Origin of the sequence: Streptomyces sp. AC550_RSS872, from assembly GCF_019049285.1 — a bacterium.
Lineage (GTDB): Bacteria > Actinomycetota > Actinomycetes > Streptomycetales > Streptomycetaceae > Streptomyces.
The window spans coordinates 171561-284371 of record NZ_JAGMUL010000015.1; the positions used below are offsets into that span (position 1 = coordinate 171561).

Genomic DNA, 112811 nt, shown 5'->3' on the forward strand with positions numbered 1-112811 from the left:
CCGTGCCTGGCGCCTGTTCGACCTGGAGCTGGTCCGGTACCGGCCGCGGTCGACGGCCGTGGTCGCCGCCGCCATCTACGTGAACTTCTTCAGCCACCACTGGCTGCCCGACGCACGCTGGCTCCTGGCCGCACTGCTCCTCGCCGTCACCGCGGGCTCGTCCGCGCACTTCACGGTGCGCGGGGTGCGTTGGCGGATGCCGCTGGCGCTCTCGTTCGTCCTGATCGGCTTCTTCCTCTGGATCGCGGAGAACCTCGCCACCTATGTGGGCGCCTGGCGCTACCCCTACCAGCTCGACGGCTGGCAGCCCGTCGGCGTGGAGAAGTTCGGCGCCTGGTCGCTGCTGATCAGTGTCACCGTCGTCCTGGCGGCCGTCGCCCGGTCGCGTAGCACCCGGACCGAGTGAGGGCGGGGGACGAGCCCCCGCCGATCACCGCTACGCGCTCTTCGGTCCCGCCGACTGCACGACCTCGAACGACCACAGGGTGGAACCGCTCGCCGCCGGCTTGGGACGCTCGCCGCCGCCCTCGCCGCCGCCCTGGTGGGCCGACTTCATCGGACCCTCCATCCAGGCCTGGAAGGACTCCTCGTCGCGCCACCGCGTGTACACGAGGTAGGTGTCGGTGCCCTCGACGGGCCGCAGGAGTTCGAACCACTCGAACCCGTCGGAGCCCTCCACGGCGTGCGCACGCGAGGCGAAGCGCTTCTCCAGCGTCTCGCGCTGCTCGGCGGGCACGGTCAGTACGTTGATCTTGACTACGCTCATGGTGCTCATCCTGCCGCACGGCCGCCGGCCCACGCGCGGCGGCTCGTGCGAGGGAGCGGTCCGGCGCCGGTTCACCACCCGGACCGCCCCCCCGCGGGTCAGGCCGTGTGCAGGGTCAGCCCGTACCGGCCGAGGATCTCGTTGACGGGCTGGAACCAGGTCTCGCCGCCGCCGGAGCAGTTGCCCCAGCCGCCCGAGGTGACCCCCTGCGCCTGGTCACCGCTGAGGAAGGAGCCCCCGGAGTCGCCGGGTTCGGCGCAGACGCTGGTCTTGGTCATCTGGTGCACGGCGCCCTGGCTGTAGTTGACCGTCTCGTTCCTGGCCAGCACGGTGCCGCAGTGCCAGTGCGTCGTGGAGCCGGACCGGCATATGGACGCCCCGACGGGTGCCTCGGCCGAGCCGCGCACGAGCTGGTCCGGGACCGTGCCCCAGCCGAGGACCACCGGCACCGTCCACCAGCCGCTGCCGACGCTCACCCAGGCGTAGTCGTTGCCCGGGAACGAGGAGCCCTGGAACGTTCCGACGTGCGTGCCGTCCCAGCCCCTGACCGCGGCCCCCTGACCACCGCAGTGCCCGGCGGTGATGAAGCCGCCGTGCACCGAGAAGCCTATGGAACAGCGGACGTTTCCGGTGTAGTACGGGTCGCCGCCGACCGTTCCCGCGGCGAAGGTGCGCGGGGCGGCGTTGACCGTCCGCACGGTGACGGGACCGGCCGCTCGGGCGCCGGAGACGAAGCGCCGGACATCGTTGTCGGCCCGCCGGTCACGGACGACGTCCACGACGACCGTGTTTGCCACCGGATCGACGTGCCAGCTGCTCACGCCCGACGGGGCGGGGAGCCGGTCGATGCGCGCCTTGGCCGCGTCGAGTTCGCGCGCGCTGTGCTCGACGGTGCGCACGGTCGCCCCGGTGGCCCGGACCTCCCGTACGGTCGCGGGCGGGGCGTCGGACGTGACGGCCACGGTGAGCCGCGCGCTCTTCGTGTCGAACCACGCGCCCCCGTAGGAGGATCCGGCGGCCTCGCGCGCCTTCGGGGCGAGGCCCATGGCGGTGCGTTCCGCCGCCAGCCGTGCCTCGGCCTGCGGTTTCGACAGGCCGAGGTCCCGCTGCATCGCATGCAGCAGGCCGGCGGAGGCGGACGGGGAGGCGGGGTCGGTGTCGCTCGCCGCGGCCGATCCGATGCCGCCCGCGGTCCAGCCGCCGAACACGAGAAGTGCGGCGAGACCGGCGTACACGAGTCTGATGCGCTTGCGTCTCAAGGGAGTTGCCCTTCGTCGTTCCAGCAAGGTGGGGTGGAACAACCGCAATCTGAGAGCGCTCTCATTCAGGGTCGGGCAGAGCATAGCCATGACAGGGCGTCAGGTCCATACCAAGGCTCCTTTCCCTGTCGATGCCGCCCCTGTCGATGCCGCCTCTGGCCATGCCGCCTCTGCTCATGTCTCAGCACACGTTGCCGGTCCGGGCCTCCTGCCACAGGTCGACGCCGCCGTCGGTGGCGTACTTGTCGATCTCGGTGAGTTCCTCGTCGTCGAAGTCGAGGTTCTCCAGTGCGGCGACGTTCTGTTCGAGCTGCTCGGTGCGGGAGGCGCCGATGACCAGCGAGGTCACCCGCCGGTCGCGCAGGGCCCAGGCGAGTGCCATCTGGGCGAGGGTCTGCCCGCGCCGGGCCGCGATGTCGCCCAGGGCGCGCAGCCTGCGCAGCATGTCCTCCGACAGCCAGGTCTCGTCGAACGACTTGCCCTGCGTGGCCCGCGAGCCGGCGGGGACGCCCTCGAGGTAGCGCCCGGTGAGCAGGCCCTGGGCGAGCGCGGTGAAACCGATGACTCCGAAGCCCTCCTGCTCCGCGACGTCCAGCAGGCCCTCGTTCTCGATCCAGCGGTTGAGCATGCTGTACGACGGCTGGTGGATGAGCAGCGGTGTGCCCAGCTCCCGGAGGATGGCGGCGGCCTGCCGGGAGCGCTCGGCGTCGTACGAGGAGATGCCGACGTACAGGGCCTTGCCCTGGCGGACGGCGGTGTCGAGCGCGCCCATCGTCTCCTCGAGCGGGGTGCTCGCGTCGAGCCGGTGGGAGTAGAAGATGTCGACGTACTCCAGCCCCATGCGCTTCAGCGACTGGTCGAGCGAGGCCAGCACGTACTTGCGGGAGCCGCCGCCCTGGCCGTAGGGGCCGGGCCACATGTCCCAGCCGGCCTTGGTGGAGATCACCAGCTCGTCCCGGTAGGGCGCGAGGTCCTGCTTCATCAGACGGCCGAAGTTGAGCTCGGCGGCGCCGTAGGGCGGACCGTAGTTGTTGGCGAGGTCGTGGTGGGTGATGCCGAGGTCGAAGGCGCGCAGGGCGATCTCGCGCTGGGTCTCGAAGGGCCGGTCGTCACCGAAGTTGTGCCAGTACCCGAGGGACAGTGCGGGAAGGTCGAGTCCCGAGCGTCCGGTGCGCCGGTAGCGCATCGTGCCGTTGTAGCGCTCGGGGTCGGCGAGGTGGGTCATCGAGGGGTGCTCCTGTCCGATCTGGGCGTCCGGTGTCTGATTCCGACGTCCAGCGCATCGTTCCATCCCGGGCGACCGCGAGGGCCGGGCCGCTGATGGCGATCCCACGCTTCCTTGAATTATCAGTCAAATGGCCAGGTTCCCCGGTCTCACATCACAGTCTTCGTCCTGACGTCGACGGCCTCGCCCCGAGCGGCCGTGTCACTCCTGACGCCTCCCAACCTCCAGGAGAGGCACGTGACTTCACCCGCCATCGCGACCGAGATCTCCGTGGTCCTGACCGCGTCCGCCTGAACACCGATTACGGGCTCGGCACGCCCACCGAGCAGGAGGTCCGCGGCGTCGGCGTGTCCCACGTCCGCACCGACCCCGGCCGTCCGGTCGGCCCGGTGGTGAAGGACCGGGGCCCTGCCGGGACCCGCGTGCACTGCTACCGGCGGGGCTCGGCCGCATCCGCCCTGGGCCCGAGGCGCTCCACGGCGAGCCCCTGCGCATGGGCGCGCTGCTGCACCTGACCGGCATCACGCCCGCGCTGTACGAGTCGTGCCGTCAGCTGGTGACCCGGGCACTGACCGCCGAGCCCGGTGCACGGCCGTACGCGGTGAGCTTCGACGTCCACCGCCGCGGCGCCCTCTGGCCGGACGGCACGGCACCGACCGTGCTGCGGGAGCTGGCGGACCGGGCCGAGATCGTCTACGTCGGCCTGGTCGAGGCGCAGGTGCCGTGGGGTGAGAACCTGACGCCGGCGGACGTACGGGCATAGCTCCCGCGTCCCCGCGTCGCCGCGTCCCCGCGTCCTCGTCGTCAAGGGCGGGGCGAAGGCCGTGACCACGTTCGGCGACGAGGCATGTACTTGCTGTCGGCGCCGAGTGTGACCGTCGTGGAGCCTGTCGGTGCCGGCGGCGCCTTCGCCCTCCAAGTGGCGGGAGGCCGTGGCCCGTTGTCCGACCGGCGCGAGCAGGGGGCACTGCTCGCGCTTTCGCCCTCGGAGTGGAAGGAGCGGGCCCGGTAAGGGCAGCCTGTCGCCCTGGAGCCGGGCTCGCCACGCACTCCGCGCGCGGGAGGTGGTTTGCCCGCCTATGCTCCATTTGTGTGACGACTATCTTCGAAGAGCTGGTGCAGAAGGAGCGTGCGGCCGAACAGGCGCACACGCGCGTGGAGGAGCTGCGGGGCATGTACGGCTCGCCGACCCAGCGCGGCGGCTGGAGTGCGCGGCAGGCCGAGACGTACAACACAGCCCTGCGGGCCTGGCGTGACCTCGCCCGGGAGGCGCAGGTCGCGATGGTCGAGTACGCGAGGGCGCGGGGTGAGCCGCGCAGCGATGTCGAGGAGCAGGTGCGCAAGGCCGTCTGGCGTGTGGAGACGGGCGGCGCCGGGACCTAGCGAAGCAGGCGGTAGCGGCGCCGACGTGCCCTTGACGCAGTAAGTCTCGTTACGCAACTCTGGAGGTTATGACCTCCCAAGGTCACGGCTCCTCAACGGGGAAGGGGTGGGTGCGGGGTGGAGTGGACGGGCGCGCGCTATGCGGACACGCCGACGGTGGAGGTGCGGGCGTGGGTCGACGCCCCGCCGGACCGGGTGTGGGAGATCGTCTCCGACGTGACGCTGATGCCGGACATGAGCGAGGAGCTCCAGTCGGTCCGCTGGCTCGACGGCGCGGCCGGGCCCGCCGTGGGCGCTCGCTTCGTCGGCCGGAGCCGGCATGAGTCGTTCGGCGAGTGGGAGACCACCTCGCACGTCGTCGAGTGCGACCCGCCGCGCGTCCTCGCGTGGGCCGTGGAGGACCTGTCCCGGCCGTCCGCCGTCTGGCGTTTCCGCCTTGCGCCCAGGGACGGCGGTACCGAGCTGTCCGAGTGGATGCGGATGGGGCCCGGCCGGTCCGGGCTGTCCTTCGCCATCGACAGCATGCCGGAGAAGGAAGAGAAGATCGTGTTCGTGCGTATGCGTGAGTTCGAACGCAACATGACCGCCACGCTGGGCCACATCAAGAGGCTGGCGGAGGCGTGATGAGGACCGCGATCACGGTCGAGGCGTCCGGTCTCGGCTCCTGGACCCACCAGGCGGACTTCGTCGTCGAGGCGGAGAAGCTCGGCCTGGACATCTGCTGGGTGGCCGAGGCGTGGGGCTCCGACGCGCCCTCGGCTCTCGGCTACTACGCCGCCCGCACCGAACGGATACTCCTGGGCTCCGGCGTCATGCAGGTCGGGACGCGTACTCCGGTCGCCCTCGCGCAGACCGCGATCACCCTCTCCAACCTCTCCCAGGGACGCTTCCTGCTCGGCCTCGGCCCCTCGGGCCCCCAGGTCATGGAGGGGCTGCACGGTGTTCCCTTCGCCCGCCCGCTGGCCCGCGTGCGTGAGACGGTGGAGATCGTGCGGCAGGTGCTGACCGGCGGCAAGATCGACCACTCCGGCACCGAGTACCGCATCCCGCTGCCGGGCGGCGACACCGTACCGATGAAACTGTCGATGCGGGCCGAGCACCCCGTGCCGCTGTACCTGGCAGCTCTGTCACCGGCCATGCTCCGCCTGACCGGAGAGGTCGCCGACGGCTGGCTCGGCACGAGCTTCGTCCCCGAGGGAGCGGCGGACGCCTACTTCGCGCACCTGGACGAGGGCTTGGCGCGTGGCGGACGTGTCCGCGCCGACCTGGACATCTGCCAGGGCGCCGAAGTGGCCTTCGCCGCCGACGAGGAGGCACTCGGCGCCATGGTCGCCGGCCGCAAAAAGGAACTCGCCTTCAGCCTCGGCGGCATGGGCTCGGCCTCCACCAACTTCTACAACCGCGCCTACAGCCGGCAGGGCTGGGCGGAGGTCGCCGCTGAGGTACGGCAGCGCTGGCAGGCCGGCGACCGGCACGGCGCGGCCGCCCTGGTCACCGACGACATGGTGCTCGCGACGACGTTGATCGGTACGGAGAGCATGGTCCGCGAGCGGCTCCGGGTCTGGCGTGACGCCGGCGTGGACACCGTCCGCCTCTACCCCGCCGGTGACGACCTGGCCGCGCGGCTCGACACGCTGGGCCGGGCCATCGAGCTCGTCCACGAGGCCGGAGGGCGGGCATGAGCGCGCGTACGTCCTTCGCGCACTGGCCGTGCTCGATCGCGCGGACCCTGGACGTGGTCGGCGACGCCTGGACCCCGCTGGTCCTTCGGGAGGCCTACTACGGCAGCCGCCGGTTCGAGGAGTTCCAGGGGGAGTTGGGGATCGCCCGGAACACGCTGACCGACCGGCTGCGTCGCCTGGTCGAGGCGGGGCTGCTGGAACGACGGCTCTACGAGAGCGAGCCGCCCCGCCACGAGTACCTGCTGACCGAGCGCGGCAACGACCTCTTCCCGGTGCTCGCCGCGATGGCCCGCTGGGGCGACCGCTGGCTCGCCGGCCCCGAGGGCCCTCCGGTCACCCTGCACCACGAGGCCTGCGGCCACGACGGCCACGCGGAGGTGGTCTGCTCCGCCTGCCGCGAGCCGCTGCGTGCCGATGACACGAAGGCCCGGATGGGCCCCGGCTATCCGGAACGCCTCAGGTCCCGGCCCGACGTCCAGCGCCGCTTCGCACCGGAGTGACCTCAGCCCCGGGAAGTACTCGAAGGACGACCCGGTCGGTGGCCACGGTCAGGCCGTCGAGGTCCTCGAACGCCAACTCCGCGTCACCGAATCCGGTGCTGCTTCCAGAACGGACCGAGATCCTTGCTTGTCACGGACTGCGCGGCCTTCTTGAACGCGGCCGTGGTGGAGACGCCGTACCAGTGGTCCTTGGCGTACTGCTTCAGGAGGCGGGCCATGGTGTCCGCGCCGAGAGTGCGCTCCAGGTCCGCGAGGGCGCAGGGGCCGGTCGTGTAGATCAAGTGGTACTCGCCCGGGTGCGATGCCCAGTAGGCCATGGAGTTGGTCAGTGCCGTACGGTCGCTCGGCCACTCGACCTCCGACCAGCAGTCGCGGGTCTCCCAGCCGTAGAAGCGCGCGTTGGCGTACTGGGCGAAGCTCTCGTCCAGCCAGGGCGCGCCGTATTCGTCGTTGCCGACGATGCCGTACCACCACTGGTGGGCGACCTCGTGGACGACCGCACTGCCTTCCTCGGTGGTGCCGAGGAGGACCAGGCCGGGGTACTCCATGCCGCCGCCGAACCCACTGGTCATCACGAGGTCGATCTCGCCGTACGGGTAGCGCCCGAACTCCTCGCCGAACCGGTCGACGGCGGCGGCGCCGTCCTGGCGGGTCAGGCGCACCCCGGCCGCGGACGTGCCCGGCGCCCAGTACGACCTCACCCGCACGCCGCCGGGCGTGGTCTCGGTGGCCGTACGGAACGGGCCCGCGGCCCAGGCGAAGTCCCTTACCCGGTGCGCGACGCTGAGCGTGCGGCTGCGGCCGGGCGCGGCGGGCCGGGTCCAGGTGCGGCCGGTGGCCGGGACCTCGAGGGCGGCGGGGTGGTCGAGCGCCACCCGGAAGTCGCTCGCCAGGGCGTAGAAGCTCTCCCCGGTCGACACATACGGATCGAGGTGCCATCCGGCCGCGTCGTGCACGGCGAGCACGGGCAGGGCGTTACCCAGGAAGCGGAAGGCGCCCTCGCGGCCGAAGCGGCTGTTGCGCTGGGGCACCGTGAGGGACACGTCGAAGGCGACGGCGGACCGCTCCCCCCGCACGAGCGGCTTCGGCAGGGCGATCCGCAGCGCCGTGCAGTCCACGGTCAGCCGGCCGGCGGTGCCCCCGGTGACCTTGGACACCTTGACGGGCGGCGGCGCCCCGGCCGTGCCGCACTTGTCCGCACCGTTGCCCCACAGACGTACGTACACCGCACGCAGCGGACGGTCGGAGGCGTTGCGGAACGACACACGCTGCCGGCCCGTCCAGCGAGAGCCGTCCGCGTTGCCGCGCAGCGTCACGTCGTAGCGCAGCCGGTCCGGTGTCGCGGCCGTGGCGGACGAGGCCTGGGCCGTGGGTGCGGAGAGGGCTTCCGGACCGCCGGCGCTCTGCGCCAGGAGCACGGCGAGCAGGACAACAAGCAGACGCCTGGCGGACGTTGACGACCACGCGGACAGTGACAGCATGACAGCGGATCCTGCCACAACGGGTGAGGCGTTGGCCCTCGCCTTCGCGTTTTCGGATACTGACGGCGCCCCGACTCCGCGGCCGAGTCAGGCGGGTAGCGGTGCCAGGGTCGCGGGGGTGGGGCCGCAGGGGCGGACCGTGATGCCGTACTCCGCCTTCGCGGGGGTGGCGGCGAACTCGGGGACGTGGACCGGCAGCAGGTGTTCCAGCAGGACGGTCGACTCGCGGAGCGCGAACTGGAGACCGAGGCAGGCGCGGGGGCCGATACCGAAGGGGAAGTAGGCACCCGGGTGCGCGGGCCGGCCGTCCGGGGCGGTGAAGCGCCTGGGGTCGAAGTGCTCGGGGTCAGGCCACAGTTCGGGGTCGCGGTGGGTGAGGTACGGGCAGACGAGGATGTCCGTGCCGGCCTCGACGGAGTACCCGGCGAGGGTGTCGTCCTCGGCGGCGTGGCGGGGCAGGATCCAGGCCGACGGGTAGAGGCGGAGCGTCTCGTGGATCAGGGCCTGGATCGCCTGACGGCGTTCCGGCGAACCCTCGCCGCCGGCGGCGAGAGCCTGTTCGCGCGCGGCGGGATGCCGGTCAAGGAGCAGATAGAGCCAGGTCAGAGTGGTCGCGCTCGTCTCGTGCCCGGCCGCGAGCAGCGTGACCAACTCGTCGCGGATCAGCCCGTCGGTGTACTCGGGGCGCTCGGTGGCGGCCTCGGTCAGGACATGCACCAGACCCGGGCCGTCGGGGCCGTGCGCTCCGCCGCGGGCGGCTTCGACGGCGCGCCCGGCGACGGCGTCGATCCGGGCGAGATCCGCGGCCACGGCGTCGCGGGCGTCCGCGGCGTCGGCGGGCAGGGTCGGCAGGGCCGCCGCCACGGCTTCCACCGCTGTCAGTTCGCGCTCGGTCTCGTCGTCGAGGGGGTGCCCGGTCAGGGAGCGCCAGATGGCGTCGAGGGCGAAGCGGTGCATCTCCCGCCCGACGTCGAGAACCTGCCCGGTGCGGGCGTACCCGTCCCAGCGCTCGGCGGTGGTGCGGGCGGCCGCCGTGATCCGCTGCTCGTAGCGGCGCATCCCGGTACCGGTGAACTGGCCCTGCAACAACCGGCGTTGCCGCTTCCACGCCGCACCGGTGGCGGCCATGACCCCGTCGCCGATCAACAGCCGGGCACGGTGGGAGCGCTTGACGTACCGCTCGGGAAACCGGGCGAGCACATGCTGGACCGCCGTCGGATCGGTGACGAGAACGGTGGGCGCCGGCCCGAGCCGGAACGCGGCGACACCGCCGGCCTCTTCGCGCACCCGCGCCAGCAGCTCGACCAGTTCACCACCGCCCCCCGCTCGCCATCGCTCCACGACCCCGGCATCGGCTTCGGGAACCGGCCGCCCCGTGCCGGGAGCGTGCGGGAGGGCGCCGAGGCCGGCTTCGGTGTCCATGTCTCTTCTCCAGGTGAGCCGTTGGGCTTGGCCACGACCAAGCGCGGATGCCACGGACTGTACGTGAGTGGCCACATGGAGTCACCCCATGTCCAGTCGAGGGTGCCATGATGTGTGGGGAAGGCTCCTGGGGACCGAAGACTCGAAGGGAGCTGATGTGGCGGTGGAACGAACGTCGGACCGGGCCGGCATGTCCCACGTGCCGGCGTCACGGAGCGCCGTCGCGTGACGCGCCCACACCGCCTCAGCATCGTGACGATCGGGGTCTACGGCTTCGACCGCGGGTCCTTCCTGCGAGAACTGCGGCGCGCGGACGTCCGCCTCCTGCTAGACGTACGTCAGCGCCGCGGTGTCCGCGGACCCGAGTACGCCTGGGCGAACTCACTCCGGTTGCAGCAGGCCCTCGCCCGGGCCGGCATCACCTACGAGCACCACCCCGAGCTCGCCCCGACCACCGAACTGCGTCTGCTCCAGTACGCCGAGGACGACCGCCAAGGGGTCGGCAAGCGCTCGCGCCGCGAGCTCGCTGCCGAGTACACCCGCCGCTACACCGCCGAGATCCTCGACAGCGCCGACCTCACACCGATCGTGTCGGCGCTGTCACGGGGCAGGACCGCCGCGCTGTTCTGCGTCGAGCGCGACCCGCAGGCATGTCACCGCTCGTTGGTCGCCCGGCGACTGGCCGCGGAGCACAGTGTCACGATCGAGCACCTGCGCCCGTCCTGACGTACGCAGCGGATCCCGGGCCGGGCCGCACCGGTCTCACACCGGATAGGCGTGCGTCTGCGTCGCCTTCACCGTCGCCCAGACCTCGGCGCCGGGATGCAGGTCGAGCTCGGCGGCTGCGACCGTGGTCAGGTCCGCGGCGAGGGGGAGTTCGCCCGCGAGGTCGGCACGGATCTGGTCGCCGTGGGTCTCCAGGCCGGCCACCTCGCAGCGCCAGAGATTGCGGGCGCTGGAGCCGGTCGGACGGTCCCGGTGGAGGGTGACCGCGCTCGGCGGGAACGCCACGTAGACCGGTCCTGACAGGTCCTCGGTGGTGGTGACGGCGGGGCCGCCGTCCAGCCGGACCGCGTGGCCGTCGGCCTCGCCCCGGTAGAGGTTCAGGCCGACCAGCTGGGCGATGTAGTCCGTACGGGGATGGCGGGCGATGTCGGACGGGCTGCCCTCCTGGACGACCCGGCCGTGCTCCACGACGACCAGGCGGTCGGCCAGGACCATGGCGTCGAGCGGGTCGTGTGTGACCAGGACGGCGACCGCCTCGAACTCGGCCAGATGGCGCCGCAGTCGGGCACGGACCTCAAGACGGGTGCGGGCGTCCAGCGCTGCCAGCGGTTCGTCGAGGAGCAGCAGACGCGGGCGGGTGGCCAGGGCGCGGGCCAGGGCGACGCGCTGGGCCTGGCCACCCGACAGCTTGCGTGGTTTGGCGCTCGCGTGGTCCGTGAGCCCCAGGCGGTCCAGCCACTCGGCGGCCTGCGCTCGCGCCTCCGCCTTGGTCGCGCCCTGGCAGCGCGGCCCGAAGGCCACGTTGTCGAGGGCCGAGAGGTGCGGAAAGAGCAGATAGTCCTGGAAGACGACGCCGACCGGGCGGGACTCCGGCGGCGTACGGTCCAACTCCGCACCGTCCAGCCGCAGACGGCCCTCGGTGAGCGGGGTCAGCCCGGCGAGCGCGCGCAGGGCGGTGGTCTTGCCCGCGCCGTTCGGGCCGAGCAGCGCGACCACCTCGCCCGGGGCGACGGTCAGCGCCACGTCGAGGCGGAAGTCGCCGCGGTCCACCACGAGGCGGGCGTCGAGCCCGTCCGGAGCGGTGTCGGCGCCGTCGGCGCGGACGTCGTGGGTCTCGGTCATCCGGTGGTCGCCCCCGGTCGTGCGGTCCTGGTCATCCGGCACTCATCCAACGGTCGCGCAACCCGGCCAGCACCGCGATCGACACGGCCAGCAGTACCAGGCTCAGGGCGATGGCGGCCTCCGGGTCGCTCTGGAGGGCCAGGTACACCGCCAGCGGCATGGTCTGGGTACGGCCCGGGAAGTTTCCCGCGAAGGTGATCGTCGCGCCGAACTCGCCGAGCGCCCGGGCCCAGGCCAGCACCGCGCCCGCCGCGATCCCCGGTGCGATGAGGGGCAGGGTGACCCGGCGGAACGCGGTGAAGCGGGAGGCGCCCAGGGTGGTGGCCGCCTCCTCGTAGCGCGGGTCGGCGGCCCGCAGGGTGCCCTCGACGCTGATGACGAGGAACGGCATCGCCACGAACGCCTCCGCGATCACGACGCCCGTCGTGGTGAACGGCAGCGTGATCCCGAACCACGAGTCCAGCCACTGCCCGACGATGCCGTTGCGGCCGAGCGCCATCAGCAGCGCCACACCGCCGACGACCGGCGGCAGGACCAGGGGGAGGGTGACGAGGGCCCGTACGAGGCCCCGGCCGGGGAACTCCACCCGGGCCAGCAGCCAGGCCAGCGGCACTCCGATGACCAGGCTCACCGCGGTCGCGGCCGTGGCGCAGACCAGGGACAGCCTGAGCGCCTGCCACACCTCGGGGCTGGTCAGCTGCTCCGGCAGGCTGTGCCACGGGGTCCGTACCAGCAGGGCGATCAGCGGCACGATCAGGAACGCCAGGCCGATCAGCGCGGGGAACAGCAGAGGCAGCGGAACGCCCGAACGGACGCGGCGACGCCGCGGCCCGCCCCGGAGGGCGTCGGTCGCGGCGCCGACCTTGTCGCTCGTCGAGTTCACGGCTTGAGGAACCCGGCCTCGGAGAGGACCTTCTGGCCCTCGGCGGACCGCACCAGCGCGATGAACGCCTTCGCGGCCGCGGCGTTCTGCGTGTCCCTGAGCAGGGTGATCGGGTAGTCGTTGACGGCGTCGGCGGACTCGGGGAACTCCACGCCCTCCACCTTGTCACCCGCCGCGTGCACATCGGTCTTGTAGACGACCGCCGCGTCGGCCTCCTTCAGCTCGACCTTCGTCAAGGCGGCCTTGACGTCCTGCTCGTAGGAGACCGGGGTGAGGTGCAGCTTGCTCGCGTCCAGGGCCTTCTGGGCGGCGGCGCCGCAGGGCACCTCCTTGTCGCAGAGCACCACCTTCAGATCCGACTCGGTGAGGTCCTCGAGAGAGGAGATCTTGTCGGGGTTGCCCGGCAGGGTGGCGATCTCCAGCTCGTTGCGGACGAAGGTCGCGGGGGTGCCGGAGGCGGCCCCCGCATCCGTGACGATCTTCATCGTCCTGGGGCTGGCCGAGGCGAACACATCGGCCGGGGCGCCGCCGGTGATGCTCGCGGCGAGGGAGTCACTGCCGCCGAAGCTGAAGGTGACCTTCGAACCCGGGTGCTCCTTCTCGAACTGCCGGCCCAACGCCTGGAAGCTCTCCTGGAGCGAGGCCGCCGCGAAGACGGTCACGTCACCCGAGATCTTGTCCGAGGCGGAGGCGGACGCGGCGGAGTCCGACTTCGCCGAGGCGTCCGAGTCGGTGGACGAGCAGGCGCTGAGCGCCAGCAGCGCCGCGGCGCTCACGCCGGTCATCTGCGAGATGCGGCGGTTCTGGCGCGCGGTACGGCTCATCCCGGTCCACTCCCTCTGGTCCCCACGGACACATTCACTGGTGGTCCTGACGGACCACGTACGCCATGCGTCGATGATAATGCCGCAGATGCCAGGTGAAAGTCTCCTGTCGCATCGCATGAGCGGGCACTGCGGTACCGGTGGGTTGCATGTGCGTTTGTACGGGACCGGCGGAGCGGGTGTGCGCGCCCACCTGGGACCCACGGCTGGAGCTCACCCGGCTCAGCTCGGCTGGGAGCCCGACTCGGCTTCGCTCAGGCCCGGTCGATGTGCACGTTCGTCGACTTCACCCGGGCCGTGGCCTCCATGCCGACCTCCAGGCCCAGCTCTTCCACGGCCTCCCGCGTCAGCAGGGACACCAGCCGGTGCGGACCGGCCTGGATCTCCACCTGGGCGGCGACGTCGCCGAGCTTCACGGCGGTGACGATGCCGGGGAAGGCGTTGCGGACGGACGTGTACGACAGGTCCTCCTCGCCGTCACCGGACCTGGCCAGCTCCACGGAGAACGCGGCCAGGTCCTTCCCGTCGATGAGGCGGCGCCCGCCCTCGTCGCGGTGGGTGGCGACGCGGCCGGCGTCCGCCCACCGTCGCGCGGTGTCGGGGCTCACCCCGAGCAGACGGGCCGCCTGGCCGATCGTGTAGGACTGCATACGCGCCAAGATAGGCGATCAGGGCAGAGCCGCCGGTGAGTACCCCGCGAGCCGTACCGTCTCCCCGGACGATCACCGGTCGGTCTGTTCATCGCCCCCACCGGTGTGCGTGCTCGCGGTGAGGCCCGTACGCGACGGGCCCGTGCCGCCCGCACCCGCTGCGGGGTCCGGCACCGGCCGCCCGTTCGGCCACGACCCGGAGGCGCCCCATGTGCCGGCCGTGGCCTGCGCGTTCGCGCGGCTGCGGGGCGAGCAGCGGACGCCGGACCCCACGCCCGCGAACACCGAGCCCATCCTCACCCTCGACTGCCCCGAGTCACCCAGGGCGACAGGGGGCAGACCTTCGGCGGAGGCGAACCCGATCGGAGAGGAAGACGATGGCCCCATCGGAACAGGAACCGGAACAGCAGGCCCAGCGGATCGGCATACCCGCCGAGTCCACCGCGGGCGAGACCAGGGTGGCGGCGACCCCCGCCACCGTGGCCCGGCTGGTCGCGCTGGGCTACCACGTGGTCGTGGAACCGGGGGCGGGGGAGCTGTCCCGCTTCTCCGACGCGGCCTACGAGGAGGCGGGCGCCCGGCTCGGCGACCCGTGGCCGGCCGAGATCGTGCTGAAGGTCAACGGCCCGTCGAGCGAGGAGATCGGCCGGCTGCGCGACGGAACGACGCTGATCGCGCTCATCGGCCCCGCGCTCAACCCGGACCTGGTCGAGGAGTTGGCCCGGCGGCCGATCACCGTGCTCGCCATGGACGCCGTACCGCGCATCTCGCGTGCCCAGTCCCTGGACGTCCTCAGCTCCATGGCGAACATCGCCGGATACCGGGCCGTGGTCGAGGCCGCGCACGCCTTCGGCCGCTTCTTCACCGGCCAGGTGACCGCCGCCGGCAAGGTGCCGCCCGCCAAGGTGCTCGTGGCCGGCGCCGGAGTGGCCGGACTCGCGGCGATCGGTGCGGCCCACAGCCTCGGCGCCGTGGTCCGCGCCACCGACCCCCGGCCCGAGGTCGCCGAACAGGTGCGTTCGCTGGGCGGGGAGTTCCTCGAGGTACGGCCAGAACAGGCCGAAATGGAGGTCAGCGCCGACGGATACGCCAAGGCCACCTCGGACGACTACAACCGGCTCGCCGCGCGGCTCTACGCCGAGCAGGCGGCCGACGTCGACATCATCATCACCACCGCGCTCATCCCAGGCCGGCCCGCGCCGCGGCTCATCACCGCCCAGGACGTCGCGCGGATGAAGCCCGGCAGCGTGATCGTCGACATGGCGGCGGCCCAGGGCGGCAACGTCGAGGGAACGGTCGCGGGCAAGGCGGTCGTCACCGACAACGACGTGACGGTCATCGGCTACACCGACCTGCCCGGCCGGCTCCCCGCCCAGGCGTCCCAGCTGTACGGCACCAACCTCGTCAACCTGATGAAACTGCTCACCCCCGGCAAGGACGGCCGGCTGGTCCTCGACTTCGAGGACGTGGTGCAGCGGTCGATGACCGTGGTCCGTGACGGCGAGAAGACCTGGCCGCCCCCACCCGTTCAGGTGTCCGCCGCGCCAACCCCCACCCCTGCCCATGGCCCGGAACCGGCCGCGCTCCCCGACGCCGGGGCGAGGCCCGCCCGCTCCGCGCGGTCCGGATACGCCCTCGTCGGCGCCGGAGCGCTCGCGCTCTTCCTGGTGACCGCCTTCTCGCCGCCCCAACTGATCGCCCACTTCACGGTCTTCGTCCTGGCGATCGTCATCGGCTTCTACGTCATCGGCCATGTGCACCACGCGCTGCACACCCCGCTGATGTCGGTCACCAACGCGATCTCCGGGATCGTCGTGGTCGGCGCGCTGCTCCAGATCGGGCACGGGAACACCGTGGTGACCGTGCTGTCGTTCGCCGCGATCCTGCTGGCGAGCATCAACGTCTTCGGCGGATTCGCCGTCACCCGCCGCATGCTCGGCATGTTCTCGAAGGGCTGATCACGGATGACCACCGCCACGGCCGCAGAGGCCGCATACGTCGTCGCCGCGCTGCTGTTCATCCTCAGCCTCGCCGGACTCTCCCAGCACCGGACCTCCCGCTCGGGGGTCGTCTGGGGCATCGCCGGCATGGTCATCGCCCTGGCCGCCACCGTCGGCCTCGCCTCCCGGAGCATCAGCGCCACCGGGCTCGTGCTGATCGCCGTCGCCACGGCCGTCGGCGCGGGCATCGGACTGTGGCGTGCCCGGGTCGTCGAGATGACCGGCATGCCGGAACTGATCGCCATCATGCACAGCCTCGTCGGCCTCGCCGCCGCGTTCGTCGGCTGTAACGGCTACCTCGACGTCGACGCCGGAGGCCACACCGGGCAGGAGATCACCGGCTCACTGCTGCGCATCCACCACGCCGAGGTGTTCATCGGCGTGTTCATCGGCGCCGTCACCTTCACCGGTTCCGTCGTCGCCTATCTGAAACTGTCGGCGCGGATCAAGTCCCGGCCGCTCATGCTGCCCGGCAGACACATCCTCAACCTGGGTGCGCTCGCCGCGTTCGCCGTGCTCACCGTGGCGTTCGTCGCGCGCCCCCACATGGGACTGCTCATCGCGGTCACCGTGGTGGCCCTGGCCCTCGGCGCCCATCTGGTCGCCTCCATCGGCGGCGGCGACATGCCGGTGGTCGTCTCGATGCTCAACAGCTACTCCGGCTGGGCCGCGGCCGCCTCCGGCTTCCTCCTCGCCAACAACCTGCTCATCGTCACCGGCGCACTCGTCGGCTCCTCCGGCGCCTACCTGTCGTACATCATGTGCAGGGCGATGAACCGCTCCTTCCTCTCGGTGATCGCGGGCGGCTTCGGCGGCGAGACGGCGGTGGCGGGCGACGGCGCCGAACAAGGGGAGCACCGGGAGATCAGCGCGGAGGAGACCGCCGAACTCCTCCAGGACGCCTCCTCGGTGATCATCACGCCGGGATACGGGATGGCGGTCGCCCAAGCCCAGTACCCGGTCGCGGAGTTGGCCCGCAAGCTGCGCGAGCGGGGCGTCGACGTGCGCTTCGGCATCCACCCCGTCGCCGGACGGCTGCCCGGGCACATGAACGTGCTGCTCGCCGAGGCCAACGTGCCGTACGACATCGTGCTGGAGATGGACGAGATCAACGACGACTTCGCCGCCACCTCGGTCGTCCTGGTCATCGGCGCCAACGACACGGTCAACCCGTCCGCCGCCGAGGACCCGGCCAGCCCCATCGCCGGGATGCCCGTCCTGCACGTGTGGCAGGCGGCCCAGGTCGTCGTCTTCAAACGCTCCATGGCGACCGGGTACGCGGGCGTGCAGAACCCGCTGTTCTTCCGCGAGAACAGCCAGATGCTCTTCGGCGATGCCAAGCAGCGCGTCGAGGACATCCTGCGCTCCCTCGACGCCACCACGGCGCCGGCCCCGGCCATGGTGGGAACGAACCGCTGACCGCCGAACACTGACCGCTGTCCCCGCCCCGTCCGCCGGGCCGACCCGGCGGACGGCGCGGACACGGCGGTCGTACGGATGATCCCGGCCCTCGTCGAGGCGCGCACCGGCCGCGACCGCTTCTTCGCCGGGCCAAGGTGGAGGACCTGGCCGCCGACGCGGTGGAGCGCGGCGCCGAGGTGCTCGTCGGTGGCCGTACCCCGGCCGGCCTCGGCTGCTTCTACCCGCCGACCGTCCTCACGGGCGTGGCCCCCGAGGGCCCCGACCACGCCCTCACCCCGGGCGCGGGTGGCGGACGTCGCCCGTGCCCAGCGTGATCACGGCCCGGGGCGTCATGGGCTCGTCGCCGCGACGGGAGAGCAGGACCACCTCCTCGACGGCGGCAGACAGGGTGCCGAGCCGGACGGCACACTCGGCTGCCAGGTGTTTCGGGTCATGGGTGCGGCCGAGGGAGAGATGCGGGGTGAAGCGGCCACCGCGCCCGAGGCAGAGGGGGAACCGCAGCTGTAGCTCCCGCTGGAGACGGGCCCACGGCGCCGGACCTGCCGCGGCCGGATCGAGCCAGACGGTCGCGTAGTGCCGGTGCCGGAAGTACCGCACCCCGGCCAGCCGCGCCAGGAACGGCGTGCAGGCCGCCGCCCCGGCACGGAGCAGCGGCAGCGCCCGCGCGAACTCCTCCTCCGGTACGAACCCGAACAGCAGGTTCACATGCGGCGGCCACCGCCGTACCTGCGGATCATGCTCCCAGCGGATGTCCTGGATGGCCGGCCAGAGCTCGCTCGGCGGCAGCCACGCCACCGCCGTCCGGGCCGTCGGCGCCATCTCGAGCGCATCCCCCGGCCCTGCCGGGCCGAAAGCCGCATTCCCGTCCACATGCCCATGATCCCAAATCGAGGCAGGATCATCCGATCGAGCACAGGGCGAACGATTCACCAGGTGAACGTCGCGCTGTTCGATCAACGGCGTCCGGGCCGCACGGTGATTCTTGTGCCGGTATCCAACTGACCGGCAGGCAGCAGATCTTCGAGGCTGACGTTCGAATCCTGTTGCCTCCCCTGCCCAAGGAGTCTCCCTTGAGTCTTCGTCGTATGGTGACCGGTGCTCTCGGTTCCGCCGTTCTCGTGCTCACGTCCCTCGGTGCGGTGACCGCCCAGGCGAGCCCCGCGGCGGCCGACCCGTGCGGCTTCTACGAGACCAGCTCCGACGCCTACTACAACCACTGCACGTCCGACGGCTCGCGTGTGGTCATCCATGTGCGGGTCGCCCTCGCGCCTGACTACGAGCGGTGTGTCGGGCCCGGCAGGACCTGGCTGGGCCCCGCGGAAAAGATCCAGGGCGCTCACTACGTCAACCGCACCTGCTGAAACAGCGGGCACCTGAGCTGATGCCTGCCTGATCGCCGGGGTGCATCGGTCAGTCCAGGAAGTCGGCGACGAGGAGAGCGAACTCGCCGGGCGTGGCGAGGCGGATACCGAGGTCCTCGGCCTTGGCGCGCTTGGATCCGGCCCCTTCTCCGGCGACCACGAGGCTGGTCTTCCTGGAGACGCTGGAGGAGGAGCGGCCGCCGGAGCGTTCGATGAGTTCGTTCACCTGGTTGCGGCTGAGCTTCTCCAGCGGGCCGGTCATGGCGCCGGTGACCACGACTGTCATCCCGGCGAGGGGACCGGCGGACGGACTGCCGGTCGCGGCGTCGTCGGCGCCGGTGTCCGGGTCGGCGCCGGTGGCGGCTTCCACGGGCGGGAACGTGGCGCCGGGCTCGGTCATGTTCACCCCGGCCGCGGCGAGTTTGTCGATCAGCGCGGCGAGTTCGGCCAGTTCGGCGACGATGGCGGGTGCCTTCTCGGCGCCGATGCCCTCGACCTGCTGCAACTGGTCGGCGTCGGCGGCACGGATGTTGTCCATGGTGGCGAAGTACCGGGCTATGCGGCGGGACATGGACCGGCCCGTGCCACGCACTCCCAAGGCGCACAGCACGCGCGACAGCGGCCGCGTCCTCGCTGTGGCGAGGGCGGCCAGCAGGTTGTCGGTGCTGGTCTCGCCCATCCGGTCCAGCCCGAGGAGCTGATCGCGGGTCAGGGTGAACAGGTCGGCGAGGTCGGTGACGAGGCCGGCGTCGACGAGCTGCACGACGCGGGTGGCGCCCAGGCCCTCGATGTCGAGCTGGTCGCGGCCCGCGGCGTAGGAGAGGGAGGCGACCAGGTGGCAGTTGCGGCCCTGCTCGCACCGCCAGCGCTCCTGGCCGGTGTCGATGCCCGAGCCGCAGCGCGGGCACACCTGGGGGAAGACGATCGGCTTCTCGTCGCCGGTGCGCAGGTGGGCGACCGGGGCCTCGACGCGCGGGATGACGTCACCGGCGCGGTGCACCATGACCTGGTCGCCCATCCGCAGGTCACGGCGGGTGATGTCGGCCGGGTTGTGAAGCGTGGCGTAGGTGATGGTGGAGCCGTCGATCTCGACCGGCTCCAGGACGGCGCGAGGGGCGATGATGCCGGTGCGGCCCACGTTCCACTCGACGTCCAGCAGACGGGTGATCTTCTCCACGGCAGGGAGTTTGTAGGCGATGGCCCAGCGCGGGGCCCGCGATCCGGATCCGGCGGCCTTCTGGTCGGCGGCGTGGTCGGCCTTGATGACGATGCCGTCGATCCCGAACGGCAGCCCGGCGCGCAATGCGGCGATCTCCTGCACCCGGGTCAGCACGTCGGCCGTGGTGGCCGCAGTGATGCCGGGCACCGGGGTGGGGGCGGTGGTGTTCACGCCCAGCTCGGCCGCGAGGGCCATGAGCTCACTGTGTGCGAGGTCGTCCAGCCGTGCGGCCAGAGCGCGGTCGGTCTCGGGCAGCGGCAGCAGGCCGTAGCCGAAGAACGTCATCGGGACCGTGTAGGCGCGGTCCTTCGCCCGCAGGGTGCCCGCGGCCGCGTTGCGGGGGTTGGCGAACGGCTGGCCGCCGTGGGCGGTGCGCACCTCGTTGGCGTGCTCGAACTGCGCGCTCGTCATGAGGACTTCGCCACGCACCTCCACGTCGACCGGCTCGGTCAGCGTGTCGGGCAGGCCCTCGATGGTTCCCATGGTGTGCGAGACGTCCTCCCCGGCCGTCCCGTCCCCCCGTGTGATCAGCCGCGTCAGCCTTCCCCGCGTGTACCGGGCCGCAATCGCCAGACCGTCGAGTTTCGGCTCGACGCTGTACCGCTGTGCCTCGTGTCCGATGCGGCGGGCCAGGGAGGCCGTCCAGGCCGTGAACTGCTCTGGCGAGAACACGTTGTCCAGGCTCAGCATCGCGACCGTGTGCGGCACATCGCCCTCGACCGCGCCACCGGCGACCTTCCCCGTCGGCGAGCCGGGCAGGACCTCGTCGGGATGACCGGCCTCCCACGCGGAGATCTCTCGCACCAAGCGGTCGTAGGTGTCGTCGTCCAGCGGTGAGGTGCCGTCCGTGTAGTAGGCGGCCGCGGCCTTCACGACGTCCTCGACCGCCTGCGCGTAGCCGGCGGCGTCCACGATCTGCGCAACTGGTGTTGTCATGCCGACCATCCTGCCTGCCATCACTGACAACGCCCCTGACCTGCGACGTCACCTCTCGCGGTCAGGTCGCTGTGCCGCGCGGCGACAGCAGCGCACTCAGCGCGGCGGACCCTTCGAACAGGGCCTTGGAACGAGCCGTGATGTCGGCGTCCCTGGCGGCCAGCGCGGCGAGGACGTCCTCCGTGCGGCGGGCGCGGCGCAACTCCGGCATCAGGGCCCGCAGGGGTGCGATGCGGTGGCCGGCCTTGCGCAGTTGGTGCACGATCCGCGCGTCACGCACCTGGGCCGGTGTGTACCGGCGCGTCCCGCGCGCGGGGTCGCGGTCCGGGACGACGACATTCTCCGCATCCCAGTGCCGTAACGTCGAAGTGCGGACACCGAGCGCGGCGGCGAGTTCGGAGACGTTCATCGAGTCCGACGCCCGTACGTCTTCGATCGGCTCGCCGGAGATGGCCCGGGCGGCCTCCTTGGCCTGTCTCAGATCCGCGCGCTCCGCGTCGAGCCGGGCGTGCGCCGCGTCGAGCAGGGCGAGGACCTCCGGGAGCGGGGACCGGTGCACGGCCCGAACGATCTTCTTGGCCTCGGTCGGGCCCGTGCCCGCCGCCAGCGCGCGGTAGGCCAGTGCGGACCGCAGATGCGCCTCGCCGTAGATCCGGTAGCCCTTGGCCGTGCGTGTCGCCGGCGGCAGCACACCGTCGCGCTCGAGGTTGCGTACCTGCTGCACGGAGCACCCGACGTGCCGCGCGACATCGCCGGTGCGCAGGTCACCTGATTTGAGACTTATCAACCGGAAACCCCTTCCTCCAAGCTCAAAATCTCCACAAGCACCTCAATGCAACGCTAGAGCACATGACCATGGAAGAGATCATCAGCTTCGTCGACGGCCTCGACGGCGTCCTGACCCTCAGGCCGGCACCCGGAGACGGCTCGCCCGAGATCAGCTGGGGTGACGCGTTCTTCTACTACGCACCCGATGGCGTCGTCCCGACGACGACCCAGCCGTTCGCGACGATCGTGACCAAGAACTGTCCCGGCGACGAGGCGTCACGTCTGGACCGGGCGGACACCTTCCGCCTGAACATCGCCGCCGGGAAGGAGGAGTTCATCCGGTGGACCGGCCACGCACCGCGCGACCCCGATACCGCCGAGGTGGACCCCAGCGCCACCGACACCCTGATGGCGCACCCCGTCTACGGGGCCGTCGGCTGGCTGGCGGTGGTCAACCCGGGCCCGGGCACGGACGCGGCAGTCCGCGAACTGCTCCGTGGCGCCTGCCACCTGGCCCGCACACGCCATGAACGGCGCGCTTCCTAGGCCGCCACCGTCTTCACCTTCGGAGAACCCGTCGCCACCCTTCCTGCGCTGAACAAACCATTGCAAAGAGGATGCGACAAGGTGGGCGGCGAGATCGCCGTGAAGGTGTACCCGACGAAGGACACGCAGGCCACCGCCCCGTAGAGTGCCTCTCCGTTGCCCTTTCGAGCCCCGAGGTACCGCGCAGTGACCCCCGCACGCCCCGCCCCGCCCCCCGCCGCCGTGACCGTCGTCGGGATCGGAGCCGACGGCTGGAAAGGCGTACCGGACAGCTCCCGCGCCGCGTTGGCCGATGCCGAGGTCGTCATCGGCGCCCCGCGTCAACTGGACCTGCTGCCTCCCCGGTGCACCGGGGAGCGCATCGCCTGGCCCTCGCCGCTGCGGCCCGCGGTCCCCGGCCTTCTCGCCGCCCACGCCGGCCGCCGCGTGGCCGTACTGGCCAGCGGAGACCCGATGTTCTACGGCATCGGGCGCGCCCTCACCGAGGTGCTCGGCGCCGGTGCCGTGCGCGTCCTGCCGCACCCGTCCTCCGTCTCCCACGCCTGCGCCCGCCTCGGCTGGCCGCTGGAGGACGTCGAGGTCGTCACGCTGGTCGGCCGCCCCGCCGCCCGCCTTGCCGCCGCCCTGCACGAGGGCCGACGGCTGCTCGTGCTCAGCGCCGACGCCGGCACCCCCGCCGAGGTCGCCGCCCTGCTGCGGGACCGCGGCTACGGGCCCAGCCGTATGCGGGTACTGGAACAACTCGGCGGCGAGAAGGAACGCACGACCGTCTCAACGACCGCCGACGAGTGGCGCGAAGCCCCCGGCGCCCCGCTGAACATCGTCGCCGTCGAGTGCCACCGCACCCCGGACGCCCCGCGCCTCGGCGCCGTACCCGGACTGCCCGATGCCGCCTACGAGCACGACGGCCAGCTCACCAAGCGCCACATTCGCGCCGCAACGCTGGGCGTGCTCGCGCCCGCGCCCGGTGAGCTGCTGTGGGACGTCGGCGGCGGATCCGGGTCGATCGCCATCGAGTGGATGCGCACGCACCCCTCGTGCCGGGCTGTCACCGTCGAACGCGACCCGGTGCGCGCCGAGCGCATTACCCGCAACGCCGACCGGCTCGGCGTGCCCGGCCTGCGCGTCGTCACCGGCGCGGCACCCGACGTCCTGGCCGAACTGCCCACGCCGGATGCGGTGTTCATCGGCGGCGGGCTCACCGCGCCCGGCCTCCTCGACGCCTGCTGGGAGGCGCTGCCCGCAGGCGGACGCCTCGTCGCCAACACCGTGACGCTGGAGTCGGAGGCGCTGCTCGCCGACGCCCACCGGCGCCGCGGTGGCGAGCTGGTGCGGCTCGCCGTGGCACACGCCGTCCCCGTGGGCGGCTTCACCGGCTGGCGGCAGGCGATGCCGGTGACCCAGTGGGCCGTGCAGAAAGAGCAGCGAACCCTCAACCCCGTTCCAGGAGCAGACAGATGACCGTGTACTTCATCGGTGCCGGCCCCGGTGCCGCCGACCTGATCACGGTGCGTGGCGCCCGTACGCTCGCCGCCTGCCAGGTCTGCCTGTACGCGGGCAGCCTGGTGCCGCGCGAGCTGCTCGCCGAATGCCCGCCCGAAGCACGGCTGGTGGACACCGCGGAGCTCAACCTCGACGAGATCACCGCCGAGTTGGTCCGGGCCCATGAAGCGGGGCACGACGTGGCACGGCTGCACTCGGGCGACCCGTCCGTGTTCAGCGCGGTCGCGGAGCAGATGCGCCGGCTCGACGCGGCCGGGGTGCCGTACGAGGTCGTCCCCGGTGTGCCCGCCTTCGCCGCCGCAGCAGCCTCGCTGAAGCGGGAGCTGACCGTACCGACCGTCGGCCAGACCGTCATCCTCACCCGCATCGCCCACCGTGCCACCGCCATGCCCGACGGCGAGGACCTCGCCACCCTCGGCCGCAGCGGGGCGCTCATCGTGCTCCACCTCGCCGCCAGGTATGTGGACCGTGTGGTGGAGGAGCTCCTTCCGCACTACGGCACCGACTGCCCTGCCGCCGTCGTCGCCTACGCCTCGCGTCCGGACGAGGTGATCATCCGGGGCACGCTCGACGAGATCGCCGGGCAGGTGAAGGAAGCGGGTGTGCTGCGCACGGCTGTGATCATGGTTGGCCGGACCCTGGGCGCGGAGCAGTTCCGGGACAGCCACCTGTACTCGCCGGAGCGGGAGCGGCACGTTTGCTAGGTGCCCCACCGGAATTGCCGCGATGTGTTGTCTTTTGTGTGCGGGCTCGTTGTGGCTGGTCGCGCCCACGCGGCGGAGCCGCACATGTCACAGCCCCGCGCCCCTTGGGGCGTTGTGGTCAGGGAGGTCCGCTCAGCGTGCTGCGGCCCACGATCGTGCCCGCCCGGTCGATGCAGATCACGTCGACCGCGACGGGTGCGCCGCGCAGCACGGCCAGGGCCTCGTCGCGGGCGGTGACCGCCACCAGGTCGCCGAGCGGGACCCCGGCCGCCGCGCACAACTGGAGGGCGGCCAGCCCGGTGTTGGCGGCCGCCACCTCGGCGGCGAGCGCCTCGTCCGCGCCGCCGCGCCGGGCCAGGTCGGCCAGGAAGCCCTTGTCGACCTGGGAGCGGGCGGAGTGCAGGTCCAGGTGGCCGGCGGCCAGCTTGGAGAGTTTGGCGAAGCCCCCGCAGATCGTGAGGCGGTCGACGGGGTGGCGGCGGACGTACTTCAGGACGGCGCCCGCGAAGTCGCCCATGTCGAGCAGGGCGTCCTCGGGGAGGTCGTACGCGGCGACGACCGTCTTCTCCGAGGTGGACCCCGTGCAGCCGGCCACGTGGGTGCGCCCGGCCGCCCGCGCCACGTCCACGCCGCGCCTGATGGAGTCGATCCACGCCGAGCAGGAGTACGGGACCACGATGCCCGTGGTGCCGAGGATGGAGAGGCCGCCGAGGATGCCCAGGCGGGGGTTCCAGGTGGAGCGGGCGATCTCCTCGCCGTGGTCCACGGAGAGGGTGATCTCGACGTCGCCGCTGCCGCCGTGCCGTTCGGCGACCAGGGCGACATGGTCGCGCATCATCTGCCGGGGCACGGGGTTGACGGCCGGTTCGCCGACGGGCAGCGGCAGTCCGGGCCGGGTGATCGTCCCCACGCCGGGGCCCGCCTTGAACACGACCCCGGCCCCGGCGGGCAGCCGCCGCACGGTCGCCCGGATCAGCGCGCCGTGGGTCACGTCCGGGTCGTCTCCCGCGTCCTTCACCACGGCCGCCATGGCATACGCGTCCGTCAGTTCCTCGGCCGCCAGGGCGAAGGACGGCGTCTGGCCCTTGGGCAGAGTGATCGGCACCGGGTCGGGAAACTCCCCGGTCAGCAGCGCGGTGTACGCGGCCGTCGTCGCCGCCGTCGCGCAGGCGCCGGTCGTCCAGCCGTGCCGTAGACCGGTGTGCTTGAGTTGGGCGCCGCGGCCGCCCTTGGCCTCGCTCGTCATGCCTCACTCTTCGAAAGGGAACCGGACTTCGTGCACGTACTGATTCTGGGCGGGATCACTGAGGCCCGTCGCCTCGCCGAACTGCTGGCGGCCGACCCCGTGCCCGGGCTGCGCGTGACGAACTCGCTGGCCGGACGGGTGGCCGCGCCCCGACTGCCGCCCGGCGAGGTGCGCGTGGGCGGCTTCGGCGGCGCCGACGGGCTGGCCGCGTGGCTGCGCGAACACGAGGTGGACGCGCTCATCGACGCCACCCACCCTTTCGCCGCAAGGATCAGTTTCAACGCGGCGCGGGCCGCCGCCACCGCCCATGTTCCCCTGCTCGCGCTGCGGCGCCCCGGCTGGGTCCCGGTGGCGGGGGACGACTGGCGCGAGGCCGACTCGCTGGAGGAGGCGGCGCGGCTGCTGCCGGGGGTCGGCCGGCGCGTGTTCCTGACGACCGGGCGCATGGGGCTCGCGGCCTTCGCGGACCTCACCGGCCTGTGGTTCCTCGTACGGTCCGTGGACGCGCCCGAACCGCCGCTCCCGCCCCGCATGGAGGTGCTGCTCGACCGCGGCCCCTTCACCCTCGACGGGGAACGCGAACTGCTGCGCAGGCACCGTATCGACGTGGTCGTCACGAAGGACAGCGGGGGAGCGGCCACCGCGCCGAAGCTGCAAGCGGCACGCGAGGCCGGGGTGCCCGTGGTCGTGGTGCGCAGGCCACCGGTCCCCGAGGGGGTGCGGATCGTGGCCGAACCCGAGCAGGCGCTGCGCTGGTTGGCCACCCGTCCGTCTTTCCCGGCCGCTGGCTGAAACCTGACCCGAGCTTTGCCGCGTGGATCTTTTACCTGCAACCCGTGTGCAGCAGGCTCAAGAGTGTGGCTGAAAAGAACCGGACACCGAGATGGCACCGCATCCGCGCCTCGATGACCCGCAAGGAATGGACGAGCCTCGGCGCGATGGCCGCGTTCATCGTGGCGCTGCATGTCATCGGCTGGTTCACGCTGGTCGCGATCGTGGCACCGCACCACTACAGCCTCGGTGAGAAGTCGTTCGGCATCGGCATCGGCGTCACCGCGTACACGCTGGGCATGCGGCACGCCTTCGACGCCGACCACATCGCCGCCATCGACAACACGACCCGCAAGCTGATGAGCGAGGGGCAGCGGCCGCTGTCGGTCGGCTTCTGGTTCTCCCTCGGCCACTCGACCATCGTCTTCGTCCTCGCCCTCCTGCTCTCCCTGGGCGTGAAGGCACTGGCCGGTCCGGTCACCGACGACCATTCCCGGCTGCACGACATCACCGGCTGGATCGGCACCACCGTCTCCGGGGCCTTCCTCTACCTCATCGCGATCATCAACCTGGTGATCATGGCCGGAATCTGGAAGGTCTTCCGGCAGATGCGCTCCGGCCACTTCGACGAGGCCGCACTGGAGCAACAGCTCGACAACCGCGGCTTCATGAACCGTCTCCTCGGCCGCGTCATGAAGTCCATCACCCAGCCCTGGCAGATGTACCCCCTGGGCATGCTCTTCGGCCTCGGCTTCGACACGGCCACGGAGATCGCCCTGCTGGTGCTGGCCGGCTCGGGCGCCGCCTCCGGCCTGCCCTGGTACGCGATCCTCTGCCTGCCGGTCCTGTTCGCGGCCGGCATGTCGCTGCTGGACACCATCGACGGCTCGTTCATGAACTTCGCCTACGGCTGGGCGTTCTCCAAGCCGGTCCGCAAGGTCTCCTACAACCTCACCGTCACCGGCCTGTCCGTCGCCGTCGCCCTCCTCGTCGGCACCGTCGAACTGCTGGGCCTGATCGCCGAGAAGGCGCACCTGCACGGCGCCTTCTGGGACCGGGTCTCCGGACTCGACCTCAACATCATCGGATACGTCGTCGTCGCACTGTTCTTCGCCACCTGGGCCGTCGCCCTGCTGGTGTGGAAGGTCGGCCGGATCGAGGAGAAGTGGACGGCGGGGATGGCCCAGGGACCCACCCCCGCCGAACCGGGACCGGTCCCCGCCGAACAGGGAGCCGAGCAGGCGCCCCGGCCTCACGCGTCCGGGTAGCGGCGCGGCGTCCAGACGACGTCCTCGCCGTTCCCACGCCGTACGACCTGCGTCTGCGAGGAACCGACCAGCAGGATCGTGCGCATGTCGACCTCGGCCGGATCGAGTTCGGCCAGCCGCACGATCCGCACCCGCTCCCCGGATCCGCCGACGTCCCGCGCGACCACGACCGGGGTCTCGGGCGCCCGGTGCTCAAGAAGCAGTTCGCGGGCCTTGGCCACCTGCCAGGTACGGCTGCGTGAGCCCGGGTTGTACAGGGCCAGCACCAGATCCGCCGAGGCCGCCGCGTGCAGCCGTTCGGCGATGACCTCCCACGGCTTCAGCCGGTCGGAGAGGGAGATGGTGGCGTAGTCGTGCCCGAGCGGGGCGCCCGCGCGGGCGGCGGCCGCGTTGGCGGCGGTCACCCCCGGCAGCACCCGCACGGGAATGTCCGCGTACTCCTCCTCCGACGCGACCTCCAGGACGGCCGTGGCCATCGCGAAGACCCCCGGATCGCCCCCGGAGACGACGGCCACCCGCCGCCCGCGCCGGGCCAGTTGGAGCGCGAACTCGGCCCGCTCGGCCTCGACCCGGTTGTCCGAGCCGTGCCGGAGCTGACCGGGACGGACCGGCACCCGGTCCAGGTAGGTGGTGTAGCCGACCAGGTCGTCGGCGGCGGCGAGCGCACCCCGCGTCTCGGGAGTCAGCCACAGCGGACCGGCCGGACCGGTCCCGACCACGACGACCTCGCCCAGTTCCCGCACTTCGGGCTCGGCGTCGACCTGGCTCGGCAGCACGGCGACCGAGAAGTACGGCACCGACTCCGGATCCACGTCGGCCAGTTGGGCCAGCCGCTCCCCGCTCATGGTGGCCCGCTCGACGTACCGCGCATCGCCCAGCCGCCCCGAACTCTCCAGCGCGCCGCGGACCTTGGTGAAGGTACGGCCCAGCTTCATCACCACGGCCGCGTCGGTGGCGGCGAGCCGGGCGGTCAGCTCCTCCTCGGGCAGGGTGCCCGGCAGGATGGTCAGCACCTCCTCGCCCTCCGCGAGGGGGGTGCCCAGACGGGCCGCGGCGGCGGACACGGAGGTGACACCGGGGATGACCTCGGTGTCGTAGCGGTCCGAGAGCCGCTTGTGCATGTGCATGTAGGAGCCGTAGAAGAGCGGGTCGCCCTCCGCGAGGACGGCGACCGTCCGGCCGGCGTCGAGGTGCGCGGCGAGCCGCGCGGCGGCCTCGGCGTAGAAGTCGTCGATCGCGCCCTGGTAGCCGCCGGGGTGGTCGGTGGTCTCGGTGGTGACCGGGTAGACCAGCCGTTCCTCGATGTGGTGTTCCCGGATGTGCTTCGCCGCGATCGAACGGGCGATGGACCGCCCGTGCCGCGCGCTGTGGTACGCGATCACGTCCGCCTCGGCGATGACCTCCACCGCACGCACGGTCATCAACGACGGATCGCCGGGGCCCAGCCCGACGCCGTACAGCTTCCCGCTCACTCTTCCTCACTAGCGATCGCGTTGAGCGCGGCGGCGGCGATGGCGCTGCCCCCGCGTCGGCCACGGACGATCAGGTGCTCAAGGCCCGACGGATGTTCCGCCAGCGCCTCCTTCGACTCGGCGGCCCCCACGAATCCCACCGGCACACCTATGACGGCGGCCGGTCGGGGAGCGCCCTCCTCGATCATCTCCAGGAGCCGGAACAGCGAGGTCGGCGCGTTCCCGACGGCGACCACGGAACCCTCCAGCCGGTCCCGCCACAGCTCCATGGCGGCCGCGCTGCGCGTGGTGCCCATCTCCGCGGCCAACTCGGGGACGGCCGGGTCGGACAGGGTGCACAGCACGTCGTTGTCGGCGGGCAGCCGCTTACGGGTCACGCCGCTGGCCACCATCTGCACATCGGTGAAGATGGGCGCACCGGCCCGCAGGGCCTCCCGGGCACGCGCCACCACCCCGGGTGAGTACGCGAGGTCGCGCACGAGGTCGACCATCCCGCAGGCGTGGATCATCCGGACCGCGACCTGACTGACGTCGGCGGGCAGGCCCGCGAGGTCCGCCTCCGCGCGGATGGTGGCAAAGGACTGGCGGTAGATGGCCGCACCGTCCTTCTCGTACTCGAACACCGTGCTCCTACAGGTCATGCGTGCGGGCCGCCGCCAGGTCGGCGGCGAGCTTCGATGGGTTGTCGGTCGTCGTCGTGGCGCGAACCCGGCCGTCTTCCACGACGGAGATCAGGTAGCCGCCGTCCGGTGCCGCGACGACGTCCACGTGATCGCCGCGCGGACGACCGCACCGGCGCTCGCAGCCGGACCAGTACGCCGGCAGCCCGCCGCCCGTGCCGAGCGACGCGGCCGCGTCCGTACGGATGTCCGCCCGCGACTTGGCGCAACCGGGTCGTCCGATGCAGGCACCGATGCCGATCCAGACAGAGGACGGGTCCGTGATCAGACCGACGGAGTCTAGGCCGGGAAGCCGGTCGGAGCGCACTGTGGGAAGGATCACTCCCCGCCAAGGTGTCAGGCGCAGTTCCCCGGATGCGGTCGCCGTCAGCTCGGTCCACTGGGCGGCGGTGAGCCGGCCCAGCGGGGCGAGAACGGACAGGCTGGTCGTGCCGTCGGGGCCGGTGACGACGCCGGCGGAGGGGGACGGCTCGCCCGCGAGCGGCCAGGCCGGGGAGACCTGCCCGGCCCCCAGCCGCCGTACGACCTCGTGCGCCAACTCATCGGCAGGAGCCGGGAGTTCGGCCACCCGCCAGACTTGGCCGGCACTCGCCTCCAGGAACACCTCGGCGGCCAGAAGCGCGGCCCGAGGGGCGTCCTCGGCGCTCAGGACGGCGACGGAGTCGGCGGCCCCGACCCGCAGCCACACAGCTCCGTCCGGCGCCGCCCGCAGCGTCACGTCCGCGTCGAGCCCGGCCACGTCCCCGCGCCCGTCGTCGAGCGCGAACAGGAACCGCCCGGACAGCCGGGCGGCCGCCTCGCTCGCGCACAGCAGCTCGTCCAACGCCCGCAGCCACGGCCGTACGTCGGTGTGGCCGCGCCCGTCCAGACCGGACAGCGGCGAGGCCACCACGTTGCGCACGCGCTCGTGCCGCCACGACGGCAGCAGCCCGGCCGCCTCCAGCCGGCCCGCCAACTCCCTGCCGCAGCCGGTCGGCAGACCGCGCAGCTGGACGTTGCCCCGCGAGGTCAGATGCAGCTCCCCGTCGCCGAGTTCGAGCGCGGCCCGGCCGATTTCCCGCGCCTGACCGACCTGAAGCACACCCCCGGGAATCCGGATCCGGGCGAGTGCGCCGTCGTCCGCCGTGTGGAGCCTCAGTGCGCCCGGGCATGCGTCGTCGCGGTCCCGTGTGGCCCCTGTGGCCTGGGACGACGGACGGATGGAGGGCGTGGACATGGCGGCGAGCATACCGACCGCCCCGGCGACCGTACGCCGCCGCCTCCGCATGCCGACGGCTGTTCCCGTGGCCCTTACTATGCTTCTCGGTGGATCATCCGGTCCGCCACCGCCACGACGGCGACAGGGGAGGAAGCCGGTGCGAATCCGGCGCGGTCCCGCCACTGTGAGCCCACCCCGCCAGGGTCGGGTGAGTCAGGAACTCCCGCCGTCAGACACCACCCGGGGCGCGGACACCCCGAGGAAGGCCGACGCCGCATGATCCTTCTGTTGTCGACGTCCGACACCGACCTGCTCAGCGCCCGTGCGGCGAACGGCCCCGTGCCCTACCGCTTCGCCAACCCCGCCCGGCTCCCGCTCGACGACCTGCCCGCGCTCCTGGACGGCGTCGACCTGGTCGTCGTACGCCTCCTCGGTGGTCTGCGCGCCTGGCAGGAGGGCCTCGACCTGCTGCTCGCCGACGGCCGCCCGGTCGTCGTCCTCACCGGCGAACAGGCCCCGGACGCCCAGCTGATGGCCGCCTCCACGGTCCCGGTCGGCATCGCCGCCGAGGCCCACGCCTACCTCGCCCACGGCGGCCCGGCCAATCTGGAGCAGCTCGCCCGGTTCCTGTCGGACACGGTTCTGCTGACCGGCCACGGCTTCGAGGCACCGGCGCCCGCGCCGAGCTGGGGCCCGCTGGAGCGCGAGTCCCGGGCCGACGGCCCGACCATCGCCGTGCTGTACTACCGCGCCCACCACATGAGCGGCAACACGGCCTTCGTGAGCGCCCTGTGCGACGCGATCGAGGAGGCCGGCGGCCGGCCGCTGCCGCTGTACGTCGCTTCCCTGCGGGCTCCCGAGCCCGAACTCATCGACGCACTGCGCGCCGCCGACGCCATCGTCACCACCGTGCTCGCCGCGGGCGGCACCAAGCCCGCCGAGGCATCCGCGGGCGGCGACGACGAGTCCTGGGACGCGGGCGCCCTGACCTCCCTCGACGTGCCGATCCTCCAGGCCCTGTGCCTGACCGGATCCCGGTCCGCCTGGGAGGAGAACGACGAGGGCGTCTCCCCGCTCGACGCCGCCAGCCAGATCGCCGTGCCCGAGTTCGACGGCCGGCTCATCACCGTGCCGTTCTCCTTCAAGGAGATCGACGCCGACGGCCTGCCCGCCTACGTCGCCGACCCCGAGCGGGCGGCGCGCGTCGCCGGAATCGCCGTACGCCACGCGCGTCTTCGCCACATCCCGGCCACCGACAAGCGCCTGGCCCTGGTCCTGTCCGCCTACCCGACCAAGCACTCCCGGATCGGCAACGCGGTTGGCCTGGACACCCCCGCCAGCGCCGTCGCGCTGCTCAGGCGGCTGAAGGACGAGGGCTACGACTTCGGCGACAGCGACATCCCCGGCCTGGCCTCCGGCGACGGCGACGAACTGATCCGCGCACTCATCGAGGCCGGCGGCCACGACCAGAACTGGCTCACCGAGGAGCAGTTGGCCCGCAACCCGGTGCGGATCCCGGCGGCCGACTACCGGCGCTGGTTCGCCACGCTCCCTCAGGAGCTGCGGACGGCCGTCGAGGAGCACTGGGGCCCGGCGCCCGGCGAGATGTTCGTCGACCGCAGCCGCAACAAGGAGGGCGACATCGTCCTCGCGGCCCTGCGCTTCGGCAACCTGCTGATCCTCATCCAGCCGCCGCGCGGCTTCGGCGAGAACCCCATCGCCATCTACCACGACCCGGACCTGCCGCCCTCCCACCACTACCTGGCCGCCTACCGCTGGATCGCGGCCCGCGCCGAGGACGGCGGTTTCGGCGCCGACGCGATGATCCACCTCGGCAAGCACGGCAATCTGGAGTGGCTGCCCGGCAAGAACGCCGGCCTGTCCGCCGCCTGCGGCCCCGACGCGGCCCTCGGCGACCTGCCGCTGATCTACCCCTTCCTGGTCAACGACCCCGGCGAGGGCACCCAGGCCAAGCGCCGTGTCCACGCCACCCTCATCGACCACCTCGTCCCGCCGATGGCCCGCGCCGACTCCTACGGCGACATCGCGCGCCTGGAGCAACTCCTCGACGAGTACGCCCAGATCTCCTCCATGGACCCGGCCAAACTCCCGGCCATCCGCGCCCAGATCTGGACCCTCATCCAGGCCGCCAGGCTCGACCACGACCTCGGCCTGGACGACCGGCCCGACGACGACGGCTTCGACGACTTCCTCCTGCACGTCGACGGCTGGCTGTGCGAGGTCAAGGACGCCCAGATCCGCGACGGCCTGCACGTCCTGGGCCACGCGCCGGCCGGCGCCGACCGCGTCAACCTGGTCCTGGCCATCCTGCGCGCCCGCCAGATCTGGGGCGGTACCACCGCACTGCCCGGCCTGCGCGAAGCCCTCGGCCTGGACGAGTCCGCCGCGACCCGCACCACCGCCGACGAGGCGGAGGACAAGGCCCGCGCCCTGGTCCAGGCGATGGACGACGCGGGCTGGGACCCGGCCGCCGTACCCGCCGAGCACGGCGAACAGGTCGCCGCCATCCTGGAGTTCGCCGCCCGCGAGGTCGTCCCCCGCCTCACCGCGACCACCGCCGAACTCGACCACGCCCTGCACGCCCTGAACGGCGGCTTCGTCCCCGCCGGCCCCTCCGGTTCCCCCCTGCGCGGCCTGGTCAACGTCCTGCCGACCGGCCGGAACTTCTACTCGGTCGACCCGAAGGCCGTTCCGTCGCGCCTCGCCTGGGAGACGGGCCAGGCCCTCGCGGACTCGCTGCTGGAGCGCTACCGCACCGACAACGGCGACTGGCCCACCTCCGTCGGTCTGTCCCTCTGGGGCACGAGCGCGATGCGCACGGCGGGAGACGACGTCGCCGAGGCCCTCGCCCTGCTCGGCGTCCGCCCCGTCTGGGACGACGCCTCGCGCCGGGTGACGGGCCTGGAGGCCATCCCGTACGAGGAGTTGGGCCGCCCGCGCATCGACGTGACCCTGCGCATCTCCGGCTTCTTCCGGGACGCCTTCCCGCACACCATCGGCCTGCTCGACGACGCCGTACGACTGGCCGCCTCGCTGGACGAACCGGCCGAGGTCAACCACGTCCGCGCCCACGTCCAGGCCGACCTGGCGGCCCACGGCGACGAACGCCGCGCCACCACCCGCATCTTCGGCTCCCGCCCCGGTACGTACGGCGCCGGACTGCTCCAGCTCATCGACTCCCGCGACTGGCGCACCGACGCCGACCTCGCCGAGGTCTACACGGTCTGGGGCGGCTACGCCTACGGCCGTGAACTCGACGGCCGTCCGGCGCGCGACGAGATGGAGACGGCGTACAAGCGCATCGCGGTCGCGGCGAAGAACACGGACACCCGCGAGCACGACATCGCCGACTCCGACGACTACTTCCAGTACCACGGCGGCATGGTGGCCACGGTCCGCGCCCTGCGCGGCACCGCCCCCGAGGCGTACATCGGCGACTCCACCCGCCCCGAGACGGTCCGGACCCGCACGCTCGTCGAGGAGACCTCGCGCGTCTTCCGCGCCCGCGTCGTCAACCCGAAGTGGATCGAGGCGATGCGCCGCCACGGCTACAAGGGTGCCTTCGAACTCGCCGCCACCGTGGACTACTTGTTCGGCTACGACGCCACGACCGGCGTGATCGCCGACTGGATGTACGACAAGCTCACCGAGACCTACGTCCTGGACCCCACCAACCGCGAGTTCCTCCAGGAGGCCAACCCCTGGGCCCTGCACGGCATCGCCGAGCGGCTGCTGGAGGCGGAGTCGCGCGGCATGTGGGAGAAGCCGGACCCGGCGGTGCTGGAGGCGCTGCGGCAGGTGTACCTGGAGACCGAGGGTGACCTGGAGGGCGGCGAGTGAGGTACTGCCGCCGCACGTGACACGGCGAAGGGCTCCCGCAAGCAGGTGCTTGCGGGAGCCCTTCGCCGTGTCGTCGGGGTGGAGCGCCGTCAGGTGACAGCGGGCGCGGCCGGCAGTACGTGGTCGCCGACCTTGTCCGTACTCAGGCACAGGGAGCAGACGACGGCGTCGTGCGTCTGGCAGGACGCCACGTCGGGGCGCTCGAACCGCTGCCGGCACACATGGCAGTCGTAGGTGACGGCACTGGGGTTGCCGTCCTCGTCCAGGAGCGGCTCGGCGATGCCGTCGTCGGTGCGGCGCAGGTAGTACCTGCCCTTGGTGACCACGGCCATCAGCGGCGTGAGGACGAAGGCGATGACCGCGGCGGCGACTGGGGAGTACGGCTGGAGGGTGTCGCCGAGTGCGTGGAAGTACATGGCGATGGAGAGGCCGGAGGCGGCGACGAAGGCCACCACGCCCACGGGGTTGACGGCGTAGAGCATGCCCCGGCGGAACTCGGGCTGGAGCGGGGAGAGCTTCAGCAGGTACTTGTTGACGCCGATGTCGGTGGCGACGGTGACGACCCAGGCGATGGCGCAGTTCGAGTAGAAGCCCAGGATGCTGTTGAGGAAGCTGAACATGTCGGCCTCCATCAGCGCGAGCGCGAAGGCCAGGTTGACCAGGACGAAGATCATGCGGCCCGGGTAGCGTCCGGTGACGCGGGTGAAGGAGTTCGTCCAGGCCAGGGAGCCGGAGTAGGCGTTCGTCACATTGATCTTGATCTGGCTGATCACGACCAGGGCGACGGCCAGCGGGACGACGATCCAGGACGGCAGCATAGCGTCGAAGGCGTGCTTGAACTGCTGGATCGGCTCCGGTGCCGCGGTGGGGCCCACCTCGGCCAGGATGTAGACCGCGAGGAACACGCCGATGGCCTGCTTCAGGGCGCCCAGCACCACCCAGCCGGGCCCGGCCATCACCACGGCCGTCCACCAGGCGCGCTTGTTCGCCTCGGTCTTGGGCGGCATGAAGCGCAGGTAGTCGATCTGCTCGCCGATCTGCGCGATCAGCGAGAGACACACGCCCGCGCCGAGCAGTACGGCCGCGGTGTTGACGCCGCCCTCCCCGTCGGTGCCGGCGTAGGCGAGGAACCGGTCGACGGTGCCGGGGTCGGTGGCGACCAGGTAGACCAGCGGGCCGACCATCAGCAGCAGCCAGATCGGCGTGGTCCACACCTGGAGCTTGCTCAGCGCCTTCATGCCGTAGATCACCAGAGGGATCACCATGAGCGTGGAGACCAGGTAGCCCAGCCACAGCGGCAGTCCGAGGCCCAGCTTCAGGCCCTGGGCCATGATGGAGCCTTCGAGGGCGAAGAAGATGAAGGTGAAGCTGGCGAAGATGACACTGGTGAGGACCGAACCGAAATATCCGAAGCCGGATCCGCGGGTGATGAGGTCCAGGTCGATGTTGTAGCGGGCCCCGTAGTAGGCCAGTGGGAATCCGGTCACGAAGATGACGACGGCCGCGACGGCTATCGCGAGCAGCGCGTTGCCGGTGCCGTGGGCCAGGCCGATGCCGGCGCCGATGGAGAAGTCGGCCATGTAGGCGATGCCGCCGAGCGCGGTCGTGGCCACCACCATCGGGGTCCAACGGCGGTAACTGCGCGGCGCGAAACGGAGGGTGTAGTCCTCCAGAGTCTCCTTGACCGCCTGGTCGGCGGATGGTGTGGGGTCTGTCGCAGCCGACCGTGACTCTGTGGTGCTCATGTCACGCCTCCCGGTGGCGCTCGGTTCGGGTGGTGGGGGGATGCGTGGGAGCCCCGCTCGGCGTCGTCGGCAGGACGGGGAGCCGACGGATCGTCATGAGCCCTCAGGAGGGCCTGTATACGATTCCGATCCCACGGGCTGCCACGTTAGAAAGCGGTTGTTTCCGTGGGGGTCGACTGATGTGAACGGGATGTTTCCTGGACCTCGCTCTGTGTGGCCGTGCGCGAAGCCCCGCCGCCCTGCTGGGCTCGGCCCGGCTCGGTTCAGTCCGTTCGAGGCCGTCCCATTAAGGTCGTCCGATGACGAGTAGCAGCGTGTCGCGTGCCCACGTCCTCGACGGCACCCCTCCAGCCACGGCAGCCGACAACTGGCGGGATCGTCTACGCCTGTTCGGGTACACCGCAGGCCCCCGCACCGACACCCGCGAACGTCTCGTCCCGCCCTTCCCCGAGCATGCGCGGGCGCCTCGGGCCGCACAGGCGATGAGTTGGCTGGGGCCCGTACTCGTCGCCGTCCTGGCCGGGGCGCTTCGCTTCTGGCACCTCGGAAGCCCCCGGAGCCTCGTCTTCGACGAGACCTACTACGCCAAGGACGCCTGGTCCCTGCTGAAGCTGGGCTACGAGGGCACCTGGCCGGACCGTAAGGTCGCCGACCCGCAGATACTCGCGGATCCTCAGGTGATCCCGCTCTCCGACACCGGGGCCTTCGTCGCGCATCCGCCGATGGGGAAGTGGGTGATGGCGCTCGGCGAGTGGGGGTTCGGCCTCACCCCGTTCGGCTGGCGCTTCATGACGGCCGTCCTCGGCACGCTGTCCGTGCTGATGCTGTGCCGGACAGGCCGCCGCCTGTTCCGCTCGACGGCGCTGGGCTGCCTGGCCGGCGCGCTGATGGCGGTGGACGGACTGCACTACGTGATGAGCCGTACGGCGCTGCTCGACCTCGTCGTCATGTTCTTCGTGCTGGCGGCGTTCGGATCCCTGCTCATCGACCGCGACCACGCACGGGCCCGGCTCGCGGCAGCCCTGCCGGTCGGCGAGGACGACCGCGCCCGCCCCGACGCGCTCACCGGCGACCGGGTCGGGACGGGCATACGCCCGTGGCGCCTCGCCGCCGGTCTCTTCCTGGGACTCGCGGCCGCCACCAAATGGAACGGCCTGTACTTTCTCGCCTTCTTCATGGTCCTGACCCTGCTGTGGGACGTCGGTGCCCGTCGCGTGGCGGGGGCGCGGCGCCCCTACCTCGCCGTTCTGCGCAAGGACCTCGGCTGGTCGGTGCTGTCCGTCGTGCCGGTCGCCGTGGTGACGTATCTGCTGACGTGGACCGGCTGGTTCCTGTCCGACAACGGCTACGCACGCCACTGGGCGGACGGCCGCGGCGGCACCTGGTCGTGGATCCCGGCGTCGCTGCGCAGCCTGTGGCACTACGAGTACGGGGTCTACCAGTTCAATGTCGGGCTGCACTCCTTCCACAAGTACGAGTCCAACCCCTGGAGTTGGCTGGTCCTCGGCCGCCCCGTGCTGTTCGACTACGAGTCGGTGCCGGCCGGGCGGGACGGCTGCGGCACGACCGCCGACTGCTCGCAGGCGATACTCGCGCTGGGCACACCGCTGCTGTGGTGGTCGGCGTGCGGGGCGCTGCTGTATCTGCTCTACCGCTGGGCACTGCGCCGCGACTGGCGGGCCGGCGCCGTCCTGTGCGCGGTGGGCGCCGGCTATCTGCCCTGGTTCCTGTACCAGGACCGTACGGTCTTCTCCTTCTACGCGGTCGTCTTCGTGCCGTACCTGTGCCTGGCCGTGGCGATGGTGCTCGGCGCGCTGCTGGGGCCACGGGGGGCGAGCGAGAAACGCCGAGTGTGGGGTGCGGTGCCGGCGGGCGCGCTGGCGCTGCTGATCGCCTGGAACTTCATCCACTTCTTCCCGGTCTACACCGGCCAGACGATCCCGTACGCCGACTGGCACGCCCGGATGTGGTTCGACACCTGGATATGAGCCGGAGTGCGTCCGCCGGCTCGATCAGAGGAAGCTGACCCCCTGGGCGAGGGCGAGTTCGCCGGAGTAGTTGATGGTGTTGGTGGCCGAGCGCATATATGCCTTCCAGGCATCGGAGCCGGACTCGCGGCCGCCGCCGGTGTCCTTCTCACCGCCGAACGCGCCGCCGATCTCGGCTCCCGAGGTGCCGATGTTGACGTTGGCGATGCCGCAGTCGGAGCCGGCCGCGGAGAGGAAGATCTCGGCTTCCTGCTGGTCGCGGGTGAAGATGCTGGAGGACAGGCCCTGGGGGACGTCGTTGTGCAGGGCGATGGCCTCGTCGAGGGTGTCGTAGGTGAGGACGTACAGAATGGGCGCGAAGGTCTCCTCCCGTACGACGTCGGACTGTTCCTCGACGCGGACCAGGACCGGCTCGACGTAGGCGGCCGAGGGCGCGGCCTCGGCGAGCCGCCGGTTGCCGCCGGCCAGTACCTTGCCGCCCTCGGCCTGGACGCGGGCGACGGCGGCCCGCATGGCGTCGAGGGCCTTGGCGGAGATCAGCGGGCCGACCAGGGTCGTCTCGTCGAACGGGCTGCCGATCGGGAGCCTGCCGTAGGCGGCGGTCAGCCGCTCGACGAGCGTGTCGGCGATGTCGCGGTGGACGATGAGCCGGCGCAGGGTGGTGCAGCGCTGGCCCGCCGTGCCGGCCGCGGCGAAGACGATGCCCTGGACGGCGAGGTCCAGATCGGCGGACGGAGCGACGATCGCGGCGTTGTTGCCGCCGAGTTCGAGCAGGCTGCGGCCGAAGCGCGCGGCGACCCGGGGGCCGACCTCGCGGCCCATGCGGGTCGAACCGGTGGCGCTGACCAGGGCGACGCGGGGATCGTCGACCAGCTTCTCGCCCACCGAGCGGTCGCCGAGCAGCAGGCGGTGCACGTCGCGCGGCGCTCCGACCTCGTCGGCGGCCCGGGCCAGCAGATGGTCGCAGGCCAGGGAGATCAGCGGGGTGAGCTCGGAGGGCTTCCAGATCACGGTGTCGCCGCAGACGAGGGCGACGGCCGTGTTCCACGACCACACGGCGGCGGGGAAGTTGAACGCCGAGATCACGCCGACCACACCGAGGGGATGCCAGGTCTCGGCGAGACGGTGGCCGGGGCGTTCGGAGGCGATCGTACGGCCGTACAGCTGCCGGGACAGACCGACCGCGAACTCGCAGATGTCGATCATCTCCTGGATCTCGCCCAGCGCCTCGGAGCGGATCTTGCCCGCCTCGATGGTGACGAGGTCCGCCAGGTCGCTCTTGTGCTCACGCAGCAACTCGCCGAGTCGGCGCACGAGTTCACCGCGGCGCGGGGCGGGCGTGGTGCGCCAGGTCAGGAAGGCCGCACGACCGGCCGTGATCGCCTCGTCGGTGTCCGCCCCGGTGGCGGCCGGCAGCGCGAAGAGGCCCTCGCCGGTCAGGGGCGTGCGGGCCTGGAAGTCGCCGCCCTCGGGAACAACGGCTCCGATGCGGTCCAGGGCCGTCCGGGCGCGGGCGCGCAGCTCGTCGGTCGTGGGCAGAACGGTGCGGGTCATGACGCTCCTTGTCAGATCAGGGGGTGTGGGCGGTGAGGGGGGCGAGGCCGAGCCGCTCGCTCACCTGCGCGAGGGAGGCGTTGCGCTGCTCCGCGTAGAGCGCGAACGGATCCAGCACCTCGCGTCCGATGGCGCCGGACAGCCAGGCCGCGTCGTAGGCGGTGCCTTCCCGGTCGTTGTCGCGGATGCCCTCGCCGCCGAGGTTGGACTGGAAGATTCCGGCGGCGGAGCGGGGCAGGAAGTCCTCGTAGACGATGGGCTCGGCCTGTACCCAGCCCTGCCGGACCAGTTCGCCGAGGGTGGCGGGCGGCCCGCTCCCGTCACGGGTCCGGTCGTCCACGAGCCGGTAGGTGAAGTACGCCAGTCCCCGCGCGGCGAGTTCCTCCTCGCTGCCCGGCATGTGCTGCTCCCACACCGCGCGCGCGATGTCCCCGCGGGACTCGGCGGGGCTGCGGGCCGCCCGCTCGTCGACACGGCCCAGAAGCCGGTCGTAGAGCGCGCGGCCCTGGCGGGTGAGGGCGATGCCGCGGGCCTCGACCTCACCGAAGCGCACCCGCAGGGCGCCGCTCTCGACGCTGCCGTCCGCGAGACGCATCGCGCGCGGCTCGGCCAGCGCCCGGAAGGAGGTCTGCCGCAGCAGGACGTCGGGGCCCTTCCAGGCCGGCGGGCCCTGGATGGTGTCGATCATCTCGATGCCGCGCTCCGTCATACGGCGGTACAGCTCGTCGATGTCCAGGACGCGCGGGGTGAGGTGGTTGATGTGAGTGCTGCGGACGCCGCCGATGTCCGCGGCGACGGCGGAGATCCGCTCCAGGGTCCCGTACCACGCCCTGTCGACCGGCTCGCTCGACAACTCGAAGGCTCCGACGGCCAGTTGGAGGAACCGCTCGGCGTCGCCCTCGGGCAGCCCCCGGTCGGCCTCGGCGCGGTCGGCCAGGGTCAGCAGTTCGGGCGGGAACAACTCGCGGGCGGCGAGGAAGGCCTCCAGGCGGGCGCGCAGCTCGGCGTCGAAGAAGCGGGGGTCGGCCGGTGTGAGCAGGGAGGTGAACACCCGGAAGGGGTTGCGGGCCAGTTCCTCGCCGTCGACCGGGCGGAAGGCGGTGGAGACGACGGGCACCGCGCTGGCGGCGGCCTCCCGCAGATCGTAGAAGCCGACCGGACGCATGCCGAGGGCGCCGAAGACACGGGCGACCTGCCGGAGTTCGCCGGGTGTCCCGACGCGGATGGCCCCGTGCCGTTCGGCCGTCACCCGGCCGATGGAGCCCAGGCGCTCGGCGTCGGCGCCCTGCTCACCGAGGACGTCCTCGTTGACCTCGCGCGAAACGTCCACGAGCGTGCTGTAGGCGGGCACCTCCTGCCCGTACATCCGCGACAGCCGCGCTGCGAACGCGGCCCGCAGCTGCCACTGACTGATCGTTGCCATGCGTCGGCCTTTCTACGGGGGTCACACCACGTGGGCTTCGGGGCGGATCCCGGCGCCGTGGTGGAACCGGTCGGCGCTGAGCGGGGAGATGTCGGTGAACGGCTCACGGCCGAGGCAGAGGTCGCGTACGACCTCGCCGACCGCGGGCGCCTGGAGGAAGCCGTGGCCGGAGAACCCGGTCGCGTAAAGGAAGTTGGGCAGCCGGGCCGAGCGGCCGATCAGAGCGTTGTGGTCCGGCGTGACCTCGTACAGGCCCGCCCAGCCGCCGACCGTCCGCAGGCCGGCCAGCGCCGGGGCGCGGCGGCGGGCCGCGGCGCGGAACAGCTCCAGCCACTGCGGGGTCCACGTGGTGTCGAAGCCGTCCTCCTGCCCGGGGTCGGCCAGCCCGAACAGCAGCCCGTCGTCGCTGTTGTGGAAGTAGGCGCTCGAGGAGAAGTCGATGGTGAACGGGATGCGCGGTGCGGGCGGCGCGAGCGGTTCGGTGAACGCCAGTTGCCGTCGCACGGGCCGGACGGGGAGGTCGACCCCGGCCATGGCGCCGATCTGCGCCGACCATGCGCCCGCCGTGCAGATCACGGTGCCGCAGACGATGGGTCCGTGGCTGGTGTGCACGCGGGTGACGCGTTCCCCGGCGGTGTCGAGGCCGGTGACGGCGGTGTGGGTGGCGAGGGTGACGCCGGAGCGTGCGGCCGCCCGGGCGTATCCCTGGACGACCAGGCCGGGGCGGGCGTGTCCGTCGGTGGGGGAGTGGACGGCGGCCACCAGGCCGTCGGTGCTGATGTAGGGACACAGGCGCAGCGCCTCGTCGGCACCGATCATGCGGCTCGGCACGCCCAGGCTGTTCTGGAGGGCGACGGCGGCCTCGAAGGTGCTCGCCTGCTCTTCGTCGTCCAGCAGAAAGAGGTAGCCGACGGTGTCGAGCCCGATGTCGGCGCCCGGCCGGTGCGGGAAGTCCCCGTAGGCCCGCAGGCTGCGGCTGCCCAACTCGATGTTGAGCGGGTCGGAGAACTGGGCGCGCACGCCCCCGATCGGCTTGCCCGAACTGCCGCGGCCGAGGTCACCGCGCTCGACGACGACGATGTTGCGCACCCCCGCCTCGGTCAGGTGGAACGCGATGCTCGCACCCATCACGCCGCCACCGATGACCACGACATCGGCGGAGGACGGCACGGCACGGTGGACGGAGGAGGACAACGGGCCACTCCCTTGCATGCTGTGAGTACAGAGGTACACAGGGATGCCGATCAGCTATCTGTGCGTCATCGTGCAGCAACCCAAACCTTGACGTCCATCAACAGTTACTGCGAGAGACCTTTTAGAGTTCCTACATGGACTGGACGAGTGCGCAGCTGCGCGCCCTGGTGGAACTGACCCGGCGCGGCACCCTCACCGCTGTCGCGGAGGCCCTCGGATACACCCCCGGCGGTGTCTCCCAGCAGATCGCGGCGCTGGAGAAGGCCACCGGCATGCAGCTGCTGCGCAAGGTCGGGCGCCGGGTCGAACTCACCGACGCCGGGGCGACCCTGGCCCTGCACGCCGAGCGCATCCTCACCACGCAGGCCGAGGCCGTCGAAGCGCTGGAACGCACCCGCAACGAGATCTCCGGGACGCTGCGGATCGGGCTCTTCGCGACCGCCGCCGCCGAGATCCTGCCTCCGGCCTTGCGGCGGATCCGCGACCTGCACCCGGGCGTCACCGTGCGCAGCCGGGACATGGACGTGGACGAGGTGTACGAAGCGGTCGCCGGCGGCGGCGTCGACCTGGCGCTCGGCCTCGACTACCCGGACGTACCCATCCCGCGAGATCCGTCGCTGCGGGTGCGGGAACTGTTCCGGGAGCGCTTCTCGCTCGCGGTGCCCGCGGGAGCGATGCCGGGCCGACGGCGTATCTCCCTCGCCGACGCCGGGGAACAGGGCTGGATCCTGCCGTCCGTCGGCAGCTACTACGGCCGTGCCGTGCTCACTGCCTGCCGCCGAGCCGGATTCGAACCACAGGTCCTCCACGAGGTGACCGACACGGCCGCCACCCTCGCCCTGGTCGAGTCCGGCGTGGGCGTCAGCGTCGTGACGGACCTGATGCTGCGGCTGCGCCCGTCCCGCCTCGATGTGCTGGAGCTGGAGGAGACGATGGAACGTCACATCGTGGTCGTGGTCCGCTCCTTCGCCGAGGGCCGGCCGACGGTGACCGCCCTGGTCGACGTCCTGCGAGCCCCCTCGGACGGTTCCTCCTGCACATGACGGAAGGCCCTCACGGCTGGTGATCCAGCGGGTCGCCGGCCCGCCGAGCCGCCCGCTCAGGCCGCTGTCCCAGGCCCTGAGCAGGGACGAGGTCCTCGCGCTAGAGGTGATGGCGGGTCAGGGCGTCCGGCTCTCTCTCCTCCAGCTGGATCGACACCGCCGGGTGCACGAGCCGGACACTGGTGGTCGGGAAGCTGCCCGGCCGCAGCCGGCCCGTGGCGCCGGTGGCGAGTGGCGCACCTCGGGGGAGCGGGCTTCGTCGGTCACTGTCAGTGCTGCTGTGTGCCCTGGGGCTTCGGGTCGTCCGGGTGGACCGTCTCCCCCTGGATCACCCGGGGCACCCCCGGATCGTCCCCGTCCTTCATCGCCCGGGCCTCGGCCTTGAGGATGCGTGCCGACTTGCCCGCCGAGCGCGTCAGTTCGGGCAGCTTCTTCGCGCAGAGGACGGCTATGACGACGAGGAGGATGATCGCGAGTTCGCTCAGTCCGAACATGAGGGTCCTGTCCTTCTGGAGGGCCGGGGGGAGCGGCGGGTCGGTGCAGGTGGAGCGGTATCCCGCAGCATGCCATGGGCGCGCCTCCCCGGCACCCCTGAAATCTACAGCACTGTAGATTGAGTGGCGGGCGGCCTCCGCTTCTCCTGTGCTGCCTCTGCTTTCCTTACGATGTACCGCTCGACGCGTCGCACATGACGCACAGGTCAGCGGAAGGGAGACAGGGCATGACGGATCACCGGCAGCGTTCCGGGCGCCGGGGACAGGGCGAGCTGGAGGCGCTGGTCCTGTCGGCGCTGCAAGAGGCGGACGGCCCGGCGACGGCCGGCTGGGTGCAGGAGCGGCTCGGCGGGGACCTCGCCTATACGACGGTGATCACGATCCTGACCCGGCTGCTGGGCAAGGGCGCGGTGACCCGGGAGCGCACCGGCCGGTCCTTCGCCTGGACGCCGGCCTCGGACCAGGCGGGCCTGGCGGCGCACAGGATGCGCAAGGTGCTGGACGGCGAGAGCGACCGGGAGGCCGTCCTGGCCAGCTTTGTCACCGGCCTCGGGCCGGACGACGAGCGGCTGCTGCGGGAGCTGCTGGGTGAGTCCGGGAGCGAAGGGGAATCCTGACACCTCATGGGGGTCTTCGTCTTTCTGCCGCTCGTCCTGCCGTTGACTGCGTGGCCGATCGCGCGCCTTGCCGAGCAGCATCTGCATCCCCGCACCGCGACCCGGCTGCTCACCGCGGTGGCCACGGTGATGGCGCTGTGCAGCACGGTGTGCCTGGGCCTGGTGATGGTCGTGGGCACCGCCCAACTGCCGGGGAACCCGCTGCCCGACGGCTGGTCCGACCCCGAGGTGCGGGCCGCCGTGCCGTTCGACGAGGTTGCCGGCAAGGCGGCGATTCCGGCTCTGTGCGCGGTGGTCGCGGCCTGCGGGCGGACCCTGTGGCGGCACGGCCGGGTGCGCCGCCAGGCCCACCGGGCGCTGGCCGGGCTGCCGGCGACGGGGGTCGCCGTACTCCCCGACCAGGCGCCGTACGCGTACGCGCTGCCGGGCGGACGCCGGGACCGCGTGGTCGTGACCACGGCCCTGCTGGACCGCCTCGGACCCGCCGAACGCCGGGCGCTCTTCGCTCACGAGCGCGCCCATCTGGCCGCGCGGCACCACCGCTTCCTGCTCGCCGTCCAACTGGCCGCGCGGGCCAACCCGTTCCTGCGCCCGCTGCGCACGGCCGTGTCGTACACCACCGAGCGATGGGCCGACGAAGAGGCCGCCCGAGCCGTCGGCAGCCGAAGGGCCGTGGCGTGCGCGATCGGCAAGGCCGCGCTGGTGTCGCGGGGTACTCCGGTCGCGACGCTCGCGGGTTTTGCCGCGCCCGGGCCGGTCCCGCGCCGCGTGGCCGCGCTGCTCGGCCCCGCTCCGTTGGCGCGACGCTGGCCGTCGCTGTTCACCTCGGTGGGGCTGGCGGCATGGGGCGCGGCCGCGGGGACGGCCGTCTCGGCGATGTCGTCGGCGAACTCGGCGGTGACGATGGTCCTGATCCTGCGGGCGGCGACGCCTCTCTGAGTCGCTGTGGGGGCGCGGGGGACGCGAGTGACGGGTTGGGGTTGGGGTAACGGTCGTCGGCGGGCGGGTGGTTGTCTGGGGGGGGCTGGGAAGGCGGCGTTGGTGACGGCCTTGGTCCTGTGTGAGGTGATGCCTTTCTGGGGCGCTGTGGGGGCGCGGGGGACGCGAGTGACGGGTTGGGGTTGGGGTAACGGTCGCCGGCTGACGGATGGTTGCCTGCGCGACCGGGAAGGCGGCGTTGACGACGGCCCTGATCCTGCGTGAGGTGATGCCTCTCCGCGTCGCTGGGCGGGCGAGGGCGCGAGAAATTCGTGCGGTCCGGGCAACGGATGTTGCGAAGATCGTCGTCTGTTGATGGTGAGGGGGCCGGGGCCTTTCGGCCGTACAACGACATACGTACATCTACAGAGGGGGCGCGGGTGAGTGGAACAGGGCGGCGGCGACGTACGGCGAGCGGCGGCGCGGGGAGGACCCGGCTGACGCGGCGGGGGCGGATCCTGGCCTGGGGCGGGGGTGTGACCTCGGTGGTCGTCCTCGGTGTCGCCGGGGTGGGCGCCTGGGTCTACAACGACCTCGACGACAACATCAAGTCCGCCGACGTCGACGACAAGATCGGCGGCGACCGCCCCGAGAACCTCAGCCCGGGCTCGAAGAACATCCTGGTCGTCGGCTCCGACAGCCGTGACGGTGCCAACGCCGAATACGGCAAGGACCTGGACACCATGCAGTCGGACACGCTGATGGTGCTGCACGTCCCCGCGAACCGGAAGTGGGCCGCGGTCGTGTCGTTCCCCCGTGACTCCTGGGTGGAGATACCGGCCTGCGACAAGGGCGACGGGAGCGATTCCGCACTGCATCACGCCAAGATCAACGAAGCGTTCGCGCTCGGCGGCAGCAGCGGTGAGGTCGCCGGGGCCGCCGCCTGCTCCATCAAGACGGTCGAGGCCAACACAGGCCTGCGCATCGACCACTTCATGTCCGTCGACTTCCAGGGTTTCAAGGGCATGGTCGACGCCCTGGACGGCATAGAGGTCTGCCCGGAGCAGGCCATCCACTCCAAGAAGGCCCGCCTGGACATGGACGCCGGCTGCCAGACGGTCGAGGGCGAGAAGGCCCTCGGCTATGTACGGGTCCGCTACGGGGTCGGCGACAACTCCGACATCGGACGCATCGGACGCCAGCAGGAGTTCATGAACGCCCTGGCCGAGAAGGCGCAGAGCAAGCTGACCAACCCGAAGGCGCTGTACGGCTTCCTGGGGTCCGCCACCAAGTCCCTGACCACGGACCCCGATCTGGCCGGCGTCAAACCGCTGTACGGACTCGCCTCCGAGCTCAAGGGCATCCCGAGCGACCGGCTGGCCTTCCTCACCGTGCCCAACTACCCGCGCGAGGCGGACGTGCCCACCGACAGGGCCAACGTCGTCTGGCAGTACCCGCAGGCCGCCGACCTGTTCACCTCCCTGGCCAGGGACAAGGAGATCGACAAGAAGCGACTGGAGGCCGACGCGAAGAACCCCGTGTACGCCTCCTCCGTGCGCGTGCGGGTCCTCAACGGCACGGGAGTCTCGGGGCGGGCCGCCACCGTCGCGGAGAAGCTGGGCACGGCGGGTGTCACCGTCGCCGGTACGGGCAACGCCCCGCAGGACACCGGCAGGACGACGGTGACCTACCCCGCGGGCCTGGAGAAGCAGGCCGAGGCGCTGGCCGCCCGGTTGCCCGGCGTGCGGGCCACCCAGGCGTCGGATGCCGAGGCGGGTGTGGTCACCCTGGTCGTCGGCAAGGACCTCGACCCCGAGGACATCCGCTGATACGCCGCGCCGGGCGGACACGGGTCGCGTCCGCCCGGCACGGGCTCAGGCGAGTGCTGACGCCGGCCGATCAGAGGTCGAACTCGTGCGGCGGCAGGTCGAGCGCGTAGCACGCCTCGCGGACCACCGCCTGCTCGTCCTTGTCGAAGTCGCCGTCCGCGCCGCCGATGACGATGCCGATCTGGATCACGGCACGCGCCTCGGCGGGCTTCTTCTTCGCCTTGGCGATCTCCTGCATCACACTCACCTTGCCGAAGTCGAAGTCGGTGGTGAGCCGGTTCAGGTTCTCCTCGAACCGCCGGCGCAGATCGTCGGCGGGGAAGTTCTGCAACACCTCGTTGGTGGCGATCAGTTGGGCAACGCGCTGCCGTTCGGAGGAGTCGACGGTGCCGTCGGCCGCGGCGACGAGCGCGCACATCGCCATGCTCGCGTCGCGGAAGGCGCCGCTCTTGAGGTCGTTCTTCTTCGCCACCAGCTGGGTCTGCATCGTCGATGCGGACTCCTTGATGCGGTCCCACAGGGCCATGAGGGCTCCATATGTCGTTGACTTCTACAGCAGTGTAGAAGTTACCAGGTGTCGAGATGTCGGTCCGAACCAGAAGCCTGTGCGCTGTTCGCCGCGGCCGAGTTCTGGTGATCGGTATGCTCGCCGAACCGTCGCTCGCGGCGCTGCTCAGCGGCCCGCTTCAGGCGCTCGGCCTGGGCGGGGCCGCCTGGTCCGTGGCGACCGTGCTGGGCGCGGTCGTCTCCACCGTCGTACTGACGGTGATCGGCGAGCTGGTGCCGAAGAACTGGGCGATCTCCCGGCCGCTCGCGGACGCGAAGGTGGTCGCGGGGCCGCAGAGCGGCTTCACGGCCGGCGTCGGCCCGTTCATCCACCATCTGAACAACACCGCGAACCGTGTCCTCCGCCGCTTCGGCCAGGAGCCCGCCGAGGAGCCGGACTCCGCCCGCAGCCCCGAGGAACTCGTCGCGCTCGCCCGGCACTCGGCCGCCCAGGGCGCCCTGGAGCACGACTCCGCCGAACTGTTCGTCCGCACCCTGCACCTGGGCCGGCCACCGTGTGATCACCGAGCCACTCGGTGCGGGGCGCGGGGACGGGGTGGCTCGTACGTGTGCGACAGCCGGCCTTGTGGTTGAACCAGCACGGGGAAGTGTGCTTAGGGTGCTGGCGATGTCCGCTGACACCACACCCGTACCCACTGTCACACGCGCACCGGAACGACGGCAGCAGCCGCTGCCGTCCGCGGGGGCGGGTGAGAGACGGGCCGAGCAGCGGGACCCGTTTCTCGACAACGCCAAGTACCTGGCGATCCTGCCGGTGGCGGCCGGCCATGCCTGGGAGCCGCTGCGGGACGGCAGCCGGGCCGTCACCGCGCTGTACATGCTCGTGTACGCCTTCCACATGCCGTTGTTCGCGGTGGTCTCGGGCTACTTCTCGCGCGGCTTCGAGGCGGAACCGCGCAGGATCGGACGCCTGCTGACGGGTGTGGCGCTTCCCTATGTGGTCTTCGAGGTGGCGTACACCCTGTTCACACGGTGGACCAGCGAGGATCCCGACCGGCCGATCAGCCTGCTGGACCCGCTGTACCTGACCTGGTTCCTGGCGGCGCTGTTCATCTGGCGGCTGACGTCCCCGGTCTGGCGGCTCGTGCGGTGGCCGCTGCCGCTCGCGCTCGCCGTCGCCATGCTCGCCACGCTCTCGCCCTCCATCGGCGACGACCTCGGTCTGCAACGTGTCCTTCAGTTCCTGCCGTACTTCGTGCTGGGCCTGCTGCTGAGGCCGGAGCACTTCCGACTGGTCCGCCGCCGTTCGGCGCGTGTCCTGGCCGTACCGGTCGCTGTCTGTGCCCTCGCTGTCGCGTACTGGGCGGTCTCATGGATGAACTACGCCTGGTTCTTCCACAGCGAGAGCGCCGAGGAACTGGCCGCGCCGGCCTGGTACGGCCCCGTGATGACCCTGGCCGCCTTCGGCTGCTCCGTCGTCCTGGTCGCCTGCTTCCTCGCCTGGGTGCCCGGACGGCGGACGTGGTTCACCGCGCTGGGCGCCGGCACACTGGCCGGCTTCCTGCTGCACGGCTTCGTCGCCCAGGCCGCCAAGTACGGGGACTGGTACGAGCCTGCCTGGATCCGGCAGCCCGTCGGTGAAATCACTGTCACGCTGGTCGCCGCAGCCGTCATGACCGCGCTGTGCGCCCCCGTTGTCCAGCGCGTCTTTCGCTGGGTGATCCGCGGGACGGCAATCCCCTTGGTGCAGGGCCGTCGGATGTCGTCGGCAGGGTTCGTGCAGGCCCTTCGTCGAGCGTTTGTGCGTGTGTGCCGCCAGGAAGGATGACTGGTGGGCGCGGTGGCGGGAGTGGGCGGGAGCGGCGAGACGCCCCCGACCGGCAGACGCGTGGTACGCCGACGGCCTGCCTGACCTTGTGCACGACGCCCGGCGTCGGAGAAACCACCCATGGCCCGTCAACCCGCCGTCTCAACCGCCCCTGGACGGTGACGGTCTCCGGGAAGGAGGAGCCATGCCCCACCCCGACGACGAGCGCCTGGTCGCTCTCGAAGCGCGACTCGCACGTGACGATCCCCGGTTCGCCGAGGCGCTGCGCACCGGGCGCCCCGCACCGCCCCGTGAGTACCGGCGTACCGGAGCGTGGTGGATGCTCCTGACCGCCGTGGCCGTGCTGATCACCGGTGTCGTGCTGCCCGACGGCCTGCTCATCGCCACCGGTCTGGTCCTCTCCGGTATCGCCGTGCAGTTGCTCGACCCGCATCGCGCGCGGCCGGAGCAGCGCCTTCCGCCGTACCTCTGAAGCCCATGGCACGCCGGTGAACCACCGTCCGTACGACGACAGGCTGTTGGGGTGCGCTAGAATCTTTTACCAAGCCCTTACGCTCCGTTGAGCGAGGGCTCGCTCAGTCGTTGGGGTGGTCGTCGCCGCATTCCGGCCGACGTGATGGGGGGCGTGGGATGAGCCGAGTCGCCTGCGTGCGCGTCGACGTCCCGGTCCGCGTCGAGAACGCCGCCCGCGACGGCGTCCCTGATACCGACAGCGCCACCGACCCGGCCGGGCGCTCCTCGCGCTGACGAGCGTCCCGCCCTGCCCCGGCCCGATGCCGGGGCCCGCGAACCCCATCGCGCCGCCCGCTGAGCCGTCGCGCTCGGTTCCGGGACACGAAGCTCGGCGCCGTCCCGCCGGGCGACGCCACGAATCCGACCCGTCCCAGCGACGGCGCGCGAACCGGCAACAGCACCCCACGGCCCGTCCGGAGCTCAAGCCCGGCCGCCTGCACCCGCAACAGGCACAGACGCCGCCGAACCGATCACGGAGGTCCGACGCCCGTGCACAACACCGCTGCCATGCTCATCGAACTCGGGGCGATCATCCTCGTCCTGGGGCTGCTGGGCCGCCTCGCCGGCCGGGCGGGCTTCTCGCCCATACCCCTGTACCTGCTCGCCGGACTCGCCTTCGGCCACGGCGGCATCCTCCCCCTGCAAGCCAGCGAGGAGTTCGTCGCCACCGGCGCCGAGATCGGCGTCATCCTGCTGTTGCTCCTGCTCGGCCTGGAGTACAGCGCCTCGGAACTGGTCGACACCCTCAAGACCCAATACCCCTCCGGCGCCGTCGACTTCGTCCTCAACGCCGCCCCCGGCGCCGCCATGGCCCTGCTGCTCGGCTGGGGCCCGATCGCCGCCGTGGCCCTCGCCGGGGTCACCTGGATCTCCTCGTCCGGCGTCATCGCCAAGGTCCTCGGCGATCTGCGCAGGCTCGGCAACCGAGAAACCCCCGTCGTGCTCGGCGTGCTGGTCCTGGAAGACCTCTCCATGGCCGTCTACCTGCCGATCCTCACCGCGCTGCTGGCCGGGGTGAGCCTGGCGGGCGGCGCCGTGACCCTGCTGATCGCCCTCGGCACGGTCGGCGCCGTGCTGTACGTGGCGCTGCGGCACGGCCGCCTCATCAGCCGTGCCGTCTCCTCGGACAGCGCGGAGATGCTGCTGTTGGTCGTCTTCGGGCTCACCTTGCTGGTCGCGGGCATCGCCCAGCAGCTCCAAGTGTCGGCGGCGGTGGGCGCGTTCCTGGTCGGCATCGCCCTGTCCGGCGAGGTCGCCGAAGGGGCCGGCAACCTCCTCACACCGCTGCGGGACCTGTTCGCCGCGGTGTTCTTCGTCTTCTTCGGCCTGCACACCGACCCCGCGGACATCCCGCCCGTACTGCTGCCCGCCCTCGCCCTGGCCGCCGTCACCACCTTCACGAAGATCGTCACCGGCTACTGGGCCGCCCGCCGCGCCGGGATCTCGTCCAAGGGGCGCTGGCGGGCCGGTGGAACCCTCGTGGCGCGGGGCGAGTTCTCCATCGTCATCGCCGGACTCGCGGTCGGGGTCGAACCGCGCATCGGCCCGCTGGCCACGGCCTACGTCCTGATCCTGGTCGTCCTCGGCCCGCTCGCCGCCCGCTGGACCGAGCCCCTGGCCCGCCGCCTCACCCGTTCCTCGCGCCGGCGGCAACCGGAGTTCCACAGCGGCCGGTCACTCCCGGCGGAGGATGCCGGCGGCCGCGTCCACGCCCTCACGGGTGCCGATCACGATCAGGATGTCGCCGCCGGCCAGCCGGAAGTCCGGCCCGGGGGAGGGGATCGCCTCGGCGCGTCGTAGGACGGCCACGATGGACACGCCGGTCTCGGTGCGCATCCGGGTCTCGCCGAGGACCCGCCCGTTCCAGTGCGAGAGCGACGACAGCTCGATCCGTTCGGCCACCAGGCCCAGTTCGGTGGTGGACAGCAGGTTCGGGCTGTGGTGCGCCGGCATCAGGGCGTCGATGAGGGCCTCGGCCTCGCCCGAGGTCATCCGCACCGACAGCGCGCACGCGTCCGGATCGTCCTGCCGGTACGCGTTCAGGGTCCGCGCCCCGTCCCGGTGCGCGACCACCGACAGGCGACGCTGCTCGCGCGTCGTGAGGTCGTAACGGACCCCGATGCCCGGCAACGGCGTACGGCTCAGACGCGTGACCCCCACGACTGTCCCCCTGTCTGGTTCGGATGTTCCTCCGGTCAACGTTCGGTGACACCCTAACGAGGGCCCGGAGTCGACCGCGGGGAAGGCGGCCGTGCGGAGCCTGGGACAATGGAGGGCCAGGATCCACGGCGCCGATGCCGGGGGACCGGAGTCCCGCCTCCGTCCGCATCGGGGAGATGACGGGGAGGGAACGTCAGCATGATCGAGTGGGTGTCCGTCAGCAGCGGTGCCAGGCCTGTCCCACGGCCCGTCGCCACCCCGCTGGTGTGGGCCGCGGCGTTCGGCGGGGCACTGGTGCTGGTGGCGCTGCTCAACTCCGTCGTGGGCACCGACCGCCCCGGCCTCGCCCTGGCCGTGCTGTCCCTGCTCGCCGCCCTGCTCGGCCTGTGCGCCCGTTTCACCGCGGCCCCCGGCACCGCCCTGCTGTGCTGGCTCTTCCTCAACGGCTTCGCCATCCCACCCGCCGGAATCCTCACCTGGGTAGCGCACCGCGACACCTTCTGGCTGACCTGCCTGCTCGTCGCCGCCCTCGTCGGCACCGCCCTGGCCCGCCTGCTCCACGCCCGCGCGGCCTACCGCCGCCTCACCGGCGACACCGGCTCCGGCGCACTGGAGCCCGGGGATGCGCAGTACGACACCTGACCGAGACCGTGAAACGCGCTTGCGAAGCCGTCCGGACAGGCGGTACCCAGCATGGGACGACAAGGAGCACACCATGCCGCCCCGCCTGGGTTCCCTGAACGAATTCTGCTGGATGGACCTCAAGACCCGGGACTTACCCGGCACCGCGGCCTTCTTCGCCGAGACGCTCGGCTGGCGCTTCGCGGTGGATGAGGGGGACTGGCGCAAGGCCACGAAGATAGCCACCGGAGGTCACTCCATCGGCGGGGTGAGCGACCTGGCCAACCCGGTCTACCCCTCGCGGACGCCCGCACATGTCTCCTACTACCTGGCGGTCGACGACGTGGACCGCCGCACCGAAGCGGCGACGGAGCTGGGTGCGCGTGTTGTGGTGGCGCCCTTCGACGCGGGGGACCAGGGCCGTACGGCGACATTGGTCGACCCCATGGGCGCCGCCTTCTCCCTGTGGCAGCCCCGCCGATTCACCGGATGGACGTTCCCGCCCCACCTGGCCGGTGCCCCGCACCGCATGGTGCTGGCCTGCGATCAGCCCGACGAAGCCCGGCACTTCTACCGGCAGGCCATGGGAACGCCGCCGGAGTGTGCCGACTTCGTCGCCCCCGACGGGTCCGACCCGGCGGCCCCGCGCTGGGAACTCGTGGTCGGGGTCGATGAACCGCACCACGTCGCGGGGCGCGCGCAGGACCAAGACCGGGACACTTCCACCTGGTTCGACGAGGCCGGGCGTCCCGTTGCCCGGATCAGCAGCCCGGAGGGACTCACCTTCCAGGTCCGGCGCATGCGCCCGTGAAGGGCACGTACCTGTTCGCCGGTGTCGGGGGCGGCGATGGCGACGATGGTCCGGTCGACCGAGGTGAGGACGCGGTCTCGCCACGACGCAAGTACGTGTCACTCACCCGTCCGGTCTGCGCCCGACCGGGCGACGCCGCATCACCGGCGGATCAGGCCGGCGCCCCCGGCCCACACCGACCCGGCCTGGTCAGCCGCGCTCCTCGACCTGACGCCAGAAGGCGTCGACCCGGGCGTTGAACAGCTCCGGGGTCTCCTGGAAGGGCTGATGGGCCTCGCCGGGCAGCACCTCGAACTCGGCGCCCGGGATCCGCTCCGCGACCTCGCGGCCGAATCGCGGCGGCGTGGCGATGTCGAGTTCACCGGCCAGGACGAGCGTCGCGGCGGCGATCTGCGGCAGCCGGTCGAGCGTGTCATGGCCGGTGAACGAGGCCAGTTGGCCCTGGAAGGCTTCGACCGACTGGGGGTGAGGAAAGGCCAGCGTCTCCTCGACGAGCCGGTCGACCGTGCCGTCCGCGTGGGCGCGAGGCGTGTAGATCCACAGGTAGAACGCCTCGAGCAGGGCGCGTTCGCTCGGCGCGCTCTCGACCATCCAGCGCCAGAAGCCCGTCATGGAACGGAAGTAGGCGTCCGGGCGGGCCACCGTGCTCATGAGCACGAGGCTGCGGACGAGAGCTGGGTGACGGAGTGCCAGTTCCTGGGCGATGAAGCTCCCTCCGGAGAATCCGGCGATGTGGGCGGCCGGCACGTCGAGCGCCCGCAGCAGGGCGGCGGCGTCGTCGGCCATCCGCGCGACGGTGACGGACTCCTCGGGTGAACGCGTACGCCCGGCGCCGCGGTTGTCGAAGGCGGTCAGCCGGTAGCGGTCCGACAGACCGTCGAGTTGTGCCTGCCAGGCCTCGGCGGGATCGCCGAGCCCCGCGATGAGCAGGACGTCGGGCCCCCGGCCCCGGCGCTCGACCCAGAGTTCGACACCGTCGGCGTTGATCATTTCGCCCATGTGCACCTCCTGGACGGCCGTCGCGGTACTCCCACCGTCGCACGGGCCGAGCAGGTCCGCCTGGAGTTCCCGCGGGACCTAGGGCTCGATGAGGCCCACACGGATGGCGTAGCGGGTGAGTTCCAGGCGGTCGCGCAGGCCCAGTTTCTGAAGCAGGTTGGCGCGGTGCCGTTCGACCGTCTTGACGCTGATCACCAGGAGACGGGCGATCTCCTTGGAGGAGTGGCCCTCGGCGACGAGTTTGAGGATTTCCTCCTCACGTTCGGTGATGGGGCGGGCGGGCAGCCGGGCGCCTGCGCGGGCGCGGTCGAGGTAGGTACGGATGAGGGCGGACTCGGCGCCGGGGTAGATGAAGGGTTCGTCACGCAGGGCGGCACGGCAGGCCTCGACCAGGTCGCGGTCGGCGACGGACTTCGGGACGTAGCCGGAGGCGCCGGCCTTGAGCGCTTCGAAGAAGAACTGCTCGTTGTCGTACATCGTCAGCATCAGCGTGCGCAGTCCGGGACGGATGCGGGCGAGTTCACGGGCGGCCTGCAAGCCGGTCCGGCGGGGCATGGCGATGTCGAGGATGGCCAGGTCGACGTCGTTGTCCCGGACCATTGCGATGGCTTCCGCGCCGTCGGCCGCCTCGGCCACGACGGTCAGGTCCGGTTCCGCGTCGAGGATCAGGCGGACGCCGCGGCGGACGAGCGCGTGATCGTCGGCGAGCAGGATGCGGGCCGGTGCAGTCATCGCACGTTCTCCCGAGGACGGTGGTCGGATGTGCCGCCGGTCACGTCCAGCCGTATCTCGGTTCCGCCCCGCGGGACCTGGCCGATGGCGAGGTCGGCTCCGATGAGAAGAGCGCGCTCGCGCATACCGCTGATGCCGGCACCCTCGGGCGCGGTACCGATGCCCTGGCCGTCGTCGCGGACCAGCAGACCCACCCGGGAGTCCGGCAGCGGGCGCAGATGGATCTCGACGCGCGTGGCGCCGGCGTGGCGTGCGGTGTTGGTGAGCCCCTCCTGGGCGATGCGGTAGAGGACGAGTTCGGTGGCCGGGTCGAGCGGCGGCAGGCCCGGCGCGATATGGGCCGTCGCACTGAGACGGGAGTTCGTGAACTCGGTCGCGAGGGCCCGCAGGGCGCTGTGCAGGCCGAGCTCCTCCAGGACGCCGGGGCGCAGACGGCGGCCGATACGGCGGATCTCCTCCAGGCCGGCGCGGGTGGTCTCCTGCGCCTGACGCAGGTCGGCGCGCACCGCGTCGGGGGCGTGATCGGCCGTGTGCCTGAGCTGCAGCAGCACGGCGGTGAGGGTCTGCCCGACCTCGTCGTGGAGCTCCTGGGCGAGGCGTTGCCGCTCGGCCTCCTGCGCGGACAGGGCTCTGCCGGAGCTGGTGGCCCGTTCCGCCTCCAGCCGGGCGAGCATGGCGTTGAAGGCCGTGGTGAGCTCGGCGATCTCGCCGGGGCCGGTGACGGTCGTACGACTGCCGGGTCTGAGGAGGTCGGCGGTCGCCATGGCCCGGGTCAGCCGGGCCAGCGGCGCGAGCCCGATCCTCAGCAGAAGGGCGTTCGCGATCAGCATCACCACCAACCCGGCGAGCAGGACCAGCGCCTCGCCGAGGAGGACCGGGGTGGAGACGGTGACCGGGCCGAGGAGCATCAGGATCGCGGCGAGGAACACCGCCGCGTTGAGAAGGAAGATCCGCCAGTACAACGTCATGGTCGCGTTCCCTTCCCGGTGCCCCTCACCTCCACTGTCTCCTGTCACCGCCGCCCGGCCCGCACCGGGGGTCTGACCTGGGACGGGGCCCACTGCCCCGCACCACTCTGACCGCCGTGGGCGCGGTGCGTCCATCCGTGCTGACACCCATGTTCCCGGCCCGTCCGCACCTGGCACGATGACCTTCGCCGCGGCGGTCCGACAGGTCCGCTCCGCCGCGTGCCGCACGACCGTCGCAGTGAAATGAACAGGGAGGGAGGGGTTGTGCCTGCTCCGCGGATGAGCACCACCCCCTTGCCGGGTATCGGTGTCCAGTACGACCTCACCACGCGGGAACACCGCCATCTGTCGGTGATCGCGCACCGGGACGGAACCCGGACGGTGAACGTGTACCGGCCCGACGACCCGGACGCGTGCGCCCAGTCGCTGCGTCTGACGGAGCCGGAGGCCGCCTCCTTGATCGATGCGCTGACCCCCTCCCACCACAGCCCGAACCTGCTGTCCACGACCGACCTGGGACTGGTGGCGGAGCGCATAGAGCTGTCCGCGGCCTCCTACTGGAACGGGCGGGTCCTGGGGGACACCCGGATGCGCACCGAGACCGGCGCCTCGCTCGTCGCGGTGCTCCGGCGGGCCCAGGCGATCCCCTCGCCGACGCCGGACTTCCGGCTGGCCGGCGGAGACATCCTGATCGTGATCGGCACCCGCGAGGGTGTGGAGGCGGCCGCAGAGATACTCGGGCGGGACTGAGCGATGCACTCCTCCGCGATCTTCCTGATCGAGTTCGGCGCGATCATCCTCGGGCTGGGCCTCCTCGGCCGACTGGCCGGGCGTCTGCACTTCTCACCCGTACCTCTCTACCTGCTGGCCGGGCTCGCCTTCGGCGAGGGCGGTCTGCTGCCGCTCGGCACCAGCGAGGAGTTCGTCGCGATCGGCGCCGAGATCGGCGTCATCCTGCTGCTCCTCATGCTCGGCCTCGAGTACACGGCAAGCGACCTGGTCTCCAACCTCAAGACCCAGTACCCGGCCGGTCTCGTCGACGCCGCGCTCAACGCCCTGCCCGGCGCCGTGATGGCCCTGCTGCTGGGCTGGGGCCCGGTCGCCGCCGTCGTCCTGGCCGGCGTCACCTGGATCTCCTCCTCCGGCGTCATCGCCAAGGTCCTCGGCGACCTGGGCCGGCTCGGCAACCGCGAAACCCCGGTCATCCTGAGCATCCTGGTCCTCGAGGACCTCTCCATGGCCGTGTATCTGCCGATCCTCACCGCCCTGCTGGCCGGTGCCGGGCTCGCGGCGGGCAGCCTCACCCTCGCCATCGCCCTCGGTGTGGCCGGTCTCGTCCTGCTGCTGGCCGTGCGCTACGGACGCCACATCTCCCGCTTCGTCTCCAGCGACGACCCGGAGAAACTGCTGCTCGTCGTCCTCGGCCTGACCCTGCTGGTCGCCGGGATCGCCCAACAGCTCCAGGTCTCCGCGGCCGTGGGCGCGTTCCTCGTCGGCATCGCCCTGTCCGGCGAGGTCGCGGAGGGAGCCCACAACCTCCTCGCGCCGCTGCGGGATCTGTTCGCCGCGGTGTTCTTCGTCTTCTTCGGCCTGCATACCGACCCCGCGAGCATCCCGCCCGTGCTCCTGCCCGCTCTCGCGCTGGCCGTGGTCACGGCCGCCACGAAGATCGCCACCGGCTACTGGGCCGCCAAGCGGGCCGGAGTGGGCACCAAGGGCAGCTGGCGAGCCGGCGGCACGCTGGTCGCCCGCGGCGAGTTCTCCATCGTCATCGCCGGCCTCGCGGTCACCGCCGGCATCGAGCCGTCCCTGGGCCCGTTGGCCACCGCCTACGTACTGATCCTCGTCGTCCTCGGCCCGCTCACCGCCCGCTTCACCGAACCGGCCGCCGCGTGGATCACCCGCCCTCGCACCCCGTCGGTACCGCGGCAGGCGGAGGCACCCGTCCCGGAGGAGGCCACGAAGGCGGTCCAGGGCAACGGCCCTGTCGGCCCGGCATGAGAGACCACACCTGAGGCCGAGGGGGCGGGGCCGGCGCGGTCTCAGGGACGAGGGAGCCGCGCCCCGTCGGTTCGGGCTTCGAGTGCGCGCAGTACGGCGATCATGTCCTCGCCGCCATGGCCCTGGGAGACCGTCTCGCCGTAGAGGGCATGGCAGATGTCGAGCAGGGGCGAGGCCACATCGGCCTTGCGGGCGGCCTCGGCGATGAGCCGGTTGTTCTTCAGCACGTCCGCGGCGGCCGCCTGGACCGCGAAGTCCCGGTCCAGCAACTTGGGCCCCTTCATCCGGGAGACGGCGCTGGCCATCGGACCCGCGTCCAGGACGTCCCGGAGCAGGCGCTGGTCGAGCCCGTGCCGGTCGGCGAAGTGGAACGCCTCCGTCAGACCGGTGACCAGGGTGATCAGGAACAGGTTGACCGAGAACTTCATCAGCAGGGCCCCGGGTACGCCGCCGCAGTCGAACGTCTGGCGGCACATGGGCGCGAGGAGAGGGCGTACGGCCGCGACCGCATCGTCGTCGCCCGCCAGCATCGCCACCAGCTCGCCCTGCTCGGCGGGGACCCGTGAACCGGAGACCGGGGCCTCGACGTAGCGTCCGCCCACGGCCCGGACGGCGCTCTCCAAGGCTGCCGAGTGCTCCGGGGCGGTCGTGCCCATGTGGACGACGGTCCGCCCGGCGGTGCGCGCCGCGAAGTCCGGGGTGCCGGGCCCGAGGACGGTGTCCAGGGCGGTTTCGTCGGCCAGCATGAGGATCACCGTCCGCGCCCGCTCGAACACCTCGGCGGGGCTCTCCGCGATCTCGGCGCCTGCGGCGCGCACAGGGGCGCAGCGGTCCCGGGTGCGGTTCCAGACGACGAGAGGCGTCCTGGCACGAGCCAGGTTGAGCGCCATGGGCTGTCCCATGACCCCGAGTCCGACGAAACCCACGTACACGATGCACCGCCGCTTCTCATCCGCACCAAGGCCGAGGTGTCCCTGCCGCCTACTATGACAGCGGTCATAACGATCGGCACTATGACGGCGGTCATAGGATGGATTCCAGTACCTTCGGGCACCTTCGGGAACGTCTGGAGACTTCTGAGACGGGCGGACGGAGATCAGGGATGGCGGTGTCCGAACGGGGGCCACGGGAGCGGATGGTCTTCAGCGCGGCCCAGCTGATCCGGCGCGACGGGGTCGCCTCCACGGGGATGCGTGAGGTCGCCGCACATGCCGGGGCACCGCGCGGTTCGTTGCAGCACTACTTCCCCGGCGGGAAGGAGCAGCTGGTCAACGAAGCGGTGGGCTGGGCGGGCCGGTACGCGGGCAACCGAGTCGCCCGTTTCCTGGCCGCGCTGCCCGAGCCGACGCCCAGTGGGCTGTTCGCGCAGATGGTGCGCCAGTGGACCGACGAGTACGAGACTTCAGACTTCGCGGGCGGGTGCCCGGTCGCCGCCGCCACGGTGGACTGCGCGGAGGCCACCGTGTCCACGCGGGAGGCCGCGGCCGCCGCGTTCGCAGCCTGGACCGGGCCCGTGGCCGGGGCGCTGGTGGACATGGGCGTGCCCGAGGAGCGGGCCGGCGCGCTCGCCACGCTCATGATCAGCACCCTGGAGGGGGCGATCCTCATCGCCCGCGCCGAACGCGACGTCCGCGCCCTGACGACCGTGACCCACGAGCTGGGCCCCCTCCTCGACGCGGCGGTACGGAAGGCCGACTGAACGAGTGTCGGTGACCTCCGGGGCCGGATGCGGCCGGCCGGTCATGTCCCGCGCCACGGGCAGCGTCCTCTTCCTCGGTTTCGCGGTGGCCGGCAGCCGTCTCGGCGCCGCCACGGCCGCTTGCCCGCGCCGGTGGCTGCTGACCTCCGCCGCGGGTGCGCAGCGCGACGATGTGGCGGCACGGGGCGGGCCTGAACACCACGCCGGTGACGCCGGTGCGGCCATCGGCACCTTGTTGTTGTGGGCGGGCGTGGCCGTGGCCCTGCCGGTCGTTGCGGCCGGGGTACCGGCCGGCATCGGGGGCTGTGTGGCCCATCCGGCATCCAGGCGGGCGGCGAGCGCCTGAGCCGCTGGTCCGGTCGGCCCGCCGGGCCGCTCGCCCCCGCAGGACGGGACCGGACGGAGTGAGGCATGCGCAGGGTGCCCCTGGGAACTCCGCAAGCATGCGTCCCCACCACGATGAAGCGCCCGTACTGGACGCCCTCTCCCGCTACCACGAGACCGGCGAACTGGGCTTCAGCCCGCCCGGCCACAAGCAGGCGCGCGGCGCGGACCCCAGGGCACGAGCCGTCCTCGGCGACGCCGTCTACCTCGGTGACGTGCTGGCCGACGGAGGCCTGGACGATCGCCTTCTGCGGAGCCGGGTGCTGGAGCGGGCCGAGGAGCTGATGGCGGACGCCGTGCACGCCGAGCACACTTTCTTCTCCACCTGCGGCAGCTCATTGTCCGTGAAGGCGGCCATGCTCACGGTGACCTGCCCGGGTCACAGCCTTCTCGTCGGACGGGACGCCCACAAGTCCGTGGTCGCCGGACTCATCCTGTCCGGCGTCCGGCCGGCGTGGGTCGAACCGCAGTGGGACGCGGAACGCAACCTCGCCCATCCGCCGTCGGCCGCCGCCTACGACAAGGCGTTCACCGAACATCCCGATGCCGACGGCGCCCTGGTCACCAGCCCGACCCCGTACGGCTCGGCGGCCGACCTGCGCGCCATCGCCGAGGTCTGCCACCGCCGGGGCAAGCCCCTGATCGTCGACGAGGCCTGGGGAGCACACCTGCCCTTCCACGACGCGCTGCCGTCATGGGCCATGGACGCGGGCGCCGACGTCTGTGTCACCAGCATCCACAAGATGGGCAGCGGCCTGGAACAGGGGTCGGTCTTCCACCTCCAGGGCGACCTCCTCGACCCCGCCGAACTCGCCGCGCGCGCCGACCTGCTCGGCACCACCAGCCCCAACGTCCTGCTGTACGCCGGGATCGACGCGTGGCGGCGGCAGATGGTCCAGCACGGCCGTGCGCTCATGGACCGGGCGCTGGCCCTGGCCCTGCGGACCCGTGCCGCGATCGAGGAGATCGACGGTTTCCACGTCGACGACGCGGCGGACTTCTGCGGTCCCGGACGGGCCGCCGAGTTCGACCCGCTCCCGGTCGTGATGGACATCGACGCCCTGGACACCACCGGCTATCGGGCCGCCGACTGGCTGCGCGAGCACCACCACATCGACATGCACCTCTTCGACCACCGGCGCGTCAGCGCCCAGCTCACCCACGCCGACGACGACCGCACCACCGCTCGTCTGCTCACCGCCCTGCGTGACCTGGCCGACCACGCCGACGCACTGCGTGACGCGCCCCGCGTCGAGGTGCCGGCCCCGGCCGACCTGCGCACGGAACAGGTCCGGCTGCCCCGCGACGCCTACTTCGGCGACCACACGGACGTACCCCTGGACAAGGCCGAGGGCCGCGTCGCCGGCGAGATGATCACGCCGTATCCGCCCGGCATCCCCGCCATCCTCCCGGGTGAACTCCTCACCGAGCCCGTCCTGCGCTACCTGGCGACCGGCGTCCGCGCCGGCATGAACCTGCCCGACGCGGCCGACAAGCAGCTGGGCACGATCCGGGTCGTCGCCGAGGACTGACGACCGAGCCGGAACACGCAGAAGGCCGACCGAGCCGGAAGGCCTTCTGTCCCTGCCCTACGTCCCTTCGGACCTGCCCGGCACGCACAGCCGTGCGAGGACGGCGGCAGTCAGGTAGGCGAGCGCGCCGATGGCCATGCAGGTGCGCAGCCCGGTGTCGAAGTCGGTGGCCGAGGCGAGCAGGCTGCCGCCGAGGGCCACACCGGTGGCGCTGCCGACCTGGCGGGTGGTGTTGAACAGGGCCGAGGCGGCCCCCGAGTACGCCGGGGGCGCGGCACCCATCACGGTGGCGGTCGAGCCGGTGAGGGCGAAGGAGGTACCGAACCCCGCAGCCATCATCGGGGCCACCAGCAGCGCGTAGGCGGCGTCGGCCCCCGCCGCGGCCCAGCCGGCCAGCCCCAGGGCGGCCAGGACCATGCCGGAGACGACCAGCGGACGGTCGCCGGTGCGGCCGCTCAGCCGCCCGGACAGGACGGAGGCGAACATGGTCATCGCCACGGCCGGGAACAGCGCAAGGCCGGTGCCGAGGGCGCTGAAGCCGCGGTGGTGCTGGAATGCCAGGCTGGCGGTGAACACCATGCCGTAGAAGCCGAAGTTGAACAGCAGACCGATGACGGCCCCACCGCTCATCGCACGTGAGCGCAGCAGGCTCAGCGGAAGCACCGGGGACCGGGCCAGCCGCTCGCGCACCGCGAACGCCACGGCGGCCGCCACGGCCAGGCCCACCCCGGCGAGCACCACCGGATCGGACCAGCCACGCCGTCCGGCCTCGTTGAGCGCCGCGGTCAGCAGCGCCACCGCCGCCACGACCGCGCACTGCGCCGGCCAGTCCAGGGGCCGGTCCGCGTTCCTGGGCGAGCGGGCCACGTGCCGCAGCGTCAGCACCAGGCAGACGGCGCCGACGGGCAGGTTGACGAGGAACACCCAGCGCCAGCCCACCGTGGAGACGAGCAACCCGCCCAGCAGCGGCCCGGCGGAGGCCGCGATGCCCGCCATCGAACCCCACAGCCCGAAGGCCCGCGACCGTTCGGCCGCCCCCGGGTACGCCTGTTGGAGCAGGGCCAGCGAACCGGGCACGATCAGAGCCGCGCCGAGTCCCTCCACCAGCCGGGCCACCACGAGGAAGGGCGCGTTCGGCGCGAGCGCACACGCGGCCGAGGCCAGGGTGAACACGGCCACGCCCGAGCAGAAGACCCGACGGTTGCCCAGCCGGTCGCCGAGCGCGCCACCGGTCAGCAGGAAACCGGCGAAGACCAGGGTGTAGCCGTCGGTGATCCACTGGATCCCGGTGAGCGACGCCGACAGTTCGCGGCCGATCACCGGCACGGCGACGTTGATGACCGTCACATCCAGGATCACCATGAAGTACCCGGCGCACACCGCCAGCAGCGGTGCCCAGGACCGACGCTCGGACTCCGGGTCCGACTCAGGAAGGCCGTACATCCCTAAGCCACCGTAAGGGACAAGTGCCGCCCCCCACATGCGGGGGAGCGTCCCACCCCCCACCCTGGTGCCATGGCCAGTGCGCAGCCCGTCGTCGTCTACCCGCCCGCCGTGGACGGCGGGCGGCGGGTGCGGGTCGACGACCAGTTCCTGGGGATGGCGTACGGCCTGCTGGACGTGGCCGAGTTCCTGCGCCGGGCCGGGATCGAGGGCGCGGACCCCGACTACGTGCGGCAGACCGGGCTGATCGAGTGGCGCGGCGGTGGCCCGGACGTGTGGGACTCCGGCGCCTGACCGAGGTCCAGCCTGCTGCGCACCAGCTGCGCGAAGTGGTTCAGGGTGCGGTCGCCGGTCATCGGTTCGGCGGCGGCGGGACGAACGTCGAAGTGCTCCCCCGCCGTCTGCTGCCCGCCCAGGGCACGGCCCGGTTCAGCGGCGTCGTGCCGGCCGACGCCGCGCCCGGGCCCGCAGAGGGCTTCGGTGACGGTGAGGGGCAGCAGGCCGTGCAGGGGCAGCAGGCCGTGCAGGGGCCGCCGCCCAGCAGCGCGCGCCGGCCCGTTCCGCCGCGGCCGTGAACCGGTCGTGACCGCTGTCGTCCAGTTCGGCACGGGCGGCGAGGCCGCCGAACAGGCCGCCCCCTCGGCCCCGTCCGCCGCCGCTCTGCTCACCAGCTGGTCCACGCTGGGAAACGCCCTGTCAAAGCCTTGGTGCAGGCCAATCCCTTGCCTGCTGACGACCCCTCATGTCCGGCCGCAGCAGATGACCGAACCCGGCACTCTCCAGCCGATGGCACAGTTGCGCCTTCTCCATGCCGAGTGCGGCGGCGGTGTCGGCCAGGTGCCAGTCGTGGGCGGCGAGCCGGCTGAGCAGATAGCCGCGGCGTACCTGACTCTCGGACAGCCGGAAGGTCTTGAGGTAGACGGTCCGCCCCTGCTCGTCGCTGATCGCCTCACCGATGTGGTTGTCCTGCTTGGGACGGAACCTCGGCAGAAAACGGGAGAGCGTGAAACGCCCCATCCGCCGCACCTCCTCCCAGGTGCAGTCCTGTTCGAGCAGCCCCGCCGCCATGGTGGTGTCGTGGAAGGCGGCCCACTGAGCGGTCTGCCGGACGACGGCTGCCCGCAGATCGCCGAGCGAACGGACGCCGGCGTCCGTGACGCGGGCCCTGAAGTCCGGCACCGGCGGCATCAGGGTCGCGTAGTGGTGCACCAGGTCGCCGTACAGATCCCGCACCAAGGTGGGGTGCAGCGTGCGGTAGTCGTCCGGGTGGGGCACGACGAACGCCGCGGCGAGCGCGTCGGCCAGATGGACCAGGACACCGCACTGACCGGGGTGGATCTCGAAGACGCTCAACGCGTCGGCCAGTCCGGGCACCTCGGTGCCGAGAAAGGCCGCCTCGACCCGTGGGGACAGCCCTTGGCGCACGGCCTGCCGCGACCACTCCTCCCAGGCGATCGAGGGTCCGCCGAAGTGCAGGGCGAGGTAGCCCTCCAACGCCAGGTGGAGCGGCAGGAAGCGCAGCCGGTGCTTGGCCTCCCGACGCGCCATACGGCGATGAAAATGCAGCCGTACGGCCTCCACTGCCTCCTGCTCCGGCCGGGTACCGGTCAGCTGGGTGCCGTACGCGGCGGCGGGGGACCCGTCGCCGGTCCACTCGGCGACGAAGCTGTGCGGAATGTACGAGTAGTAGGCGCCCTTGCGGCGGCCCAGGTCGACCAGGCCGGGCCCGTCGTGGATCCGCGGATGCAGCCGCAGGTCCTGGACGGGCTCGGGACGGACGAGCGGCACCAGACGCACGGCTCCCCACACCTGGGAGGGGCGCGTCCGAAGCCCGGCGAGCAGCCCGGAAGGCCCGGCGGAGGGGACCGTGTCCGGTTCGTACGCCGTCATCGAGGACTCCCCTCGGTGAGCCGGGCCGCGCGAGCGTCGAGGTAGGCCTTCAGCTCGGCCAGACCGGTCCGCCCCTCGCTGAACTGGGCGATCTCGACGAGCGCCGGCAGGTCCTCCGCGTCGCGGATACCGGCGGTGGGCACACTCGCGGCCAGCCGACGGACGTCGAAGTCCGCGGCGTCGTAGACCGGGTTGAGGTGGACGACGCTGGTGCGGCGTGCGGCGTCGAGGCGGGTGCGCCAGACGCGCAGGACCTCGGCGGCGAGTCCGGGCGGAGCGTTGTCCCAGCCGTCGGAGACGACGACCAGCCGGTCCGGGCCCGTCTCCAGCCCGTCGAGGATCCGCTCACCCAGCGGCGTCGGACCCACCGGGTGCGCCAACAGCGCATCGCGGCGCCCGGAGGTCCACAGCCCGCGATAGTCCCCGGCGAGCGCACCGAGCAGATAGTGGCAGGCCAGGGCCACCGTCAGCGGCCGACGCCGCTTCACGCCCGAACCGTACGAGGAGAAGCTGTCGTCCAGTACGGCGGTCACCCGGCCCCATGTCCCGCGGTGCACGCCGGCGACCCGCCGGGCGGCGGTGCGCAGCGCGCCGTTCAGCTCTTCGCGCCGCTCGGCGCGCTCCGCGGCCGGCAGCGAGAGCACATATCCGGCCAGCCGCGTGAGCGGCATCCGGGACAGGTCGGTCCGCAACGCCTGCGCTGCCGCAGGTCCTTGCGCTTGCGCGGCCTCCTGCAACCGCAGCGCCTCCCGACGCGTCAACCGCGGCGCGATGCGCTCAAGGAACACCTTGCGGGGGATGCCGTGCCGGGCCGCGAAGCCCTCGGCCACGGTGTACGGAAGCTCGTAGAGGGCCGCCTGCTCGAAGTGCGCGCGACGCCAGGTCTCCAGGATCGGGGAGGCGTAGCGGGCGCGGCTGAGCGGCGCGAACAGGAACGTGCCGATCTCGTCGTCGCCGGGCGGCAGATGCGCGTGGCGCAGCGCCGCCTTCAGGCCACTTCGGTACTTGACCGCGTCGAAGGCCAGATCGGGCCGGGTGGACAGCCAGTCGCGCAGCAGCGCGCGGGTGCGGCGGTTGTTCATCCCGGCACGGCGCAGCGCGCCGAAGAGCCCGTAGACCCGCTGCGGCGGCAGCAGAGCCAGCCGCCCGGCGATCAGACGCCCCTCGCTTCGCCGCTGCTCCACGGTGGCCTCGGCGGCCGACTCCAGCAGCCGGCGGATGATCAGCGCGGCGTTGTGGTCGTTGATGTCGAGTGCGAGCACGCCCGCATAGAGGTCGCGGTAGTTGCCCAGCATGTACGCGTGCAGAAAGTCGAGGGAGAGCCGCTGGGCACCGGCGTCGGAGTGGAACTCACGCTGCCCGGTGGCGGTGATCGCGGCATTGACGAACAGCAGCACGTCATCGGCCGCGATCAGATCCCCGAACGTCTCCATGCCCCCGCCCACTCCCGCGTCCCCCTGCCTGAAGCCGGCCGGGGAATGGAGGCACGAGCTGCGAATCATTGCTTTACAGGCAGGTTCCGGAAGTCGCACCGAAGTCCCGCGGCCGGCGTGCGGACGCTAGCACGGCGACGATCACCGACTCCACGGGGTTTCCTCTCCGTGTACGGCGGTCGGGGCCGCGCCTTCCGTCCCCGACCGTCCTAACTGTCGGACGCGGCGAGCCGTTCCACCTCGTCGGCCGCCTCGCCCGCCGCCTGCTCGGCCCGGGCCAGGGCGTCAGCGTTGACCTGAAGCCGATCCTGGGCTTCCTGCTGTTCCCGGTCGGCACGCTCGAGTTCCTCGCGTGCCTGCTGGAGTTGCCGCTCGGCAGCCGTGGCCTCCTGACGGGCCCGGTCGTACCGGTCGCGTGCCTGCCTCAACCCGGCGTCGGCGTCCGCCTGCTCCGCACGCCGATCGCGCAGGCGCCGCTCGGCCTCCTTGGCCGCCTTGCGAGCCCGGGCGAGTTCCTCCTGCCGCTTGCGGCGTCGCCGGTCGGCCAGGTCGTCCTTCGCCCGCGCAGCCGGCGCCGACGCCGACGCGGGCGCAGCCGCTGTGCGCTGCGGCGCCTTGCGCGAGGTACCGGCGGCCGTGGTGGTGCCGGCGGGGGAGGGGAAGCCGGAGGGAGGTGTGAGGGCGCTCTCCAGTCGGCCCGTGGCCCACTGGTCGGCCGCGTCCTCGTCGGCGAGCACGGCCCGCAGGGTGGACTCGACGTCCTGCTGCGCCGCGTCCGACAGGCGGTGTCCGCCCGCACGGGCCAGCTCGGCGGCCTGCCGGGACAAGGCGGAGACGACACTCCTGCGCTGCTCGGACAGCTCCTTGATCCCGTCGGCATCCAGTGTTCGATAGGCGTCGCGCAGCGCCCGCCCCAACTCCAGGAAGCGCCGGCTCTCCTCCGGCTGGGAGCGCAGCAGCAGGTTGGCCGCCCAGGCCGCGCGCGTGGGGCGGCGGGCGGCGTGGATGCGCCGGGCGTCGTCGGCCCGGCCGGACGTCCTGGCCGCGGCGGCCAGCTCCTCACGACGGGCCACGAAGCCGGGCGGCGGCGTGGTGTAGAGGTCGTCGAGCGCGGCCTCCACGTCGGAGGCCGCGTCGGCCCGCCGCCCGTGCTTACGCTCCATGATCCCCAGACTCCACCGAACCGGTCGACCGCGCATGTCGGGCCGAGGGCACTGCTTCCTGGAGCCGGGGCGGGCGCTTCGTGCGGGTGAAGGACACACGACCATCCGGACGCCACCCGCGCGGCGCGCGTCCGGCCCTCGGCATGCGTGGTGTGCCCTAGGGGGTGTTCTGAAGGTCCCGCACAGCACCCGCAGCGCCCGGCACGCCGAGGGCACGCACCGGCTGCGACACAGCCGCTGCGGCGGCGGGCGCGGGTACCGCACGGGACTTTCAAAACAACCCCCTGGGTTGCCAGGACGGCTCACCGCGAAGGAGACACACGGCATGCTCGGACAATCGCAGGCGTTCAGCGGCTTCTCGGTCGACGACCTCGGCGAGGCCCGCCGCTTCTACGGTGAGATCCTCGGCCTCGACGTGGCGGAGTCCGGGCAGGGTGACATGCGGATGCTGATTCTGAGGCTCGGCAGCGGCGCACAGGTCTTCGTCTACCCCAAGGAGAACCACACTCCGGCGTCGTTCACGATCCTCAACTTCCCCGTGGACGACATCGAGGCCGCCGTCGGAGAACTGGAGCGGCGCGGCGTGACTTTCGAGCGCTACTCCGGATTCGACCACGACGAGAAGGGCGTCGTCCGGGTCGGCAACGGCGGCCCCGCGGCGATCGCGTGGTTCACCGACCCCGCCGGTAATGTCCTCTCCGTCCTCCAGGAGAACTGATGGCCCGGGCCGGCCGCAGGCGCGGGCAGGCCTCCTGTGCCGCTCTGCGGCCGACGCCCGTACACGGCCCCGGGGTTGGCTGATGCCGTACGCGGTGGAGGCGGTCCAGTAGCCCTCGGCAAGGTCCGCCGCCGGTGAACGGCCCGGCCCTCCTTGCGGATCGTCGTCCCCCGCCCTCGCCTCTCCGGAGGCCGGGAGGCTGGGGATCACACGCATCCCGGGCGCGCGTCCACCGCGCAGACCACCCGATGCCGCCGCTGCGGCGAGCTGACACAGGTCAGCCCTCCCCTTGGATCTCCCGCGCGCGATCGGCTTCATCTTCGCCCTCGCGTTGCCGTTCTCCACTCATTGCCCATTGCCCATTGCCCACTGCCTTCGGCGAGCAGTTCCAGGGCGGGCAAGACCTCCCGGGTCCCGGAAGGGCTCAACGCCCGCGCCCGCACGGCCATATCGCCGCTCGTGTCGGGGGAGTCATCGACGGAGCAGCCCCAAACCGGCTCGACGGACACACGATCACCGTGCCCGAGGCTGCGTAGGATCCGAACACGGACATCCCCGACCCGGTTCCACGCCGCAGAACCGACTTCCTTCCTGGAGATGACATGACCAACGCCCTTCTTGTGATGGACGTCCAACGGGCCATCGTGGACATCGCCGACGACGGCTCGGGATACCTGCCGCGCCTGCGCAGGGCGATCGACGGTGCCCGGGCGGCGGGCATCCCCGTGATCTACGTGGTCATCGGGTTACGCCCCGGCTTCCCGGAAGTCGGGACGCGCAACAGGGCTCTCGCGGCCATCGCCCGGGCCGGCCTCTACGTCGAAGGTGACCCGGGCACCGAGATCCACCCCGAGGTCGCGCCCCGGCCGGGCGAGGTGGTGATCACCAAGAGGCGGGCGAGCGCGTTCTCGGGCAGCGATCTCGACGTGGTGCTGAGGGCCCGCGGCATCGACAGCCTCGTGCTCACCGGCATCGCCACCAGCGCGGTGGTGCTGTCGACCCTGTGCCAGGCGAACGACCTGGACTTCGGCCTCACCGTCCTGTCCGACGCCTGCCTGGACACCGACCCGAAGGTGCACCAGGTCCTCGTCGAGCGCCTGTTCCCGCAGTGGGCGGATGTCATCACCGTCGACGACTGGGTCAAGACGGTCACCCCTCGATAGCGGCGGGGGCGTCCAGGTCGGTCTCCGGGACGGCGACACGCCTGTCCTGGGAGCAATCATCACCACCGTGTCCGGTATGACATATTTTCTGATTGCTCGCCGACCTCCCCACAGGAACATCGAGGCCCGCCCGCCATGTTCGACGGACAGAACCGGACGCACACGGCGCGTGGCCTGCGCGCACCCTCGCTGAGGGGCTGCGCCGCCTCTTGTGTCGCCACCGCGGTCGTGGTGTCGCTCGCCGGCTGCTCCGCCGTCGGTACGGCCCACGAGAGGCAGGCACCCCTGCCAAGGGCGGGGGCCCCGGCCCTCGGGCCGGCGGCGCCGCGCGAGAAGCGGGGCACGACGCTCTCGCGGGCGCTCAGGCCGGTCCTGCCGCGCGGCGACACGCGGCTGGCGGTGGCGGTGCTCGACCTCGACAGCGCCGACCAGGAGATCGCGTCGTACGGGAAGAGCGCGACGTTCGAGACGGCGAGCATCATCAAGGTGGGCATCCTCGCGACGCTGCTGCTCCAGGCGCAGGACGAGGGCCGGGAGCTGACGGTCGACGAGCGCCAGTACGCCGAGGCGATGATCCGGACGAGCGACAACTACGCGGCGGACGTCCTGTGGCACGCGATCGGCGAGGCGGAAGGTCTGGGCGCGGCGAACGAACGGCTGGGCCTTTCCTCGACACGAGGCGGCCCCGGCATCAGATGGGGCCTGACCCGGACCACGGCCACGGACCAGATCAGGCTGCTGCACGCGGTCTTCGCCCGAGACCCGGTCGCCTCCGCCCGCTCGTCCCAAGGGCTGAACCAGGCGTCCCGTGCCTACATCGGGGACCTGATGGGCTCGATCACCGAGGAGCAGGACTGGGGAGTGTCCGCGGCCGCCTCCCGTGGCTCCCGCTGGGCGCTCAAGAACGGCTGGCTACAGCGGAGCACGACCGGTCTCTGGATCATCAACAGCGTCGGTCAGGTCACGGTGCACGGGCACCGCTATCTGGTCTCCGTCCTCAGCGGCGGCAACAGATCGATGGAAGCCGGCATCTCGCTGGTCGAGCGGGCGGCGAGGGCGGCGGTCGGCGCGGCCAGCGCACATGCCAGGCCCTGGCCGCAGTGATGCCTGCGCCAACTGAGGCTTGGCCGGGGGACGGATCAACGGGCCGAGCGGCAGAGGTTGGCGCGGGACGCGTCCGGCTGGGCGGGTGGGTTATCTTCGCTTCAGGTGGGAGGGCGGGACAGAGCCCACAACGAGGAGGCGATGGTGCTCGGACGGGGCGCGTGGTTACTCGTGGGTGCCGTGATCGCGGCCTGCCTGGTGCTCGTCGGCCCCAGCGCACCCCTCGGTGCCCCCTCCGCCGGCTCGCAGCCCGTCGAGGCCGCCCGGGACGTCGTACCGAACCGGGTCATGACGTGGAACATCTGCAACCCGTGCGAGGTGAGCAACGTCGACCGGGCGGCGGAGATCGCCGCGTACGCGCCCCAGGTCATCGGCATGCAGGAAGCGTGTGTGCGTGACGTCGAGATGATCCGGGACTATCTGCAGAACCTCCATGGACTGGTCTACCACGTCAAGTACGGGTCGGTTCTCCGGAGTTGGGGTCGGTGCGGGGGAGTGCCGTGGAGCCCGGGGGGCTTCGGCCAGGCGATCCTCTCGGCGGCACCGATGACGGACGGGGTCGACGTGGAGTACCCCGACGGCGGATCCGAGGACCGTGGTTACATGGCAGTCACCACCACCGTCGGCGGCAGTTCCGTCCGGGTCTTCAACACGCACCTCGCCCATCGACGTCAAGAGGCGGTCCGGGCAGGCCAGGTCGGCGTCCTCGCCGCAGAGGTAGCCCGGCACGACCGCGCGATCGTGCTCGGCGACTTCAACGCCGTGCCGGACGCCCCCGAGCTCGCCAAGATGTGGGCGCTGGCCACGGACACCGACCCCCAGTGCCGTCCCTTGCGGATCGGCAGCTGCGAGACGACCACCGACTGGCACACCAAGTTCGATTACGTCTTCCTGCGAGGCATCGCCCCGCTCAAGCACCGCGTGCAACCCAGTGCGTACTCGGACCACCACGTGCTACAGACCGACGTGGCCCCAGCGCGCATCTCCTCCCCGAGCACCGGCACCACTCAGCCATGACCGGCGTGCGCCGCTTGCCTGCCCTGATACGGGGTGGCGCAAAAGGGCTGTAACGCGGTCAACCCGCTCGGCGGTCCGGAATACTGGTGGCTTCTCACGACGTGGCGATTCAGGGGAGCGGCTCGGTGAACTCTGCCGGAAAAACGGGCGGTTGGGGCGTGGGGCACGAGGGCGGGCGGCACGCGGTCGTGGTCGGTGGGAGTCTGGCAGGGCTGCTCGCGGCGCACGTTCTGGCCGGGCACGCCGACCGGGTGACCGTCGTGGAACGCGACCGGTTCCCGGACGGGACGGGGCCCCGGCCCGGCGTACCGCAGGGGCGGCACCCGCATGTCCTGCTGGAGGGCGGGCAGGTGGCGATGGAGTCGCTGCTGCCGGGTTTCCTGGCGGAGCTGCGGGCGGCGGGAGCGCCACGTGTGGGCATGCCGTCGGACCTGGTGCTGTGGCAGAACGGCCGCTGGTTCCGCCGACTGCCCGCGACGACACACATCTACACCGGCTCCCGCGCCCAGTTGGAGGAGCTGGTACGGCGGCGGGTCCTGGCCAACCCGGTGATCAGTACGGTGCAGGGGAGCGAGGTCGTGGGGCTCCTCGGCGACGCCTCACGCGTGCGGGGGGTGGTCCTGCGGGACCGCTCCGGCGAGGCCCGCGGGGAGCAGCGATCCTTGGAGGCCGACCTGGTCGTCGACGCCTCCGGCAGCGGCACGAAGGCTCCGCAGTGGCTCCAGGCGGTCGGGGCCGGGGTCCCGCACGAGGAGACCATCGACACGGGTCTCGCATACGCCTCGCGCGTATACCGGGGCCGCAACGGCGTCCTCGGCGGCGACACCGCCGGCTACTACGTCTACCCGAGCCCCGACCAGGTCCACGCCGGCGGCGCGTTGCCGCTGGAGGACGGCAGCCATCTCGTCATCGTCTCGGGGCTGCGCGGCGACGAACCGCCCACGGACGACGACGAGTTCGTGACGTACGCCAAGAGGCTGCCGCACCCGCTGCTGCACCGGTGGCTGGACGAGGCCGAACCGCTCTCGCCGGCGTTCGGCTTCCGGCGTACCGCCAACGTCCGCCGCCGCTACGACCTGCCCGGCAGCTGCCCGGCCGGATTCCTCGCCACCGGCGACGCCCTGTGCACCTTCAACCCGATCTACGGCCAGGGCATGGCCGTCGCCGCGATGAGCGCGGTCGCCCTGCGCGACGCCCTGGCCGATCCACGCCGGACCCCGACGACGCGGCGCGTGCAGCAGGCAGTCCTCGCCGCCTCTCGGCAGGCGTGGGACATCTCCGCGGGGGCGGACCGCAAGATGCCGGGCGCGGTCGGCAACGCGGTGGCCGGCGGGCCCGCGGACCGCGCGGCCGACTGGTACCTCCAGCGCGTCCAGGAGTGCGCCCCCGGCGACCCGGTCGTAGGGCGTGCCTTCCGCTCCGTACTGACCCTCTCCGCACCCGTCACCACCCTGTTCGCCCCGCCCGTCGCCCGAGCCGTCCTCTTCCAGCCACCGGCCACCACCCCTGCCGAGCCACCGGCGACCCCGGAGACACCGGGAGCCTGAACGACGGCCGGGCACCGCACGGTGGTGCGGTGCTGACATTTGTCATGTCGAGGGCCGGACGATCGTTTCTACCGGTGACCCGGCGGTGGCCACGAAGCTGGGTGCATGACGACGAAAACGGGGATCACGGGGATCACGGGGACCACCAACCCAAGCGCCGCCAACGGCCGACAGGTGCTGCGGAACTTCGCGCCGCTGCTCATCGATGTCGCCGTCCCCCTCGGGGCGTACTACCTCCTGAAGAACGGCTTCGGGACGAGCACGCTGATGGCGCTCGCCCTGAGCAGTGTCGTGCCGGCCGTGCGGACCGGGTGGGGTGTGGTGAAGGCACGCGAGGTCAACGGTCTGGCCGCCCTGATCCTCTTCGTGAACGTCGTGTCGCTGCTGCTCAGTTTCGTCGCCGGTGACCCGCGACTGATGATCGCCAAGGACAGCGCGGCCAGCAGCACGATCGGGATCGGGATCATCGTTTCCGTGGTGCTGGGCAAGCCGATGATGACGGCCGGTATGAAGCCGTGGGTGGTGAAGGGAGACCCGCGCCGCGAGGCCGCCTGGACGCGACTGCGGGCCGGATCGGCGCGGTTTCGGCGGGCCGAGCGGGTGTTCTCGCTGGTGTGGGGTGTCGTACTGCTCACGGAGTGCGTGGTGCGGGTCGTGGGGGCGTACACGCTGCCCGTGGACACCATGGTGTGGGTCGGCAATGTGATCATGGTCGTCGCCATGGGTGTGGGTTTCCTGGCCGGCGGTGCGCTGGGCGCCGGTCCGATGGCCGCGATGGTCGTCGCGGAGGCGAAGACGGATGCGGAGGCGAAGTCGCACGTGGAGGCTGCTCGGGTCGTCGAGTCAGAGCCCTTCGAGTCCGATGATCTCGCCCCCGCCGAACTGGCCGCCGTCAAGCAGTGCTGAGGGGAGCCACGGCTGCTCGGGGCCGGGGTGCCAAGGGTCGCTGACTCGGCGTCATGGACAGGTCGCAGGCGCCGACTCGTCCGCGGCGTGCCGCACCAGTCAGTCGGGTCGGCCGGGAGGCGGTGGATCGTAAAGGCCGAGTTCGGCGTCGTCGGGGGCCTCGAAGAGCTTCACGTACTCCTGGAGCATCTCGCGGGTGACCGGGGCCGTGCCGCTCCCGCCCGTAACGCTGCGGGCTTCGAGACGGCGGCACAGTTCGTCGATCGGCGCCGAGAGGTAGTGCAGCTCCACGGGAACGCCGAGGGCACGCGCCCCGAGACGCTTCTCGTCCCGCTCGGAACGTGCCCAGAAACCGAACTCCAGGATCACGGCCTGTCCGAGCCTCAACAGTTCCTGGGTGTGTTCCCAAAATCGCCGCTCAAGGCGGTCCCGCGTGCCCTCGTCGAACAGGTCGACACCGAGATCCGCCATCCACTCGTCCGGACACCGACGCACTGCGGGCACCGCATCGGCCAGACGTCCGGCCAGCGTGGTCTTCCCGGAGCCGGGAAGACCGCACAGCAAGATCAGCCTCGGTCGGGGCGTCGCGTTCACCGGTTGCCTCCAGGCGCCTCACGATCGCCGTCGATGACCCGCTCGCGAAGGTACGCCTCCAGCTCCGCCGCCCCGGTCAGCATGGCCCGTCCGCGGGCGGACAGGCGGCCGTGCCAGTCGCGCAGCGCGGCCTCCAGCGGCTCGAGCCCGCCGGCCGCCCGTACCTGGGAGATCAGCGGCGCGATCTGTTCCAAGAGGTAGCCGCCTCGCCTGAGTTGATGGACCAGCCGGGCATCCCGTATGGCGTCCTCGCCGTAGACCCGGTACCCGGTGTGCGGGTCGCGGCGCGGGTGCACCAGCCCGGCGCGCTCCCATTTGCGGAGCGTCGCGGGCCGGATTCCGAGTCGCTCCGCCAACGGCCCGATGAAGCTGCCGCCGGGCTCGGACCTGGGTCCGGGGTCGGGCGGCGCGACGGGCTCCAGGTCGCGCAGGGCGCTCTCCACGGCTTGGAGGGTCCGCCGGTCGTCGAGGAGTTGGGCGTGGCTCTCGTCGATGAGACGGAACGCCTCATCGGGCGCACCCTGGTTCACCGCCCGCATGATCGACGTCGCCGTCCGGTGGCCGTGGCCGGGCACCAGGGCGAGGAACGCGCGCAGGGCGCCGGCGTGCAGCGAGGTGTAGGCGCGGTAGCCGTGGGGTGTGCGATCGGCGGCAGGAAGGATGCCGGCCTCCTCGTAGTTCCGGACCGCCTGCGTGGACAGACCGTGCCGACGGGCCAGATCAACCGGCCTGAGCCGTCCACCGTTTTGAAGGTTTCGCCCCATGGCTCCGACGGTATCGCGGAAAAGTTTCAACCGAAGGTTCAACGATACCGTTGAAGCCATGGCCAACGACATCAAGGACACCGACTTCAAGCACACCGACTTCAAGCACACCGACTTCAAGCACACCGCCCATGCCGTCTCGGCTGCCACTCTCATGAGGCTGCTCCCGGCGGCCCGGCCTCGGCTGCTCGCGCTGGGCGAGCCCACCCATGGGGAGGACGCTCTGCTCGACCTGCGCAACGGGCTCTTCCGACAGCTCGTCGAGCAGGAGGGCTACCGGACGATCGCCATCGAGAGCGACTGCATGAGGGGCCTGGTCGTGGACGACTACGTCACCTCGGGCAGGGGCACGCTCGACGCGGTCATGGAGCACGGATTCAGCCACGGCTGGGGCGCCTCGGCGGCCAACCGTGAGCTCGTGCGCTGGATGCGCGCCTACAACGAAGGCCGTCCCGCGCCGGAGTGGCTGCGCTTCGCCGGGTTCGACGGCCCCCTGGAGATCACCGCCGCCGAGAGCCCTCGGCAACCCTCACCGCACTCCACGGCCACCTCTCGACCTGGGTGGACGCGGACCTGCTCCCGTGCAGCGCGGAAGCACTCGACCGCCTGCTCGGCGCCGACGACCGGTGGACCGATCCCGCCGCGATGACGGACCCGGCCCGGTCCGTGGGGCAGTCGGCCGAGGCCGCTCGGCTGCGGCTGCTCGCCGACGACCTGGTGGCACTGCTCGACACGCAGCTGCCGCACCTCGTCGAGGCGACCTCGGGCGACGACTGGGACCGAGCGCGCCTGTACGGGCGTACCGCGACCGGCCTGCTGCGCTACCACCACTGGATGGCCGACACCTCACCGGCCCGCATGACCCGGCTGTGCGCGCAGCGGGATGTGATGATGGCCCACAACCTCATCGCCCTCGCCGAACGGGGCCGGACCTTCGTCCACGCCCACAACTCCCATCTCCAGCGGCCGAAGAGCTCCATGCGGATGTGGCAGGGACGGGTGGAATGGTGGAGCGCCGGCGCGCTGGTGAGCGCCGAACTCGGCGAGGAGTACGCCTTCGTCGCCACGGCCCTCGGCACCATCCGGCACCAGGGAGTGGACACCCCGCCGCCGGACACCGTCGAAGGACTCCTGTACGCGCTCCCGGAGGACCGACGCGTCATCGACGCCACGCGGCTGAACACGGCCCTCGGCGACACGCCGCCCGCGCCCCGCGTGTCCCCCTGGTTCGGCTACTCCCCGCTCGACCCGGCCCACTTGACGGCCTGCGACGGCATCGTGTTCGTGAAGGACGTCCCGCAGAGTCAGGGGGCCGCCGCCTTCGCCGCGGTGACCCCCGTCCTGCGGATGCAGTACTAGGAGCCGCTGGAATCCGCATCCGCCTTGGGGAGGGTGATCGCCCCGGACGGGCAGACCCCGGCGGCCATCCGGGCGGCCGCGCGTCGAGCGGCGGGCGGCTCGGTGTGCAGCAGGACTACGAGGCCGTCCTCGGGATCCTGGTCGAAGACCTCGGGGGCGGTCAGCGCGCACATCCCGGCGCCGATGCAACGCTCACGGTCCACGCGCAGGCGCGCCGTCGTCATGACCGCTCCTTGTCCCAGGTGACCGGGAGGCTCTTCACCCCGTAGATGTCCGCGGTCTCCGGGCGCAGGGCAACCTCCTCGGCCGGTACGGCCAGGCGCAGTGTGGGGAAGCGGTCCAGCAGCGCGCGGAACGCGACCCGCATCTCGACACGGGCCAGTTGCTGGCCCAGGCACTGGTGGATGCCGTGGCTGAAGGCCAGGTGCCCGCCCGCGTCCGGCCGGCGGAGGTCGAGCGCGTGGGGGTCGGCGAAGCGGTCGGGGTCGCGGTTGGCGGTGTTGTACGACAGGACGACCGTGGTGCCGGCCTTGATGGTCTGGCCGCCCACCTCGACGTCCTCCAGCGCCGTCCTCATGAACGTCTTGGCGACGCTCAGATACCGCAGCAGCTCCTCCACCGCCCGGTCGGTGAGCTCGGGGTCGGCGCGCAGCGCGGCCAGTTGCTCCGGGTGCTGCAACAGCGCGAAGGTGCCGAGGGACAGCATGTTCGCGGTGGTGTCGAACCCGGCCGCCAGCAGGATCAGGCTGATCCCCTTCAGTTCCTCGTCGGTCAGATCGCTGTCGGTGAGTTCGCTGAGCACGTCGTCGGTGGGCTTGGCGCGCTTGGCGGCAACCAGTTCCGCGAGGTACTCCTGGGTCGCGGTGTAGGCCGCTATCAGCTCCGCTTCGCTCACCTCACCGCCCATGAAGGCGTCGATCTGCTCCTGGAAGGAGCCCCGGTCCTGGTACGGCACCCCCAGCAGCTCACAGATGATGATGGTGGGGATCGGCTTGGCGAACGCGGTCACCAGGTCGGCCGGCGGCCCGGTCTTCTCCATGGCGTCCAGGCAGTCGGCGGTGACCTGCTCGATGCGCTCGGTGAGCAGTCGCATCCGCCGTACGGTGAACTTGCCCACCAGCGGCTTCCGGTAGCGGCTGTGCTGCGGCTCGTCCATCTGGAGAAACTCGCCGGGCGGCGCCGGAGGAATCTCGAAGTCGACCACGTTCAGGAGGTCCTTGCGGGAGCTGAACCGCGAGTCGGCCAGGACCGACCTGACCAGGTCGTACCCCGTGATCAGCCAGCCGGGCTGTCCACCGGCATGGGTGTAGCGGCTGATGGGGCCGTGCCGACGGGCGTCGAGCAGCTCGGCCGGCGGGTCGAAGGGGCAGCTGGACTGACGGGTCGTCGGCAGCGTCGTGGCGGTGTGGACTAACTCACCCATGGTGCACATCCCTCATCTCGCGATAGTACGTGTTTGATCGATGTCGAAAGCTACGTTGCGTTCATGTCTGAGTCAATTGCAGAAAACGCCTTCTCCCAGGTTAAGGCCGCCAAATTGATGCAATGACGCTGAGATCGAACGCAACGCACCGTTGCAATGAATGACGGCGAAGGCAATACTCGTCGTATGCCAGGAGGACGGTTGACCCAGCAGGATCGCCAGCGCATCGCGGCCGGACTCGCCGATGGTCTCTCCTACGCCGAGATCGCCAGGCGGCTCAACCGGCCGACCTCGACGATCAGCCGGGAGGTTGGACGCAACGGCGGCCCCGGCGGCTACCGGCCGCAGCAGGCACACCATGCGACGGCCCAGCGGGCGCGGCGCGGCACACCGGCACCCCCGCGAGCGGCCGGAGCGTCCGGCGGCACGATGGCGGAGGAGATCGTCGAACTGGCGGTCAGATCGGGGATGCCGAGGATGACCGCGCGCGTGCACGCCGACCTGTTGCTGTCCGAGGACGGCAGGCGCACCGCGGCCGAGCTGACCCGCAGACTGAAGGTCAGCCCGGCCTCGGTCTCCGTGGCCGTGAACTTCCTGGTCCAGCAGGGGTTCGCCCGTCGCGAGCGCGACCCGCAGCGGCGTCGCGACATCTACGTGGTCGACGACGACGCCTGGTACCACTCGGTCGTGATCAGTGCGCGTACGACGCTTGAGGCGGCGCAGGCGGCCATGGCGGCGGCGCAGAGGTTCGGGCTCGACGGGCCTGTGGGGCAGCGGCTGGCCAAGGGAGGGACGTTCCTGGAGCGGGTCGTCCTGGACATGATGGAGTCGGCCGAACGCTGGCGCACCCTGCTTGCGTGACGGGTGAGCGGCTGGCCGCGGGCGGAGCTCGCCAGTCGGTCTGCGCAGCCGGTGATCACCGTCGGGTCGGCGGGTGTTGAAGGGCGATCAGCCCGGCTGCCGTCTCCTTGAAGCCGCAGGCGTCGAAATGGAACGAACGCAGGTGCTCCTCGAAGTCGACATGAAGCCACTGGCACTTCGCGGCGCGGGCTTCTCCCGCCGCGGTTGCGACGAGCGCGGCACCGACTCCCCTCGACCGGCAGTCGTGCGCCACCACGGTGTCCAGGATGAAGGCGTGAACTCCGCCGTCCCACACGACGTTGACGAAGCCGATCAGACGGCCGTCCTCCCAGGCGCAGACCCAGCCGAGGCTGTGGCGCTCAAGTCGTGCTCGCCAGTCGGTCCGCGCGACCGGGTGGCCGAAGCCGTCGGCGTGGAGCGCGTTGAGGGCGGCGTTGTCGAAGTCGCCCCGCCACTCGTAGCGGGTCGTCACCCCCGACTTCATGTGGCGCCTCCGGAGTTCCGTGCGCTGCGGGCTCTCGTGGTTCGTCTTCAACGCCGCGTGCTCTCTCAGCCTGTGTGCAGGATCCGAAAGCGTTCGGGTTCCGCCGGATCCCGGTCGACGACCTGGACCGGCGGCCAGGCCCATTGCCACACGCTGATCCCCGGAGCGCGGGAGAAGCGGATCTGACCGCGTGTGCCTTCGACGGCAACGTGCGGCCAGGCACCGGCAATGCGCGCCCGGTCCGTGCCCTGAGAACGCAGCACCTCGGCGAGGACGGCGACCGTGTCGTAGCCCTCGTAGGCGACGAAGGACGGCGCTTGCGCCAGTCGCTCGCGCAGGGCCGTCTCGACTCGGGCACCGAGGGGGCCGAGGCGTTCGGGCAGATAGCGCAAGAACGGGATGCCGGTGCCGTCGTCGCCCAGCGACGTCGCCCATTCCGCGAACTCCGGTTGCCCGGCCGGAGCACCGATCATCATCTCGGCGAGCCGCTGGTCGCGGCGGACGGACTTGACGATCGGCACGGCCGGTTCCGGGTGGCCCACCAGGAGCAGGAGGGCTGTCGCGCGGTGGTCGACGAGTTCGCCGCACAAGGCCGTAGGAGAGAGCGTGCGCATGTCGAGTTCGATGACGGTGCCGCCGCGCGGAGCGAGGTGGTCCCGCAGGATGCGGGTCCCGGACGCCCAGTAGACACTCGGTTCGGCTGCCACGGCGATGCGACTGTGGCCCGCGGCGAGGAGGAAGTCCGCGTAGATCCGCCAGCCGCGCGACTGTGGCGGGGAGAGACGCGCGACCCAGTCCGTCTGCGGTTCGGGTGTGAGGGTGTCGAGCACCGCCGACGAGCACAGATACGGCAGGCCGAGCGCGTCCGCCCTGGTGGCAGCGGCGCGAGCTACGACACTGTGGTATTCACCGGCCAAGGCGGCCACGCCCGACCGAGCCAACTCGTCCACGGCCGCCGCGGCCTTCTGCGGATCAGCGGCGGTGTCTCGGACCACCAGCTCCAGTGGCCGTCCGTCGATCCCGCCGGCGTCATTGACCTCGCGAACGGCCAGTTCGAGTCCGGCGAGCAGGTGTTGGCCTGCCTGGACCCAGCCCGGCCGGGTCAGCGGAACGAGAGCGCCGATCTGGACGGACGGCCCGTCAGTTCGGACTGCTCCAGGTGGCGTTGACGGCATACTCATGCGCGGGCCTCTCCCGTGTGAGGGGGCAGTTGCAGCGTTCCCTGATCGCTGGGCGGCATGGCCCGGTGGTACGCGTTCATCTCATGTGGTCTTGCCTGGCGCACCTCGGTGATCATGCCGGACATTGCATCCACCACGATCGCCGACAGGCAACCGAATAATGCGGCGTGATGAGTTGCCCGCCCCGGCCGGTCCCCACGCCTCCATGCGTGAGGCGACGCCGGCTGGTTACCCGTGTCTGTTGTATGGAGGAGGCGTGGAACTCACCGACTGGCTGCTGACCCCGGGCGAACGCGGCAACAGCGCCACGCGGCTGGACAGCCGCCGAGCGGATCGAACCGCCTGGTCGCACGGGAACCTGGTGCGGCCCCTCATCCATGGCTCGACGTACTTCCCGGCGCTCCTCGGCGCGATCCGAGCACAGCGCGCGGGAGACCTGCTCCTGTTCACCGACTGGCGGGGCGACCCCGACGAGCGCCTCGACGGCCCCGGCACCGAGATCGGCCGCGTCCTGGGTGAGGCAGCCGCGCGCCGGGTGATCGTCAAAGGACTGCTCTGGCGCTCCCACCTGGACCGTTTCCAGTTCAGCGAGGCCGAGAACCGCCACCTCGGCGAGGCAGTCGAAGCGGGTGGCGGGGAATGCCTGCTCGACATGCGGGTACGGCCCGGCGGCTCGCACCACCAGAAACTCGTCGTGCTCCGCCATCCCGACCGGCCCCAACTCGACGTCGCGTTCGTCGGCGGAATCGACCTGTGCCACAACCGCCACGACGACGCCACGCACCGCGGCGACTCCCAGTCACTGACCATCGCCGCGGCGTACGGACCGCACCCGCCGTGGCACGACATCCAGCTCGCGATACGCGGACCGGCCGTCGGCGACATCGAGGCAGGCTTCCGCGAGCGCTGGAACGACCCCGCGCCGCTCACCCGCAGCCCCTTCGTCCGCCTTCGCGAGCTGGCTCACGGCGAGGACACCAACGCCGACACGCTCCCGCCCCAGGCACCCGACCCCGCACCCTGCGGCACGCACACCCTTCAGGTCCTGCGCACCTACCCCAACCGTCTCGGGCGCGGCTACGACTTCGCACCCGACGGCGAGCGCAGCATCGCGCGCGGCTACCGCAAGGCACTGCGGCGGGCCCGGTCCCTGATCTACCTGGAGGACCAGTACCTGTGGTCTCCGCATGTGATCGAGCCCTTCGCCGAGGCACTGGCCGCCCATCCCGGCCTGCGCCTGATCGCGGTCATCCCGTCCTTCCCCGAACAGGACGGCCGGCTCACGCTGCCCATGAATCTGATCGGCCGGATCACGGCCCTGGACAGGCTGCGCCGCGCGGGTGGCGGGCGGGTGGCGGTGTACGGGCTGGAGAACCACGCCGGGACGCCGGTGTACGTGCACGCCAAGGTGTGCGTGATCGACGACGTGTGGGCCTCGGTCGGATCGGACAACATCAACCTCCGCTCCTGGACCCACGACTCCGAACTCACCTGCGCCGTCCTGGACGAGTCCACGGACCCACGCGAGCCTCGCGACCCCGGCGGCCTCGGGGACGACGCCCGCGGCTTCGCCAGGGAACTGCGCCTGGAACTGGCGCGCGAGCACCTGGACCTGACGGCCCCCACGCCCCCGCACGCATCCGACCCGCTCTGTGACCCCCTGAACGCCTTCGAGGCCTTCGCGGCGAGCGCCGCCGACCTGGACGCCTGGCACGACAAAGGCCGCCGCGGCCCCCGGCCCGCTGGGCGCTTGCGCACGTACCACCGGCCGAGCCTTTCCCGTACGGCCAGGACGCTCCACGCCCCGTTGCATCGCCTTCTCGTCGATCCGGACGGCCGCCCCTTCGGGCTACGGCGTCGCAACGACTACTGACGGACGGCAGCGTGAGGGCGTGAGGGACGGCTGCGGCGGAGTGAGCGATCACCAAGGAGCCGGACGCCTACCGCCGGCTACGGCCCGTCATGGTGTGTTGAGGCCTCGGCCACCTTCTTGAGCGCCGACGTCGTGGCGGGGTCACCGACCTTGGCGGGTTGCTCGTGCCTGCCGGCTTCCGGTCTGTCGTGCTGGAAGTGGGACGGAGCCAGCCTGCCTCCGGGACCTGGGGGCTCCGACTGGGCCTCGGAGGCTCCTGCGCGGACGTGGCCGGTGCGGACCGCCGTGGGACGCCCGCTGTCCTGCGCCATGTCGTCCTGGTCCGTCCCTCCTTCCTCGCCCTGGGGCGGGCGCGGCTGGGTCAGCCAGGCGACGGCCGCGCCGGTGATGGCCAGGGGCCACTCCACCACGCCGGCCACGCCGAGCACCCCGGCTCCGGTGTACACCGCGATCCGCCGTCCGCGCGGCGAAACCGCTCCGATCCGATCCAGCGCCCCATCGGCGACCCTGCTCACCTGCCCCGCTCCGGGCAGGCGGCGCAGCCCGGAGCCAAGCATCCGCAACGGCTGAGGAAGATCCGAGGAACGCGTCGTGCTGACCTGACTCACTGCGCACTCCCTCCGCGCGTCATCAACGACCCCGTGCGTCATCGACTCCCGTCCGGGTTTCCCATCTCGCGCCACATATGCGGTATGCGGTGAGGGCATGAGGTGTTACTGGGCCTCGGGGAGTCAGGAAGCGGTCAGCAGGGCCGCGCCGGCAGCAGCACCCCCGGATTGAGGACGCCGGCCGGGTCGAGGGCGGACTTGGCGGCGGTGAGCGCGGCGGCGAAGAGGGCCGGGCGCTGGTGGTCGTACCAGGGACCGGCCTCGATGTGGTTCCACTGCCCGGCTGACCCGGGCACGCGGAACCCGTGATCGACGTGGCGGCTCCGATACGTCCGCGACGGGCGCGCCGGGGGAACGCGGCCCGTCCGCCATGGCCGAGCGCGGTTGTCGGTGACGCCAGCGCCTAGCGAATGATCGCGTTCGCGCCCGCCTGCGCGAACTTCTCGTCCAGCGCACCGGACGGGGCGCCCGCGACGCCGATACCGGCGATCGGCGCCTTGCCGGCGGTGACGGGCACGCCGCCCGCCAGGAACAGGGTGCCGGGGATGTCCTTGAGGTTCGGGGCCTGCTCCAGGCGCTCGGCCAGCTGGGAAGTGGGGGCGTTCCAGGCGACCGCGGTGAACGCCTTGCGCTCGGCGGACTCGTACGACTGCGGGCCGGCGCCGTCGCCGCGCAGGGTGACGATCGTGTTGCCGTTGCGGTCGACGACGGCGACCGTGACGCGCTGGTTCTCCTTCCCGGCGGCGTCGAGCGCTGCCTGCGCGGCCTTGGTCGCGGCTTCGACCGTCAGGTGGGTGGAGGTGGTGGTGACCCGGCCGGGGGCGGCGGCCGACGTGGCGGCGGCCGACGTCGTGGCGGGCGCCGAGGCGTTCGCCGACACCGCGCCGAAGCCGGCCAGGGCGACCACGGCGAGCACGGCACCGCCGGTGGCGACGCGGGCACGGCGGGAGAGGTTCTTGTGCACTCGGTTCATGGGTCGGTCGACTCCTTCGGTGGGCGGGCGGCCCGGTTGCCGCCCCGCTTCGTCCGCTCTCCACCCTCGGCCCGGAACCAGGCCCCGACGGTCGACGTTCCGGCTGCCTCCCGATCGCCCGCCGGACGACACCGGGGTCATCCGATCGGTTGACCTGCCCAGCCCCGGGGCCGGGCCACAATGGAGGTGTTTGCCCAGCTCAGCGGCACGAGTCGGAAGGGAGGCGACCCCGCATGGGACACCGGTCGTACGAGCCGGACACCGTGGACACCCGGTGGCTCGGCGCCGTGATGCACGCGGCGTTCTTCCTGCTGCTCGGCGGAGCGCTCGCCCGCTTCCTGCTGCGCCACCCCGGCGAACCGCGCACACCATGGATCATCGCGCTGTGCGCCGTCCTCGCCGTCCTGCATCTGCTCGGCCCCAAGGCCGGCGACTCGGCCCCCCGGCCCACCCGGCGCCGCACGGCCTGGCCGGCGCTGGTCGTCGTGGTGTGGATGATCCTGGTCGTGCTCGCCCCCAGCTTCGCCTGGTGCGCGGTGCCCCTGTTCTACACCGGCCTGCGCACGCTGCCGCCGCGTGCGGCCCTGGTGCTCGTGGCGCTTCTGACCGTGTTCGTCGTCGCCGCGCAGGTGCAGCTCGCCGGCCGTTTCGACCCCAACCTGGTCCTCGCCCCGCCCGCAGTCGCCGCCCTCGCCACCGCCGTGTTCCTCCAGATGGAACGGCACACCGCACGCCAGCGCGTCCTGATCGACGACCTGATCCGCACCCGCCACGAGCTGGCCGCCGCCGAGCGCCGCGAGGGAACCCTCGCCGAACGTCAGCGGCTGTCCATGGAGATCCACGACACGCTCGCCCAGGGCCTGTCCAGCCAGCGGATGCTGCTCCAGGCGGCGGACCGGGTGTGGGACACCGAACCGGACAAGGCCCGCGCCCACGTCCGCACCGCCGCGTCCGTCGCCGAGCACAACCTCACCGAGGCCCGGCGCTTCGTGCACGACCTGGCCCCCGCCGATCTCGCCCCCGGCGGCGGCCTCGCGCAGGCCCTGCGCGCCCTGGCCGCACGGGAGTCCGGCTCCGGTTCCGGCGCGCGTCTCGCCGTACGCGTCCACATCGACGACGACGGCCGCCTCCCCGGACTGCCCGACCGGGTCCAGTCCGGTCTGCTGCGCATCGCCCAGGGCGCCCTCGCCAACGTCCGCGAACACGCCGCCGCCGACCACGCCGCCCTCACCCTCACGCTCCTCGACGACACCGTCGTACTCGATGTCGCGGACGACGGAGACGGCTTCGACCCCACCGCACTGCCCGACGCCCCCGGCGCGGAACGCGGCCACGGGCTGCCCGCGATGCGGGCCCGGCTGCGCGCCCTCGGCGGCACCCTGACCGTCGAGTCCGCCCCCGGCGAGGGCACCGTCCTGTCGGCCGCCGTTCCCCTGGAGACACCCCGATGACCCCCCACCGCGTTGCCCCCGTGCGGATCCTGGTCTGCGACGACCACGCCGTCGTACGGGCCGGGCTGCTCGCCCTGCTCGACAGCGCCCCGGACATCGAGGTCGTAGGTGAGGCCGGCACCGGCGAGGAGGCGCTCGCCCTGGCCGCGAAGCTCTCCCCGGACGTCGTACTGATGGACCTGCAACTCGGCGAGGGCATCGACGGCGTCGAGACCACCCGCCGGCTCACCTCCACCCCCGGCTCCCGCACCCATGTCCTGGTCCTGACCACCTACGACACCGACGCCGACATCACCCGCGCCATCGAGGCGGGCGCCACCGGCTATCTGCTCAAGGCCGAACGCCCCGACGAACTCTTCGCCGCGATCCACGCCGCCGCCGAGGGACGGACCGCCCTGTCGGCACCGGTCGCCGGCCGCGTCATGGCCAACCTGCGCCGCCCCCGGCCCACCCTCACCGACCGCGAACGCGACATCCTCGTCCAGCTCGCCCGAGGCATCGGCAACCGCGACATCGCCCGCGCCCTGTACATCAGCGAGGCCACGGTCAAGACCCACCTACGGCGCATCTACGACAAGCTCGGCGTCGACACGCGCGCGGGCGCCGTGGCGGTCGCGAAGGAGCGACGTCTGCTGCCGTGACCATGAAGGGGCGGGCCGCCCGCAAGGGTGCGCCCCGCCCGCCGTGTTGCTCAGAAGGCAAATGCCGCTGCCCCCTGAGTTTCCTTGATGCAAGGATTGGCGAAGGTGTGCTCGTAGTTTATCCGTGTACCACGCCATACACCTTGGACCGTCACGACAATGGGGCGGTATTCCCTGGTGCAGGGTTGCCCGGCGTCATTCCCGCGGAGGGTGGCCAAGCGGTCGAGATCCCCGTTCACGCGGTCCAGGTCCGCACAGGCCTGCCGCGGATCGGGGTGCGTTCCCGAGGTGGTGTACGCACAGTTCACCGTCACGGCGCGCTCCGGCGTCGTGGTGGCGGCCTTCTCTCCGTGGCCGGTGGTCATGACCAGCGCCGACGGGGCGTACAGCGAGGCGGGGGCGACGGGCGCACTCTGAGCGGGCACGCTCAGGGGCCCCACGAGTGCCGTGGTCAGCAGCGCTCCTGTCATGGCCCAGCGCGTCATGGGACGCATGGTGTAACTCCCTTCTGTTCGCGGTGTTCGATGCCTCGAAGTACCCGCCTTGTCTCTGTCGTCTCAGGAGACTAGAGCCGAATTCCGTTCCGCCGCTGGAATTCGGACCCTATTGCCCATTCAATCAGTGGCCTGATGGGGAGGCCGGTTCGTGAGGTCGAGGAGGTGAGAGGTATTTCATTTCGATGGCCGGCCGAAGGGGTGGCCGATGTGCCTGTGCTATGAAATGGCCGGAATCTGTGAGGGGGTTTTCGGCCCGAAGGGGAGGGGGCAGCCGGGTCGCGCGGACACGCCGACGGGCCGCCAGGCGCTGCTCGTCCTGGCGGCTCGGGATCGGCGTCGTCCTGAGGGAGGCTCGTCGGCGGTCAGAAGTCGGTGGGCAGGCCGCTCACCTCGGCGATGCCCCGGAGCTCCTCCGTCTGCCTGTGCCGTTCTCGGATGTAGTCGGCGATCTCGCCGAGGCGGGCTGGGTCGGAGGCGGTGGTCGCGTCGGTGACGATCCTGACCGGGCCGGTCTCCTCGACGTCGATCTCGATCACTTTGTTGTCCATACGGCCGGTGACGGCGGTGGCGATGACAAGGGCGGCCTCGTCACGGACCTCTTGGGGCAGCTCGTCGGCGGCCCCCGCGTCGAGCGCGAGGTCGTGGCTGGAGAGGCGTTCCTCTTCGATCGCCTTCAGGACCGGTTCCACCGCTCGCAGCAGAAGGCGGTAATCCTCCGTGTCCATCCGGATGCGCAGGAGGTCCAGGTACACGTCCACGGCCCGGCCGTCGCCATGCGGAATCTCGGAATCGCTCATCCGCTTCGTGTTCCCCACCAGGCGCGATTCAGACGCGCCGCCACCGGGCCATGGCGAAGGAGGACACCCCGAACAGCACCAGTCCGGCCGCGACGCAGACCAGCAGCCAGGGGCCGAGCGGTGTGTCGGCGAAGGTGCGCAGAGTGTCGTCCAGGCCCTTGGCCCGTTCGGGTTCGTAGTCGACGGCCGCGCGGACGGCGAAGACACCGGCCACGGCGAACACCAGCCCGCGGGCGGCGCCGCCGGCCACGCCGGTGATGTCCACCAGCTGCCTGGTCCGGCGGCTCATCTGCCCGAGCCGGAGCTCGTCGCGGTACCTGCGCAGGACCGCCCGTACGCCGATCCAGCCGCCGGTCACGATGACGGCGATCCCCGCCGCGCCGACCAGCCACTGGCCGGCGGGGATCTCCAGCGCCCTGGCGGTGGCATCCCGGGACTGCTGGTCGCTGGATCCACCGCCGCCGCGGTTCCGGCTCGCCGCGAACGACAGCACGGAGAAGGCGACGACGACGTAGAACGCGAACCGGGCCACCGCCAGCGCCCGCTTGCGCGCGCTGCGGCCGTCCTGCCCGACGGAGCCGAAGACCGCCTCGGACAACCGCCACAGAGCCATGCCGACAAGCCCGATGCCCAGCGCCCACAGCAGCACCGCGCCGAACGGCTGCTGCGCCAGTTCCGCCAGAGCGCCACCACGGTCGGCTTGCCGGCTCGTGTCGCCGAAGGCGACCTGGAGCGCCAGTGCACCGACCAGCAGATAGATCACACCCCGGGCGCAGAGACCGGCCCTGGCCGCCCCCTCGACGACCGAACCCCGTGCCACCCGCCGCGCCCGAAGACGTGCGGTCCGTGCCGGCGCACTCGTGTCCATCGAGACCTCCCGGCATCCGGATGCCCCGACTGGACCGCCACACACCCCGGACCTGCTTCCGTGCGGTACCCCTCAGCCGGCGGGCGGCATGTCCGTGGGGCTGGAGTCGAGTCCGGGGCGTCTGCCGGCCCAGGCTCCGCGCGTGAAGTCGGGGAACTCGACCGGGCGGCCGTCCCTCGCCAGGGACGCGGCGCTCAGCGGGACCGCCGCGCACCAGGCGGCCGAGTCGTACACGTCGATGTCGGGGACCAGTCCGGCGCGCATCAGCTGGACCGTGCGCCATTGCAGGACGTAGTCCATGCCCCCGTGCCCGCCGTTGTTCGCGGCGTCGTCGCCGACCTTCCGCCACAGCCAGTGGTCGTACTCCTTGCGGTAGTCGGCGAAGTCGCGCCAGGTGTGGCCGGCGTGGTCCGGTTCGAGGTAGACCCGTGCGCCGGTCGGGGAGGGGCCGGCGTAGTCCTCCACAATCCCGCGGCTGCCGGCGAGGGTGTTGATCCTGCTGTACGGGCGAGGCGAACTCACCTCGTGCTCGGCCCGGATGACCCTGCCCCGCTGTGTCTCGATGAGGCAGGTGACCAGGTCGCCGTTGATGTACGTCTCCTTCCAGGACGGGTGGTCCCGGGGGACGAGGCGTTCGCGGTAGTCGGCCAGGCCCTTCGGGGCGGTCGCGGTGGCGCGCAGGGTCGTCATCCGGTCGCCGCGGTTGATGTCCATGGCCGCCGCGATCGGGGCCAGTCCGTGCATGGGGTACAGGGAGGCGGTGCTGCGGGTGTGCCACAGCCGTCGCCAGGAGTCGGTGTAGTACGTGTCGGAGAAGAGGAGTTCCCGCAGGTCGTGGCAGTAGCCGCCATGGCCGTTGGTGATGTCTCCGAACAGACCGGCGTGCGCCATCCTCAGCATGGCCAGCTCGTTGCGGCCGTAGCTGCAATTCTCGGCGAGGAGCAGGTGCTTGCGGGTGCGCTCGGAGGTGTCGACGAGGTCCCAGAGCTGGCGCAGTTCGGTGGCGACGGGAAGCTCCACCACGGCGTGTCTGCCGCTCAGCAGCGCGGCCCTGCCGTGCTCGTGGTGGAACTCCCAGGGCGTGGCGACGTACACCAGGTCGATGTCGTCGCGCCGGAGCATCCGGGCGTAGGAGTCGGCTGATCCGCCGTACTCGGCGGGGCGGGGCTCGCCCTTGCTCTCCAGCCGGTCGGCGGCGCTTCGTGCGCGGTCGGCGCGGATGTCGCAGACGGCGGTCACGGTGCAGCCGGGTACGGCAGCCCATCCCGTGATCATGCCGCCGCCCCGGTTGCCCAGGCCGATGACACCGACCCGGACGGTTCTGTGGACCTCGAACGGCACGCCGATCATCGACTTCTGCCCGGGACGCCGACCGGGCGCCGGTCCGGTCGCGGCGGACGCGGCCGGTGCCGCGGCGCTCATTCCGGCCGCGAGCGCGCCGGTGGCGACCGCTCCACCCAGGAGCAGTCGGCGTGAGACAGCGGGGGTTTCGGACATGACGACAACACTCCTCGTGGGGTGGCCTGCATCACTGCCGGTGCACTGTCGGGACTGTGGGGTCTGTCGGGGCATGACTCTGCGGGCTTCGCGAGTGCATGTCAATATGTGCTCGATAGAAAGCAGTTACGAGCAGGATCGAGCATCGACGAGGTCGGCTGACAGCCTGTCAGACCGGTCTGCGGGCCCCTGTGGGCGTACGGCACCAGGAGTCGCCGCCGCGCCGTCTGGCGCCCGTTGATGCCTCGTTTCGGTGAATGTCGTCCGGCATGCGGCGTGCTGATCTCCCCTCAGCAGCAGGCAGGCGGAACGATGAACGGCGACTCCCGACCCCCAAGCCGCGGCGCCGGGGGCTGCCTGGAGACCACGCGTGTACGGCGAGCGGATGTGGGCGGTTTGCGTGACTGGCGGACTGACGCAGGTTGTACTGCTGGAGCGCCCCGAGGCGGCGGTGCGGTTGTACTGCCTGCCGCCGGCCGGCGCCGGAGCGGGGTTCTTCGCGCCGTGGGTGGACATGGTGCCGGCCTGGGCGGAGATGTGCTCGGTGAGCCTGCCGGGCCGGGGAAGCCGTACGGAGGAGCCGTCGCTCACGGACACCGCTGCCGTGGCCGCGCTTGTCGCGGAGATCGTGGATGACGACGCCGATCCGCGGCCGTTCGCCGTGTTCGGGCACAGCGTGGGCGCTCTCGTGGCCTTCGAGGCGGTACGGACCCTGCGGGCCTCGGGTGGCCGTCTCCCGTTGTGGATGGGCGTGTCGTCGCTTCGCGGGCCGCAGGACGGCGCGTATGCGAGGGGTCTTCTGCCGCTGCTGATGGCGGGACTGGAGGGGGTGGGCCAGTTGGTGGGCGGGCCGATCCCGCAACGGCTCCTGAAGGACCCGGGGTTGATGGCGGTGGCGTGCACACCGCTGCTGGCCGACTGCCTGCTGCTGTTGCACCATCGCCACCGCGACGAGCCTCCCCTGGAGGTACCGCTGGCGCTGTACGGAGGCGCGCAGGACCCGACCACCAGCGTGCGGCAACTGCTCGAATGGAACGAACTGTTCAGCACGTCGGTCCAGCCGCGGCTGTTCGAGGGCGGCCACATGTACATGCACGGGCAGACGGAAGCGCTGGTACGGCAGGTGGCGGACGACCTCGGTGCGGTGGTCCGCGAGGCGGTGCCCGCCGTATGACGGCGCACCCCGGTCGACGGGCGGACACCGGGATCCGACGGGGTTGGGCGGCGGGGGTGGTGTGCCTCGGACTGTTCATGCTCGGCATGGACCTGACCGTCCTCAACGTGGCCGTGCCGCAGCTGCGCGAAGCCCTGGACGCCACCACGGCGCAGGTGCAGTGGATCGTCGACGGCTACGCGCTGATGCTGGGCGGCAGCGTCCTGGCCGTCGGAGCGGTGACCGACCGGTGGGGGCGCCGGCGCTGCTTCGTGCTGGGGGTGGCCGTGTGCGGCGCGTCCTCGGTCGGCGGGGCGCTGGCCGGTGAGCCCTGGCAGGTGATCGCGTCGCGGTGCGGCATGGGAGCCGGCGCGGCACTGCTGATGCCGGCGACCCTGGGTGCCCTGCACCACATGTTCCCCGAGCCCGAGCTGCGGCGTCGCGCCATCGCCGTGTGGGCGGCGGTGGGAGGACTCGGCGGGCTGAGCGGGCCGGTGATCGGTGGCTGGCTGGTCGAGCACGCCTCGTGGCGGGCCGCGTTCTGGATCAACCTGCCGCTGACCGTGGTGATCATCACGGCGTGCTGTCTGCTGGTCCCCGAGTCGCGCGCACCACGGTCGGCCGCCTTCGACGCCGTCGGGGCGCTGCTGTCCACCGCCGGGCTGCTGGCCCTGGTCTGGGCGATCATCGAAGGCCCGCACAAGGGCTGGACCAGCGGGCAGGTCGTCACGGGCTTCGCGCTCGCCGGGCTGATCCTGGCCGCGTTCCTCGCCTGGGAGCGGCATGTGCGGGCGCCGATGCTGCCGTTGCACCTGCTGGCCCGGCCCGGCATCGGAGTCGCCGCCGCGGCCCTGGCTCTGATGTCCTTCGCCCTGTTCGGCTCCCTGTTCGTCCTCACCCTGTACTTGCAGGGCGTCCTCGGCTACAGCCCGGTCGAGGCAGGGGTGCGCACCCTGCCGTTGCCGGCCGGGCTGGCCGTGGGCGCGGCGGCCGCCGTCGCCGTCCAGCGCCGACTGGGGATCAAGGTCACCGTGGTGAGCGGGCTGTTCGTGGTCGCCGTCGCGCTCTGCGTCTGGGCCACCACCACGGCCGGGTCCGGCTACGGGCACTGCGCGCTGTTCCAGACGATCGCGGGCGTGGGAGCCGGGCTCGTGGCGGCGGCGGGCACCGAATCGGTGATGGAGTCGGTGCCCACCGAGCAGGCCGGTCTGGGCTCCGCCGTCAACGACGCGACACGGCAGGTCGGTTCCGCGCTCGGCGTGGCGGTACAGGGCTCCCTCCTGACGGCCGTGTTCACCGCCCGGTTCGTCGAGGCACCTGCCGTGACGGCCACCGTGCCCGAGGTGGCCGACGCCGCACGGCACAGCCTCCTCTCCGTGCCGGACCAGGCAGGCCTCCTGTCGCCGGCCGAGCGGATCGCCGTGCTCTCGGCCGCCCGTGACGCGTTCATCGACGCCATGACGCTCACCGCGACGACCGCAGCGGCCGTAGTGCTGCTCACCGCGGCGGCCGCGGCCCGCTGGCTCGCCCCGCGCACCGCACCCCTGGCGCCACCGCACACCCGACCGGGACCACCGGTGCCGGAAGCGGGGACGCCCCTTTCCGACTGACCCATCCACACCGCTGACCCGCCCACAGTTCTGGAGGCACGCATGGCGACGACCCTGGACACCATCACCCAGGTGCTCACGGAGACCTTCCCGATCGACGCCGCCGACATCACCCCCGAACGGACCTTCGACGACCTCGGTCTCGACTCGCTGGCCCTGCTGGAGATGGGCCTGGCGGTCCAGGAGAGCACCGGCATCACACTCAACGACACGGAACTGCCGAAGACGGTCGGCCAACTGGTCACCCTGCTGGACGCCGCACAGGCCGACGTCGCGCAGGCCGACCCCGCACCAGCCGACCCGGCCCTGGCCGTCACGGACAACAGCGCATGACCCGTGTCGCGATCACCGGCCTGGGCATCGTCAGTCCGGCCGGCCTCGACGCGCAGAGCACCTGGCAGACCCTGCTCCAGGGCACGTCGACCGCGCAGCGTGACGAACAGCTGGCCGGGCTGCCCGTCGACATCTCCTGCCAGGTACCCGACTTCGACGCCCGCCGGCTGGTCGGTCCGTCCGCCTGGCGGCTGGACCGGTTCACGGCCATGAGCCTCCTGGCCGCACGCGAGGCCCTCGCCGATGCCCGCCTCGACCCACGGACCTGGGAACCGCTCCGGGTCGGCGTCGTGATCGGTTCGGGCACCGCCAGCATGGAACGCTACGGCCACGAATTCGCCAAACTCGCCGACGACCGGCCCCTGGACATCTCCCCGCTCGCCATCCCGCGCAGCGTGCCGAACATGTCCGCCGCCGAGATCGGCCTCGACACCGGCGCCCGTGGACCGAACTTCACCGTGTCCACGGCGTGCGCGTCCGGAGCCACCGCGATCGGCATCGCCCGTGACCTGCTGCGCGCCGGGACGTGCGACATCGTGCTCGCGGGCGGCGCGGAGTCCGTACGCCACCCCATCCCCGCCGCCTGCTTCCACCGCATGGGCGCTCTCTCCCAGCGCACCGACGACCCGGCCCGGGCCAGCCGGCCCTTCGATTCCGCCCGGGACGGGTTCGTCCTGTCCGAGGGCGCGGCCGTCCTCGTCCTCGAACGCTCCGACCACGCCCGTGCCCGCGGCCTCAGACCCCGCGCCCACCTCGCCGGATACGCGGCCACCTGCGACGCCCACCACTACGCGGCCCCCCACCCGCAGGGAAGGGGCGCCGCAGAGGCCCTCGTTGCCGCACTCGCCGACGCCGCTCTGGAACCCGCCGACATCGGGCACGTCAACGCCCACGGCACCGCAACCCGCCTCAACGACCTCGCCGAAGCCCGCGCCCTCACCACCGTGTTCGCCGCGCCGCCACCCGTCACGTCCCTCAAGGGGGCGATCGGCCACGCGATCGGTGCCGCGGGCGCGATCGAGGCGGCCGTCACCGTCCTCACCCTCCAGCACGGGCTGATCCCGCCGACGGCCAACCACGAGGACACCGCCCTCGACATCGACCTCGACGTCGTGGCCAAGGCCCCCCGCACCACGCCCGCCACAGCTGCCGTCAGCACCTCCTACGGCTTCGGCGGGCAGAACGCCGCCCTGGTCTTCACGACCTGCTGAGCGATGTGAGGGAGACCCGGGACCGCAGGGTCACTCCTCACGGCACACCGTGTCCGGGTCGGCGCCCTTGCGTCCCGGCGGCGCGGAGAGCGGCTCGTCACTGCCGGCCGGCCGCCCGCACACGGTGACCGACTGCACCTTGTGGCCGCGGTAGGTCACCCGCACGATCTTGTAGGCGTGGCCCCGCTGGTCGGCGTAGGGCTGGCTGCCGGCGAAACTGACCGTGCCGACCGGCAGGTTCGGGTTGGGGCGCCAGCGCAGGTCGGCCCAGGTCTCCGGGGCGGTCTGCGGGGCGTCGCCGTTCTTCGAGGCCCGGTACAGCACCGCGGTGGCGCTGTAGGCCAGCACTGCCTGGCCGCTGGAGAAGAGCGCGTCGTCCCAGGGCCGTGCGGGATCGGCGAGCTTCGTCTCCCCGGTGCCGCTGGGGAGCAGGGCGGTGAGCACGCGGTGGGCGTCCTCGTAGAAACCGGTGGCGCCGACGAGGTCCATCGGTGCCAGCGCGAAGTGGTAGAGGGTGACCTCCGGAGGGATGCGCAGACTCTCGCCCTCGTCGTAGTTGCTCTTGGCCAGGTCGTCGCCGGTGAACACGGTGATGTGCCGGCCGGAGCAGCCGGGCGTGGAGCCCAGTTGGGACATCAGGTTGGGCACGTCCTCCACCCGGCCCGCGAAGTACAGGGCCCTGGGCACCGGGTCGCTCGCGCAGATGTCCTCGACCGGGTCGGTCAGTTCCGGTTCGCCGTTGGGGCTCAGCCGGTAGGAGTGGGAGGGCAGCGGCGTGAATCCGGCCCGGTCCAGCATCTGCTTGCCCACTCTGGCCTGTTCGGTCGTGTAGAAGTCCTTCTCGCTGCCGACCTTGCGGGCCAGCACCACGGCACGGGCGCCCTCCTCGCGCCGGGCGAGCTGCCGGGCGACGACGAGCAGCGCGTCGGCCTCCTCCTCGTCGGTGGCGGCCAGCCCGAACCAGTTCGACAGGTCCCGCGCCAGATGGCTGCCGGAGTTCGTGGTGCTCACCACGGGCAGGCCCGCGCCCTTGAGGATCGCCACGGCGTCGTCGCTCTCCGTGGTGTCGCGTCCCAGGCCGACGACACCGACGACCGACCGGTCGCGCCGGGCGAGGTCCGCGATGTGCCGGGCCATGGGCAGCACCTGGAGCATGTTCTCACCGGCGTTGGCGAGCAGGACCCTTATCTTCGTCGGCTGATGGGTGCTGACGTTGGCGTAGCGCTGGTAGAGGTAGACCCCTGTGATCTCCTCCAGCCCCTTGCGGGTGCCGGACACGTCCGCCGCGGTGACCGGGCCGGCGTAGACGATCGTCACGTACTTGTCCTCGGGGCCGATCTTCGCGTTCTCGGCCCGGATCGCCTGCTCGACGGCGTCGAAGGTGACGCCCTTGCCCGCCCCGTACAGTTCCAGCCCGTTGCCCGCGGCCAGCCGTACGTCCCCGGTCGCGACGCCCACACACTCGCCGGCCACCAGAACGGAGTCCGTGTTGGAGCCGACCAGCCGGCCCTGGCAGTAGCGCTGGGCCATCCACCGGTTGCCCAGGAAGCCGAGGCCGAGGGCGATGGCGAGGACCACCGCAAGGCAGGGCCGGGACCACAGCAGCCAGGCGGCGGTACGGCGGATCCGGGTGGTGGAGTGCTGTGCGGAGTGCCGGCGTCGCAGCTCTTCGGCGGACAGCGGTATCCACAGGATCCACGGCAGCGCGGCCGAGCGCCCGGGGGACTGGCCGACGTTGAGGCCGGTCACCCACTCCTGGTACCGGGCGTCCGCCGCGAAGGCGCGCTCAGGATCGTCCGGCTCGGGCCCGTCGGGCCGGGGAAGCGTGAGCCGCTCCGGGTCCTCGGAGCCCGGCGGCCGCAGCCGCTCCGCCGCCGGGATCGCGGCCAGCATCAGCAGCGGGTCCACCTCGCTGCGGCGGGTGCGCACATTGCTGATCGCCCGCAGCAACAGCAGGCCCCCGTCGTCCTCGGTGGCACACGGCAGATACACCACCGGCGGCACCGTGCGCTTGCGGCGGCGCAGGTCCAGCGTCCGCGGCCGGAAGTTCTCGCGGAGATCCTCCAGCAACGCCAGCACCCGTAGCTCCAAATGGAACTGACGCGCCGTCATGTCGCCCGCCTGTGCCGCCACCACCTGCTGGGCGACGGCGAACGCCCGGCCGCGGATCGTCTCCCAGGACTTCGTCGGCCGCCACCGGGACCATTCGGCGGCCTCCGGCCGGTCGCTCGAAGGCGCCAGGAACGTGGTGGTCGCGAACCACCTGCTGGCCCGGCGCAGCCACAGCAGCGGCGGCGCGCTGCGCGCCAGCAGGTGCACCACCCCGAACGCCGCCAGCGCCATGGCACCGCCCCACACAGCCGTCTGCCACCCGCCCTCGCCCAGCAGCACGCTCAGACACGCGATGAACATCGCGCCCACGAAACCGGACGGGTTCACCACCGCACCGACGGTGTCCGCGAGCGCCGCGGCACGCCTCGTCTCATCGACGCCGTCCGGATCGCGCTCCGGCCGCCAGCGCAGCTCGGCCAGCCGCCGCATCAGCCGTTCGCGGCGCTGGGCGGCCGACCACACCGTGCTCACGTCCCCGCCGACCTCCGGCGCGGCCTGCTCGATGGCCCGCAGCAGCCGCGAGCGCGGAAAGCCGAACGGCTTGTACTGCGACTGGCTCTGGTTGTCCCAGGGGTGCTCGCACAACTGGCGCACCATGTCGATCGCGGAGGAGTACGCGTCCGCGCCGCCCCCGCCGTCCAGCCGCTTGGCGATCAGCCCCCGCGGCTGATGGCCCTGCCGGACGAACTCCACGACCTGCGCGACCCGCCGGTCCAGGGTGCCGGTGGCATCCTCCTCACCGGCCTGAAGGACCACCAGCGGCGTCACCGGCGGGTTGTCCCGGAAGTTGTCGATGAGCCGCCTCATCAACTCGAACACCGCGTCCGCCGCCTCTATCCCGGCGCTGCCGCTCCATGCCTCTCTCGCCACTCGCTCCGCCCCCGTCGCATCCGCCCGAACCGGCACTGCCGGATCCGATGCTGATACCCACACCGAAACACGCTGCACCGCACGGACATCGGATTCTCACGAGCGGCTCCGTGACACATACGCCGCGTCTCCCGCGCCGAGACCAGCGTGATCATTGCCCCCGACTGAGCCCGAACAGTTCTACGGCGTTGTCGTGGCACACCGCCCGCAGCCACTCCTCGCCGAGCCCCAGCCGTTCCAGGGCGTGGAGCTGATGGACGTACGGATAGGGGATGTTGGGGAAGTCGGAGCCGAGCAGGACGCGGTCGCCGAGACCGGCCAGCCGGGGCAGGGCCCTGCGGGGGAACGGGATGAACCCCTCGGTGAAGTCCGTGAACGCCATCGTCGTGTCCAGCCGCACCTCCTCGTACCGCTCGGCGAGCCCGAGGAACTCCTCGTACTCGGGCATGCCGAGATGCGCGACGACCAGTCGCAGCCGGGGATGCCGTGCCAGCACGAGCGCGATCGGCTCGGGGCCGGTGTGCTTGCCGGGTGCCGGCCCGGAGCCGCAGTGGATCACCACGGGGATCCCTGCCTCCGCCAGCAACCCCCAGGCCCCGTCGAGGAGCTCGTCGGCCGGGTCGTACGCCCCCACCTGCACATGCGCCTTGAAGACGCGCGCGCCCGCCTCGACGGCCTCCTGGACGTACGCCTCGACGCCCGGCTCCGGATAGAGGGTGGCGGTGTGGAGGCAATCGGGGGTGCGGCGGGCGAAGTCGGCGGCCCAGCCGTTCAGCCAGGACGCCATGCCGGGCTTGTGCGGATAGAGCATCGAGGTGAAGGCCCGTACGCCGAACTGCCGGAGCAGCGCGGTCCGTTCCTCCTCCTTCGCGCGATAGGTGATCGGCCACTCGAGCCCACCGGTCAGCGGTCCGAGCGCATCGAAGTAGCCCCACACCTTGCGCAGCACGCGCTCCGGCATGAAGTGCGTGTGGACGTCGACCAGCCCGGGAAGACCCAGCTGCCCCCAGAAACGACGAACCTCACCGGACCCGGGGTCCGGGTCGGGGTGGGCGGAGGCCGGGTCGAGGGATGGCGTGCGGTGATCGTTCATGGCTTTCACGATCGCCCTCGCTGAGGCGGGGGTCCATTCCTCTGCGCGGGGATGCGTGAGGGATCACTTTCGGCCGGGTGCTCCTGACAGATGACAGGGACCGGCGGGCGGGGGGAGTCCGTACGTTCGTGGGGAGACCGTCGAGACCAGGGGGAGTGCCGTGACCGACACAGTGCGCGCAATCGGAGGAACGGGAAGAACGGGGTGGGCAGAGCGGTCGTGGGTTCGTCGGGTGCGGCTCCTCGTGGCCGCGCTCGTGACGGTGGTGAGTCTCGGCCTGCCGGCCGTCTCGGCCGCTCCGGCGGCAGCCGCGACGGGGTGCGCCCCGCTCCAGTCCGGTGCGAGCGCGGCGGCGCAGGCGGCCGTCGAGGTCGCGTGCCGGTACGTCGGTGAGCCGTACGCCTGGGGTGGCGGTCACGCACAGGGGGTGCCCGGGCCGAGTCAGGGCATGGTCGACCGCTCGACCCCCCTCAACGCCATCCAATCGGCCGCGGACCCCACGTACTGGAGCTTCGACTGCATCGGTCTGGTGCGCTGGGCCTGGTACAAGGCGACCGGCCGGGACCTCATCACCGAGCGCACGACACAGGCGACCTTCGCGGCGCCGGGGTACGCGCACACGAAGTTCATGAAGTCGCAGGGGTCGGGCGTCCTGCTGCCCGGCGATATCATGTACTTCGGCCGTGAGGGCTTCGGCCCGACGCACGTCGCGCTCTACCTCGGCAACGGCTGGATGGTCGAGGCGCCGGAGTCGGGCATGAAGATACAGGTCAACTCCATCAGTGCCCGCTGGGAGCGCTACCAGGGCGCCTTCCGCCCGCACGCCGACGCCACGCCCGGTGTGTGGTCCTGGGACGGCCACGGCTCCTACCAGAAGACCTGGGGCCAGCCCAACCTGCGGCAGGACTCGAACACGAGCAGCCGCATCAACTTCACCAACGGCAACGGCATTTCCGTCAAGGTGCGGGTGCTGTGCCAGCGGGTGGGGGAGCGGGCCACGCTCGACGGCATGGTGAACAACGTGTGGTCGTTCCTGCCGGACTACCACAGCTGGATCAGCAACCTCTTCGTCCAGGGCCCGGCCGTCCTCAGGGACGTGCCGTCCTGCGGCAACTATCCGCAGATCGGCGGCACACTGGCCGGCGCCGAGAACAACACGTCCTGCGGCGACGGTACGGAACCCGACTCCGCGGGCGCCTGGACGGCCAAGTCGACCACCGTCTTCGGCCGCACGGTGGAGCTCCGGTACAACAGCACCACCCAGTGCGCCTGGGGCCGCATCATCGGCGGCACGGTCGGCGACGAGATCTGGGTCGACCGCAGCGCCGACGGCGGCACCACCTGGGACCCGATGCTCGGCTTCACCACCATCACCTCGGGCAACGACGCCTACACCACCCAGTGGAACGACGCCGGCCTGGTCATGCGGGCCTGCGGCACCAATGGCCCGGGCGGAGCCATCGAGTGCACCGGCTGGTTCTGACCACCCACCTCCAGCCCTACTTCGCCCGGTAAGCCCGGAGGAAGGTCCGCACCCCCTCGACGAGGAGGGGCCGGACACGCGGGTCCTCCGCGGCGTTCGCGGAACCGAACCTGTTGAGCGCGACGTTGAAGGTCAGCGCGATGAACTGGTCGGCCGCGAGCCGGGGGTCGGGGACGTCGAGGAGTCCGGCCTCGGCGAGGGCGGCGAACCGCTCGGCGAGTGCCTCGTCCGGGGTGTCCGCCATGGAGTTCTCGCCGCCTTCGCCGAGGCCTGCCTGCGCGCGGACCAGCCGTTGCAGCGTCGCGTACTCCGCGGAGCCGAGCATGTCGGTCGCGATGCGCATCGAGAACGTGACCAGGACGTCCTCGAGGCCGGCGGCTTCGGTGGGTTCGGTGAGGGTGTCGTCGAGGATGCGCCGGATCGTGGTGATCAGTGACTGGCCGACGCCGTCGACGACTGCTTGGAGCAGCGTCCGCTTGTCGCCGAAGTAGTCGTAGACCGTCCGCTTGGACACGGCGGCCCGGGCGGCGACCGCGTCGACGCTGGTGCGGTCGAAGCCGTCGGCGAGGAACAGTTCCCGGGCCGCGGTGAGGATGGCGGCCCGCTTCTGGGTGGAGCCCTCGCGCAGTGTCTTCGTGGTCGGCATGGCCGCATCCTAACCTGATTACACTGCACGGTGTAGTGTAATCTCTCTGGATGTACCCGGCCACGAGGGAAAGGACGTTCATGACCACGACCCTGGCTCGCCCGGTCCGCGTCGGGAAGGCCGCTGTCGGGGCTCTCGGCATGCTGGCAGTCGCCACGGGGGCCCTGGAGTCGGTGGTGGCACCGACGCTTCCGCTGTTACAACGCGAGTTGTCGATGAGCCCTGCCCAAGGGGCCCTGCTCAGCATCGCGATGCTCATCACCGGCGCCCTCGTCACGCCTGTCGCGGGCAACCTAGGTGACCGCTACGGCGGGAAACGGGTCATGCTCCGGCTGATGGCGGTGGTCGCGGCCGGCGGCCTGGTGTCCTCGCTGGCACCGAACCTGCCGGTCCTGCTGCTCGGACAGGTGCTGGAGGGAGCGATGGTGGGCGCGATGCCCCTGTCGTTCATCCTGGTACGCAAGCATCTCCCCACGGGGGAGTCCCAGGTGGCCATCGGGGTGGTCAGCGGGTTGTTCGTGGGCGGCGGCATGCTGGGCACGCTGATGGCCGGGCCCATCGCGGAAGGACTGTCCCGGCACTGGATGTTCGCGATACCCACGATCGCGATCGTCGTGGCGACCCTGTGCGTCCACAGGCTGATGCCGGACGATCCGCCGAACCGGTCGGACGCCAGGATCGACTGGCCCGGCCTGGTCCTCCTGAGCGGCATCCTGCTGACGCTCATGCTCGGGCTCTCGATGGCGCCCGAACTCGGCGGCCGGCCACTCGCCCTCGGCGCCCTCGTCGTGCTCCTGGCCCTCCTCGTGACCGGATGGATCCGCGTCGAACGCCGGTCGCACTCGCCGATGGTCGATCTGCGCCTGGTGGCGAAGCCGGAGATATGGAGCTCCTATGCGATCACCTTCGCCGTGTGCGTGGGTACCGCGGTGTCGATGTTCCTCGTTCCGCAGCTGTTCGCGGTGTCCGCCGACGGGTACGGCTTCGGGGCCGGTTCCAGCGACATCGGGCGGTACCTGTTGCCCGGCGCCGTAGCGGGGGCGATCAGCGGGCCGCTCGGCGGGGCCGCGGCGCGGCGCTTCGGCTCGACTGCCGTGGTCACCGCCGGAATCGGCACCATGACGGCCACGTTGGTCGCCATGGCCTTCCTGCACACCGAGGTCTGGCACCTCGTCGTCGGCAAGGCGCTGATCGCCCTGGCCAGTGGTGTCTGCATCACGGCGATGGTCGTGAAGACCGCCACCTCCGTCGATCACGGCAGCACCGGCACCGCCACCAGCCTGGTCCTGGTGACGCGCGTGATCGGCATCGCCGCGGGCGCACAGGTCAGCGGTGCCTTCCTGGCCGCAGGAACCCACCCCGGGACCGAGGACCCGGTCGAATCGGCCTTCGTCACCGGCTTCGTCATCGCCGGCGCCGTCACCGCGCTGTCCCTGCTCGTCGTCCGCACCATGAGCAAAGGAGCCAAGGAATGACCCCCACCGATCCGTTGACGGATGTCCGTACCCCGCCCCGGAGGCACACGGTCTTGATATCCGGGGCCGGCATCGCGGGTCCCGCCCTCGCCTTCTGGCTGAACCGCTACGGATACGCGGTCACGGTGGTGGAGAAGGCGAGGGCGTTACGCAGCGGTGGCTACCCCGTCGACGTACGTGGCACCGCACTGGAGGTCGTCCGCAGGATGGGGATCCTGCCCCGACTGCGGGACACGCACGTCGACTTGCGTCGGCTGACCTTCGTCGACGCGGACGGCGGCGAGGTGGCCTCGGCCGACCCGCACGCCGTCGCCGGCAGTGTCCCGGGACGGGACCTCGAGGTGCGGCGCGGGGACCTGACCGAGGCTCTGTACAGGGCGGTCCGTGACGACGTGGAGTTCCTGTTCGACGACTCCGTCGACACCCTCGACCAGTCCCACCACGGGGTCGACGTCACCTTCCGCGGGGGCGGCCGGCGTACGTTCGACATGGTGTTCGGTGCGGACGGGCTGCATTCACGTACCCGGGAGTCGCTGTTCGGCCCCGAAGAGCAGTTCCACCGCTACCTCGGGTACTGCTTCGCCGGGTTCACCATGCCCAACACCTTCGGCCTCTCCCACGAGATCATGATGTGGAACACCCCGGGCAGAGCCGCGGCTCTCTACGCCGTGGGGGACAGCGACGAGGTGCACGCCTTCCTGAACTTCGCCCATCCGGAACCTCCCACCTCATTCGGCGCGTTCCGGCAACCAGGAGCCCAACGGGACCTGGTCGCCGCGACGTTCGCCGACGGGGGATGGGAGGTCCCGGGCATGCTCGCCGCCATGCGCGACGCCGATGACCTGTTCATCGACGTGGTCAGCCAGATCCGTATGCCTCGCTGGTCCAGCGGCAGGGTCGCACTGGTGGGCGACGCCGCGTACGCACCCTCCTTCCTCACCGGGCAGGGCTCCAGCCTCGCGCTCGTCGGCGCCTACATGCTCGCCGCTTCTCTGGCCGACCGGGACCACGCCGCGGGCTTCGCCGCCTACGAAGACAGCACCCGTGCGTTCGTGACCCTGAACCAGGACCAGATCGGCGAGGGCGAAGCCACACTCTTCCCCACCACGGCTCGGGGACTGGAGCGGCGCAACGACATGCTGCGCAGGCTCGCCGGCAGCAGCACACCTCCCGCCACGGAGGGCAGGCCGGCCCACTCGGCGCTCACCCTGCCAGTTAGGTAACGCGGGGGACGCGCGCAGATGATGGGCGTCATCGGACGACCGAAGGCAGAGAACATGACCACGCAGATCCAGGACGTCGACCACGAGCTCATCCAGGCCGCCGCCCACGTCGCACGCACGCGCTGCCGGGGCGACAACCACACCATGGCGGCGGCGGCCCGCGCCCGGGACGGCCGGATCGTCACCGCCGTGAACGCCTACCACTTCACCGGAGGCCCGTGCGCCGAACTGGTCCTCATCGGCGCGGCAGCCGCCCAGGGCATCTACGAACTGGACATCGTCGTCGCCGTGGGCGACCGCGACCGTGGAGTCGTTCCCCCGTGCGGCCGGTGTCGTCAGGCTCTTCTCGACTACTTCCCCGACCTCAAGGTCATCGTCGGCGAAGGCGACCGCGTCCGAGCCGTCCTCATCACCGACCTGCTGCCCGCCAGCTATGTCTGGGCCGACCACCAGATCGAGGCCGAATAGGCCGCCCACGCCGCGGCATCAGAGTGCGGGACCCGTCATGACCGCCGGATCGCGGTGACGTCGAGCGTCAGCGTCACCTTCTCGCCGACCAGACCTGCGGCCCCACTCACACCCCAGTCCCTGCGGCTGACGGTCGCCGTGCCGGTGAAGCGGACGCGACCGGTGCCTCGCGGATCCGTGTCGGCTTCGGTCAGGTGGAAGGTCACGGTGACCGGACTGGCCGTCCCTCGGATGGTCAGGTTTCCGGTGACCTTGAAGACCGTCCCCTCGATCTGCTCGACGCGGGTCGAGGCGAAGGTGATCGTCGGGTGGTCGAGGGCGGCCAGGAAGTCCTCGCCGCGCAGGTGGTCGTCGCGCTTCCGGTTGCGGGTCCGGACGCTCGCGGACCGAATCGTGAGCCGGACGGTGGACCTAGACGGGAGGGCTCCGTCCAGGTGCGCGGCGCCCTCGAACGCGTCGAACTGCCCGCGCACCTTGCTGATCATCGCCGCCCGGGCGGTGAAGCCGATGCGTGTGCGGGCGGTGTCGAGGTCGTAGTCGCCGGTCAGTGCGCTGAGCTGGGTCGTGGTGGTCATGCTTGATCGCTCCAGGAAGATGCAGACGGTCGCCGTCTGCGGGATGGTGTCGGTCTCGGAGGTACTCGGAGGTACTCGGAGGTGCGACGACGCAGCCCCCCGGAATGTCAGGCGGAACCGCACCTCACATCTCGGTGGGCTGTCTCGTCGCAAGGGGGACAGACGATGCGACCGAGGGAGCCGACGGCCCATGACCAGCCCATCTCTGCCGGACGACGGCGGATCAGATCCCGGCCTGAGCGTGATCATGCGCGAGCGGCGCCGGCTGATCAATGTCGCCTACCGGCTGCTCGGCTCCCTGGCCGAGGCCGAGGACGTCGTGCAGGAGGCATACGCCCGCTGGTACGCCATGTCCCCACAGCAGCGGGAGGGCATCGAATCCCCCGGCGGCTGGCTGACGACCGTCACCAGTCGTATCTGTCTCGACCTGCTCGGCTCGGCACGGGCCAGACGGGAACGGTACGTGGGGGAGTGGATCCCGGAGCCGCTGCCGAACGGTACGGAGTGGGTCGGTGGCCGGTCGGGCGGTGCCTCCGTCGATCCCGCTGATCGCATCACCCTCGACGAGTCGGTCAACATGGCCTTGCTCGTCGTGCTCGAATCGATGACCCCGGCCGAGCGGGTGGCGTTCGTCCTGCACGATGTCTTCCGCTACTCGTTCGCCGAAGTCGCCGAGATCGTCGGCCGTACACCGGCGGCGTGCCGTCAGCTGGCCTCGTCGGCCCGTCGGCGCATCCGTGCGGCGCAGCCTTCCGCGACTCCGGCAGCGGCAGCCCGGCGTGCCGGCGTCGTCAAGGCGTTCAAGCAGGCGTGGGAGGCGCAGGACATCGACGCGCTCATCGGCCTGCTGGCCCCGGACGCCACGGCGACCGGCGACGGCGGTGGCATCGTCCCGGCCGCCCTGCATCCGGTCGAGGGGGCCGAGCAGGTCGCACGGTTCTTCGTGGAACGGGCCGGGGCCGTGCCCGACGTGGTGATCCTGGAGTGCACCGTCAACGGGCAGCCCGGCCTGGTGGCTCAGCTGGACGGCGTCGCCGTGTCGGTGCTGGCGTTCGACTTCGCCGGCGACCGGGTCCAACGGGTCTGGGCCGTACTCAACCCCGAGAAGCTCCGGCCCTGGAGGGCGAGCTGACCGGGGCAGGGGCTCTCATTCCTCGCCGCGCACCCGCAGCACCAGTTTGTTCAGCACCCACAACCCGATGCCGATCGCCAGCAGCACGCCCGCCCGGATGTAGACGTTCGCGGGCCGGTCGGACAGCGGGCTCGCCAGGATCAGCGAGGTGATCGCGCCGAGCACCGGCAGCACGGTCGGCGTACGGAAGTGCCGGTGCTCGACCCGGTCCCGGCGCAGGACGAGGACGGCGATGTTGACGACGGCGAAGACGCACAGGAGCAGAAAGGCCGTGGTGTCGCCGAGGCCCTCGATCTCGCCGGTGGAGACCAGGCCGATGGCGAGGAGGGAGACGAAGACGATGCCTACGACCGGCGTACGGCGGCGGGGGAGGACCCGGCCCAGGGCGCGCGGCAGGATACGCTCGTTCGCCATGCCGTAGCACAGGCGCGAGGCCATCATGATGTTGATCAGGGCCGAGTTGGTGACCGCGAACAGGGCGATCAGCGCGAACAGCTTGGGCGGGAAGCCGAGCCCGCCGGCCTTGACGACCTCCAGCAGCGGCCCGCTGGAACCCTCCAGCACACGGTAGTCGACGAGCAGCGAGGAGACCAGGGCGACCAGGATGTAGATGGTGCCGGTGACGACGACACCCGTGAAGATGGCGCGCGGGAACGTACGGACCGGATCCTTGGTCTCCTCGGCCATGTTGACGGAGTCCTCGAAGCCCACGAACGCGAAGAAGCCGAGCGCGGTCGCCCCCAGCACGCTGGTGACCAGGGCGAATCCGGTGCCCTCCGCCTGGAACTCGCCGAGCCGTGAGGGTTCGCCGTCGCCGGACAGGACCGCCCAGGCGCCGATCGCGAGGATGATGACGAGGCCCGTCAGTTCGACCACGGTGAGGACCACGTTGGTCTTCACGGACTCCGACACGCCCCGCAGGTTCAGGGCCGCCAGGGCGAGGACGAACAGGATCGCGATGAGCGTGGGCGGGAAGAAGTCGGTGAACTCGGCGAGATAGTCGCCGCTGAAGGCACGGGCCGCCGCGCTCGCCGAGGACAGGCCCGAGCACATGACCATGAAGGCCACGATGAAGGTGAGGAACGGGACCTGGAACGCCTTCTGGGTGTAGAGCGCCGCGCCCGCCGCCTTCGGGTACTTGCCGACGAGTTCCACGTACGAGGCAGCCGTCAGGACGGCCACGACGAAGCCGATGACGAACGGCAGCCACAGGGCGCCGCCGACCTTGCCGGCGACCTGCCCGGTGGTGGCGTAGATGCCGGTGCCGAGGATGTCCCCGATCACGAACAGGACCAGGAGTCTGGGGCCGATGGCCCGCCGCAGCGGGGTGTCGTCCTGGCTCTCCGGTACGGCGGCGGCATCACTTCCGATTGCGGACACGAAGGCTCCCCCTGAAGCGTCGACCGCTGAGCAGGACAACGTCTCACCTGCCCGCCAGACCGTGAGTGATGCGGGTGACCTGAAACCGGCGCGGGGCCGACCGGCAGACCGGTCCACACCAGTGGCAGTCGCACCGGTGTTCCCCGTCCGGCCGCGGATGCGGTGATTCCCGCTCCCACCTGCGCGGCAGAGGCCGAAGCGGCGCCCGCGGGCGGCCGCGATCCCCGGTCGAGCACACGGTCCGGGCGGAGCGGCCCCGCATCGCACACCTGCGTTTTTCCGTCAGGTTCCGCAGCAAGAGCACGAAAGCTCCACAGATACCTCACTATTTGACGCGACGGATGGGTCGACGACCGGTGACTGAGGGGGAATCCGGCGTCACGCGCGGGGGTGCGTCCGCTCAGCGGAGCCGTACTCACCCCTGCCCTGGGAGGGGACAGCACCGCATGAAGCGGACCTTAGGCACCACCTTGCTCACGACGGGCGCGCTCATGGCCGCGCTCGGCGCGCCGGCCGCACACGCGGCGGCCCCGCCGCCCCGTATCGATCTGCGGGTGCTCGTCGTCAGCGACGGCGGCCCGGCCACCGATGCCATCGCCGCCGAACTGGACACCGCGGGAACGCCGTACACGGAGATCGACCTCACGCGGTCCGACCGCCCGGTGATCGACGCCGGCTATCTCGCGGACACCGTGGACGGCCGGGACCGCGCCAGGTTCCAGGCGGTCGTGCTGCCCAACGACAACCCGTTCCCGGCGAACTCGCCGGAGATGGCCGCCCTGGCGGCGTACGAGCAGGCCTACGACATCCCACAGGTCGACGCGTACACCTACGCGCGCCCCGAGACCGGGCTCCAGTACCCGGTGTACGGCGGCTACTCGGGCAGCGTCGACGGGGTGCGGGCCCAGGTGACGGACGCAGGACGGGCGGGTGCGTTCGGCTACCTTGACGGGCCGGTGCCGTTCGAGGACAACTCGTCGGCCGTCGGGGAGAGTTACGCCTATCTGTCTACGCCGACGGCCGGTGCCGACTTCACCCCGTATGTGGAGGCACCGATCCCGGGCACCGCCAAGCGGGGCTCGCTGGTGGGGGAGTACCGGCACGACGGGCGGCGTGAACTCGTCGTCACCTTCGTCTACAACCAGTACCAGCAGCAATACCGGTTGCTGGCCCGCGGCATCGTCGAATGGATGACCGGCGGGGTGCACCTGGGCGCCTCCCGCAACTACTTCGCCGTACACGTCGACGACGTCTTCGCGGCCGACGACCGCTGGAACTCCACGCTCAACTGCACACCCGGCGACGTGGACTGCACGGACCCGAACGCCACGCCCGACCCGATCAGGATGACGCCCGCCGACGTCGACCACGCCGTCACCTGGCAGCGCGAGCGCGGCTTCACCCTCGACCTCGCCTACAACGCCGCCGGCAGCGTCGACCACCGCGAGGACAACAACGGAGCCGACCCGCTCACCGACCGGTTTCTCGCCCGGCGGGCCGAGTTCCGCTGGATCAACCACACCTACACGCACGCCTTCCTCGGCTGCGAACAGGACACCTCGGTGGTTCCCTGGCGCTGCGCCACGAACGCCGACAGCAGCACCAAATGGGTCAGCCGCACCGACGTCGCCGACGAGATCGCCCACAACAGTGCCTGGGGCCGGGCGGCCGGACTCCCGCTGGCCGACGACGAGTTGGTGACCGGCGAACACTCCGGGCTCAGGGTGCTGCCGCAGCAGCCGGCCGACAACCCCAACCTGGCGCTCGCCCTCGCCGACACCGGCATCGCCTGGCTCGCCTCGGACAACTCCCGCGAGCCCGGCCAGCGACAGGTCGGCCCCGCCACCACCATCCCGCGCTACCCGATGAACGTCTTCTACAACGCGGGCCGCGCCGCCGAGCAGGTCGACGAGTACAACTGGATCTACACCAGCCGCGGCCAGGGCGGCAGCGGTATCTGCGAGGACAACCCGGCCACCACGACCTGCCTGCCCGAGCCGCTGGACACCGCGACCGGCTACGACCGGCACATCGTGCCCCTGGAACGGCAGATCGCCCTCGGTCACGTCCTCGGCAACGACCCCAAGCCGCACTTCATCCACCAGTCCAACCTGGCCGAGGACCGCATCGCCTACCCGGTCCTGGACGGCGTCCTCGACACCTACGGCACGCTGTTCGCGCAGAACACACCGCTGGTCAACCTGAGAATGAAGGACATCGGCAACGAGCTGAAGCGGCGCGCCTCGTGGCGGACCGCGGTGGCCGACGGACAGGTCACCGCCTACCGGATCGGCGACACCGTCACCGTCGAGAGCCCCGCCGGCGTCGACGTCCCCGCCACGATGCCCGAGGGCACCACACGGGACGGCTCGGCCTTCGGCGAGGCGTACGCCGGCGAACGCTCCGCGTGGACTCCCGCGACCGCCACGGCGCTCACCCTCACCCTGCCGCAGTCCGCGGCCCCCTCCACGGTCGCCGGCACGGACGCCTCCGCGCCGGTCACCGCACCGGCACCGGACGCCCGTGTGCCCGAGGGCGTGGCCGAGCCCGTCTCTCCCACGGGGAGCTGACCGGCGCGACCGGCAACCCTCACCACACCTCGGCCGTGGAGCACATCGATGCACGTTCACCACGGCGCGCGACGCAACGACACCGCGCGCGTCACCCTGCTCACCGAAGGCACCTATCCGCACAGTCATGGCGGTGTGAGCGTCTGGTGCGACCAGATCGTCACCGGCATGCCCGACATCGAGTTCGACGTCATCGCCGTCACCGGCACCGGACGGGAGCCGATCGTGTGGGACCTGCCCAACCATGTCCGCGGTGTCCTGTCCGTCCCCATGTGGGGCGCCGCACCCGAGGGCCGTCCGCCCCGCGGCCGGTCCCGCAGGCGGCTCGCCGACGCATACGAGCGGTTCCTGACCGCGCTCGTCGACCCCGGTGCCGAGCACGGCTTCGCACCTTCGCTGCACACCCTGGCGCGGGCCGCGTCGGGCGGCGAACTCAGCGCGTTCCTCCGGGGCGACACGGCGATCAGCATCCTGACCGCCGTGTGGACGCGGCCCGGGCTGGCCGTGCGCGAGGCGCGGCCGACCCTGCACGACGCGCTCACCGCCACCGCCCTGCTCGAACACGCGCTGCGCCCGCTGGCCGCGCCGCCACCGCAGCACGGCGTCGCGCACGCCGTCAGCGGAGGCGTCGCCGTCCTGCCCGGGCTGGCCGCACGCGAACGGTACGGCGTTCCGTTGCTGCTCACCGAGCACGGCGTCTATCTGCGCGAGCGCTACCTCGGTTATCGCACCGCGCCGTACCGCTGGCCGGTGAAGGCGGTGATCCTGGGCTTCTTCCGGCTGCTGGCGGAGGAGAGTTACCGCCAGGCGGCGCTGATCACTCCGGGCAACCGCTACAACCGGCTGTGGGAGGAGCAGGGCGGCGCCGACCCCGAGTCGATCCGAACCGTCTACAACGGCGTTGACCCCGCCGCCTTCCCGCCGGCCGGGCCGGAGCCGGAGACCCTCACCCTGAGCTGGGCCGGGCGGGTCGACCCGATCAAGGACCTGGAGACCCTGATCCGCGCCTTCGCCCTCGTCCGGGACCGACTGCCGGACGTACGCCTGCGGCTGTTCGGCGGCACACCCCGGGGCGGCGAGGGGTACCGGGAACGCTGCGAAGCCCTCGCCGCCGAGCTGGGGCACGGGGACGCGGTGACCTTCGAGGGCCGCGTCGACGACATCAAGGACGCCTACGCGGCCGGGAACGTGGTGATGCTCTCCAGTATCAGCGAGGGCTTCCCGTTCACGCTGATCGAGGCCATGTCGTGCGGCCGGGCGACCGTCTCCACCGACGTCGGCGGCGTACGCGAGGCCGTCGGTGACACCGGGCTCGTGGTGCCACCGCGAGACCCGGCCGCGATGGCCGCCGCCGCGCTGGAGCTGCTGGGCGACCCCGTGCGGCGCCGGGCGATGGGCGAGGCGGCGCGGCTGCGGGTCATCGAACAGTTCACCCTGCGCCAGACCATCGACACCTTCCGGGCCATCTACCACGAACTGGCCGCAGGAAAGGCGGAGTTGCCCGCCAGAGTCATGCTGCCCGCCCCAGTGGTCAGTGGCACGGCGTGCACCGGCCCGGCGGTCACCGGCACGGGGAGTCTGACCGGATGAGCGGTCCGATATCCCTCGAACCCGGCGACGCGGGGCAGGACACCCTCGCCCTGCGGCTGGCCGAACCCCGACCGCCGCGCCGCCGCCCGCGCTGGGCCCTGGACGACGCCACGCTCGCGATCCGGCTGCCCGGGCACGGCCCCGATGAGGAGGCGGTCAGCACCCTCGCCGCCGAACTCGCCGACGCCGTCGGACCCGCCGTCCATCCCTACGAGGTCGCGGCACTGCTGGAGGCCGAGGGCCTGTCCGCCACGGTGATCAAGGAGCGGTACGGCCACCCGAACCTCTTCTCCCTGGCGACCGCGCTGTACGAGCGGGTGCCCCGGACGTTCCCCGAGCCGCCTCGCGCAGCCGACCCATGGCGGCCCGACACCCTGCGCTGCCTCCTGCGCGGCGTCCTGTTCGCGCTGCCGGCCCTGGCCTACCTGCTGACCGCGCCCCTGTGGGCCGTCGACCGGCACGCCCCCGTGCTGATCGTGGCGGGCATCACCTCCTGGGCATGGGGGCAGGCGCTGGGCCACCGTGCGCATCTGCGCCTGGTGGCCGGGCGCCGGGAGGCGTCCGGCACGCTGCTGACCGGGTCCCTGCTGGGCGCCGCCGCGGCCACGGCACTCGCGGCGCTTCCCGGGAGCAGCGCGTTGTCTCTCGCGGTGGCGGCCGCCCAGTCGCTGTACCTGGCCGGCGCGAGCGTACTGCTGGTGCTGGCCCGGGAGCGGCTGCTGCTGGCCGCGCTGAGCCCGCTGATCGTGGGCGCCGCGGTGCTGCCGTGGTGGGAGCCCGGACCGGAACTGCGGGTCGGCTTACCGCTGTTGGCACTGCTGGCCACGCTGGGGGCCGCCGGTCGGATCCTGTGGGCCGGGCGCGCGGGCCCGGCCGCTCCCGACACCGGACGGCCGCCGCTGCACGCGTCCCTGCCGTACGGACTGTTCGGGCTCGCCGCCGCCGTGCTCGTCATGCTGGAGGGCCGACGGCAGCCGTACGCGGTGATCGCCCTGACGCTGAGCATGGGCCCGGCCGAGTGGCTGCTGTACCGCTACCGCGGCTGGTCGGTCGCCGCGCTGCGGGTGAGCGCGACTCCCGCCGGATTCCTGCTGCGTTCGACCGCCGTCCTCGGCCTGTGCCTGACCGGCTATCTGGCACTGCTGCTGCCCGCGGCGCTGCTCACCGGCTCCGACCCGGCCACGCTGCTCCCGC

The 112811-nt window shown here is 71.6% G+C and carries 102 protein-coding genes, 5 pseudogenes and 1 riboswitch (2 of these 108 cut by a window edge); of the genes and pseudogenes, 58 read left to right on the forward strand and 49 right to left on the reverse strand.

Annotated elements, in window-relative coordinates; genetic code table 11:
* Positions 1-406, forward strand: the 3' portion of a protein-coding gene (locus KUM44_RS07085) for a DUF817 domain-containing protein (protein WP_217206897.1). It extends 386 nt beyond the left edge of the window; the window shows 406 of its 792 coding nt (coding positions 387-792); the start codon falls outside the window, past its left edge; it ends in the stop codon at positions 404-406.
* Positions 407-436: 30 nt separating this feature from the next.
* Here KUM44_RS07085 and KUM44_RS07090 read toward each other — a convergent pair whose 3' ends face one another.
* The 3 genes from KUM44_RS07090 to mgrA all read right to left on the reverse strand — a co-directional run bounded on the left by KUM44_RS07090 (position 437) and on the right by mgrA (position 3250).
* Positions 437-766, reverse strand: coding sequence for an antibiotic biosynthesis monooxygenase (locus tag KUM44_RS07090; protein ID WP_217206898.1), 330 nt, complete (start codon positions 764-766; stop codon positions 437-439).
* Positions 767-864: 98 nt separating this feature from the next.
* Positions 865-2025 (reverse strand): S1 family peptidase, encoded by a 1161-nt coding sequence (locus KUM44_RS07095; RefSeq protein ID WP_254389149.1) that lies wholly within the window; start codon positions 2023-2025, stop codon positions 865-867.
* A gap of 181 nt (positions 2026-2206) precedes the next feature.
* Positions 2207-3250 carry an L-glyceraldehyde 3-phosphate reductase gene (gene mgrA, locus KUM44_RS07100; RefSeq protein ID WP_217206899.1) on the reverse strand — a complete coding sequence of 348 codons (1044 nt, stop codon included), beginning with the start codon at positions 3248-3250 and terminating at the stop codon, positions 2207-2209.
* Between the two features lie 493 nt (positions 3251-3743).
* Between mgrA and KUM44_RS07105 the strand changes: the two genes are divergently transcribed.
* The 5 genes from KUM44_RS07105 (at position 3744) to KUM44_RS07125 (ending at position 6815) form a co-directional block, all read left to right on the forward strand.
* Positions 3744-4013 carry a hypothetical protein gene (locus KUM44_RS07105; protein ID WP_217206900.1) on the forward strand — a complete coding sequence of 90 codons (270 nt, stop codon included), beginning with the start codon at positions 3744-3746 and terminating at the stop codon, positions 4011-4013.
* Positions 4014-4342: 329 nt separating this feature from the next.
* Positions 4343-4633: a hypothetical protein gene (locus tag KUM44_RS07110; protein ID WP_217206901.1), complete on the forward strand. Its 291-nt coding sequence runs from the start codon at positions 4343-4345 to the stop codon at positions 4631-4633.
* Between the two features lie 117 nt (positions 4634-4750).
* The gene (locus tag KUM44_RS07115) at positions 4751-5257 is read left to right on the forward strand and encodes an SRPBCC family protein (protein WP_217206902.1); all 507 of its coding nucleotides are present in this window, start codon (positions 4751-4753) and stop codon (positions 5255-5257) included.
* On the forward strand, positions 5257-6315 hold the full coding sequence (locus KUM44_RS07120; protein WP_217206903.1) for an LLM class flavin-dependent oxidoreductase: 1059 nt from the start codon (positions 5257-5259) through the stop codon (positions 6313-6315). The genes KUM44_RS07115 and KUM44_RS07120 overlap by 1 nt, the downstream gene beginning before the upstream one ends.
* Positions 6312-6815: a helix-turn-helix domain-containing protein gene (locus KUM44_RS07125; protein WP_217206904.1), complete on the forward strand. Its 504-nt coding sequence runs from the start codon at positions 6312-6314 to the stop codon at positions 6813-6815. Before KUM44_RS07120 ends, KUM44_RS07125 begins: the two co-directional genes overlap by 4 nt.
* 83 nt (positions 6816-6898) lie before the next feature.
* On the opposite strand, the gene KUM44_RS07130 is transcribed toward KUM44_RS07125, so the two are convergent.
* Together KUM44_RS07130 and KUM44_RS07135 are read right to left on the reverse strand one after the other, a co-directional pair.
* Positions 6899-8296, reverse strand: coding sequence for a M1 family metallopeptidase (locus tag KUM44_RS07130; protein WP_217206905.1), 1398 nt, complete (start codon positions 8294-8296; stop codon positions 6899-6901).
* 87 nt (positions 8297-8383) lie between these two features.
* Complete coding sequence (locus KUM44_RS07135) at positions 8384-9718, reverse strand: cytochrome P450 (RefSeq protein ID WP_217206906.1); 1335 nt, start codon at positions 9716-9718, stop codon at positions 8384-8386.
* Between the two features lie 225 nt (positions 9719-9943).
* On the opposite strand from KUM44_RS07135, the gene KUM44_RS07140 reads away from it, so the two are divergent.
* On the forward strand, positions 9944-10444 hold the full coding sequence (locus KUM44_RS07140) for a DUF488 domain-containing protein (RefSeq protein ID WP_308402521.1): 501 nt from the start codon (positions 9944-9946) through the stop codon (positions 10442-10444).
* A gap of 36 nt (positions 10445-10480) precedes the next feature.
* Here KUM44_RS07140 and KUM44_RS07145 read toward each other — a convergent pair whose 3' ends face one another.
* The 4 genes from KUM44_RS07145 to KUM44_RS07160 form a co-directional block, all read right to left on the reverse strand.
* The gene (locus KUM44_RS07145; RefSeq protein ID WP_217207058.1) at positions 10481-11566 is read right to left on the reverse strand and encodes an ABC transporter ATP-binding protein; all 1086 of its coding nucleotides are present in this window, start codon (positions 11564-11566) and stop codon (positions 10481-10483) included.
* A 31-nt stretch (positions 11567-11597) separates the two neighbouring features.
* On the reverse strand, positions 11598-12449 hold the full coding sequence (locus KUM44_RS07150) for an ABC transporter permease (RefSeq protein ID WP_217206907.1): 852 nt from the start codon (positions 12447-12449) through the stop codon (positions 11598-11600).
* Positions 12446-13273 (reverse strand): molybdate ABC transporter substrate-binding protein, encoded by an 828-nt coding sequence (gene modA / locus KUM44_RS07155; RefSeq protein WP_217206908.1) that lies wholly within the window; start codon positions 13271-13273, stop codon positions 12446-12448. The genes KUM44_RS07150 and modA overlap by 4 nt, the downstream gene beginning before the upstream one ends.
* Positions 13274-13527: 254 nt before the next feature.
* Complete coding sequence (locus KUM44_RS07160; RefSeq protein WP_217206909.1) at positions 13528-13923, reverse strand: molybdopterin-binding protein; 396 nt, start codon at positions 13921-13923, stop codon at positions 13528-13530.
* A 377-nt stretch (positions 13924-14300) separates the two neighbouring features.
* Between KUM44_RS07160 and KUM44_RS07165 the strand changes: the two genes are divergently transcribed.
* The 3 genes and pseudogenes from KUM44_RS07165 to KUM44_RS07175 all read left to right on the forward strand — a co-directional run.
* Positions 14301-15881 carry a Re/Si-specific NAD(P)(+) transhydrogenase subunit alpha gene (locus tag KUM44_RS07165; RefSeq protein ID WP_217206910.1) on the forward strand — a complete coding sequence of 527 codons (1581 nt, stop codon included), beginning with the start codon at positions 14301-14303 and terminating at the stop codon, positions 15879-15881.
* A 6-nt stretch (positions 15882-15887) separates the two neighbouring features.
* Positions 15888-17342 carry a Re/Si-specific NAD(P)(+) transhydrogenase subunit beta gene (gene pntB / locus KUM44_RS07170; protein ID WP_217206911.1) on the forward strand — a complete coding sequence of 485 codons (1455 nt, stop codon included), beginning with the start codon at positions 15888-15890 and terminating at the stop codon, positions 17340-17342.
* Positions 17343-17470: 128 nt separating this feature from the next.
* A pseudogene (locus tag KUM44_RS07175) lies at positions 17471-17599 on the forward strand (aldehyde dehydrogenase family protein); the annotation flags it as partial.
* A 16-nt stretch (positions 17600-17615) separates the two neighbouring features.
* Here KUM44_RS07175 and KUM44_RS07180 read toward each other — a convergent pair.
* Positions 17616-18164 (reverse strand): 2'-5' RNA ligase family protein, encoded by a 549-nt coding sequence (locus KUM44_RS07180; RefSeq protein WP_217206912.1) that lies wholly within the window; start codon positions 18162-18164, stop codon positions 17616-17618.
* A gap of 269 nt (positions 18165-18433) precedes the next feature.
* Between KUM44_RS07180 and KUM44_RS07185 the strand changes: the two genes are divergently transcribed.
* The gene (locus KUM44_RS07185; protein ID WP_217207059.1) at positions 18434-18706 is read left to right on the forward strand and encodes a DUF6355 family natural product biosynthesis protein; all 273 of its coding nucleotides are present in this window, start codon (positions 18434-18436) and stop codon (positions 18704-18706) included.
* A gap of 49 nt (positions 18707-18755) precedes the next feature.
* On the opposite strand, the gene ligA is transcribed toward KUM44_RS07185, so the two are convergent.
* Together ligA and KUM44_RS07195 are read right to left on the reverse strand one after the other, a co-directional pair.
* Positions 18756-20861 carry an NAD-dependent DNA ligase LigA gene (gene ligA, locus KUM44_RS07190; protein ID WP_217206913.1) on the reverse strand — a complete coding sequence of 702 codons (2106 nt, stop codon included), beginning with the start codon at positions 20859-20861 and terminating at the stop codon, positions 18756-18758.
* A gap of 61 nt (positions 20862-20922) precedes the next feature.
* Positions 20923-21648, reverse strand: coding sequence for a MerR family transcriptional regulator (locus KUM44_RS07195; protein ID WP_217206914.1), 726 nt, complete (start codon positions 21646-21648; stop codon positions 20923-20925).
* A gap of 62 nt (positions 21649-21710) precedes the next feature.
* Here KUM44_RS07195 and KUM44_RS07200 point away from each other — a divergent pair, with 62 nt between their 5' ends.
* From KUM44_RS07200 to cobM, 3 genes are all read left to right on the forward strand, one after another.
* Positions 21711-22175 carry a DUF6194 family protein gene (locus KUM44_RS07200; RefSeq protein WP_217206915.1) on the forward strand — a complete coding sequence of 155 codons (465 nt, stop codon included), beginning with the start codon at positions 21711-21713 and terminating at the stop codon, positions 22173-22175.
* 186 nt (positions 22176-22361) lie between these two features.
* Positions 22362-23636, forward strand: a complete 1275-nt coding sequence (cbiE, locus tag KUM44_RS07205; protein ID WP_217206916.1) for a precorrin-6y C5,15-methyltransferase (decarboxylating) subunit CbiE — start codon at positions 22362-22364, stop codon at positions 23634-23636.
* Complete coding sequence (cobM, locus tag KUM44_RS07210; RefSeq protein WP_217206917.1) at positions 23633-24382, forward strand: precorrin-4 C(11)-methyltransferase; 750 nt, start codon at positions 23633-23635, stop codon at positions 24380-24382. The genes cbiE and cobM overlap by 4 nt, the downstream gene beginning before the upstream one ends.
* A gap of 118 nt (positions 24383-24500) precedes the next feature.
* Here cobM and KUM44_RS07215 read toward each other — a convergent pair whose 3' ends face one another.
* Complete coding sequence (locus tag KUM44_RS07215) at positions 24501-25628, reverse strand: cobalt-precorrin-5B (C(1))-methyltransferase (RefSeq protein WP_217206918.1); 1128 nt, start codon at positions 25626-25628, stop codon at positions 24501-24503.
* Between the two features lie 30 nt (positions 25629-25658).
* Here KUM44_RS07215 and KUM44_RS07220 point away from each other — a divergent pair, with 30 nt between their 5' ends.
* Together KUM44_RS07220 and KUM44_RS07225 are read left to right on the forward strand one after the other, a co-directional pair.
* Positions 25659-26420, forward strand: coding sequence for a cobalt-precorrin-6A reductase (locus KUM44_RS07220; protein ID WP_217206919.1), 762 nt, complete (start codon positions 25659-25661; stop codon positions 26418-26420).
* 35 nt (positions 26421-26455) lie between these two features.
* Positions 26456-27667: a HoxN/HupN/NixA family nickel/cobalt transporter gene (locus tag KUM44_RS07225; RefSeq protein WP_254389201.1), complete on the forward strand. Its 1212-nt coding sequence runs from the start codon at positions 26456-26458 to the stop codon at positions 27665-27667.
* Here the strand turns inward: KUM44_RS07225 and KUM44_RS07230 are convergent.
* From KUM44_RS07230 to KUM44_RS07240, 3 genes are read right to left on the reverse strand one after another with little or no spacing between them, the layout of a single operon-like run.
* Entirely contained in the window at positions 27652-29139 is a 1488-nt protein-coding gene (locus KUM44_RS07230) for a precorrin-2 C(20)-methyltransferase (RefSeq protein WP_217206921.1), read from the reverse strand. The two genes, KUM44_RS07225 and KUM44_RS07230, sit on opposite strands and share 16 nt — an antisense overlap.
* A complete protein-coding gene (locus tag KUM44_RS07235; RefSeq protein WP_217206922.1) occupies positions 29136-29762 on the reverse strand; it encodes a precorrin-8X methylmutase in 627 nt (208 codons plus the stop codon). The genes KUM44_RS07230 and KUM44_RS07235 overlap by 4 nt, the downstream gene beginning before the upstream one ends.
* Before the next feature lie 7 nt (positions 29763-29769).
* Entirely contained in the window at positions 29770-31035 is a 1266-nt protein-coding gene (locus tag KUM44_RS07240; RefSeq protein WP_254389152.1) for a nitrite/sulfite reductase, read from the reverse strand.
* A gap of 82 nt (positions 31036-31117) precedes the next feature.
* A riboswitch (cobalamin riboswitch) is annotated at positions 31118-31263 on the forward strand.
* A gap of 30 nt (positions 31264-31293) precedes the next feature.
* Here KUM44_RS07240 and cobN point away from each other — a divergent pair.
* Positions 31294-34878: a cobaltochelatase subunit CobN gene (gene cobN, locus KUM44_RS07245; RefSeq protein WP_217206923.1), complete on the forward strand. Its 3585-nt coding sequence runs from the start codon at positions 31294-31296 to the stop codon at positions 34876-34878.
* Between the two features lie 89 nt (positions 34879-34967).
* Here the strand turns inward: cobN and KUM44_RS07250 are convergent, their stop codons facing one another.
* Positions 34968-36623, reverse strand: a complete 1656-nt coding sequence (locus KUM44_RS07250) for a cytosine permease (RefSeq protein ID WP_217206924.1) — start codon at positions 36621-36623, stop codon at positions 34968-34970.
* A 299-nt stretch (positions 36624-36922) separates the two neighbouring features.
* On the opposite strand from KUM44_RS07250, the gene KUM44_RS07255 reads away from it, so the two are divergent.
* Positions 36923-38611, forward strand: a complete 1689-nt coding sequence (locus KUM44_RS07255) for a dolichyl-phosphate-mannose--protein mannosyltransferase (protein ID WP_217206925.1) — start codon at positions 36923-36925, stop codon at positions 38609-38611.
* Between the two features lie 24 nt (positions 38612-38635).
* On the opposite strand, the gene KUM44_RS07260 is transcribed toward KUM44_RS07255, so the two are convergent.
* Genes KUM44_RS07260 through KUM44_RS07270 form a run of 3 tightly spaced genes read right to left on the reverse strand, consistent with a single transcriptional unit; the run spans position 38636 to position 42800 of the window.
* Positions 38636-40165 (reverse strand): aldehyde dehydrogenase family protein, encoded by a 1530-nt coding sequence (locus KUM44_RS07260; RefSeq protein WP_217206926.1) that lies wholly within the window; start codon positions 40163-40165, stop codon positions 38636-38638.
* Positions 40166-40181: 16 nt separating this feature from the next.
* Positions 40182-41588 carry a VOC family protein gene (locus KUM44_RS07265; RefSeq protein WP_217206927.1) on the reverse strand — a complete coding sequence of 469 codons (1407 nt, stop codon included), beginning with the start codon at positions 41586-41588 and terminating at the stop codon, positions 40182-40184.
* Between the two features lie 21 nt (positions 41589-41609).
* Positions 41610-42800: an FAD-binding oxidoreductase gene (locus tag KUM44_RS07270; RefSeq protein WP_217206928.1), complete on the reverse strand. Its 1191-nt coding sequence runs from the start codon at positions 42798-42800 to the stop codon at positions 41610-41612.
* A 116-nt stretch (positions 42801-42916) separates the two neighbouring features.
* Between KUM44_RS07270 and KUM44_RS07275 the strand changes: the two genes are divergently transcribed.
* On the forward strand, positions 42917-43825 hold the full coding sequence (locus KUM44_RS07275; protein WP_217206929.1) for a LysR substrate-binding domain-containing protein: 909 nt from the start codon (positions 42917-42919) through the stop codon (positions 43823-43825).
* Positions 43826-44094: 269 nt separating this feature from the next.
* Here KUM44_RS07275 and KUM44_RS07280 read toward each other — a convergent pair whose 3' ends face one another.
* A complete protein-coding gene (locus KUM44_RS07280; protein WP_217206930.1) occupies positions 44095-44319 on the reverse strand; it encodes a twin-arginine translocase TatA/TatE family subunit in 225 nt (74 codons plus the stop codon).
* A gap of 227 nt (positions 44320-44546) precedes the next feature.
* Here KUM44_RS07280 and KUM44_RS07285 point away from each other — a divergent pair, with 227 nt between their 5' ends.
* The 3 genes from KUM44_RS07285 (at position 44547) to KUM44_RS07295 (ending at position 47683) form a co-directional block, all read left to right on the forward strand.
* Positions 44547-44936: a BlaI/MecI/CopY family transcriptional regulator gene (locus KUM44_RS07285; RefSeq protein WP_217206931.1), complete on the forward strand. Its 390-nt coding sequence runs from the start codon at positions 44547-44549 to the stop codon at positions 44934-44936.
* Between the two features lie 6 nt (positions 44937-44942).
* The gene (locus KUM44_RS07290; RefSeq protein WP_217206932.1) at positions 44943-45875 is read left to right on the forward strand and encodes a M56 family metallopeptidase; all 933 of its coding nucleotides are present in this window, start codon (positions 44943-44945) and stop codon (positions 45873-45875) included.
* A gap of 476 nt (positions 45876-46351) precedes the next feature.
* Positions 46352-47683: an LCP family protein gene (locus KUM44_RS07295; protein ID WP_374202020.1), complete on the forward strand. Its 1332-nt coding sequence runs from the start codon at positions 46352-46354 to the stop codon at positions 47681-47683.
* Positions 47684-47753: 70 nt separating this feature from the next.
* On the opposite strand, the gene KUM44_RS07300 is transcribed toward KUM44_RS07295, so the two are convergent.
* Complete coding sequence (locus KUM44_RS07300; protein ID WP_217206934.1) at positions 47754-48209, reverse strand: tellurite resistance TerB family protein; 456 nt, start codon at positions 48207-48209, stop codon at positions 47754-47756.
* A gap of 104 nt (positions 48210-48313) precedes the next feature.
* Here KUM44_RS07300 and KUM44_RS07305 point away from each other — a divergent pair.
* The 4 genes and pseudogenes from KUM44_RS07305 to KUM44_RS07320 form a co-directional block, all read left to right on the forward strand.
* Positions 48314-48733: pseudogene (locus KUM44_RS07305) on the forward strand (CNNM domain-containing protein); the annotation flags it as partial.
* A 124-nt stretch (positions 48734-48857) separates the two neighbouring features.
* Complete coding sequence (locus KUM44_RS07310; RefSeq protein ID WP_217206935.1) at positions 48858-50018, forward strand: acyltransferase family protein; 1161 nt, start codon at positions 48858-48860, stop codon at positions 50016-50018.
* Between the two features lie 184 nt (positions 50019-50202).
* Positions 50203-50490: a DUF3040 domain-containing protein gene (locus tag KUM44_RS07315; RefSeq protein WP_217206936.1), complete on the forward strand. Its 288-nt coding sequence runs from the start codon at positions 50203-50205 to the stop codon at positions 50488-50490.
* A 530-nt stretch (positions 50491-51020) separates the two neighbouring features.
* Positions 51021-52331, forward strand: coding sequence for a cation:proton antiporter (locus tag KUM44_RS07320; RefSeq protein WP_308402523.1), 1311 nt, complete (start codon positions 51021-51023; stop codon positions 52329-52331).
* Here KUM44_RS07320 and KUM44_RS47125 read toward each other — a convergent pair.
* A pseudogene (locus KUM44_RS47125) lies at positions 52287-52523 on the reverse strand (cation:proton antiporter regulatory subunit); the annotation flags it as partial. The gene KUM44_RS07320 and the pseudogene KUM44_RS47125 sit on opposite strands and share 45 nt — an antisense overlap.
* Positions 52524-52889: 366 nt before the next feature.
* Between KUM44_RS47125 and KUM44_RS07330 the strand changes: the two are divergent.
* Both KUM44_RS07330 and KUM44_RS07335 read left to right on the forward strand, forming a co-directional pair.
* Positions 52890-53333, forward strand: a complete 444-nt coding sequence (locus KUM44_RS07330) for a hypothetical protein (RefSeq protein WP_217206937.1) — start codon at positions 52890-52892, stop codon at positions 53331-53333.
* Positions 53334-53406: 73 nt separating this feature from the next.
* Positions 53407-54123 (forward strand): VOC family protein, encoded by a 717-nt coding sequence (locus KUM44_RS07335; RefSeq protein WP_217206938.1) that lies wholly within the window; start codon positions 53407-53409, stop codon positions 54121-54123.
* A gap of 189 nt (positions 54124-54312) precedes the next feature.
* Here the strand turns inward: KUM44_RS07335 and KUM44_RS07340 are convergent, their stop codons facing one another.
* The 3 genes from KUM44_RS07340 to KUM44_RS07350 form a co-directional block, all read right to left on the reverse strand.
* Positions 54313-55122, reverse strand: a complete 810-nt coding sequence (locus tag KUM44_RS07340; protein WP_217206939.1) for an alpha/beta fold hydrolase — start codon at positions 55120-55122, stop codon at positions 54313-54315.
* 78 nt (positions 55123-55200) lie between these two features.
* Positions 55201-55854 carry a response regulator transcription factor gene (locus KUM44_RS07345; protein ID WP_217206940.1) on the reverse strand — a complete coding sequence of 218 codons (654 nt, stop codon included), beginning with the start codon at positions 55852-55854 and terminating at the stop codon, positions 55201-55203.
* Positions 55851-56822 (reverse strand): sensor histidine kinase, encoded by a 972-nt coding sequence (locus KUM44_RS07350; protein WP_217206941.1) that lies wholly within the window; start codon positions 56820-56822, stop codon positions 55851-55853. Before KUM44_RS07350 ends, KUM44_RS07345 begins: the two co-directional genes overlap by 4 nt.
* Positions 56823-57101: 279 nt before the next feature.
* On the opposite strand from KUM44_RS07350, the gene KUM44_RS07355 reads away from it, so the two are divergent.
* Together KUM44_RS07355 and KUM44_RS07360 are read left to right on the forward strand one after the other, a co-directional pair.
* Positions 57102-57572: a cation:proton antiporter regulatory subunit gene (locus KUM44_RS07355; RefSeq protein WP_217206942.1), complete on the forward strand. Its 471-nt coding sequence runs from the start codon at positions 57102-57104 to the stop codon at positions 57570-57572.
* A 3-nt stretch (positions 57573-57575) separates the two neighbouring features.
* Positions 57576-58823 (forward strand): cation:proton antiporter, encoded by a 1248-nt coding sequence (locus KUM44_RS07360; protein ID WP_217206943.1) that lies wholly within the window; start codon positions 57576-57578, stop codon positions 58821-58823.
* A gap of 41 nt (positions 58824-58864) precedes the next feature.
* Here KUM44_RS07360 and KUM44_RS07365 read toward each other — a convergent pair whose 3' ends face one another.
* Positions 58865-59755 carry an NAD(P)-dependent oxidoreductase gene (locus KUM44_RS07365; protein WP_217206944.1) on the reverse strand — a complete coding sequence of 297 codons (891 nt, stop codon included), beginning with the start codon at positions 59753-59755 and terminating at the stop codon, positions 58865-58867.
* 170 nt (positions 59756-59925) lie between these two features.
* Between KUM44_RS07365 and KUM44_RS07370 the strand changes: the two genes are divergently transcribed.
* The 3 genes from KUM44_RS07370 (at position 59926) to KUM44_RS07380 (ending at position 62438) form a co-directional block, all read left to right on the forward strand.
* The gene (locus KUM44_RS07370) at positions 59926-60522 is read left to right on the forward strand and encodes a TetR/AcrR family transcriptional regulator (protein WP_217206945.1); all 597 of its coding nucleotides are present in this window, start codon (positions 59926-59928) and stop codon (positions 60520-60522) included.
* A 43-nt stretch (positions 60523-60565) separates the two neighbouring features.
* Entirely contained in the window at positions 60566-60868 is a 303-nt protein-coding gene (locus KUM44_RS07375) for a hypothetical protein (RefSeq protein WP_217206946.1), read from the forward strand.
* Between the two features lie 97 nt (positions 60869-60965).
* Positions 60966-62438: an aminotransferase class I/II-fold pyridoxal phosphate-dependent enzyme gene (locus KUM44_RS07380; protein WP_217206947.1), complete on the forward strand. Its 1473-nt coding sequence runs from the start codon at positions 60966-60968 to the stop codon at positions 62436-62438.
* A 57-nt stretch (positions 62439-62495) separates the two neighbouring features.
* Here the strand turns inward: KUM44_RS07380 and KUM44_RS07385 are convergent, their stop codons facing one another.
* Positions 62496-63881 carry an MFS transporter gene (locus KUM44_RS07385; protein ID WP_217206948.1) on the reverse strand — a complete coding sequence of 462 codons (1386 nt, stop codon included), beginning with the start codon at positions 63879-63881 and terminating at the stop codon, positions 62496-62498.
* 72 nt (positions 63882-63953) lie between these two features.
* On the opposite strand from KUM44_RS07385, the gene KUM44_RS07390 reads away from it, so the two are divergent.
* Positions 63954-64175, forward strand: coding sequence for a hypothetical protein (locus tag KUM44_RS07390; RefSeq protein ID WP_217206949.1), 222 nt, complete (start codon positions 63954-63956; stop codon positions 64173-64175).
* Positions 64157-64456, forward strand: coding sequence for a hypothetical protein (locus KUM44_RS07395; protein ID WP_217206950.1), 300 nt, complete (start codon positions 64157-64159; stop codon positions 64454-64456). The genes KUM44_RS07390 and KUM44_RS07395 overlap by 19 nt, the downstream gene beginning before the upstream one ends.
* Before the next feature lie 121 nt (positions 64457-64577).
* Here the strand turns inward: KUM44_RS07395 and KUM44_RS07400 are convergent, their stop codons facing one another.
* From KUM44_RS07400 to KUM44_RS07410, 3 genes are all read right to left on the reverse strand, one after another.
* A complete protein-coding gene (locus KUM44_RS07400) occupies positions 64578-65771 on the reverse strand; it encodes a hypothetical protein (RefSeq protein ID WP_217206951.1) in 1194 nt (397 codons plus the stop codon).
* On the reverse strand, positions 65768-67204 hold the full coding sequence (locus KUM44_RS07405) for a hypothetical protein (protein ID WP_217206952.1): 1437 nt from the start codon (positions 67202-67204) through the stop codon (positions 65768-65770). Before KUM44_RS07405 ends, KUM44_RS07400 begins: the two co-directional genes overlap by 4 nt.
* 209 nt (positions 67205-67413) lie before the next feature.
* The gene (locus KUM44_RS07410) at positions 67414-68367 is read right to left on the reverse strand and encodes a hypothetical protein (protein ID WP_217206953.1); all 954 of its coding nucleotides are present in this window, start codon (positions 68365-68367) and stop codon (positions 67414-67416) included.
* A gap of 325 nt (positions 68368-68692) precedes the next feature.
* Here KUM44_RS07410 and KUM44_RS07415 point away from each other — a divergent pair, with 325 nt between their 5' ends.
* From KUM44_RS07415 to KUM44_RS07440, 6 genes are all read left to right on the forward strand, one after another.
* On the forward strand, positions 68693-69085 hold the full coding sequence (locus KUM44_RS07415; RefSeq protein ID WP_217206954.1) for a VOC family protein: 393 nt from the start codon (positions 68693-68695) through the stop codon (positions 69083-69085).
* Between the two features lie 602 nt (positions 69086-69687).
* A complete protein-coding gene (locus tag KUM44_RS07420) occupies positions 69688-70248 on the forward strand; it encodes a cysteine hydrolase family protein (protein ID WP_217206955.1) in 561 nt (186 codons plus the stop codon).
* A 135-nt stretch (positions 70249-70383) separates the two neighbouring features.
* Positions 70384-71352 carry a serine hydrolase gene (locus tag KUM44_RS07425; protein WP_217206956.1) on the forward strand — a complete coding sequence of 323 codons (969 nt, stop codon included), beginning with the start codon at positions 70384-70386 and terminating at the stop codon, positions 71350-71352.
* Positions 71353-71493: 141 nt separating this feature from the next.
* Positions 71494-72369 carry an endonuclease/exonuclease/phosphatase family protein gene (locus KUM44_RS07430; protein WP_217206957.1) on the forward strand — a complete coding sequence of 292 codons (876 nt, stop codon included), beginning with the start codon at positions 71494-71496 and terminating at the stop codon, positions 72367-72369.
* Between the two features lie 158 nt (positions 72370-72527).
* Positions 72528-73916, forward strand: a complete 1389-nt coding sequence (locus KUM44_RS07435) for an FAD-dependent monooxygenase (RefSeq protein ID WP_217207062.1) — start codon at positions 72528-72530, stop codon at positions 73914-73916.
* A 105-nt stretch (positions 73917-74021) separates the two neighbouring features.
* Positions 74022-74822: a VC0807 family protein gene (locus tag KUM44_RS07440; protein WP_254389154.1), complete on the forward strand. Its 801-nt coding sequence runs from the start codon at positions 74022-74024 to the stop codon at positions 74820-74822.
* A gap of 99 nt (positions 74823-74921) precedes the next feature.
* Here the strand turns inward: KUM44_RS07440 and KUM44_RS07445 are convergent, their stop codons facing one another.
* Together KUM44_RS07445 and KUM44_RS07450 are read right to left on the reverse strand one after the other, a co-directional pair.
* Positions 74922-75416 carry an ATP-binding protein gene (locus tag KUM44_RS07445; protein WP_217206958.1) on the reverse strand — a complete coding sequence of 165 codons (495 nt, stop codon included), beginning with the start codon at positions 75414-75416 and terminating at the stop codon, positions 74922-74924.
* Entirely contained in the window at positions 75413-76180 is a 768-nt protein-coding gene (locus tag KUM44_RS07450) for a TioE family transcriptional regulator (RefSeq protein WP_217206959.1), read from the reverse strand. Before KUM44_RS07450 ends, KUM44_RS07445 begins: the two co-directional genes overlap by 4 nt.
* A 58-nt stretch (positions 76181-76238) precedes the next feature.
* Between KUM44_RS07450 and KUM44_RS07455 the strand changes: the two are divergent.
* Positions 76239-77539 (forward strand): annotated as a pseudogene (locus KUM44_RS07455) (erythromycin esterase family protein).
* Here KUM44_RS07455 and KUM44_RS07460 read toward each other — a convergent pair.
* Positions 77536-77763: a ferredoxin gene (locus tag KUM44_RS07460; RefSeq protein ID WP_217206960.1), complete on the reverse strand. Its 228-nt coding sequence runs from the start codon at positions 77761-77763 to the stop codon at positions 77536-77538. The pseudogene KUM44_RS07455 and the gene KUM44_RS07460 sit on opposite strands and share 4 nt — an antisense overlap.
* Positions 77760-78962, reverse strand: coding sequence for a cytochrome P450 (locus KUM44_RS07465; protein WP_217206961.1), 1203 nt, complete (start codon positions 78960-78962; stop codon positions 77760-77762). The genes KUM44_RS07460 and KUM44_RS07465 overlap by 4 nt, the downstream gene beginning before the upstream one ends.
* A 186-nt stretch (positions 78963-79148) precedes the next feature.
* Here KUM44_RS07465 and KUM44_RS07470 point away from each other — a divergent pair, with 186 nt between their 5' ends.
* Positions 79149-79823: a helix-turn-helix domain-containing protein gene (locus KUM44_RS07470; RefSeq protein WP_217206962.1), complete on the forward strand. Its 675-nt coding sequence runs from the start codon at positions 79149-79151 to the stop codon at positions 79821-79823.
* Positions 79824-79878: 55 nt separating this feature from the next.
* Here the strand turns inward: KUM44_RS07470 and KUM44_RS07475 are convergent, their stop codons facing one another.
* Both KUM44_RS07475 and KUM44_RS07480 read right to left on the reverse strand, forming a co-directional pair.
* Complete coding sequence (locus KUM44_RS07475) at positions 79879-80295, reverse strand: GNAT family N-acetyltransferase (RefSeq protein ID WP_217207063.1); 417 nt, start codon at positions 80293-80295, stop codon at positions 79879-79881.
* A 77-nt stretch (positions 80296-80372) separates the two neighbouring features.
* Positions 80373-81488: an ABC transporter substrate-binding protein gene (locus KUM44_RS07480; RefSeq protein WP_217206963.1), complete on the reverse strand. Its 1116-nt coding sequence runs from the start codon at positions 81486-81488 to the stop codon at positions 80373-80375.
* 256 nt (positions 81489-81744) lie between these two features.
* Between KUM44_RS07480 and KUM44_RS07485 the strand changes: the two genes are divergently transcribed.
* Complete coding sequence (locus KUM44_RS07485; RefSeq protein ID WP_217206964.1) at positions 81745-83361, forward strand: phospholipase D family protein; 1617 nt, start codon at positions 81745-81747, stop codon at positions 83359-83361.
* A 77-nt stretch (positions 83362-83438) separates the two neighbouring features.
* Here KUM44_RS07485 and KUM44_RS07490 read toward each other — a convergent pair whose 3' ends face one another.
* The 3 genes and pseudogenes from KUM44_RS07490 to KUM44_RS07500 all read right to left on the reverse strand — a co-directional run bounded on the left by KUM44_RS07490 (position 83439) and on the right by KUM44_RS07500 (position 84942).
* The gene (locus KUM44_RS07490) at positions 83439-83969 is read right to left on the reverse strand and encodes a hypothetical protein (RefSeq protein ID WP_217206965.1); all 531 of its coding nucleotides are present in this window, start codon (positions 83967-83969) and stop codon (positions 83439-83441) included.
* A 134-nt stretch (positions 83970-84103) separates the two neighbouring features.
* Positions 84104-84223: pseudogene (locus tag KUM44_RS07495) on the reverse strand (FAD-linked oxidase C-terminal domain-containing protein); the annotation flags it as partial.
* Positions 84224-84372: 149 nt separating this feature from the next.
* A complete protein-coding gene (locus KUM44_RS07500) occupies positions 84373-84942 on the reverse strand; it encodes a heme-binding protein (RefSeq protein ID WP_217206966.1) in 570 nt (189 codons plus the stop codon).
* 233 nt (positions 84943-85175) lie between these two features.
* Between KUM44_RS07500 and KUM44_RS07505 the strand changes: the two genes are divergently transcribed.
* Positions 85176-86393, forward strand: coding sequence for a sensor histidine kinase (locus tag KUM44_RS07505; protein WP_217206967.1), 1218 nt, complete (start codon positions 85176-85178; stop codon positions 86391-86393).
* Positions 86390-87034, forward strand: coding sequence for a response regulator transcription factor (locus tag KUM44_RS07510; RefSeq protein ID WP_217206968.1), 645 nt, complete (start codon positions 86390-86392; stop codon positions 87032-87034). The genes KUM44_RS07505 and KUM44_RS07510 overlap by 4 nt, the downstream gene beginning before the upstream one ends.
* Positions 87035-87084: 50 nt before the next feature.
* On the opposite strand, the gene KUM44_RS07515 is transcribed toward KUM44_RS07510, so the two are convergent.
* From KUM44_RS07515 to KUM44_RS07530, 4 genes are all read right to left on the reverse strand, one after another.
* Positions 87085-87528, reverse strand: a complete 444-nt coding sequence (locus tag KUM44_RS07515) for a subtilase-type protease inhibitor (protein WP_217206969.1) — start codon at positions 87526-87528, stop codon at positions 87085-87087.
* Positions 87529-87893: 365 nt separating this feature from the next.
* A complete protein-coding gene (locus KUM44_RS07520; RefSeq protein ID WP_217206970.1) occupies positions 87894-88328 on the reverse strand; it encodes a hypothetical protein in 435 nt (144 codons plus the stop codon).
* Between the two features lie 28 nt (positions 88329-88356).
* Positions 88357-89196, reverse strand: coding sequence for a DUF1206 domain-containing protein (locus KUM44_RS07525; protein ID WP_217206971.1), 840 nt, complete (start codon positions 89194-89196; stop codon positions 88357-88359).
* Between the two features lie 72 nt (positions 89197-89268).
* Complete coding sequence (locus KUM44_RS07530) at positions 89269-90693, reverse strand: Gfo/Idh/MocA family protein (protein WP_217206972.1); 1425 nt, start codon at positions 90691-90693, stop codon at positions 89269-89271.
* A 400-nt stretch (positions 90694-91093) separates the two neighbouring features.
* Between KUM44_RS07530 and KUM44_RS07535 the strand changes: the two genes are divergently transcribed.
* The 4 genes from KUM44_RS07535 to KUM44_RS07550 all read left to right on the forward strand — a co-directional run bounded on the left by KUM44_RS07535 (position 91094) and on the right by KUM44_RS07550 (position 95000).
* Positions 91094-91867: an alpha/beta fold hydrolase gene (locus KUM44_RS07535; RefSeq protein ID WP_308402525.1), complete on the forward strand. Its 774-nt coding sequence runs from the start codon at positions 91094-91096 to the stop codon at positions 91865-91867.
* Between the two features lie 77 nt (positions 91868-91944).
* Positions 91945-93456, forward strand: coding sequence for an MFS transporter (locus KUM44_RS07540; RefSeq protein ID WP_254389158.1), 1512 nt, complete (start codon positions 91945-91947; stop codon positions 93454-93456).
* Positions 93457-93498: 42 nt separating this feature from the next.
* Positions 93499-93789 (forward strand): acyl carrier protein, encoded by a 291-nt coding sequence (locus tag KUM44_RS07545; protein WP_217206973.1) that lies wholly within the window; start codon positions 93499-93501, stop codon positions 93787-93789.
* The gene (locus KUM44_RS07550) at positions 93786-95000 is read left to right on the forward strand and encodes a beta-ketoacyl synthase (protein WP_217206974.1); all 1215 of its coding nucleotides are present in this window, start codon (positions 93786-93788) and stop codon (positions 94998-95000) included. The genes KUM44_RS07545 and KUM44_RS07550 overlap by 4 nt, the downstream gene beginning before the upstream one ends.
* Before the next feature lie 30 nt (positions 95001-95030).
* Here KUM44_RS07550 and KUM44_RS07555 read toward each other — a convergent pair whose 3' ends face one another.
* On the reverse strand, positions 95031-97982 hold the full coding sequence (locus tag KUM44_RS07555; RefSeq protein ID WP_217206975.1) for a hypothetical protein: 2952 nt from the start codon (positions 97980-97982) through the stop codon (positions 95031-95033).
* Positions 97983-98133: 151 nt separating this feature from the next.
* Positions 98134-99075 (reverse strand): amidohydrolase family protein, encoded by a 942-nt coding sequence (locus KUM44_RS07560; protein ID WP_217206976.1) that lies wholly within the window; start codon positions 99073-99075, stop codon positions 98134-98136.
* Positions 99076-99319: 244 nt separating this feature from the next.
* On the opposite strand from KUM44_RS07560, the gene KUM44_RS07565 reads away from it, so the two are divergent.
* Positions 99320-100558 (forward strand): NlpC/P60 family protein, encoded by a 1239-nt coding sequence (locus KUM44_RS07565; protein WP_217206977.1) that lies wholly within the window; start codon positions 99320-99322, stop codon positions 100556-100558.
* A gap of 16 nt (positions 100559-100574) precedes the next feature.
* On the opposite strand, the gene KUM44_RS07570 is transcribed toward KUM44_RS07565, so the two are convergent.
* A complete protein-coding gene (locus tag KUM44_RS07570) occupies positions 100575-101204 on the reverse strand; it encodes a TetR/AcrR family transcriptional regulator (RefSeq protein ID WP_217206978.1) in 630 nt (209 codons plus the stop codon).
* Between the two features lie 80 nt (positions 101205-101284).
* On the opposite strand from KUM44_RS07570, the gene KUM44_RS07575 reads away from it, so the two are divergent.
* The 3 genes from KUM44_RS07575 to KUM44_RS07585 are packed head-to-tail and all read left to right on the forward strand — an operon-like array spanning position 101285 to position 104370.
* A complete protein-coding gene (locus KUM44_RS07575; protein ID WP_217206979.1) occupies positions 101285-102679 on the forward strand; it encodes an MFS transporter in 1395 nt (464 codons plus the stop codon).
* Positions 102676-103902, forward strand: coding sequence for an FAD-dependent monooxygenase (locus tag KUM44_RS07580; protein WP_217206980.1), 1227 nt, complete (start codon positions 102676-102678; stop codon positions 103900-103902). The genes KUM44_RS07575 and KUM44_RS07580 overlap by 4 nt, the downstream gene beginning before the upstream one ends.
* Before the next feature lie 54 nt (positions 103903-103956).
* Positions 103957-104370 (forward strand): cytidine deaminase, encoded by a 414-nt coding sequence (locus tag KUM44_RS07585; protein ID WP_217206981.1) that lies wholly within the window; start codon positions 103957-103959, stop codon positions 104368-104370.
* Positions 104371-104405: 35 nt separating this feature from the next.
* Here KUM44_RS07585 and KUM44_RS07590 read toward each other — a convergent pair whose 3' ends face one another.
* On the reverse strand, positions 104406-104945 hold the full coding sequence (locus tag KUM44_RS07590; protein WP_217206982.1) for a YceI family protein: 540 nt from the start codon (positions 104943-104945) through the stop codon (positions 104406-104408).
* Between the two features lie 190 nt (positions 104946-105135).
* On the opposite strand from KUM44_RS07590, the gene sigJ reads away from it, so the two are divergent.
* Complete coding sequence (gene sigJ, locus KUM44_RS07595) at positions 105136-106077, forward strand: RNA polymerase sigma factor SigJ (RefSeq protein WP_217206983.1); 942 nt, start codon at positions 105136-105138, stop codon at positions 106075-106077.
* Between the two features lie 15 nt (positions 106078-106092).
* Here sigJ and KUM44_RS07600 read toward each other — a convergent pair whose 3' ends face one another.
* Positions 106093-107457, reverse strand: coding sequence for an APC family permease (locus KUM44_RS07600; protein ID WP_374202018.1), 1365 nt, complete (start codon positions 107455-107457; stop codon positions 106093-106095).
* Positions 107458-107903: 446 nt separating this feature from the next.
* Here KUM44_RS07600 and KUM44_RS07605 point away from each other — a divergent pair, with 446 nt between their 5' ends.
* The 3 genes in view from KUM44_RS07605 to KUM44_RS07615 are tightly spaced (at most 48 nt apart) and all read left to right on the forward strand, a layout consistent with a single transcriptional unit that may run on beyond the window.
* Entirely contained in the window at positions 107904-110027 is a 2124-nt protein-coding gene (locus KUM44_RS07605) for a hypothetical protein (RefSeq protein WP_217206984.1), read from the forward strand.
* A 48-nt stretch (positions 110028-110075) separates the two neighbouring features.
* Positions 110076-111617, forward strand: coding sequence for a GT4 family glycosyltransferase PelF (gene pelF / locus KUM44_RS07610; RefSeq protein ID WP_217206985.1), 1542 nt, complete (start codon positions 110076-110078; stop codon positions 111615-111617).
* Positions 111614-112811 carry the 5' portion of a hypothetical protein gene (locus KUM44_RS07615; RefSeq protein WP_217206986.1) on the forward strand. Its footprint extends 218 nt past the window's final position, so only the first 1198 of its 1416 coding nucleotides appear in the window; the start codon lies at positions 111614-111616; its stop codon lies beyond the right edge, outside the window. Before pelF ends, KUM44_RS07615 begins: the two co-directional genes overlap by 4 nt.

Coding starts and splice junctions, on each gene's coding strand:
- KUM44_RS07090 (WP_217206898.1), bottom strand. CDS start 766: ATGAGCGTAGTCAAGATCAACGTACTGACCGTGCCCGCCGAGCAGCGC.
- mgrA (WP_217206899.1), bottom strand. CDS start 3,250: ATGACCCACCTCGCCGACCCCGAGCGCTACAACGGCACGATGCGCTAC.
- KUM44_RS07105 (WP_217206900.1), top strand. CDS start 3,744: ATGGGCGCGCTGCTGCACCTGACCGGCATCACGCCCGCGCTGTACGAG.
- KUM44_RS07120 (WP_217206903.1), top strand. CDS start 5,257: ATGAGGACCGCGATCACGGTCGAGGCGTCCGGTCTCGGCTCCTGGACC.
- KUM44_RS07125 (WP_217206904.1), top strand. CDS start 6,312: ATGAGCGCGCGTACGTCCTTCGCGCACTGGCCGTGCTCGATCGCGCGG.
- KUM44_RS07130 (WP_217206905.1), bottom strand. CDS start 8,296: ATGCTGTCACTGTCCGCGTGGTCGTCAACGTCCGCCAGGCGTCTGCTT.
- KUM44_RS07135 (WP_217206906.1), bottom strand. CDS start 9,718: ATGGACACCGAAGCCGGCCTCGGCGCCCTCCCGCACGCTCCCGGCACG.
- KUM44_RS07145 (WP_217207058.1), bottom strand. CDS start 11,566: ATGACCGAGACCCACGACGTCCGCGCCGACGGCGCCGACACCGCTCCG.
- modA (WP_217206908.1), bottom strand. CDS start 13,273: ATGAGCCGTACCGCGCGCCAGAACCGCCGCATCTCGCAGATGACCGGC.
- KUM44_RS07160 (WP_217206909.1), bottom strand. CDS start 13,923: ATGCAGTCCTACACGATCGGCCAGGCGGCCCGTCTGCTCGGGGTGAGC.
- KUM44_RS07165 (WP_217206910.1), top strand. CDS start 14,301: ATGGCCCCATCGGAACAGGAACCGGAACAGCAGGCCCAGCGGATCGGC.
- pntB (WP_217206911.1), top strand. CDS start 15,888: ATGACCACCGCCACGGCCGCAGAGGCCGCATACGTCGTCGCCGCGCTG.
- KUM44_RS07180 (WP_217206912.1), bottom strand. CDS start 18,164: ATGGCGCCGACGGCCCGGACGGCGGTGGCGTGGCTGCCGCCGAGCGAG.
- ligA (WP_217206913.1), bottom strand. CDS start 20,861: ATGACAACACCAGTTGCGCAGATCGTGGACGCCGCCGGCTACGCGCAG.
- KUM44_RS07200 (WP_217206915.1), top strand. CDS start 21,711: ATGACCATGGAAGAGATCATCAGCTTCGTCGACGGCCTCGACGGCGTC.
- cobM (WP_217206917.1), top strand. CDS start 23,633: ATGACCGTGTACTTCATCGGTGCCGGCCCCGGTGCCGCCGACCTGATC.
- KUM44_RS07215 (WP_217206918.1), bottom strand. CDS start 25,628: ATGACGAGCGAGGCCAAGGGCGGCCGCGGCGCCCAACTCAAGCACACC.
- KUM44_RS07240 (WP_254389152.1), bottom strand. CDS start 31,035: ATGTCCACGCCCTCCATCCGTCCGTCGTCCCAGGCCACAGGGGCCACA.
- cobN (WP_217206923.1), top strand. CDS start 31,294: ATGATCCTTCTGTTGTCGACGTCCGACACCGACCTGCTCAGCGCCCGT.
- KUM44_RS07250 (WP_217206924.1), bottom strand. CDS start 36,623: ATGAGCACCACAGAGTCACGGTCGGCTGCGACAGACCCCACACCATCC.
- KUM44_RS07255 (WP_217206925.1), top strand. CDS start 36,923: ATGACGAGTAGCAGCGTGTCGCGTGCCCACGTCCTCGACGGCACCCCT.
- KUM44_RS07260 (WP_217206926.1), bottom strand. CDS start 40,165: ATGACCCGCACCGTTCTGCCCACGACCGACGAGCTGCGCGCCCGCGCC.
- KUM44_RS07265 (WP_217206927.1), bottom strand. CDS start 41,588: ATGGCAACGATCAGTCAGTGGCAGCTGCGGGCCGCGTTCGCAGCGCGG.
- KUM44_RS07270 (WP_217206928.1), bottom strand. CDS start 42,800: ATGCAAGGGAGTGGCCCGTTGTCCTCCTCCGTCCACCGTGCCGTGCCG.
- KUM44_RS07275 (WP_217206929.1), top strand. CDS start 42,917: ATGGACTGGACGAGTGCGCAGCTGCGCGCCCTGGTGGAACTGACCCGG.
- KUM44_RS07280 (WP_217206930.1), bottom strand. CDS start 44,319: ATGTTCGGACTGAGCGAACTCGCGATCATCCTCCTCGTCGTCATAGCC.
- KUM44_RS07285 (WP_217206931.1), top strand. CDS start 44,547: ATGACGGATCACCGGCAGCGTTCCGGGCGCCGGGGACAGGGCGAGCTG.
- KUM44_RS07290 (WP_217206932.1), top strand. CDS start 44,943: ATGGGGGTCTTCGTCTTTCTGCCGCTCGTCCTGCCGTTGACTGCGTGG.
- KUM44_RS07300 (WP_217206934.1), bottom strand. CDS start 48,209: ATGGCCCTGTGGGACCGCATCAAGGAGTCCGCATCGACGATGCAGACC.
- KUM44_RS07310 (WP_217206935.1), top strand. CDS start 48,858: ATGTCCGCTGACACCACACCCGTACCCACTGTCACACGCGCACCGGAA.
- KUM44_RS07315 (WP_217206936.1), top strand. CDS start 50,203: ATGCCCCACCCCGACGACGAGCGCCTGGTCGCTCTCGAAGCGCGACTC.
- KUM44_RS07330 (WP_217206937.1), top strand. CDS start 52,890: ATGATCGAGTGGGTGTCCGTCAGCAGCGGTGCCAGGCCTGTCCCACGG.
- KUM44_RS07335 (WP_217206938.1), top strand. CDS start 53,407: ATGCCGCCCCGCCTGGGTTCCCTGAACGAATTCTGCTGGATGGACCTC.
- KUM44_RS07340 (WP_217206939.1), bottom strand. CDS start 55,122: ATGGGCGAAATGATCAACGCCGACGGTGTCGAACTCTGGGTCGAGCGC.
- KUM44_RS07345 (WP_217206940.1), bottom strand. CDS start 55,854: ATGACTGCACCGGCCCGCATCCTGCTCGCCGACGATCACGCGCTCGTC.
- KUM44_RS07350 (WP_217206941.1), bottom strand. CDS start 56,822: ATGACGTTGTACTGGCGGATCTTCCTTCTCAACGCGGCGGTGTTCCTC.
- KUM44_RS07355 (WP_217206942.1), top strand. CDS start 57,102: ATGAGCACCACCCCCTTGCCGGGTATCGGTGTCCAGTACGACCTCACC.
- KUM44_RS07360 (WP_217206943.1), top strand. CDS start 57,576: ATGCACTCCTCCGCGATCTTCCTGATCGAGTTCGGCGCGATCATCCTC.
- KUM44_RS07370 (WP_217206945.1), top strand. CDS start 59,926: ATGGCGGTGTCCGAACGGGGGCCACGGGAGCGGATGGTCTTCAGCGCG.
- KUM44_RS07375 (WP_217206946.1), top strand. CDS start 60,566: ATGTCCCGCGCCACGGGCAGCGTCCTCTTCCTCGGTTTCGCGGTGGCC.
- KUM44_RS07380 (WP_217206947.1), top strand. CDS start 60,966: ATGCGTCCCCACCACGATGAAGCGCCCGTACTGGACGCCCTCTCCCGC.
- KUM44_RS07385 (WP_217206948.1), bottom strand. CDS start 63,881: ATGTACGGCCTTCCTGAGTCGGACCCGGAGTCCGAGCGTCGGTCCTGG.
- KUM44_RS07390 (WP_217206949.1), top strand. CDS start 63,954: ATGGCCAGTGCGCAGCCCGTCGTCGTCTACCCGCCCGCCGTGGACGGC.
- KUM44_RS07400 (WP_217206951.1), bottom strand. CDS start 65,771: ATGACGGCGTACGAACCGGACACGGTCCCCTCCGCCGGGCCTTCCGGG.
- KUM44_RS07405 (WP_217206952.1), bottom strand. CDS start 67,204: ATGGAGACGTTCGGGGATCTGATCGCGGCCGATGACGTGCTGCTGTTC.
- KUM44_RS07410 (WP_217206953.1), bottom strand. CDS start 68,367: ATGGAGCGTAAGCACGGGCGGCGGGCCGACGCGGCCTCCGACGTGGAG.
- KUM44_RS07415 (WP_217206954.1), top strand. CDS start 68,693: ATGCTCGGACAATCGCAGGCGTTCAGCGGCTTCTCGGTCGACGACCTC.
- KUM44_RS07420 (WP_217206955.1), top strand. CDS start 69,688: ATGACCAACGCCCTTCTTGTGATGGACGTCCAACGGGCCATCGTGGAC.
- KUM44_RS07425 (WP_217206956.1), top strand. CDS start 70,384: ATGTTCGACGGACAGAACCGGACGCACACGGCGCGTGGCCTGCGCGCA.
- KUM44_RS07430 (WP_217206957.1), top strand. CDS start 71,494: ATGGTGCTCGGACGGGGCGCGTGGTTACTCGTGGGTGCCGTGATCGCG.
- KUM44_RS07440 (WP_254389154.1), top strand. CDS start 74,022: ATGACGACGAAAACGGGGATCACGGGGATCACGGGGACCACCAACCCA.
- KUM44_RS07450 (WP_217206959.1), bottom strand. CDS start 76,180: ATGGGGCGAAACCTTCAAAACGGTGGACGGCTCAGGCCGGTTGATCTG.
- KUM44_RS07460 (WP_217206960.1), bottom strand. CDS start 77,763: ATGACGACGGCGCGCCTGCGCGTGGACCGTGAGCGTTGCATCGGCGCC.
- KUM44_RS07465 (WP_217206961.1), bottom strand. CDS start 78,962: ATGGGTGAGTTAGTCCACACCGCCACGACGCTGCCGACGACCCGTCAG.
- KUM44_RS07470 (WP_217206962.1), top strand. CDS start 79,149: ATGCCAGGAGGACGGTTGACCCAGCAGGATCGCCAGCGCATCGCGGCC.
- KUM44_RS07480 (WP_217206963.1), bottom strand. CDS start 81,488: ATGAGTATGCCGTCAACGCCACCTGGAGCAGTCCGAACTGACGGGCCG.
- KUM44_RS07500 (WP_217206966.1), bottom strand. CDS start 84,942: ATGAACCGAGTGCACAAGAACCTCTCCCGCCGTGCCCGCGTCGCCACC.
- KUM44_RS07505 (WP_217206967.1), top strand. CDS start 85,176: ATGGGACACCGGTCGTACGAGCCGGACACCGTGGACACCCGGTGGCTC.
- KUM44_RS07510 (WP_217206968.1), top strand. CDS start 86,390: ATGACCCCCCACCGCGTTGCCCCCGTGCGGATCCTGGTCTGCGACGAC.
- KUM44_RS07515 (WP_217206969.1), bottom strand. CDS start 87,528: ATGCGTCCCATGACGCGCTGGGCCATGACAGGAGCGCTGCTGACCACG.
- KUM44_RS07520 (WP_217206970.1), bottom strand. CDS start 88,328: ATGAGCGATTCCGAGATTCCGCATGGCGACGGCCGGGCCGTGGACGTG.
- KUM44_RS07525 (WP_217206971.1), bottom strand. CDS start 89,196: ATGGACACGAGTGCGCCGGCACGGACCGCACGTCTTCGGGCGCGGCGG.
- KUM44_RS07530 (WP_217206972.1), bottom strand. CDS start 90,693: ATGTCCGAAACCCCCGCTGTCTCACGCCGACTGCTCCTGGGTGGAGCG.
- KUM44_RS07540 (WP_254389158.1), top strand. CDS start 91,945: ATGCTCGGCATGGACCTGACCGTCCTCAACGTGGCCGTGCCGCAGCTG.
- KUM44_RS07545 (WP_217206973.1), top strand. CDS start 93,499: ATGGCGACGACCCTGGACACCATCACCCAGGTGCTCACGGAGACCTTC.
- KUM44_RS07550 (WP_217206974.1), top strand. CDS start 93,786: ATGACCCGTGTCGCGATCACCGGCCTGGGCATCGTCAGTCCGGCCGGC.
- KUM44_RS07560 (WP_217206976.1), bottom strand. CDS start 99,075: ATGAACGATCACCGCACGCCATCCCTCGACCCGGCCTCCGCCCACCCC.
- KUM44_RS07570 (WP_217206978.1), bottom strand. CDS start 101,204: ATGCCGACCACGAAGACACTGCGCGAGGGCTCCACCCAGAAGCGGGCC.
- KUM44_RS07575 (WP_217206979.1), top strand. CDS start 101,285: ATGACCACGACCCTGGCTCGCCCGGTCCGCGTCGGGAAGGCCGCTGTC.
- KUM44_RS07580 (WP_217206980.1), top strand. CDS start 102,676: ATGACCCCCACCGATCCGTTGACGGATGTCCGTACCCCGCCCCGGAGG.
- KUM44_RS07585 (WP_217206981.1), top strand. CDS start 103,957: ATGACCACGCAGATCCAGGACGTCGACCACGAGCTCATCCAGGCCGCC.
- KUM44_RS07590 (WP_217206982.1), bottom strand. CDS start 104,945: ATGACCACCACGACCCAGCTCAGCGCACTGACCGGCGACTACGACCTC.
- sigJ (WP_217206983.1), top strand. CDS start 105,136: ATGACCAGCCCATCTCTGCCGGACGACGGCGGATCAGATCCCGGCCTG.
- KUM44_RS07605 (WP_217206984.1), top strand. CDS start 107,904: ATGAAGCGGACCTTAGGCACCACCTTGCTCACGACGGGCGCGCTCATG.
- pelF (WP_217206985.1), top strand. CDS start 110,076: ATGCACGTTCACCACGGCGCGCGACGCAACGACACCGCGCGCGTCACC.